Annotated in this window: 107 protein-coding genes, 8 tRNA genes and 1 pseudogene (1 of these 116 only partly in view); 30 read left to right on the top strand and 86 right to left on the bottom strand. The window is 68.3% G+C overall.

The annotated features are described in order from the left end of the window. The 14 genes from nuoG to rlmE all read right to left on the bottom strand — a co-directional run. A protein-coding gene (gene nuoG, locus BM214_RS03430) for an NADH-quinone oxidoreductase subunit NuoG (RefSeq protein ID WP_090483811.1) crosses the window boundary here: on the bottom strand, positions 1-957 show its 5' portion. 1,428 nt of this gene lie to the left of the window's left edge; 957 of the gene's 2,385 nt are visible here — the first part of the coding sequence; its start codon is at positions 955-957; the stop codon falls past the left edge of the window. A 32-nt stretch (positions 958-989) separates the two neighbouring features. Beyond that, complete coding sequence (gene nuoF / locus BM214_RS03425; protein ID WP_090483810.1) at positions 990-2,270, bottom strand: NADH-quinone oxidoreductase subunit NuoF; 1,281 nt, start codon at positions 2,268-2,270, stop codon at positions 990-992. A gap of 4 nt (positions 2,271-2,274) precedes the next feature. Continuing rightward, the gene (locus tag BM214_RS03420; protein ID WP_090483809.1) at positions 2,275-2,781 is read right to left on the bottom strand and encodes an NADH-quinone oxidoreductase subunit NuoE family protein; all 507 of its coding nucleotides are present in this window, start codon (positions 2,779-2,781) and stop codon (positions 2,275-2,277) included. After that, positions 2,781-4,034 (bottom strand): NADH-quinone oxidoreductase subunit D, encoded by a 1,254-nt coding sequence (locus tag BM214_RS03415; RefSeq protein ID WP_090483808.1) that lies wholly within the window; start codon positions 4,032-4,034, stop codon positions 2,781-2,783. Before BM214_RS03415 ends, BM214_RS03420 begins: the two co-directional genes overlap by 1 nt. Then, positions 4,027-4,752, bottom strand: coding sequence for an NADH-quinone oxidoreductase subunit C (locus BM214_RS03410; protein WP_090483807.1), 726 nt, complete (start codon positions 4,750-4,752; stop codon positions 4,027-4,029). Before BM214_RS03410 ends, BM214_RS03415 begins: the two co-directional genes overlap by 8 nt. A 27-nt stretch (positions 4,753-4,779) precedes the next feature. After that, positions 4,780-5,256, bottom strand: coding sequence for a NuoB/complex I 20 kDa subunit family protein (locus tag BM214_RS03405; RefSeq protein ID WP_090483806.1), 477 nt, complete (start codon positions 5,254-5,256; stop codon positions 4,780-4,782). Further along, on the bottom strand, positions 5,247-5,603 hold the full coding sequence (locus BM214_RS03400) for an NADH-quinone oxidoreductase subunit A (RefSeq protein WP_090483805.1): 357 nt from the start codon (positions 5,601-5,603) through the stop codon (positions 5,247-5,249). The genes BM214_RS03405 and BM214_RS03400 overlap by 10 nt, the downstream gene beginning before the upstream one ends. A gap of 258 nt (positions 5,604-5,861) precedes the next feature. Next, positions 5,862-5,946: transfer RNA gene (locus BM214_RS03395), tRNA-Leu, on the bottom strand. A 42-nt stretch (positions 5,947-5,988) separates the two neighbouring features. Next, complete coding sequence (secG, locus tag BM214_RS03390; protein WP_090483804.1) at positions 5,989-6,345, bottom strand: preprotein translocase subunit SecG; 357 nt, start codon at positions 6,343-6,345, stop codon at positions 5,989-5,991. 3 nt (positions 6,346-6,348) lie between these two features. Continuing rightward, positions 6,349-7,104: a triose-phosphate isomerase gene (gene tpiA, locus BM214_RS03385; RefSeq protein WP_090483803.1), complete on the bottom strand. Its 756-nt coding sequence runs from the start codon at positions 7,102-7,104 to the stop codon at positions 6,349-6,351. An 85-nt stretch (positions 7,105-7,189) separates the two neighbouring features. Next, entirely contained in the window at positions 7,190-8,551 is a 1,362-nt protein-coding gene (glmM, locus tag BM214_RS03380) for a phosphoglucosamine mutase (protein ID WP_090483802.1), read from the bottom strand. Between the two features lie 34 nt (positions 8,552-8,585). Beyond that, complete coding sequence (gene folP, locus BM214_RS03375; protein ID WP_090483801.1) at positions 8,586-9,434, bottom strand: dihydropteroate synthase; 849 nt, start codon at positions 9,432-9,434, stop codon at positions 8,586-8,588. Between the two features lie 105 nt (positions 9,435-9,539). Further along, a complete protein-coding gene (ftsH, locus tag BM214_RS03370; RefSeq protein WP_090483800.1) occupies positions 9,540-11,453 on the bottom strand; it encodes an ATP-dependent zinc metalloprotease FtsH in 1,914 nt (637 codons plus the stop codon). Between the two features lie 44 nt (positions 11,454-11,497). Further along, positions 11,498-12,121, bottom strand: a complete 624-nt coding sequence (gene rlmE, locus BM214_RS03365; protein ID WP_090483799.1) for a 23S rRNA (uridine(2552)-2'-O)-methyltransferase RlmE — start codon at positions 12,119-12,121, stop codon at positions 11,498-11,500. Positions 12,122-12,218: 97 nt separating this feature from the next. Between rlmE and yhbY the strand changes: the two genes are divergently transcribed. Next, entirely contained in the window at positions 12,219-12,509 is a 291-nt protein-coding gene (yhbY, locus tag BM214_RS03360) for a ribosome assembly RNA-binding protein YhbY (protein WP_090483798.1), read from the top strand. Positions 12,510-12,549: 40 nt separating this feature from the next. Here yhbY and greA read toward each other — a convergent pair whose 3' ends face one another. The 8 genes from greA to hrcA all read right to left on the bottom strand — a co-directional run bounded on the left by greA (position 12,550) and on the right by hrcA (position 23,527). Then, entirely contained in the window at positions 12,550-13,026 is a 477-nt protein-coding gene (gene greA, locus BM214_RS03355) for a transcription elongation factor GreA (protein WP_090483797.1), read from the bottom strand. Further along, positions 13,023-16,256: a carbamoyl-phosphate synthase large subunit gene (carB, locus tag BM214_RS03350; RefSeq protein WP_090483906.1), complete on the bottom strand. Its 3,234-nt coding sequence runs from the start codon at positions 16,254-16,256 to the stop codon at positions 13,023-13,025. The genes greA and carB overlap by 4 nt, the downstream gene beginning before the upstream one ends. A gap of 97 nt (positions 16,257-16,353) precedes the next feature. Beyond that, positions 16,354-17,487 carry a glutamine-hydrolyzing carbamoyl-phosphate synthase small subunit gene (carA, locus tag BM214_RS03345; RefSeq protein ID WP_177217566.1) on the bottom strand — a complete coding sequence of 378 codons (1,134 nt, stop codon included), beginning with the start codon at positions 17,485-17,487 and terminating at the stop codon, positions 16,354-16,356. Positions 17,488-17,632: 145 nt separating this feature from the next. Next, a complete protein-coding gene (gene dapB / locus BM214_RS03340) occupies positions 17,633-18,442 on the bottom strand; it encodes a 4-hydroxy-tetrahydrodipicolinate reductase (RefSeq protein WP_090483795.1) in 810 nt (269 codons plus the stop codon). Next, positions 18,439-19,587 carry a molecular chaperone DnaJ gene (gene dnaJ, locus BM214_RS03335; protein WP_090483794.1) on the bottom strand — a complete coding sequence of 383 codons (1,149 nt, stop codon included), beginning with the start codon at positions 19,585-19,587 and terminating at the stop codon, positions 18,439-18,441. Before dnaJ ends, dapB begins: the two co-directional genes overlap by 4 nt. A 168-nt stretch (positions 19,588-19,755) precedes the next feature. Next, positions 19,756-21,696 carry a molecular chaperone DnaK gene (gene dnaK / locus BM214_RS03330; protein WP_090483793.1) on the bottom strand — a complete coding sequence of 647 codons (1,941 nt, stop codon included), beginning with the start codon at positions 21,694-21,696 and terminating at the stop codon, positions 19,756-19,758. An 88-nt stretch (positions 21,697-21,784) separates the two neighbouring features. Further along, entirely contained in the window at positions 21,785-22,375 is a 591-nt protein-coding gene (gene grpE, locus BM214_RS03325; protein WP_090483792.1) for a nucleotide exchange factor GrpE, read from the bottom strand. Between the two features lie 93 nt (positions 22,376-22,468). Continuing rightward, a complete protein-coding gene (gene hrcA / locus BM214_RS03320; protein ID WP_090483791.1) occupies positions 22,469-23,527 on the bottom strand; it encodes a heat-inducible transcriptional repressor HrcA in 1,059 nt (352 codons plus the stop codon). 128 nt (positions 23,528-23,655) lie between these two features. On the opposite strand from hrcA, the gene BM214_RS03315 reads away from it, so the two are divergent. The 3 genes and pseudogenes from BM214_RS03315 (at position 23,656) to recN (ending at position 26,688) form a co-directional block, all read left to right on the top strand. Beyond that, entirely contained in the window at positions 23,656-24,537 is an 882-nt protein-coding gene (locus BM214_RS03315) for an NAD(+) kinase (protein WP_090483790.1), read from the top strand. A 127-nt stretch (positions 24,538-24,664) separates the two neighbouring features. Continuing rightward, positions 24,665-24,778: pseudogene (locus BM214_RS12945) on the top strand (Y-family DNA polymerase); the annotation flags it as partial. Between the two features lie 200 nt (positions 24,779-24,978). Beyond that, positions 24,979-26,688, top strand: a complete 1,710-nt coding sequence (gene recN / locus BM214_RS03305) for a DNA repair protein RecN (protein ID WP_090483789.1) — start codon at positions 24,979-24,981, stop codon at positions 26,686-26,688. Here recN and fur read toward each other — a convergent pair. Continuing rightward, on the bottom strand, positions 26,655-27,098 hold the full coding sequence (gene fur / locus BM214_RS03300; protein ID WP_090483788.1) for a ferric iron uptake transcriptional regulator: 444 nt from the start codon (positions 27,096-27,098) through the stop codon (positions 26,655-26,657). The two genes, recN and fur, sit on opposite strands and share 34 nt — an antisense overlap. A gap of 113 nt (positions 27,099-27,211) precedes the next feature. Here fur and BM214_RS03295 point away from each other — a divergent pair, with 113 nt between their 5' ends. Beyond that, a complete protein-coding gene (locus BM214_RS03295) occupies positions 27,212-27,538 on the top strand; it encodes an outer membrane protein assembly factor BamE (RefSeq protein ID WP_090483787.1) in 327 nt (108 codons plus the stop codon). A 19-nt stretch (positions 27,539-27,557) separates the two neighbouring features. Here the strand turns inward: BM214_RS03295 and BM214_RS03290 are convergent, their stop codons facing one another. Genes BM214_RS03290 through BM214_RS03280 form a run of 3 tightly spaced genes read right to left on the bottom strand, consistent with a single transcriptional unit; the run spans position 27,558 to position 29,688 of the window. Beyond that, positions 27,558-27,857 carry an RnfH family protein gene (locus BM214_RS03290; protein ID WP_090483786.1) on the bottom strand — a complete coding sequence of 100 codons (300 nt, stop codon included), beginning with the start codon at positions 27,855-27,857 and terminating at the stop codon, positions 27,558-27,560. Beyond that, positions 27,844-28,281 (bottom strand): type II toxin-antitoxin system RatA family toxin, encoded by a 438-nt coding sequence (locus tag BM214_RS03285; RefSeq protein WP_090483785.1) that lies wholly within the window; start codon positions 28,279-28,281, stop codon positions 27,844-27,846. Before BM214_RS03285 ends, BM214_RS03290 begins: the two co-directional genes overlap by 14 nt. A gap of 12 nt (positions 28,282-28,293) precedes the next feature. Beyond that, the gene (locus tag BM214_RS03280) at positions 28,294-29,688 is read right to left on the bottom strand and encodes a sodium-dependent transporter (RefSeq protein WP_090483784.1); all 1,395 of its coding nucleotides are present in this window, start codon (positions 29,686-29,688) and stop codon (positions 28,294-28,296) included. A 117-nt stretch (positions 29,689-29,805) separates the two neighbouring features. Between BM214_RS03280 and smpB the strand changes: the two genes are divergently transcribed. Then, entirely contained in the window at positions 29,806-30,282 is a 477-nt protein-coding gene (gene smpB / locus BM214_RS03275; RefSeq protein ID WP_090483783.1) for an SsrA-binding protein SmpB, read from the top strand. Between the two features lie 15 nt (positions 30,283-30,297). Here the strand turns inward: smpB and dnaQ are convergent, their stop codons facing one another. The 3 genes from dnaQ to BM214_RS03260 form a co-directional block, all read right to left on the bottom strand. Further along, positions 30,298-31,023 carry a DNA polymerase III subunit epsilon gene (gene dnaQ, locus BM214_RS03270; protein ID WP_090483782.1) on the bottom strand — a complete coding sequence of 242 codons (726 nt, stop codon included), beginning with the start codon at positions 31,021-31,023 and terminating at the stop codon, positions 30,298-30,300. Positions 31,024-31,102: 79 nt separating this feature from the next. Continuing rightward, entirely contained in the window at positions 31,103-31,561 is a 459-nt protein-coding gene (gene rnhA, locus BM214_RS03265) for a ribonuclease HI (RefSeq protein ID WP_090483781.1), read from the bottom strand. Beyond that, on the bottom strand, positions 31,554-32,315 hold the full coding sequence (locus BM214_RS03260; protein ID WP_090483780.1) for a class I SAM-dependent methyltransferase: 762 nt from the start codon (positions 32,313-32,315) through the stop codon (positions 31,554-31,556). The genes rnhA and BM214_RS03260 overlap by 8 nt, the downstream gene beginning before the upstream one ends. A 311-nt stretch (positions 32,316-32,626) precedes the next feature. Here BM214_RS03260 and BM214_RS03255 point away from each other — a divergent pair, with 311 nt between their 5' ends. Next, entirely contained in the window at positions 32,627-33,778 is a 1,152-nt protein-coding gene (locus BM214_RS03255) for a LysM peptidoglycan-binding domain-containing protein (protein WP_244887824.1), read from the top strand. 103 nt (positions 33,779-33,881) lie between these two features. Continuing rightward, positions 33,882-34,685 carry a Stp1/IreP family PP2C-type Ser/Thr phosphatase gene (locus BM214_RS03250; RefSeq protein WP_090483905.1) on the top strand — a complete coding sequence of 268 codons (804 nt, stop codon included), beginning with the start codon at positions 33,882-33,884 and terminating at the stop codon, positions 34,683-34,685. Between the two features lie 9 nt (positions 34,686-34,694). Here BM214_RS03250 and BM214_RS03245 read toward each other — a convergent pair whose 3' ends face one another. From BM214_RS03245 to BM214_RS03230, 4 genes are read right to left on the bottom strand one after another with little or no spacing between them, the layout of a single operon-like run. Then, positions 34,695-36,362 (bottom strand): ABC transporter ATP-binding protein, encoded by a 1,668-nt coding sequence (locus tag BM214_RS03245; protein WP_244887833.1) that lies wholly within the window; start codon positions 36,360-36,362, stop codon positions 34,695-34,697. Between the two features lie 6 nt (positions 36,363-36,368). Then, on the bottom strand, positions 36,369-37,568 hold the full coding sequence (locus BM214_RS03240) for an ABC transporter permease (protein WP_090483777.1): 1,200 nt from the start codon (positions 37,566-37,568) through the stop codon (positions 36,369-36,371). Then, positions 37,561-38,940, bottom strand: coding sequence for an ABC transporter permease (locus tag BM214_RS03235; RefSeq protein ID WP_090483776.1), 1,380 nt, complete (start codon positions 38,938-38,940; stop codon positions 37,561-37,563). The genes BM214_RS03240 and BM214_RS03235 overlap by 8 nt, the downstream gene beginning before the upstream one ends. Before the next feature lie 3 nt (positions 38,941-38,943). Further along, a complete protein-coding gene (locus BM214_RS03230; protein WP_425319153.1) occupies positions 38,944-40,752 on the bottom strand; it encodes a peptide-binding protein in 1,809 nt (602 codons plus the stop codon). Positions 40,753-40,999: 247 nt separating this feature from the next. Here BM214_RS03230 and BM214_RS03225 point away from each other — a divergent pair, with 247 nt between their 5' ends. Continuing rightward, positions 41,000-41,788, top strand: coding sequence for an enoyl-ACP reductase FabI (locus tag BM214_RS03225; RefSeq protein WP_090483774.1), 789 nt, complete (start codon positions 41,000-41,002; stop codon positions 41,786-41,788). Positions 41,789-41,856: 68 nt separating this feature from the next. Here the strand turns inward: BM214_RS03225 and BM214_RS03220 are convergent, their stop codons facing one another. The 33 genes from BM214_RS03220 to BM214_RS03060 form a co-directional block, all read right to left on the bottom strand. Continuing rightward, positions 41,857-43,752 (bottom strand): SurA N-terminal domain-containing protein, encoded by a 1,896-nt coding sequence (locus BM214_RS03220; RefSeq protein ID WP_090483773.1) that lies wholly within the window; start codon positions 43,750-43,752, stop codon positions 41,857-41,859. Between the two features lie 156 nt (positions 43,753-43,908). Then, positions 43,909-43,985: transfer RNA gene (locus BM214_RS03215), tRNA-Asp, on the bottom strand. A gap of 17 nt (positions 43,986-44,002) precedes the next feature. After that, positions 44,003-44,078, bottom strand: a tRNA-Val gene (locus tag BM214_RS03210). A gap of 13 nt (positions 44,079-44,091) precedes the next feature. Then, positions 44,092-44,364, bottom strand: a complete 273-nt coding sequence (locus tag BM214_RS03205) for an HU family DNA-binding protein (RefSeq protein ID WP_090483772.1) — start codon at positions 44,362-44,364, stop codon at positions 44,092-44,094. A gap of 297 nt (positions 44,365-44,661) precedes the next feature. Then, on the bottom strand, positions 44,662-47,103 hold the full coding sequence (lon, locus tag BM214_RS03200) for an endopeptidase La (protein ID WP_090483771.1): 2,442 nt from the start codon (positions 47,101-47,103) through the stop codon (positions 44,662-44,664). Positions 47,104-47,333: 230 nt separating this feature from the next. Beyond that, on the bottom strand, positions 47,334-48,611 hold the full coding sequence (gene clpX / locus BM214_RS03195; protein WP_090483770.1) for an ATP-dependent Clp protease ATP-binding subunit ClpX: 1,278 nt from the start codon (positions 48,609-48,611) through the stop codon (positions 47,334-47,336). An 81-nt stretch (positions 48,612-48,692) separates the two neighbouring features. After that, positions 48,693-49,340: an ATP-dependent Clp endopeptidase proteolytic subunit ClpP gene (gene clpP / locus BM214_RS03190; protein WP_090483769.1), complete on the bottom strand. Its 648-nt coding sequence runs from the start codon at positions 49,338-49,340 to the stop codon at positions 48,693-48,695. Then, on the bottom strand, positions 49,337-50,644 hold the full coding sequence (gene tig, locus BM214_RS03185) for a trigger factor (RefSeq protein WP_090483768.1): 1,308 nt from the start codon (positions 50,642-50,644) through the stop codon (positions 49,337-49,339). Before tig ends, clpP begins: the two co-directional genes overlap by 4 nt. A gap of 113 nt (positions 50,645-50,757) precedes the next feature. Further along, positions 50,758-50,842: transfer RNA gene (locus BM214_RS03180), tRNA-Leu, on the bottom strand. Positions 50,843-51,006: 164 nt separating this feature from the next. Next, a tRNA-Lys gene (locus tag BM214_RS03175) sits at positions 51,007-51,082 on the bottom strand. A 33-nt stretch (positions 51,083-51,115) separates the two neighbouring features. After that, positions 51,116-51,191: transfer RNA gene (locus BM214_RS03170), tRNA-His, on the bottom strand. A gap of 37 nt (positions 51,192-51,228) precedes the next feature. After that, positions 51,229-51,305 (bottom strand) — tRNA-Arg (locus tag BM214_RS03165). 27 nt (positions 51,306-51,332) lie between these two features. Further along, a tRNA-Pro gene (locus tag BM214_RS03160) sits at positions 51,333-51,409 on the bottom strand. 50 nt (positions 51,410-51,459) lie between these two features. Next, positions 51,460-52,257, bottom strand: a complete 798-nt coding sequence (gene pssA, locus BM214_RS03155) for a CDP-diacylglycerol--serine O-phosphatidyltransferase (RefSeq protein ID WP_090483767.1) — start codon at positions 52,255-52,257, stop codon at positions 51,460-51,462. Further along, positions 52,254-52,883 carry a phosphatidylserine decarboxylase gene (locus BM214_RS03150; RefSeq protein WP_090483766.1) on the bottom strand — a complete coding sequence of 210 codons (630 nt, stop codon included), beginning with the start codon at positions 52,881-52,883 and terminating at the stop codon, positions 52,254-52,256. Before BM214_RS03150 ends, pssA begins: the two co-directional genes overlap by 4 nt. Positions 52,884-53,015: 132 nt before the next feature. Beyond that, positions 53,016-54,032, bottom strand: a complete 1,017-nt coding sequence (ilvC, locus tag BM214_RS03145) for a ketol-acid reductoisomerase (protein WP_090483765.1) — start codon at positions 54,030-54,032, stop codon at positions 53,016-53,018. Positions 54,033-54,112: 80 nt separating this feature from the next. After that, complete coding sequence (ilvN, locus tag BM214_RS03140) at positions 54,113-54,607, bottom strand: acetolactate synthase small subunit (protein WP_090483764.1); 495 nt, start codon at positions 54,605-54,607, stop codon at positions 54,113-54,115. Positions 54,608-54,611: 4 nt separating this feature from the next. Further along, positions 54,612-56,306: an acetolactate synthase 3 large subunit gene (locus tag BM214_RS03135; RefSeq protein ID WP_244887832.1), complete on the bottom strand. Its 1,695-nt coding sequence runs from the start codon at positions 56,304-56,306 to the stop codon at positions 54,612-54,614. Positions 56,307-56,530: 224 nt separating this feature from the next. Then, a complete protein-coding gene (locus BM214_RS03130) occupies positions 56,531-57,679 on the bottom strand; it encodes a radical SAM protein (protein ID WP_090483762.1) in 1,149 nt (382 codons plus the stop codon). 71 nt (positions 57,680-57,750) lie between these two features. Next, the gene (locus BM214_RS03125) at positions 57,751-58,818 is read right to left on the bottom strand and encodes a geranylgeranyl reductase family protein (RefSeq protein ID WP_425319152.1); all 1,068 of its coding nucleotides are present in this window, start codon (positions 58,816-58,818) and stop codon (positions 57,751-57,753) included. Further along, a complete protein-coding gene (locus BM214_RS03120; RefSeq protein WP_090483760.1) occupies positions 58,805-59,899 on the bottom strand; it encodes a lipoate--protein ligase in 1,095 nt (364 codons plus the stop codon). Before BM214_RS03120 ends, BM214_RS03125 begins: the two co-directional genes overlap by 14 nt. Before the next feature lie 3 nt (positions 59,900-59,902). Next, positions 59,903-61,045: a radical SAM protein gene (locus BM214_RS03115; protein ID WP_090483759.1), complete on the bottom strand. Its 1,143-nt coding sequence runs from the start codon at positions 61,043-61,045 to the stop codon at positions 59,903-59,905. Between the two features lie 62 nt (positions 61,046-61,107). Beyond that, positions 61,108-61,545, bottom strand: coding sequence for a glycine cleavage system protein GcvH (gene gcvH / locus BM214_RS03110; protein WP_090483758.1), 438 nt, complete (start codon positions 61,543-61,545; stop codon positions 61,108-61,110). Between the two features lie 114 nt (positions 61,546-61,659). Further along, entirely contained in the window at positions 61,660-62,046 is a 387-nt protein-coding gene (locus tag BM214_RS03105; protein ID WP_090483757.1) for a DsrE family protein, read from the bottom strand. Between the two features lie 24 nt (positions 62,047-62,070). Further along, the gene (locus BM214_RS03100) at positions 62,071-62,514 is read right to left on the bottom strand and encodes a biotin/lipoyl attachment domain-containing protein (protein WP_090483756.1); all 444 of its coding nucleotides are present in this window, start codon (positions 62,512-62,514) and stop codon (positions 62,071-62,073) included. Positions 62,515-62,566: 52 nt separating this feature from the next. Beyond that, positions 62,567-63,478, bottom strand: a complete 912-nt coding sequence (locus tag BM214_RS03095) for a CoB--CoM heterodisulfide reductase iron-sulfur subunit B family protein (protein WP_090483755.1) — start codon at positions 63,476-63,478, stop codon at positions 62,567-62,569. Next, entirely contained in the window at positions 63,471-64,187 is a 717-nt protein-coding gene (locus tag BM214_RS03090; RefSeq protein ID WP_090483754.1) for a 4Fe-4S dicluster domain-containing protein, read from the bottom strand. The genes BM214_RS03095 and BM214_RS03090 overlap by 8 nt, the downstream gene beginning before the upstream one ends. Before the next feature lie 35 nt (positions 64,188-64,222). Then, positions 64,223-65,029, bottom strand: coding sequence for a hypothetical protein (locus tag BM214_RS03085; protein ID WP_090483753.1), 807 nt, complete (start codon positions 65,027-65,029; stop codon positions 64,223-64,225). A gap of 1 nt (position 65,030) precedes the next feature. Continuing rightward, positions 65,031-66,080, bottom strand: a complete 1,050-nt coding sequence (locus tag BM214_RS03080; RefSeq protein ID WP_090483752.1) for a CoB--CoM heterodisulfide reductase iron-sulfur subunit A family protein — start codon at positions 66,078-66,080, stop codon at positions 65,031-65,033. Positions 66,081-66,086: 6 nt separating this feature from the next. Beyond that, entirely contained in the window at positions 66,087-67,493 is a 1,407-nt protein-coding gene (locus BM214_RS03075; RefSeq protein WP_090483751.1) for a heterodisulfide reductase-related iron-sulfur binding cluster, read from the bottom strand. Between the two features lie 42 nt (positions 67,494-67,535). Further along, complete coding sequence (locus BM214_RS03070) at positions 67,536-68,201, bottom strand: 4Fe-4S dicluster domain-containing protein (protein WP_090483750.1); 666 nt, start codon at positions 68,199-68,201, stop codon at positions 67,536-67,538. 174 nt (positions 68,202-68,375) lie between these two features. After that, positions 68,376-68,846, bottom strand: a complete 471-nt coding sequence (dsrE2, locus tag BM214_RS03065) for a sulfur carrier protein DsrE2 (protein WP_090483749.1) — start codon at positions 68,844-68,846, stop codon at positions 68,376-68,378. A 58-nt stretch (positions 68,847-68,904) separates the two neighbouring features. Further along, the gene (locus BM214_RS03060; protein ID WP_090483748.1) at positions 68,905-69,135 is read right to left on the bottom strand and encodes a sulfurtransferase TusA family protein; all 231 of its coding nucleotides are present in this window, start codon (positions 69,133-69,135) and stop codon (positions 68,905-68,907) included. A gap of 381 nt (positions 69,136-69,516) precedes the next feature. Between BM214_RS03060 and BM214_RS03055 the strand changes: the two genes are divergently transcribed. From BM214_RS03055 to soxB, 5 genes are all read left to right on the top strand, one after another. Further along, complete coding sequence (locus BM214_RS03055) at positions 69,517-69,828, top strand: hypothetical protein (protein ID WP_090483747.1); 312 nt, start codon at positions 69,517-69,519, stop codon at positions 69,826-69,828. Between the two features lie 143 nt (positions 69,829-69,971). Next, complete coding sequence (locus tag BM214_RS03050; protein ID WP_090483746.1) at positions 69,972-71,306, top strand: M48 family metalloprotease; 1,335 nt, start codon at positions 69,972-69,974, stop codon at positions 71,304-71,306. Positions 71,307-71,589: 283 nt separating this feature from the next. Continuing rightward, positions 71,590-72,054, top strand: a complete 465-nt coding sequence (gene soxY, locus BM214_RS03045; protein WP_090483745.1) for a thiosulfate oxidation carrier protein SoxY — start codon at positions 71,590-71,592, stop codon at positions 72,052-72,054. A gap of 39 nt (positions 72,055-72,093) precedes the next feature. Then, positions 72,094-72,402: a thiosulfate oxidation carrier complex protein SoxZ gene (gene soxZ, locus BM214_RS03040; RefSeq protein WP_090483744.1), complete on the top strand. Its 309-nt coding sequence runs from the start codon at positions 72,094-72,096 to the stop codon at positions 72,400-72,402. A gap of 125 nt (positions 72,403-72,527) precedes the next feature. Then, complete coding sequence (gene soxB, locus BM214_RS03035) at positions 72,528-74,297, top strand: thiosulfohydrolase SoxB (RefSeq protein WP_090483743.1); 1,770 nt, start codon at positions 72,528-72,530, stop codon at positions 74,295-74,297. A gap of 49 nt (positions 74,298-74,346) precedes the next feature. On the opposite strand, the gene BM214_RS03030 is transcribed toward soxB, so the two are convergent. From BM214_RS03030 to BM214_RS03000, 7 genes are all read right to left on the bottom strand, one after another. Further along, positions 74,347-74,940, bottom strand: a complete 594-nt coding sequence (locus tag BM214_RS03030; RefSeq protein WP_090483742.1) for a class I SAM-dependent methyltransferase — start codon at positions 74,938-74,940, stop codon at positions 74,347-74,349. Between the two features lie 170 nt (positions 74,941-75,110). After that, positions 75,111-76,799 carry an FAD-dependent oxidoreductase gene (locus BM214_RS03025; RefSeq protein ID WP_090483741.1) on the bottom strand — a complete coding sequence of 563 codons (1,689 nt, stop codon included), beginning with the start codon at positions 76,797-76,799 and terminating at the stop codon, positions 75,111-75,113. A gap of 31 nt (positions 76,800-76,830) precedes the next feature. Further along, positions 76,831-77,826: a thiamine pyrophosphate-dependent enzyme gene (locus tag BM214_RS03020; protein WP_090483740.1), complete on the bottom strand. Its 996-nt coding sequence runs from the start codon at positions 77,824-77,826 to the stop codon at positions 76,831-76,833. Then, positions 77,823-79,028, bottom strand: coding sequence for a pyruvate ferredoxin oxidoreductase (porA, locus tag BM214_RS03015; protein WP_090483739.1), 1,206 nt, complete (start codon positions 79,026-79,028; stop codon positions 77,823-77,825). The genes BM214_RS03020 and porA overlap by 4 nt, the downstream gene beginning before the upstream one ends. Further along, entirely contained in the window at positions 79,012-79,581 is a 570-nt protein-coding gene (locus tag BM214_RS03010) for a 2-oxoacid:acceptor oxidoreductase family protein (protein ID WP_090483738.1), read from the bottom strand. Before BM214_RS03010 ends, porA begins: the two co-directional genes overlap by 17 nt. A 109-nt stretch (positions 79,582-79,690) precedes the next feature. After that, the gene (locus tag BM214_RS03005) at positions 79,691-79,873 is read right to left on the bottom strand and encodes a hypothetical protein (protein ID WP_090483737.1); all 183 of its coding nucleotides are present in this window, start codon (positions 79,871-79,873) and stop codon (positions 79,691-79,693) included. Positions 79,874-79,918: 45 nt separating this feature from the next. Next, positions 79,919-80,482 carry a putative metalloprotease CJM1_0395 family protein gene (locus BM214_RS03000; RefSeq protein ID WP_218149030.1) on the bottom strand — a complete coding sequence of 188 codons (564 nt, stop codon included), beginning with the start codon at positions 80,480-80,482 and terminating at the stop codon, positions 79,919-79,921. Between the two features lie 357 nt (positions 80,483-80,839). On the opposite strand from BM214_RS03000, the gene BM214_RS12940 reads away from it, so the two are divergent. From BM214_RS12940 to nadC, 9 genes are all read left to right on the top strand, one after another. Continuing rightward, entirely contained in the window at positions 80,840-83,125 is a 2,286-nt protein-coding gene (locus BM214_RS12940) for a mechanosensitive ion channel domain-containing protein (RefSeq protein WP_280521878.1), read from the top strand. Positions 83,126-83,240: 115 nt separating this feature from the next. Then, positions 83,241-83,576 (top strand): high-potential iron-sulfur protein, encoded by a 336-nt coding sequence (locus BM214_RS02990; RefSeq protein WP_090483734.1) that lies wholly within the window; start codon positions 83,241-83,243, stop codon positions 83,574-83,576. 215 nt (positions 83,577-83,791) lie between these two features. Continuing rightward, entirely contained in the window at positions 83,792-85,417 is a 1,626-nt protein-coding gene (locus BM214_RS02985) for a thiamine pyrophosphate-dependent enzyme (protein ID WP_090483733.1), read from the top strand. A gap of 68 nt (positions 85,418-85,485) precedes the next feature. After that, positions 85,486-85,992 carry an indolepyruvate oxidoreductase subunit beta gene (locus tag BM214_RS02980; protein ID WP_090483732.1) on the top strand — a complete coding sequence of 169 codons (507 nt, stop codon included), beginning with the start codon at positions 85,486-85,488 and terminating at the stop codon, positions 85,990-85,992. After that, entirely contained in the window at positions 85,993-87,327 is a 1,335-nt protein-coding gene (locus BM214_RS02975) for a phenylacetate--CoA ligase family protein (protein WP_090483731.1), read from the top strand. A 32-nt stretch (positions 87,328-87,359) separates the two neighbouring features. Beyond that, positions 87,360-87,797: an amino acid-binding protein gene (locus BM214_RS02970; RefSeq protein WP_090483730.1), complete on the top strand. Its 438-nt coding sequence runs from the start codon at positions 87,360-87,362 to the stop codon at positions 87,795-87,797. A 22-nt stretch (positions 87,798-87,819) separates the two neighbouring features. Further along, the gene (locus tag BM214_RS02965) at positions 87,820-89,124 is read left to right on the top strand and encodes a DUF3422 family protein (RefSeq protein ID WP_090483904.1); all 1,305 of its coding nucleotides are present in this window, start codon (positions 87,820-87,822) and stop codon (positions 89,122-89,124) included. 280 nt (positions 89,125-89,404) lie between these two features. Then, positions 89,405-91,021 carry a methyl-accepting chemotaxis protein gene (locus BM214_RS02960; RefSeq protein WP_090483729.1) on the top strand — a complete coding sequence of 539 codons (1,617 nt, stop codon included), beginning with the start codon at positions 89,405-89,407 and terminating at the stop codon, positions 91,019-91,021. A 93-nt stretch (positions 91,022-91,114) separates the two neighbouring features. Continuing rightward, positions 91,115-91,954: a carboxylating nicotinate-nucleotide diphosphorylase gene (nadC, locus tag BM214_RS02955; protein WP_090483728.1), complete on the top strand. Its 840-nt coding sequence runs from the start codon at positions 91,115-91,117 to the stop codon at positions 91,952-91,954. Positions 91,955-92,003: 49 nt separating this feature from the next. Here nadC and mazG read toward each other — a convergent pair whose 3' ends face one another. The 3 genes from mazG to BM214_RS02940 form a co-directional block, all read right to left on the bottom strand. Beyond that, positions 92,004-92,810 (bottom strand): nucleoside triphosphate pyrophosphohydrolase, encoded by an 807-nt coding sequence (mazG, locus tag BM214_RS02950; protein ID WP_177217565.1) that lies wholly within the window; start codon positions 92,808-92,810, stop codon positions 92,004-92,006. Positions 92,811-92,816: 6 nt separating this feature from the next. Then, a complete protein-coding gene (locus tag BM214_RS02945) occupies positions 92,817-93,383 on the bottom strand; it encodes a YfaZ family outer membrane protein (RefSeq protein WP_090483726.1) in 567 nt (188 codons plus the stop codon). Between the two features lie 65 nt (positions 93,384-93,448). Continuing rightward, entirely contained in the window at positions 93,449-94,132 is a 684-nt protein-coding gene (locus BM214_RS02940; RefSeq protein ID WP_244887830.1) for a TIGR04211 family SH3 domain-containing protein, read from the bottom strand. 163 nt (positions 94,133-94,295) lie between these two features. Between BM214_RS02940 and BM214_RS02935 the strand changes: the two genes are divergently transcribed. Then, positions 94,296-94,724, top strand: coding sequence for a rhodanese-like domain-containing protein (locus BM214_RS02935; RefSeq protein ID WP_090483724.1), 429 nt, complete (start codon positions 94,296-94,298; stop codon positions 94,722-94,724). Here BM214_RS02935 and BM214_RS02930 read toward each other — a convergent pair whose 3' ends face one another. Then, entirely contained in the window at positions 94,725-96,209 is a 1,485-nt protein-coding gene (locus tag BM214_RS02930; RefSeq protein WP_090483723.1) for an AAA family ATPase, read from the bottom strand. Positions 96,210-96,367: 158 nt separating this feature from the next. Here BM214_RS02930 and BM214_RS02925 point away from each other — a divergent pair, with 158 nt between their 5' ends. Both BM214_RS02925 and fabA read left to right on the top strand, forming a co-directional pair. Next, the gene (locus tag BM214_RS02925) at positions 96,368-96,691 is read left to right on the top strand and encodes a hypothetical protein (protein WP_090483722.1); all 324 of its coding nucleotides are present in this window, start codon (positions 96,368-96,370) and stop codon (positions 96,689-96,691) included. A 99-nt stretch (positions 96,692-96,790) separates the two neighbouring features. Further along, positions 96,791-97,303: a 3-hydroxyacyl-[acyl-carrier-protein] dehydratase FabA gene (fabA, locus tag BM214_RS02920; protein WP_090483721.1), complete on the top strand. Its 513-nt coding sequence runs from the start codon at positions 96,791-96,793 to the stop codon at positions 97,301-97,303. Positions 97,304-97,342: 39 nt separating this feature from the next. Here fabA and BM214_RS02915 read toward each other — a convergent pair whose 3' ends face one another. The 6 genes from BM214_RS02915 to BM214_RS02890 are packed head-to-tail and all read right to left on the bottom strand — an operon-like array spanning position 97,343 to position 103,338. After that, positions 97,343-97,756 carry a Na+/H+ antiporter subunit G gene (locus tag BM214_RS02915; protein WP_090483720.1) on the bottom strand — a complete coding sequence of 138 codons (414 nt, stop codon included), beginning with the start codon at positions 97,754-97,756 and terminating at the stop codon, positions 97,343-97,345. A 20-nt stretch (positions 97,757-97,776) separates the two neighbouring features. Further along, on the bottom strand, positions 97,777-98,046 hold the full coding sequence (locus BM214_RS02910; RefSeq protein ID WP_090483719.1) for a K+/H+ antiporter subunit F: 270 nt from the start codon (positions 98,044-98,046) through the stop codon (positions 97,777-97,779). Next, a complete protein-coding gene (locus BM214_RS02905) occupies positions 98,043-98,564 on the bottom strand; it encodes a Na+/H+ antiporter subunit E (protein ID WP_090483718.1) in 522 nt (173 codons plus the stop codon). Before BM214_RS02905 ends, BM214_RS02910 begins: the two co-directional genes overlap by 4 nt. Beyond that, the gene (locus BM214_RS02900) at positions 98,551-100,101 is read right to left on the bottom strand and encodes a monovalent cation/H+ antiporter subunit D (protein ID WP_090483717.1); all 1,551 of its coding nucleotides are present in this window, start codon (positions 100,099-100,101) and stop codon (positions 98,551-98,553) included. Before BM214_RS02900 ends, BM214_RS02905 begins: the two co-directional genes overlap by 14 nt. Then, positions 100,098-100,451, bottom strand: coding sequence for a Na+/H+ antiporter subunit C (locus tag BM214_RS02895; protein WP_090483716.1), 354 nt, complete (start codon positions 100,449-100,451; stop codon positions 100,098-100,100). The genes BM214_RS02900 and BM214_RS02895 overlap by 4 nt, the downstream gene beginning before the upstream one ends. Before the next feature lie 28 nt (positions 100,452-100,479). Next, positions 100,480-103,338: a monovalent cation/H+ antiporter subunit A gene (locus tag BM214_RS02890; protein ID WP_090483715.1), complete on the bottom strand. Its 2,859-nt coding sequence runs from the start codon at positions 103,336-103,338 to the stop codon at positions 100,480-100,482. A gap of 260 nt (positions 103,339-103,598) precedes the next feature. Between BM214_RS02890 and BM214_RS02885 the strand changes: the two genes are divergently transcribed. Both BM214_RS02885 and BM214_RS02880 read left to right on the top strand, forming a co-directional pair. Continuing rightward, entirely contained in the window at positions 103,599-105,047 is a 1,449-nt protein-coding gene (locus tag BM214_RS02885) for a glutamate-cysteine ligase family protein (protein ID WP_090483714.1), read from the top strand. A 10-nt stretch (positions 105,048-105,057) separates the two neighbouring features. Beyond that, positions 105,058-106,092: a M14 family metallopeptidase gene (locus BM214_RS02880; RefSeq protein WP_090483903.1), complete on the top strand. Its 1,035-nt coding sequence runs from the start codon at positions 105,058-105,060 to the stop codon at positions 106,090-106,092. Positions 106,093-106,116: 24 nt separating this feature from the next. Here the strand turns inward: BM214_RS02880 and BM214_RS02875 are convergent, their stop codons facing one another. Next, a complete protein-coding gene (locus tag BM214_RS02875; RefSeq protein WP_090483902.1) occupies positions 106,117-106,320 on the bottom strand; it encodes a hypothetical protein in 204 nt (67 codons plus the stop codon). 76 nt (positions 106,321-106,396) lie between these two features. On the opposite strand from BM214_RS02875, the gene BM214_RS02870 reads away from it, so the two are divergent. Continuing rightward, positions 106,397-108,292, top strand: coding sequence for a polysaccharide biosynthesis protein (locus tag BM214_RS02870; protein WP_090483713.1), 1,896 nt, complete (start codon positions 106,397-106,399; stop codon positions 108,290-108,292). A gap of 33 nt (positions 108,293-108,325) precedes the next feature. Here the strand turns inward: BM214_RS02870 and BM214_RS02865 are convergent, their stop codons facing one another. Both BM214_RS02865 and BM214_RS02860 read right to left on the bottom strand, forming a co-directional pair. Then, complete coding sequence (locus tag BM214_RS02865; protein ID WP_090483712.1) at positions 108,326-109,771, bottom strand: OmpP1/FadL family transporter; 1,446 nt, start codon at positions 109,769-109,771, stop codon at positions 108,326-108,328. A 227-nt stretch (positions 109,772-109,998) separates the two neighbouring features. Then, complete coding sequence (locus BM214_RS02860) at positions 109,999-110,775, bottom strand: class I SAM-dependent methyltransferase (protein WP_090483711.1); 777 nt, start codon at positions 110,773-110,775, stop codon at positions 109,999-110,001. 119 nt (positions 110,776-110,894) lie between these two features. On the opposite strand from BM214_RS02860, the gene BM214_RS02855 reads away from it, so the two are divergent. Then, a complete protein-coding gene (locus BM214_RS02855; RefSeq protein ID WP_090483710.1) occupies positions 110,895-112,325 on the top strand; it encodes an aminotransferase-like domain-containing protein in 1,431 nt (476 codons plus the stop codon). Positions 112,326-112,488 lie beyond the last annotated feature (163 nt).

Below are 112,488 nucleotides of genomic sequence, written 5' to 3'. Positions count from 1 at the left end.
CTGGGGCGAGAGCAGGGCCCCGCAGGCCTCGGCCGGCTGCCCCCGCAGGCCTTCCACCACCCGCGTCAGGGCCGTCTCCCAGTCGGTGGTCACCCACTGGTCCCCCTCGCGGATCATGGGGGCGGTGAGCCGGTCGGCGGCCCCAAGGCCGGTGTAGCTGAAGCGGTCGCGGTCGGAGATCCAGGTCTCGTTCACCGCCTCATTGTGGCGGGGCACCACGCGCATGACCCGGCCGTTGTAGGTGTGCAGGTGGATGTTGGATCCCACACCGTCGTGGGGCGCCACACTGGCATGCTGCACCAGCTCCCAGGCACGGTAGGTAAAGCGGGAGGGTTTGGCGGTCAGGGCCCCCACGGGGCACAGATCGATGACGTTGCCGGAGAGCTCCGAGGTGACCGATTTCTCCACGAAGGTGCCGATCTCCATGAACTCGCCGCGACCGGTGGCCCCCAGCTCCCGCAGGCCCGCGATCTCCTCGCCGAAGCGCACACAGCGGGTGCAGTGGATGCAGCGGGTCATCTCCGTGGCGATGAGGGGACCGATGTCCTTGTCCTTCACCGCACGCTTGGCCTCACTGTAGCGGGAGATGCCCTCGCCATAGCCCATGGACACGTCCTGGAGCTCGCATTCCCCGCCCTGGTCGCACACGGGGCAGTCCAGGGGGTGATTGATGAGCAGGAACTCCATGGTGGCCTTCTGCGCCGCCAGGGCCTTGGGCGAACGGGTCCACACGCGCATGCCCTCGGCCACGGGGGTGGCACAGGCGGGCATGGGCTTGGGGGCCTTTTCCACCTCCACCAGGCACATGCGGCAGTTGGCGGCCACCGACAGCTTGTCGTGGTAACAGAACCGGGGGATGCGGATCCCCGCCTCGTCTGTCACCCGGATCAGCATGGTCCCCTTCTTCGCCTTCAGGGGGATGCCGTCCACCTCGATGTTGACCAGATCCTCACTCATGCTCTGCTTCCCGTTGCACCCATCGGCAGGCGTCAGGCCGCGTCGGCCACCATGCTGCGGCCGTGCTCGATGTAGTATTGGAATTCGTGCCGGAAGTGCTTGACGAAACTGCGCACCGGCATCGCCGCGGCGTCCCCCAGGGCGCAGATGGTGCGCCCCTCGATCTTGCCCGCCACCTCGTCCAGGCGCTCCAGGTCCTCCATGCGGCCCCGGCCCTCGACGATGCGGGTGACCATGCGGTAGAGCCAGCCCGTACCCTCGCGGCAGGGGGTGCACTGGCCGCAGGACTCGGAGAAGTAGAAACGGGAGATGCGCTGCAGGACCTTGACCATGTCGGTGGTCTCGTCCATGACGATCACCGCCCCGGATCCCAGCATGGACCCGGCCCGGGCGATGCCGTCGTAATCCATGGTGGCCTCCAGCATGGTCTCGGCCGGCACCACGGGCACGGAGGAGCCACCGGGGATCACCGCCTTGAGGCGGCGGCCCTGCCACACCCCGCCGGCCATCTCCAGCAGCTCCCGGAAGGGGATGCCCATGGGCACCTCGTAGTTGCCCGGGCGCTCCACGTGGCCGGAGACGGAGAAGAGCTTCTCGCCGCCGCTGCGCTCCACCCCCAGGGCGGCGAACCACTCCCCGCCCTCCCGCAGGATGGCGGGCACCGAGGCCAGGGTCTCGGTGTTGTTGATGGTGGTGGGGCGACCATAGAGACCGTAGTTGGCCGGGAACGGCGGCTTGTACCGCGGCTGGCCCTTCTTCCCCTCCAGGGATTCCAGCAGGGCCGTCTCCTCGCCGCAGATATAGGCCCCGGCCCCCAGGGTGGGATAGAGATCGAAGTCCACCCCGGAGCCCAGGATGTCCTTGCCCAGCCAGCCGTGCTCGTAGGCCTCCCGCACCGCCTGGGAGAAGCGCCGGTAGGGCTCGTCCAGGAACTCGCCGCGCATGTAGTTGTAGCCCACCGTGGCGTCCATGGCGTAGCCGGCGATGGCCATCCCCTCCACCAGGGCATGGGGATTGAAGCGCAGGATGTCCCGGTCCTTGCAGGTCCCCGGCTCGGATTCGTCCGAGTTGCAGACCAGGTAGTTCTGCCCGCCCGTGCCCCGGGGCATGAAGCCCCACTTGATGCCCGCGGGGAAGCCGGCCCCGCCGCGGCCGCGCAGGTTGGCCTTCTTCACCTCCTCGATGACCGCCTCGCGGCTCATCTTCTCCTTGAGGACCTTCTCCAGGGCCTTGTACCCGCCCACCTTGCGATAGTTCTCGTAGGTCCAGGGCTCGTCGAACCCGCGGGTGGTTATGCAGACGCGATTCACCATGGGGCTACTCCAGGGAATCGAGGATCTCATCCACCTTCTCGGGGGTGAGATGCTCGTAATAGACATGGTCCACCTGCATCATGGGCGCGCCACAGCAGGCCGCCAGGCACTCCTCCTCCCGCTTGAGAAAGAAGCGCCCATCCGGGGTGGTCTCCCCCAACCGGATGCCCAGACGCTGTTCCAGGTGGGCGAGGATCTGGTCGGCGCCCCGCAGCATGCAGGAGACGTTGGTGCACACGGAGATGGTATGCCGCCCCACCGGCTCCAGCTCGAACATGGAATAGAAGCTGGCCACCTCGTAGACGGCGATCTCGGGCATGCCGATGTAGTCCGCCACCGCATCCATGAGCTCGGTGGTCAGGTGTCCGTGTTCGTGCTGCACGGCCCGCAGCGCCCCCAGCACGGCGGACTGGCGCTGATCCTGGGGGTAGCGGGAGAGCCAGTCGTCGATCTCGGCGCGCACGTGCGCGTTCAGCACATCGGACTTGCGTTGGGTCGGGTTCCCAGCCATCAGCGATCGATCTCCCCAAAGACGATGTCCAGGCTGCCGATGAGGGTGACCACATCGGCCAGCATGTGCCCGCGGCTCATCTCGTCCAGCGCCGCCAGATGGGCAAACCCGGGGGCGCGCACCTTGACGCGGTAGGGCTTGTTGGCCCCGTCGGAGACTAGGTAGACCCCAAACTCCCCCTTGGGATGCTCCACGGCGGCATAGGCCTCGCCCGCGGGGACACACATCCCCTCGGTGAACAGCTTGAAGTGGTGGATGAGGGCCTCCATGTCCGCCTTCATCTCCTCCCGGCGCGGCGGCACGATCTTGTGATCGTCCACCATCACCGGGCCCGGGTTCGCCCGCAGCCAGTCCACGCACTGGCGGATGATGCGGTTGGACTGACGCATCTCCTCCACCCGCACCAGATAGCGGTCATAGGTGTCGCCGTTGGCACCCACGGGGATATCGAAGTCCAGGCGGTCGTAGACCTCATAGGGCTGCTTCCTGCGCAGATCCCATTCCACACCGGAGCCGCGCAGCATGGGGCCGGTGAAACCCAGTTGCAGCGCGCGCTCGGGGCTCACCACGCCGACCCCCACGGTGCGCTGACGCCAGATGCGGTTCTCCGTCAACAGGGTCTCGTACTCATCCACCCGCTGCGGGAACCGCTCGGTGAAGGCCTCGATGAAGTCCAGCAGCGAACCCTGGCGGTCGGCGTTGATGCGTTCCACTTCCGCCTCGCTCTTCCAGCGGGACGGCTTGTACTGGGGCATGGTCCCGGGCAGGTCCCGGGCCACGCCACCGGGGCGATAGTAGGTGGCATGCATGCGCGAGCCGCTTACCGCCTCGTAGCAGTCCACCAGGTCCTCGCGCTCGCGCAGGCAGTAGAGGAACATGCTCATGGCACCCACATCCAGGGCATGGGCGCCGAGCCAGAGCAGGTGGTTGAGCAGGCGGGTGATCTCGTCGTACATCACCCGGATGTACTGGGCCCGCAGCGGGGGCTGGATGCCCAGCAGACGCTCCAGGGCCAGCACGTAGCCGTGCTCGTTGCACATCATGGACACATAGTCCAGACGGTCCATGTAGCCGATGCTCTGGTTGTAGGGCTTGTTCTCCGCCAGCTTCTCGGTGGCCCGGTGCAACAGCCCGATGTGCGGATCGGCGCGCTCCACCACCTCGCCATCCATCTCCAGCACCAGGCGCAGCACGCCGTGGGCCGCCGGGTGCTGGGGACCGAAGTTGAGGGTGTAGTTGCGGATCTCAGGCATCGGTGGACCTCCCGTCGGTGGCGTCGTGCAGATAGCGGTGATCCTCCCGGATCACCCGGGGCACGAGCACCCGGGGCTGGATGCTCACCGGCTGGTAGATCACCCGCTGCTGCTCGGGGTCGTAGCGCATCTCCACGTGTCCCACCAGGGGGAAGTCCTTACGGAAGGGATGACCCACGAAACCGTAGTCGGTGAGGATACGGCGCAGATCCGGGTGCCCCTCGAAGACGATGCCGAACAGGTCGAAGGCCTCGCGCTCGAACCAGTCCGCGCTGCGCCAGATCTCCACCACCGAGGGAACGGCGGGGAAATCGTCCTCCGGACAGAACACCTTCAGACGCAACCGGTGGTTATGGCGCACGGAGAGCAGGTGATACACCACGGCGAAACGCGGTCCATCCCAGGTACCCCCCGCCGGGGCCTCATCGAAGGTGAAACGCCCGGAGGTGGCCTTCTCCACGCCCCGGCTAAAGCCCTCGCCACTGGCGGATTCCGTGGCCCATTCGGTGACACCGTAGGCCATGTAGTCCACGCCGCAGACATCCATCAGCTGCTCGAAGGACAGCTCCGGATCGTCCCGCAGGGTGCGGGTCACCTCGTGCAGATCCCTTGGCGCCACCTGCAGGGTGAGCTCGCCATGGGCGCGCTCGAGCCCCTGCAGCCGGCCCTCGAATCGTTGTTCCAGGCGCGCGGCCAGTCTGTCGAGTTTCTCGCTCATCTTGAGATCCCGGCTGGGATCGCCCGCTCAGCGGGCGATGGTGTTGGTGCGTCGGATCTTGTTCTGCAGCTGCAAAATCCCGTAGAGGAGGGCCTCTGCCGTGGGCGGGCAACCGGGCACGTAGATGTCCACGGGGACGATGCGGTCGCACCCCCTCACCACCGAATAGGAATAGTGATAGTAGCCGCCACCGTTGGCGCAGGAACCCATGGAGATGACCCAGCGGGGCTCGGCCATCTGGTCATAGACCTTGCGAAGCGCAGGGGCCATCTTGTTCACCAGGGTACCGGCCACGATCATCACGTCCGACTGGCGCGGGCTCGGGCGGAAGATCATCCCGAAGCGGTCCAGGTCGTAACGGGCGGCACCGGCGTGCATCATCTCCACGGCACAACAGGCCAGGCCAAAGGTCATGGGCCAGAGGGATCCCGTACGGGCCCAATTGATCAGTTTGTCTGCCGAGGTGGTGACGAACCCTTCTTCAAGGACGCCTTCTATTCCCATTCCAGGGCCCCCTTTTTCCACTCATAGATGAAACCGATCACCAGGATGCCCAGAAACAGGCCCATGGCGAGCAGCCCGTACAGGCCGATGGTGTCCAGCGCCACGGCCCAGGGAAAGAGAAACGCGATTTCCAGATCGAAGATAATAAAGAGGATGGCGATCAGGTAGAACCTGACGTCGAATTTCATGCGGGAGTCTTCGAAGGCCTCGAAGCCGCACTCATAGGGGGAATTCTTGGCGGCGTCCGGACGGCGGGGTCCGATCACCATGCCCAGTGCGAGAGGCAGGATCCCCATGAGCAGGCCGATACCCATGAACACCAGGATAGGCAGGTAGTTTTCGAGCATGGTCCTCTCCCCCCATCGCGCGCCGGCGCACGGGATGGGCCTTGGTGATTCTTTTCGCGCATCCGTCCACCGCCCGGATGCCTCTTGTTTTAGTTATGCCGAAGCACAATAAAGTGCCCCGTTGAAAAGCCCGAGGGAGTCTATGGCACCCCCGAAAAGGGTGTCAAGCATTAGAATAAAGTAATTCCCGAAAAGAAAAATGGGATATTGCGATGCCGCAGTAGGGTCTGGGAAGACTGCATCGCAGGATAGGAAAGATGGTGCAGATGGTCGGACTCGAACCGACACGGCTTTCGCCACCGCCCCCTCAAGACGGCGTGTCTACCAATTCCACCACATCTGCACGAAACCAGCGAAACCGGGGGGGTCTCCCCCGGGAGCCCCGTCAACCGGGCACGTCCTCCGGGACGTCGGACGGCCCTTGCTCGGGTGCCGTCTGCGCCGGTGCCTCCTGCTGCTCCACCGCCGGCGGGGCCTGGATGAGGTCCGCGGCGCTGGGGGCCTCGGGCCGGTGGGCCGCCAGGTACGTCAGGATCAGACTGTTGACGATGAAGGCGGTGGCCGTCAAGGCCGTGGCCCGCGTGAGCAGGTTGGCCGAACCCCGAGCACCGAAAACGGTGGCCGAGGCACCGCTGCCGAAGGCGGCGCCAGCATCGGCCCCCTTGCCATGCTGCATCAGCACCAGGGCAATGAGACCGACGGAAAAGATTACCTGAAAAACCAGAAGAATGCTATAGAGCATGGATCATCCCGCCTGGTCCGCGGCCCTGCAGATGGCAAGGAAGTCCGCGGCCTTGAGTGAGGCCCCGCCGATCAGGCCACCATCGATGTCCGGCCCGGCGAAGAGTTCGGCCGCATTATCGGCCTTGACGCTGCCCCCGTAGAGGATCCGCACTCGGGCCGCCACGGAGGCGTCCAGGGCCTCGAGGCGGCCGCGGATGAAGGCATGCACCTCCTGGGCCTGTTCCGGTGTGGCCGTGCGGCCGGTACCGATGGCCCAGACCGGCTCATAGGCGATGACTGCATTGCCAAAGGCGGCCACCCCCTCCAGTTCCAGCACCGCATCCAGCTGGCGGCCGATCACCGCCTCGGTGATGCCCCCTTCCCGTTCCTCCAACTGCTCGCCCACGCACAGGATGGGCACGAGGCCGTGGCGGCGGGCGGCGGAGAACTTGCGCGCGACGAAGGCATCGTCCTCGCCATAGAGGGTGCGGCGCTCGGAGTGGCCGACGATCCCATAGCGGCATCCCAGATCCCGCAGCATGGCGCCGGACACCTCGCCGGTATAGGCGCCGGCATCCTGATCGCACAGGTCCTGGGCCCCCAGGCCGATGGCGGGACCGGTCAGGCCGGCCACCTGCTCCAAGTAGACGAACGGCGGGCAGACCACCACCTCGGCGGACAGACCCTCCACCGCCGTGGCCAGCTCCCGCATCAGGGCCTGATTGGCCTCGTGCGAGCCGTTCATCTTCCAGTTTCCTGCAACCAGGGGTGTGCGCATGGTTCCGCTCCGTGAAATGGACCTCCACGAGGAAAGTGCCGCATGCTACCTTTGCCGCCCCGATAAATCAATTTCCCCGCAGGGGTCAGGCCACCGCCTCCGCCGCGCGGCGCACGGCGTCGGCCAGATCCCGGGCCAGACGGCCCACCAGGGCCATGTCCCCCCCCTCCACCATGACCCGCACCAAGGGCTCGGTCCCCGAGGGCCGCAGCAGCACCCGGCCGCGGCCCGCCAGGGCGGATTCCGCCTCCTGTACCGCCTCCTGCACGAGGCGACCCTGCAACAGACCCCCGCGGGCGGCATCCGCCGCCACCGGGACGTTCACCAGTTTCTGCGGGTACTTCTCCATGGCGCGGTGCAGTTCCGACAGGGGACGCCCGGTCTGGCTCATTACCTGCAGCACCTGCAGGGCGGAGACGATGCCGTCTCCGGTGGTGGTCCGGTCCAGGCAGATGATGTGGCCGGAGGACTCCCCACCCAACTGCCAGCCCTCCCGCTGCAGTCCCTCCATGACGTGACGGTCCCCCACCTTGACGCGGCGAAAGGGGATGCCGGCGGCCCCCAGGGCCTGTTCCAGGCCGAGATTGCTCATGAGGGTGCCCACCACGCCCCCCTGCAGGATGCCGTCGTGGTGGCGGGCCAGGGCGATGATGCACAGGGCCTGGTCCCCGTCCACGGTGTCGCCACGCTCGTCCACCAGGATGAGGCGATCTCCGTCCCCGTCCAGGGCGATGCCCAGGTCCGCGCGATGCTCCAGCACCGCCCGGCGCATGTGTTCGGGATGCAGGGATCCGCAGTCGTCGTTGATGTTGAACCCATCCGGCTCCACCCCCACCGGGATCACCTCGGCCCCCAGTTCCTCGAAGACATGGGGGGCCACGCCATAGGTGGCGCCGTGGGCGCAGTCCACCACCAGTTTCAGACCGTGCAACGTGGTACCCGGCGGGATGGTGCCCTTGCAGAACTCGATGTAACGCCCCGGGGCATCCCCCACCCGCTCGGCCTTACCCAACTCCGCGGAATCCACCATGGTCATGGGCCGCTCCAGCATGGCCTCAATGGCCTCCTCCACGGCATCCGGGAGCTTACTGCCGGCACTGGAGAAGAACTTGAAGCCGTTGTCGTAATAGGGGTTGTGGGAGGCGCTGATGACGATACCCGCCGCGGCGCGGAAGGTGCGGGTGAGGTAGGCCACCGCCGGGGTGGGCATGGGGCCCAGCAGGCGGATATTCACCCCGGCGGAGGACAGTCCCGCCTCGAGGGCCGATTCGAACAGGTAGCCGGAGACCCGGGTGTCCTTGCCGATGAGCACTGGGCCCCCGTCCCGGGAGCCCAGGACCCTGCCCGCCGCCCAGCCCAAGCGCAGGGCGAAATCCGCCGTCATGGGGAAGTCCCCGACCCGACCCCGGATGCCATCGGTACCGAAATATCTGCGTTGCTGGGTCATCTGATCTGCTCTCCTGATGCGGGGGCCGACGGGATCATGCCCCTTCCTGCACCGCCTTGCCAGTCTCCAGTGCCTGCAACACCCGCAGGGCATCCCGTGTGGCGGCCACATCATGTACCCGCAGGATGGCCGCCCCCCGCTGCGCCGCCCAAAGGGCCGCGGCCACGCTGCCATGGACACGGGCCTCGGGGGGACGATCGTCCCCCAGCATCTCCCCGATCATGCGCTTGCGGGACACCCCCACCAGCAGCGGCAGGCCGTCCACCGCCAGGGTCTTCAGATGGCGCAGCAGGGTCAGATTGTGATCCAGGGTCTTGCCGAAACCAAACCCCGGGTCCAGGAGCAGGCGGTCCTGGCCGATGCCCACGCGGCGGCAGGCGGCCACCCGCTCCGCCAAAAAGGCACGCACCTCGGCCACCACGTCGTCGTAACGAGGATCGACCTGCATGCTCCGGGGGGCCCCCTGCATGTGCATGAGACACACCGGGACCCCGCAGGCCGCCGCGGCCTCCAGGGCCCCGGGGGCGGCCAGGGCGCGCACATCGTTGATCAATGCGGCCCCGGCTGCGCAGGCGGCGCGCATCACCTGGGGCTTGCTGGTATCCACGGACAGGGGTACAGGCAGTTCCCCGGCCAGGGCCTCGATCACCGGCAGGACCCGGCGCAACTCCTCCTCCACCGGCACCTCATCGGCCCCCGGGCGCGTGGACTCGCCGCCGACATCGATGAAATCGGCCCCCTCCGCCACCATGGCCCGGGCCCGCTCCACGGCGGCGCCCAGATCCGCATGACGGCCGCCATCGGAGAAGGAATCCGGGGTGACGTTGAGGATGCCCATGACGCGCGGGCGGGAGAGATCCACGAAGTGACGGGCAAACTGCATGGGATGGCCTCTGCTGAAGGGTGCGGACCGCCTTGGACGGCCGCCTCGCAACGCATGAAGCCGCCCGGGGCGGCTTCATGGGGAACGGGTCCGGGAAGGGAATCCTCAGGTCTGACTGGCGGGACCGCCGATGATCCCCTTGGCCTCGCCCTCGTCTTCGTCCCGGCTGCGGGAGCCGTCCTCGGGCTCCTTGCCGCTCCAGCCATCGGGATCCCGGGGCTCGCGCCCGTCCATGATGTCGTTGATCTGGTCCAGGTCGATGGTCTCGTACTTCATCAGGGCCTGGGCCATGGTATGGAGCTTGTCCAGGTTCTCGTTGAGGATGTTCCGTGCCCGCTCGTAGTTGGAATCGATGATGCGGCGGATCTCCTCGTCGATGGCGTGGGCCGTCTCGTCGGACATCTGCTTGTGCTGGGTCACCTGCCGGCCCAGGAAGACCTCCCCTTCGTCCTCGCCGTAGGAAAGCGGTCCCAGGCGGTCGGAGAGGCCCCACTTGGTGACCATGTTCCGGGCGATGGAGGTGGCCCGCTCGATATCGTTGGAGGCGCCCGTGGTCACCTTGTCCGAGCCGAAGATGATCTCCTCGGCGATACGGCCGCCGAACAGGGAGCAGATCTGGCTCTCCAGGCGGGTCTTGCTGTGGCTGTAGCGGTCCTCGTCCGGGAGGAACATGGTCACCCCCAGGGCCCGCCCGCGGGGGATGATGCTCACCTTGTAGACCGGATCGTGCTCCGGCACCAGGCGGCCGACGATGGCATGTCCGGCCTCGTGGTAGGCGGTGAGCTTCTTCTCGTCCTCGCTCATCACCATGGACTTGCGCTCGGCGCCCATCATGATCTTGTCCTTGGCGCGCTCGAAGTCGATCATCTCCACGAGGCGCTTATTGGCCCGCGCCGCGAACAGGGCCGCCTCGTTCACCAGGTTGGCCAGATCGGCCCCGGAGAAGCCGGGGGTGCCCCGGGCGATGAGGTCGCTGCGCACGTTCTCGGCCAGGGGCACCTTGCGCATGTGCACCTTGAGGATCTGCTCGCGGCCACGCACGTCCGGCAACGGCACCACCACCTGGCGGTCGAAACGCCCGGGGCGCAGCAGGGCCGGGTCCAGCACGTCGGGACGGTTGGTGGCGGCGATGACGATGATGCCCTCACTGCCCTCAAAGCCGTCCATCTCCACCAGCAGCTGGTTCAGGGTCTGCTCGCGCTCGTCATGGCCGCCGCCCAGGCCGGCGCCGCGATGACGGCCCACGGCGTCGATCTCGTCGATGAAGATGATGCAAGGGGCATGCTTCTTGGCCTGATCGAACATGTCCCGCACCCGGGAGGCCCCCACCCCGACGAACATCTCCACGAAATCGGAGCCGGAGATGCTGAAGAAAGGCACCTTGGCCTCACCGGCGATGGCCTTGGCCAGCAGGGTCTTGCCCGTGCCCGGGGAACCCACCATGAGCACCCCGCGGGGGATGGTGCCGCCCAGTTTCTGGAACTTGCTGGGATCCCGCAGGAAGTCCACCAGCTCGGACACCTCCTCCTTGGCCTCGTCGCAGCCGGCCACGTCGCCGAAGGTGACCTTCACCTGGTCCTCGCTCATCATGCGGGCCTTGCTCTTACCAAAGGACATGGCCCCGCGGCCGCCGGCGCCGCCCTGCATCTGCCGCATGAAGTAGATCCACACGGCGATGAGCAGCAGGAAGGGGAACCAGCTGATGAGGATCTCGGTGAGCAGGGAACGCTGGGCGGGCTCGTCCACCCGGATCTCCACGTTATTGGAGAGCAGATCCCCGATGAGCCCGGGGTCGTTGGGGGCATGGGTGGTGAACTGCTCGCCATCGATGCCACGCCCCTCGATGGTCTTGCCCTCGATATAGACGCTGTCCACCTGGCCACGCTTCACCTCCTCGAGGAAGTGGGAGTAGGACCAGGAACGGGTCTCGGTCTGGGTCGGCGTGAAGTTGTTGAACACCGACATCAGCACGACGGCAATGACCGCCCAGATAATCAGGTTTTTCACCAGTTCGTTCAAGGGTCTACCTCGACTTGTCCGTCTTGTGCACCATGCAATCGACCTTACACCAGTTTGAGGCCCTTGGCCAACGCGTAGACCTCCCTGGAGCGGGCGCGCGAGGCCCCCGGTTTGCGCATCTGCACCCTGTCGAACCGGCTGCGCAGCGTCTTCAGGTAGGCATCGAACCCCTCGCCCTGGAAGAGTTTGACCAGGAAGTCCCCCCCGGGTTTCAACGTGCGTTCGGCGGTGTCCAGGGCCAGCTCCGCCAGGTGCATGGACCGGGGCTGATCCACGGCGTCCACGCCGCTGAAGTTGGGGGCCATGTCCGAGAGCACCAGGTCCGCGGGACGTTCCCCCAAGGCCTGGAGCACCGCCGCAAGCACCGCCTCCTCACGAAAATCCCCCTGGATGAAGGTCACCCCCGGGAGCGGGTCCATGGCCAACAGGTCCGAGGCCACCACGGCCCCGCTACCCCCGACGCGGGAGGCGGCGTACTGACTCCAGCCGCCGGGGGCCGCCCCCAGGTCCAGCACGTGCATGCCGGGACGCAGGAGGCGGTCGCGGGTATCGATCTCCTGCAGCTTGTACACGGCCCGGCAGCGCCAGCCCGATTCCTGGGCCTGCTGCACATACCGGTCGCTGAAATGCTCTTTGAGCCAGCGCCTGCTGCTCTTGCTGCGAGACATGACGGATTCATTCCCCTGTGATGGCGGAGGCTGTAGCCGTGGCGACGGCATGCTAGACTCGCGCCCCCTTCTGCACACCCATGGGACCACGCTTCACATGCTCAATGACCGACAGATCAAACACCTGCGCACCCTGGCCCACGCGCGCAAGCCGGTGGTGATGCTGGGGCGCCACGGCCTCACCGAGGCGGTCCTGGAGGAGATCCAGGGGGCCCTGGACCATCACGAACTGATCAAGGTAAAGGTGGCGGCGGGGGATCGGGCGCAACGGGACGCGGCGGTGGCCCGCATCTGCGAAGAGACCGGGGCCCTGCTGGTGCAGCGGGTGGGCCATGTGGCCACCCTCTTCCGGCGCAACCCGGAAAAACCCCGGGTCGATCTCCCCTGAGGGGTCCCGGGACGGATCCAGCCCGCCCCGGGATGGGCGGTCAGATGTACTTCACCGCCACGATCTCGTAGTGCTTCTCCCCCCCGGGGGCGTTGAAGGTGATCTCATCCCCTTCTTCCTTGCCGATGAGGGCCCGGGCGATGGGGGAGTTGACGGAGATCAGACCCGACTTGATGTCCGCCTCGTCGTCCCCCACGATCTGGTAACTCACCTCCTTGTCGGTATCCAGGTCCAGCAGTTCCACCGTGGCGCCGAAGACCACCTTGCCGCCGGCATTGAGGGTCTTCACGTCGATGATCTGGGCGTTGGCCAGCTTGTTCTCCAGCTCCTGGATGCGCCCCTCGATGAAGCCCTGCTGCTCCCGGGCGGCATGGTATTCCGCGTTTTCCTTCAGGTCACCGTGCTCGCGGGCCTCGGCGATGGCGGCGATGACCCGCGGACGCTCCTCGCTCTTGAGGCGCTGCAATTCGGCCTTGATGAGTTCGGCCCCACGGACCGTCAGTGGCGTCTTGCTCATGCCAGATGCTCCAGGTTTTCCTTATGCATGGCCTGCAGGCAGTACACGTTCTCGTCGGTGAGATAATCCAGGGCCGCCACCGTGGCATGGGCACCGGCCAGGGTGGTGGTATAGGTCACCTTGTGCTGCAGGGCCTCGCGGCGGATGGTGTAGGAATCGGCGATGGCCTGGCGCCCCTCCGTGGTGTTGATGATCAGGCTGATCTCGTCGTTCTTGATGCGGTCCACGATATGGGGACGGCCCTCGGTCACCTTATTGATGGGCTCGCAGTCGATGCCCGCTGCCCGCAGGACCTGGGCCGTGCCCTTGGTGGCGATGAGCTGGAAGCCCTTCTCGCTCAGGGCCTGGGCCATGGGTACCACCCCCTCCTTGTCGGCGTCGCGCACGCTGATAAAAGCAGTGCCGGACCCGGGCAGGGTGACGCCGGCCCCCAGCTGGCTCTTGGCGAAGGCCTCGGGGAAACTGCGCCCCACCCCCATGACCTCGCCGGTGGACTTCATCTCCGGCCCCAGGATGGGGTCCACACCGGGGAACTTGATGAACGGGAACACCGCCTCTTTGACGCAGTAGTACTGCGGCCGGATGGCCCGGGTCACCCCCTGCTCCGCCAGGCTGCGCCCGGCCATGCAGCGGGCGGCGATCTTGGCCAGGGGCATGCCGATGGCCTTGGAAACGAAGGGCACGGTGCGCGAGGCCCGGGGGTTCACCTCCAGCACGAAGATGCGGTCGCCCCCCTGCACGGCAAACTGGGTGTTCATCAGGCCCACCACGTTCAGGCCCAGGGCCATCTTGCGCACCTGCTCGGCGATCCGCTCCTGCAGCTCCATGCTCAGGCTGTAGGGGGGCAGGGAACAGGCGGAGTCGCCGGAGTGCACCCCGGCCTGCTCGATGTGCTGCATGATGCCGCCGATGACCACGTCCTTGCCGTCACAGACGGCGTCCACGTCCACCTCCACGGCATCATCCAGGAAACGGTCCAGAAGCACAGGCGCGTCGTTGGACACCTGCACGGCATCGCGCATGTAGCGGCGCAGGTCGGTCTCGTTGTAGACGATCTCCATGGCGCGGCCGCCCAGGACGTAGGAGGGGCGCACCACCACGGGGAAGCCGATGGCCTCGGCGTGGCGCACCGCCTCCTCCACGCTGCGGGCCGTGCGGTTGGGCGGCTGGATCAGGTCCAGGTCATGGATCAGGTTCTGGAAGCGCTCCCGGTCCTCCGCCAGGTCGATGCTGTCGGGGGTGGTGCCGATGACCGGCGCGCCGGCGGCCTCCAGGTCCCGGGCCAGCTTCAGCGGGGTCTGCCCGCCGAACTGGATGATGATCCCCTTGGGCCGCTCCAGGTGCACGATCTCTAGCACGTCCTCCAGGGTCAGCGGCTCGAAGAACAGCCGGTCGGAGGTGTCGTAGTCGGTGGAGACGGTCTCCGGATTGCAGTTGACCATGAGGGTCTCATAACCGTCCTCGCGCATGGCCAGGGCGGCGTGCACGCAGCAGTAATCGAACTCGATCCCCTGGCCGATGCGGTTGGGGCCGCCGCCGAGGACCATGATCTTCTCGCGGCTGGAGGGCTCCGCCTCGCACTCCTCCTCGTAGCTGGAGTACATGTAGGCGGTGGTGGCGGCGAACTCGGCGGCGCAGGTGTCCACGCGCTTGTACACGGGATGCACCTTCAGGCCGTGACGGTACTCGCGCACGGTGCGCTCGGTCTCATCCAGCAGGGCCGCCAGGCGGCGGTCGGAAAAACCCCGCTGCTTGAGCCGGAACAGGGCCTCGGCGTCCAGGTCCTTGAGGGCGCGCCCCTTGAGGGACTGCTCCATCTCCACCAGTTCCTGGATCTGGGCCAGGAACCAGGGGTCGATCCAGGTCAGCTCGAAGACCTGCTCCAGGGAATACCCCATGCGGAAGGCGTCGGCCACGTACCAGATGCGCTCGGGACCCGGATCCGCCAGACGGCTGCGCACCAGGGTGTCGGCATCCTCACTGCCCGGATCCACCTTCTCGTTGAGGCCGTCATTGCCCGTCTCCAGGCTGCGCAGGGCCTTCTGGAAGGATTCCTGGAAGGTGCGGCCGATGGCCATGGCCTCGCCCACGGACTTCATCTGGGTGGTCAGCCGGGCCTCGGCGCTGGGGAACTTCTCGAAGGTGAAACGCGGGATCTTGGTGACCACGTAGTCGATGGACGGCTCGAAGGAGGCCGGGGTGACCCCGCCGGTGATCTCGTTGCGCAGCTCGTCCAGGGTGAAGCCCACCGCCAGCTTGGCCGCCACCTTGGCGATGGGGAAGCCGGTGGCCTTGGAGGCCAGGGCGGAGGAGCGGGAGACCCGGGGGTTCATCTCGATGACCACCAGGCGACCGTTCTCCGGGTTCACCGCGAACTGCACGTTGGAGCCGCCGGTGTCCACACCGATCTTGCGCAGCACCGCCAGGGAGGCATCGCGCATGATCTGGTATTCCTTGTCGGTGAGGGTCTGGGCCGGGGCCACGGTGATGGAATCCCCCGTGTGCACCCCCATGGGGTCCAGGTTCTCGATGGAGCAGATGATGATGCAGTTGTCCGCGCGGTCCCGCACCACCTCCATTTCGAACTCCTTCCAGCCCAGGATGGACTCCTCCACCTGCACCTCGTTCACCGGGGAGAGGTCCAGACCGCGCTTGACGATGTCCTCGTATTCCTCCCGGTTGTAGGCGATGCCGCCGCCGCTGCCCCCCATGGTGAAGGAGGGACGGATGATCACCGGGAAACCGATCTGCGGCTGCACCCGCTGGGCCTCCTCCCAGCTGTTCACCATGTAGGCCACGGGGCATTCCAGGCCGATCTCCGCCATGGCCTCGCGGAAGCGTTCCCGATCCTCGGCCATGTCGATGGCGTCCTCGCTGGCGCCGATGAGTTCCACACCGTGCTTCTCCAGCACCCCGTGCCGGGCCAGGTCCAGGGCGCAGTTCAGGGCCGTCTGCCCCCCCATGGTGGGCAGCACGGCATCGGGCTTCTCCCGCTCGATGATGCGCGCCACCACCTTCCAGTCCACCGGTTCGATGTAGACGGCGTCCGCCATCTCCGGGTCGGTCATGATGGTGGCGGGGTTGGAGTTCACCAGGATGACCCGGTAGCCCTCCTCGCGCAGGGCCTTGCAGGCCTGGGCGCCGGAATAGTCGAACTCGCAGGCCTGGCCGATGACGATGGGGCCGGCGCCGAGGATCAGGATGCTCTGAAGGTCGGTTCTCTTGGGCATGGAAGTCTTCTTACCGTGGACGACGCGGCGCATTGCGATGCACCGGTGGGCGGACGGGACCGGATCCGGGGTCCCGCACGGGCGGCGACCGGCGTGGCTAGGCGCCCCGGGCCCGCATCATGTCGATAAAGCGGTCGAACTGCGAGAGCACGTCGCCGGGGCCGGGACTGGCCTCCGGGTGGCCCTGGAAGCTCAGCGCCGGACGGTCCGTCAGTGCGATGCCCTGCAGCGTACCGTCGAAGAGCGAGCGGAAGGTGGGCCGCACATGCTCCGGCAGGGTGCCCTCGTCCAGGGCGAAGCCGTGGTTCTGGCTGGAGATCATCACCCGCCCGCTGTCCAGGTCCTGCACCGGGTGGTTGGCGCCGTGGTGGCCGAACTTCATCTTCACGGAGCGAGCACCGGTGGCCAGGCCCAGCAGCTGGTGGCCGAGACAGATGCCGAACACCGGCACCCGCGCCTCCAGCAGCTCGCGGATGGCCTGGATGGCATAGTCACAGGGCTCCGGGTCGCCGGGGCCGTTGGAGAGCAGGACACCGTCCGGCTTCAACTCCATCACCTCCGCGGCCGGGGTGCGGGCCGGCACCACCGTGACGCGGCAGCCCCGGTCCACCAGCAGGCGCAGCATGTTGCGCTTGGTGCCAAAATCATAGGCCACCACGTGATAGGGGCGGGATTCGGGGGCCGCACGATGCCCCTGCCCCAGGGCCCAGGTGCCCTCCTCCCACTCGTAGGGCTGCGCCGTGGTGGCCTGGGAGGCCAGGTCCATGCCCTTGAGCCCGGCGAAACCGCGGGCCGCCGCCAGGGCCCGGTCCGCGTCCACCTCGCCGGCCAGGATGCAGCCGTTCTGCGCCCCCTTCTCCCGCAGCAGGCGGGTGAGGCGGCGGGTGTCCACACCGGCGATGGCCACCACGCCGTGGCGCTGCAGGTACTCGGGCAGGCTCTCCGTGGCCCGCCAGCTGGAGATCCGCGGCGGCACATCCCGCACCACCAGCCCCGCCGCCTGCGGTGCCGGCGACTCCTCGTCCTCCGGGTTGACGCCGGTGTTGCCGATGTGGGGATAGGTGAGGGTCACCAGCTGACCCGAGTAGGAGGGATCGGTGAGGATCTCCTGGTACCCGGTCATGGCGGTGTTGAACACCACCTCGCCGACGGAGAGCCCTTGGACCCCCACCGCGATGCCGTGAAACAGACTGCCATCTTCCAGAGCCAACAGGGCGGGTGTGGTATTCAAGGGACCTCCGGCGGGCATGCAAACGGGGCGGGCCGGAGGCACCCGGCCAGCCCATGATGCGTGTCTAGGGAACGTCAGGATAACTCAATGGTAGCCGATTCCACTGGCCACTGTCCACGCCGCTCCGCTGCGGGCGGGAGGATCTTCAGCGCAGACCGAGCACGTCCTGCATGTCATAGAGCCCGGCGGGCCGGCCCTGCAGCCAGCGGGCGGCCCGCACCGCCCCACGGGCGAAGGTCATGCGGCTGGAGGCCTTGTGGCTGATCTCCACCCGCTCCCCCGAGCCGGCGAACATCACCGTATGTTCGCCCACGATATCCCCGGCGCGGATGGTCTCGAAGCCGATGCTGCGCCGGTCGCGCTCACCGGTGACCCCCTCCCGGCCATAGACCGCGCATTCCTTCAGATCCCGCCCCAGGGCCGAGGCCACCACCTCACCCATGCGCAGGGCCGTGCCCGAGGGGGCATCCACCTTGTGGCGGTGATGGGCCTCCACGATCTCCACATCCACCTCGTCCCCCAGGATGCGGGCGGCGGTATCCAAAAGCTTCAAGCAGAGATTGACCCCCACGCTCATGTTGGGGGCGAACACCACCGGGATCTCCCGGGCGGCCTGCTCGATGGCGGCCTTCTGCGATGCATCGAAGCCGGTGGTGCCCAGCACCATGGCCCGGCCGTAGCGGCGGCAGACCTCCAGGTGGGCCAGGCTGCCCTCAGGGCGGGTGAAATCGATGACGGTGTCGAAGCGCCCCACGGCCGCCTCCAGCTCCGGCTCCAGGGTCACCCCCAGGGGGCCGACCCCGGCCATGGTCCCGGCGTCCGTTCCCACCAGACCGCTGCCGCTGCGTTCGGTGGCCACGGCCAGCTCCAGGTCCGGGGTCTCCTGCACGGCCTCGATCAGGACCCGCCCCATGCGGCCCCCGGCGCCGACGATGGCGATGCGGCTTGCGCTCATGTCTTTCTCCAGAATTTGAGGTCTTCAAAGAAGTGCTTGACGCCGTCCAGCCAGCCTTCCTGCTGCGGGCTGTGCTTCTTGCCCCCCGCCTTCATGCTGGCCTCCAGCTGCTGCAGCAGCTCCTTTTGCTCCTTGGTCAGATTGACGGGGGTCTCCACCCGGATGCTGCAGAGCATGTCCCCCTCTCCGCCCCCGTGGACGGAGCGCACCCCCTTGCCCCGCAGGCGGAACACGCGCCCGGTCTGGGTCTCGGCGGGGATCTTCAGGGCCACGCGGCCCTTGAGGGTGGGGATCTCCAGCTCCCCGCCCAGGGCGGCAGTGGCGAAGCTGATGGGGACCTCGCAATAGAGATCGTTGCCCTTGCGGGTGAAGATCTTGTGGGGCTTGACGTGGATCTGCACGTACAGGTCCCCGGCGGGGCCGCCGTGCACCCCGGCCTCCCCCTCGCCGGAGAGGCGGATGCGGTCGCCGCTGTCCACCCCCGGGGGTACGGTCACCGTCAGGGTGCGCCGCTCCTCCACCCGGCCCTGGCCGCGGCAGGTGGGGCAGGGTTTGGGGATGATCTTGCCGGTGCCCCGGCAGTGGGGACAGGTCTGCTGCACGGAGAAGAACCCCTGCTGCATGCGCACCCGCCCCACCCCGCCGCAGGTCTGGCAGGTCTCGGGGCTGGTGCCCGGGGCGGCCCCGCTGCCGCCGCAAGTCTCGCAGACCACCAGCGTGGGCACGCGGATCTTCACGTCCGTGCCGAAGACGGCCTCTTCCAGGGACAATTCCAGATTGTACTGCAGGTCGGACCCGCGGAAGGCCCCGCTGCCGCCACGACCCCCGGCACCGCCGAAGATGTCGCCGAAGATGTCCTCGAAGATGTCGCTGAAGCTGGCCCCACCGGCGGCGGCGCCCCCAGCACCGCGCGCGGCCCCGTCCACGCCGGCATGGCCGAACTGATCATAGGCGGCGCGCTTGCGGGGATCGGAGAGGACATCGTAGGCCTCGCGGGCCTCCTTGAACCGGTCCTCCGCCTCCTTGTCCCCGGGGTTGCGGTCCGGGTGGTATTTCATGGCCAATCTTCGGAAGGCCTTCTTGAGCGCGTCCTCGCTGGCGTTCTTCGCCACCCCCAGGACTTCGTAGTAATCGCGTTTTGCCATGGTCTGCGTGGCTCACTCAGAAACGGTAAAGCCCGCGGGCCAGCAGCGCCCATATGGGGCGCCGCCGGCCAACGGACCTGGGTTCACGGCTGCAGGCGGACCCGCGGGTCCGCCTGCCCGATGCGGCCCCAAGCGCGGGGAACGGGACCGCCCGCCCCCCGCTGGGGCTCACTTCTTCTTGTCGTCCACTTCCTCGAACTCCGCGTCCACCACATCGTCCTGAGCGGATTGCTGCTGGCCGCCGGAGGCCTGGGCACCAGCCTCGCCGCCGGTGGCGGCTCCCTCGGCGCCCTGCTGGGCATACATGCGCTCGGCCAGTTTACCCGAGGCCTCGGTCAGCTTCTGGGTCTTGGCCTCGATGTCCGCCTGGTCGCTGCCCTTCATGGCCTCACGCAGCTCGCCGATGGCCGACTCGATGGCGCTCTTCTCCGAGGCCTCCACCTGATCGCCCATCTCGCCCAGGGTCTTCTCCACGGAATGGATCAGGTTGTCCGCCTGGTTGCGCGCCGCCACCAGCTCCTGGAAGCGCTTGTCCTCCTCGGCATGGGCCTCCGCGTCCTTCACCATCTGCTCGATCTCCTCCTCGCTCAGCCCCGAGGAGGCCTTGATGACGATCTTGTTCTCCTTGCCGGTGGCCTTGTCCTTGGCGGAGACATGGAGGATGCCGTTGGCGTCGATGTCGAAGGTGACCTCGATCTGCGGCACGCCCCGGGGCGCCGGCGGGATGTCCGTCAGGTCGAAACGGCCCAGGGACTTGTTGGCGCTGGCCTGTTCCCGCTCCCCCTGCAACACGTGCACCGTCACCGCCGTCTGGTTGTCCTCCGCCGTGGAGAACACCTGGTTGGCCTTGGTGGGGATGGTGGTGTTCTTCTCGATGAGCTTGGTCATGACGCCGCCCAGGGTCTCGATACCCAAAGACAGCGGGGTCACGTCCAGGAGCAGCACGTCCTTGACATCGCCGCCCAGCACGCCGGCCTGGATGGCGGCACCGATGGCCACGGCCTCGTCGGGGTTCACGTCACGGCGCGGCTCCTTGCCGAAGAAGTCCTTCACCGCCTCCTGCACCTTGGGCATGCGGGTCTGGCCGCCCACCAGGATCACGTCGTCCACCTGGGACACGGACAGGCCGGCGTCCTTCAGGGCCATCTTGCAGGGCTCGATGGTGCGCTTGATCAGCTCCTCCACCAGGGCTTCCAGCTTGGCCCGGGAGACCTTGAGATTCAGGTGCTTGGGCCCGGTGTTATCGGCCGTGATATAGGGCAGGTTCACCTCCGTCTGCTGGCTGGAGGAGAGCTCGATCTTGGCCTTCTCGGCGGCCTCCTTGAGGCGCTGCATGGCCAGGGGATCGCCCTTGAGGTCGATGCCCTGCTCCTTCTTGAACTCGGAGGCCAGGTAGTCGATCAGGCGGGTGTCGAAGTCCTCGCCCCCCAGGAAGGTGTCCCCGTTGGTGGCCAGCACCTCGAACTGGTGCTCCCCGTCCACCTCGGCGATCTCGATGATGGAGATGTCGAAGGTGCCGCCGCCCAGGTCATAGACCGCCACCTTGCGGTCGCCGCGCTTCTTGTCCAGGCCGTAGGCCAGGGCCGCCGCGGTGGGCTCGTTGATGATGCGCTTCACCTCGAGACCGGCGATCTTGCCCGCGTCCTTGGTGGCCTGGCGCTGGGAGTCGTTGAAGTAGGCGGGCACGGTGATCACCGCCTCGGTGACCTCTTCACCCAGGTAGTCCTCGGCGGTCTTCTTCATCTTCTGCAGCACGCGGGCGGAGATCTCCGGCGGGGCCATCTTCTTGCCGCGCACCTCCACCCAGGCGTCGCCGTTGTCCGCCTTGATGATCTTGTAGGGCACCATGTCGATGTCCTTTTGCACCTCCGGCTCCTCGAAGCGGCGGCCGATGAGGCGCTTGACGGCGAACAGGGTGTTCTCGGCGTTGGTGACCGCCTGGCGCTTGGCGGACTGCCCCACCAGCACCTCGCCGTCTTCAGTGAAGGCCACGATGGAGGGGGTGGTGCGGGCGCCTTCGGCGTTCTCCAGGACCTTGGGGGACCCCCCTTCCATGACGGCAACGCAGGAGTTGGTGGTGCCCAGGTCGATACCGATCGTCTTACCCATGGTGATTCTCCAGAACTTGCGTGAATTTCAAATCAATGACGGAATGCTTCCGGACCTGACGCAGAGGTGGGGGGCGATGCGGCGCTTTTCAACCCCCCTGCCCCTCCCCGCCCTGCTGACCGTCCCCCGACGGGGCACGGCTGACGATCACCATGGCGGGGCGCAGCAGGCGGTCATTGAGCAGATAGCCCTTCTGCAGCACGGTCATCACCGTATTGGGCTCCAGCTCGGCATTCTCCTGCATGGACATGGCCTGGTGGCGCTCCGGATCGAAGCGTTCCCCCTCGGGCATCACCTCCTGGATCCCCTGCTTCTCCATCACCTGCGTAAGCATCTTCAGGGTCAGTTCCGTGCCTTCGCGGATCTTTTCCACGTCGGTCTCCCCGCGGGCGGCGTCCACGCCCATCTCCAGGCTGTCGCGCACGGGCAGGAGCTCATTGGCGAATTTCTCCAGCGCATACTTATGGGCGTTCTCCACGTCCTTCTTCATGCGCTTGCGCAGGTTCTCCAGCTCCGCCTGGGCGCGTACCAGCTTGTCCCAGTGCTCCCGGGCCTCGTTCTGGGCCTCCTCCAACTGCTTGAGCAGGGTGGCGGGATTGAATTCCGCCGGCTGCGGCTCCTGGCCTTCCTCGGGGGCCTCCGGGGCCGGATTGCGGTCGGTCTGTTCCTCGTTCGCCATGGAAAACTCCGATCGGCTGTGCGTGAATCATGCGGCAAAGGGCCGGCTTCCGGCGCGGGCCGCCGGCCTGCCCCGATGCCCCCTATGTGGGAATCAATTCCTGGAATTCAAGGCCGCGCCCAGGAGCTTGGCGGTCACATCCACCACGGGGATGACGCGCTCATAGGCCATGCGCGTGGGACCGATGACCCCCAGCACCCCCAGCACCTGACCATCCACCTGGTAGGGGGCCGTGACGACGCTGCAGTCATCCAGCACCTCATGTCCCGACTCCTGGCCGATGAAGATCTGCACCCCCTGGGCATGGATGCAGTTATCCAGCAGGCCGAGCAGGTCCCGCTTCTGGTTGAAGGCCTCGAAGAGGTTGCGCAATTTGTCCACGCTGGAGAGTTCGGCATAGCCCATGAGATGGGTCTGACCGGTGAACACCACCTGCTCATCCCGGTCCTCGTCGCAAAAGGCCCGTTCCCCCAGTTGGATGGCGGCGAGCATGAGGGTGTTCATATGCTCGCGCACCGCCTTCATCTCCTGCAGGATCTGCTCCCGCGCCTGGCGCAGGTCCAGTCCCGCCAGGTGCTCGTTCAGGTAGTTGGCCATCTGCTGCAGCTCGCTGTGGGTATAGTCCCGGTCCAGCTGCAGGATGCGGTTCTGCACCTCGTTCTTGTTCATCACCAGGATGGCCAGCACCTGGCGCCCGGAGAGCTTGAGGAACTCGATCTGGCACAGGGCGGCGTGATCCCGCTTGGGCACCCGCACCATGCCCGCCATCTGGGTCACCGCCGAGAGCAGGTCCGAGGCCGACTCCACCAGGGAGCGGGTGTCCATCTCCGGGCTCAGACGCTCCTTGAGCAGACGCACCTCGTGGCTGTCCAGGGGCTTCACCTCCAGCAGCGAGTCCACGAAGAGGCGGTACCCCCGGGGGGTGGGCACCCGCCCCGCCGAGGTATGCGGGGAACTGACCAGACCCATCTCCTCCAGGTCCGCCATGACGTTGCGGATGGAGGCGGGGCTCAGGTCCAGCCCGCAGGTGCGCGCCAGGGTGCGCGACCCCACCGGCTGACCCTCCTGGACATAGTTCTCCACCAGGGCCCGCAACAACCGGCGGGCGCGGTCGTTGAGGGGGGGTTCGTTGGCGCGTTGGGATCGACTCATGGGGCCACCTTGGCACTCTCAGGCATGGAGTGCCAGTTGTGCATGGTACACAGCGGCCATGAACTGTCAAGAAAGCCCCGGCCCCGCTAGCCATACACTCGACGATAGGTTTCCACCATAATCCCCCCATGGCAGAGCATTTCGACACCATCGGCATCATCGCCAAGACCACGGACACCCGCCTGGCGGAGATCCTGCGCACCCTCATTGCACACCTGCGCCACCACCGGCGGCGCCTGCTCCTGGACCCCACCACGGTGGAACAGATCCGGGACATCCCGGACGGCGAGGCGGTGCAGCGGGAGGACATCGCCCGGGAGGCGGACCTGGCCATCGTGGTGGGGGGGGACGGCACCTTCCTGGCCGCCGCCCGCACCCTGGTGGACCACGGCGTCCCCCTGCTGGGGATCAATGCCGGCCGCCTGGGCTTCCTGGTGGATGTCTCCCCCCAGGAGATGCTGGGCCGGCTGGACGAGATCCTCTCGGGGCACTACATGGAGGACCACCGGCGCATGCTCCACGCCCGGGTGATGCGGGGGGAGCAGGAAGTGGCCCAGGGGGATGCCCTCAACGACGTGGTGCTGCATATCCGCGACGTGGTGCGCATGATCGAATTCGACACCTGGATCGACGGGCGTTTCGTCCACACCCAGCGGGCCGACGGCATGGTGGTGGCCACCCCCACCGGCTCCACGGCCTATGCCCTCTCCGGCGGTGGCCCCATCCTGAGCCCGGACCTGGACGCCGTGGTGCTGGTGCCCATCTGCCCCCACGGCCTCAGCCACCGCCCCCTGGTGGTCCCCGCCGGCAGCCGCGTGGAGATCGCCGTGAACGAGAACAGCCGCACCCGGGCACAGGCGGCCCTGGACGGACAGGACACCATCGACATGGAGCCCCTGGACCGCATCGTCATCCGCAGCAAGCCCCGCAAGCTGCGCCTGATCCACCCCCCGGGCTACGATTACCTGCAGATCCTGCGGGTGAAACTGGGCTGGGGGGAACAGCCCTGAGGCCGCCGGCGGCTTGCCATGTACTGGACAGGACGGAACGCATTCCTGACAATGCATACAGTTCATCGCCCCGCCACACGCCGCGTACCTGGCGGCAGTGCAGGCGGGAGGACCGGAGCCTGAACCCATGCATCCACCGCAGCGCCGCATCGCCCACCTGGACATGGACGCCTTCTACGCCTCCGTGGAACGGCTGCGCCGCCCGGAGCTGGCGGGTCTGCCGCTGGTGATCGGCGGGCGCGCCGCCCCGGGGGAGCGGCTGCGGCTTTTGGGGGTACGGGTCTCGGGTCTGACCCGCGCCCCCCAGCCCGCACCCCGCCAGCTGGAGCTGGACTGGCCCCCTTCCGGGGAGGCGGCATGACCCCCCGCCCCCGGCAGGGGTGCCGGATCCCGCCTGGCACGGCACCCATCCCGCAGCCATGAGAGCGAGCCCACAGCGCCATGCTCACCCACATCCACATCCGCGACTTTGCCATCATCGATGAGCTCTCCCTGGAGCTTGCACCCGGCATGACCGTCCTCACCGGCGAGACCGGGGCGGGCAAATCCATCCTCGTGGACGCCCTGGGGCTGGTGCTGGGGGACCGGGCGGACCCCTCGGTGGTGCGCCAGGGGGCCGATCGCGCCGAGGTGAGCGTACAGATGGACATCAGCGGCGAGGCGGCGGCCGCGCACTGGCTGCGGGAACAGGGGATGGACGATCAGGAATGCCTGCTGCGGCGGGTGGTGGGCCGGGACGGCCGCAGCCGGGCCTGGATCAACGGCTCCCCCACCACCCTGCAATCCCTGCGCACCCTGGGGGAGATGCTGGTGGACATCCACGGCCAGCATGCCCACCAGTCCCTCATGCGCCGGGAGGTACAGCGACGCATCCTGGATGACTACGCCGATCACCCGCAGCGGGTACAGGCCATGGCCGAGACCTACACCCACTGGCACCGGCTCCAGCGGCGGCTGGAGGGCCTGAGCGGTGAACAGGAGGCCCGGGAGGCCCGCCGGGAACTGCTGCGCTTCCAGGTGGAAGAACTGGACGGACTGGATCCCGCCCCGGGGGAATGGCAGCAACTGGAGGAGGAGCACCACCGCCTGGCCCACACCGGCCGCCTCCTGGAGGTGGCGGAGACCGCCTACCAGGCCCTGTATGCGGCGGATGGCAGCGTCGAGTCCACCCTGGGGCACACCTGCAGCGAACTGGAACAACTGCAGGGGCTGGATCACCGCCTGGATGACCCCCGTCAGCTGCTCACCAGCGCCCAGATCCAGATCCGCGAGGCCTGCGACGGTCTGCGCCGCTACGCCGACGGCCTGGAGGCGGACCCGGCACGGCTGCAGCACGTGGAGGGGCGCATGGCCGCATTCCAGGACCTGGCCCGCAAGCACCGGGTGGAACCGGAGGCGTTACCCCAGGTACGGGAGGACCTGGCCGCCGAGTTGGAGACCCTGGAGGGGGAAACGGGGGACCTGGCGTCCCTGGAGCAGGAAACGGCCAAGGCCCTGGAGGCCTGCCGCGAAGCGGCCGATGCCCTCAGCCAGTCCCGGCGCACCGCCGCCGGAACCTTCTCCGAGGCGGTCACCCGGGCGATGCAGGCCCTGGGCATGGAGGGGGGACGATTCGAATGCGCCGTGGAACCGGCGCAGGAGGCGCGCCTCACCCCCCAGGGCATGGACCATATCACCTTCCGCATCAGCGCCAACCCCGGGCAGCCCCTGCAACCCCTGGCCCGGGTGGCCTCCGGGGGGGAACTCTCGCGCATCAGTCTGGCCATCCAGATGATCGCCGCCCGCGCCCTGCCCACTGCCACGCTGATCTTCGACGAGGTGGACACGGGCATCGGCGGCGGCGTCGCCGAGGTGGTGGGACGCCAGCTACGCACCCTGGGCGCGCACCGCCAGGTCCTGTGCGTCACCCACCTGCCCCAGGTGGCGGCCCAGGGGCACCACCATCTGCAGGTATGCAAGGAGAAGGGCAGGGATCATACCGAGACCCGCATCCGCCCCCTGGAACGGGAGCAGAGGGTGGAGGAACTGGCGCGCATGCTGGGCGGGCTGGAGATCACCCGCCAGACCCTGGCCCATGCCCGGGAGATGATGGACCGGGCCGTGGAGGGCGACGGGGATCAGTCGTCATCTTCGTCCGTGTGCGTATCGTAGGGGCAGGCCTCATCCTTGCATTCGCCATAGATGATCAGGGCATGATCCTTGATCCGAAAACCACGCTCCTCGGCGATGGCCCGCTGGCGCTCCTCGATCACCGGGTCCACGAACTCCTCCACCCGGCCGCACTTGACGCAGACGATGTGATCGTGATGCCCTCCCCGCTCCAGTTCGAAGACCGCCTGATTGCCCTCGAAGTGGTGCCGGTTCACCAGGCCCGCCCCCTCGAATTGGGTCAGCACCCGATAGACGGTGGCCAGGCCGATCTCCTCTCCGGCCTCCAGCAACTGCCGGTAGATCATCTCCGCGCTGAGGTGGTGATCCTCCGCCCGCTCCAGGATCTCCAGGATCTTCACCCGCGGCAGGGTCACCTTGAGTCCGGCCTTTTTCAGTTCTTGGGTTTCCATGGAAATGCAGACTCCAGACGGGATCCCACCGCTCCCTAGTGTAGAATCGCCCGCGACAGATTGTGTGGCTGATCATTCATCTTGCAACTCACCGCCGCTTTTCGGACGCAATCATGGCAAGACTCATTCTTTATTCTACTCTCGTTTTCGGCCTGCTGCATGGATGCGGATCAAACCTGCTGACCGTGCACCGCCTGGACATCCAGCAGGGCAATGCCCTGGAGGAGGAGCGGGTGGAGCAGCTGCGCCGCGGGATGACGCCGGCACAGGTGCGCTTCCTCCTGGGGGAACCCCTGCTGCAGGACCCCTTCCACGGCGGAGAGCGCTGGGACTATGTGTACTACCTGAAGCGGGGGGACGGCCAGACGCAACGCCGCCGGGTGACGCTGCAGTTCCAGGACGGCCGCGTGGAGGCCATCCGCGGGCTGGAAGAGGGATGAACGGGAAGGCGGGGCGGGTTCAGGCCCCGCCCGCGGCCCGGCGGCGTCGGGCCGCCCGGGGATCGGCGATCAGGGGGCGATAGATCTCCACCCGGTCCCGGTCCCGCAAGGGGGCATCCAGCCGGGTGAGTTTTCCGTAGATCCCCACCTTATTGGCGGACAGATCGATCTCCGGGAAGCGCTCCAGGATCCCGGAGGCGCGGATGGCCTCCTCCACCGTGGCCTGCGGCGGCAACGTTACCTCCAGCACCGCCTGGTCCTCGGGCTTGGCGTAGGCCACCTCCACCTTCAGCCCTGTTCCTGCTTCAACGGACACCATAGACCTCCCGCGCTCGCCGCACGAAGGCCTCCACCAGGCTGTTGGCCACCTGATGGAAGACCGGCCCCACCACCGCACGCACCAGGCGGCTGGAGAACTCGAAATCCAGATCCAGCGCCACCCGGGTACGTCCGTCCTCCAGGGCATCGAAGCGCCAGAAGCCCTCCAGCTGCCGGAAGGGGCCCTCCACCAGCCGCATCTCGATCATCTTGTGCCGTTGCAGCCGGTTGCGGGTGGTGAAGGACTTGCGCACCGCCCCCTTGGCCAGCTCCACACTGGCCTTGACCTCGTCATCCCCGCGCTCCAGCACGGCGGCGGAACGGCACCCCGGCAGGAAGCGGGGATAGGACTCGACATCGTTCACCAGATCGAACATCTCCTGCGGGGTGTAGGGCACCACCGCCTGACGACTGATGGAGGACATGGCAGGCCCCGGCTAGATGAGATTCACGGCGTTGAGGAACACCAGCAGGATGCCCACCGGCGCCACGAATCGCAAGACGGCGTACCACCCCCGGAACAGCAGGCCCGTACCCACGCCCAGCTCGTCCTGGACCGAGCGGCGCGTCATGCGCCAGCCCACGAACAGGGCGATGAACAGCCCGCCCAGGGGCAGCAGGACGTTGGAGGTGAGGTAATCCATCATGGAGAAGATGGTGCCGCCGATGAAGACCGGCTCCTCACCCCCCAGGTCCAGATGGAAACCGATGGGCGAGGACCAGAGGTTGAAGGACAGCACCGTGCCGATGCCCAGGACCCAGGCCACGAGGCCGACGAGGACCGAGGCCTTGACCCGTTCCATGTCCCGGTTCTCCACCAGCCAGGCCACCGCCGGCTCCATGAGGGAGATGGAGGAGGTCCAGGCGGCCATCACCAGGAGGATGAAGAACAGGGTGCCGAAGATCACCCCCCCGGGCATCCCGGAGAAGGCCATGGGCAGGGTGACGAAGATCAGACCGGGGCCCTCATCCGGCTGCAGACCGCTGGCGAAGACGATGGGGAAGATGGCCACCCCGGCAAGGACGGCCACCAGGGTGTCCGCCGAGACCACGGTGGCGGAGGTGCGCATGATGGAGGCCCGGGAGCTGAGATAGGAGCCGTAGATCATGATGGCCCCCATGCCCAGACTCAGGGTGAAGAAGGCCTGGCCCATGGCCATGAGCACCACCTCGCCGTTGATCTTGCTGAAGTCCGGGGCGAAGAGGAAACGCATGCCTTCCGCGAAATGACCGATGGAGACGGCGTAGATCACCAGCACCAGGAGCAGGCCCAGCAGGGCCGGCATGAGGAACTTCACCGCCTGCTCCAGCCCCGAACGCACCCCACGGGCCACCACCAGCACGTTCATCACCATGAATACGGTATGCCAGGCCAGCAGGCGCTCCGGATCCGACACCAGACCTTCGAAGACCCCGCGCACCCCGTCCACGTCCAGGCCCGTGAAGGCCCCGCCCGCGGTACGAAAGACATAGGACAGGGACCAGCCGGCGATGACGCTGTAGAAGGAGAGGATCATGAAGGCCGCCGCCACGCCGAGCCAGCCGATCAGACTCCAGGCGCGGCTCAGCCCTTCCTCGTGGGACAGACTGGTCATGGTGTTGATGGGGCTCTGGCGGCCGCGCCGGCCCAGGAGGATCTCCCCGATCATCACCGGCAGACCGATGAGCAAGATGCACATCAAGTAGACCAGGACAAAGGCCCCGCCGCCGTTCTCGCCGGTGATATAGGGGAAGCGCCAGATGTTCCCCAGGCCCACCGCAGACCCGGTGGCCGCCAGCACGAAGGCCAGTTTCGACGACCACTGGCCATGGATCGAGGTTTCTTTTCTCATGGGCATCCTCCGAATGACTGCAATATTCTGAGGAAATTCCGTCCCGGTCTCAACGCCTGAGGGCCCCGGCCCCCTTGCGGATGGCTTTGCTTTCAAGGTCCAAAGTACAATGGCCCCATGAGCAAGAAACAGAAGAATACGGGCGGCGGCAACACCATCGCCCTCAACAAGAAGGCACGCCACGATTACTTCATCGAGGACCGCTACGAGGCCGGTCTGTCCCTGGAGGGCTGGGAGGTCAAGAGCCTGCGGGCGGGCCGTGCCCAGTTGAGCGAGAGCTACGTCCTCATCAAGAAGGGGGAGGCCTGGCTGCTGGGGGCCCATATCACCCCCCTGCCCACGGCCTCCACCCACATCTCCCCGGACCCCACGCGCACGCGCAAGCTCCTGCTCCACAGCGAGGAACTGAGCAAGCTCATCGGTCTGGTGGAGCGCCGTGGCTACACCCTGGTGCCCCTGGCCCTCTATTGGAAACGGGGCCGGGCGAAGCTGGAGGTGGGTCTGGCCAAGGGCAAGAAGGCCCATGACAAGCGGGCCGTGGAGAAGGAGCGGGACTGGCAGCGGGAGAAGGCCCGCACCCTCAAGATCCACTGAGGGCGGCGCGGCCCCTCACCAGGGCTCGGCGCAGCCCAGGCGCTCCAGCAGGCGGGCGTGGGCGGCAACCTCCCCCTCATCTGCACGGATCACCGCCAGCCGCGGCCGCTCCGCCGGCAGGCGGCGGATCCCCTCCGCGCCGGACTGCTGGCTGCTCACCTCCCCGTCCCCGCCCAGGGCAAGGGTCTTCTGTCCCCCGGTCATGGCCAGATAGACATCCGCCAGGATGCGGGCGTCCAGCAGCGCCCCGTGCAGATCGCGCCCGGAGTTGTCGATGTCGTAGCGCTTGCACAGGGCATCCAGGCTGTTGCGCTGCCCCGGATGCATCTGCCGCGCCAGGGCCAGGGAATCGATGATGCGACAATGATCCTCCACCCGCCCCCAGTCCCCTTCCAGCCGGGCCAGTTCGTGGTTGATGAAGCCCACGTCGAAGGGGGCGTTGTGGATGATCAATTCCGCGCCGCGGATGAATTCCAGGAAGGTGGCCGCCACGTCCGCGAAACGGGGCTTGTCCGCCAGGAACTCGTTGGTGATGCCGTGCACCTCCACGGCCCCGGCATCCACCTCCCGGTCCGGCTGCAGGTACTGGTGATAGTGCCGGCGCGTGGGCCGGCGGCGCACCAGCTCGACACAGCCGATCTCGATGATGCGGTGACCCTGGCTCGGCTCCAGGCCCGTGGTCTCCGTATCCAGGACCACCTGGCGGCTGGGGACATCGTCGTAGGGCGTATCGGTGGGCATGGGCTGGATGGATCGCTGGGGTATCGGCAAAGGGGGACAGTCGCTACAGGGGATCGGCGGGGGACAGGCCCGGGGCCCCTCACCCGGGGGCCGCGGCCCCCAGGGCATCGATGGCCTGGTTCGCCAGCCGGTCCGCCAGTTCGTTCTCCGGGTGGCCCGAATGGCCGCGCACCCAGTGCCAGGACACCTGGTGGCGCGAGGCCGCCGCATCCAGGCGCTGCCACAGGTCCTGATTCTTCACCGGCTGGCCGGCGGCGGTGCGCCAACCCCGGCGCTTCCAGTTGGGCATCCACTGGTTCACGCCGTTCTTCACGTACTGGGAGTCGGTGGTCAGGTGCACACGGCAGGGGCGCTTGAGGGTCTCCAGGGCCTGGATGGCCGCCATCAGTTCCATGCGGTTGTTGGTGGTCTCCGCCTCGCCCCCGCTGAGGTGTTTCTCCTGCCCGCGATAGCGCAGCACCGCCCCCCAGCCGCCGGGGCCAGGGTTGCCGCGGCAGGCCCCGTCGGTGTAGATCTCGACCTCTTGCGTCTCAGTCACGTTCTCTTCTCCTGCACACGGGGCGCACGAAACCGCCCGGCACCCAGGGGCGCGCGGCCCGCCAACGGGGGCGCACCGGGGTGAGGGTGGAGACCCGCTTGCGGGCCAGGATCATGTAGACCGACCCCACATAGGGCAGACGCCGACCACCCAGCCCCTGGATGATCTGCAACCGCCCCCGCAGGCCCGTCCCCCCCTCCGGCGCCCGCACCCCGGCATGGGCCAGGGCCATGATGTCGAATCCCAGCAAGGACAACCATTCCCGCACCCGCCGGGTACTGTAACAGGCCCCGGACCAGGGGATCCCGCCGCGGCGCGGCGGCACCCGCTGCCACAGCCCCACCGGGCTCAGGGGATTGAGCCCGAGGATGATGACATGCCCCTCCGGACGCAGGGTGCGTTCCACCTCCCGCAGCACCTGGTGGGGATCCAGGGCCCCGTCCAGGGTATGGGCCAGCAGGATCAGATCCAGGGTGTCTGCGGCCACCGGCAGGGCCTCCGGCAGGGCGCTCAGGTGCGCCCCGGGTTCGGGCAGGGCCTCCATGAGGAAGCGGCGGCCGATGCGGCTCCCCTCCAGCAGATCCACCCCGCTGCCCAGGTGACCGATCTGCAAGGCGTAATAGCCGAAGATCTGGGGCACGAACCGGTGCAGGTGACTGCGCATGGCCGTGAGCATCACCCGCCCCGCCGGGGCCGCGTACCAGGCCCGCAGATGCTGCTGACGCTGCACGATCGGATGCGTGGGGGATGGCATGGAGCGGGGCGCGGCCTCTTGCAGGGGGATCGACGTTCAAGGTTGAGCAGCCACACGGGCCCCGCTATCCTACCGTGCCCATGCCGAAGAGGAAAACGCTCGTCGCCGGGGCGGCCTGTACGGGGGTCTATCTGCTCCTGGCCGGGTGCGCCGCCCATCCCACTGCCCCGGACGATGGAGTTGCGCCTGTGGCGGCCCCTCCCGAGCCTCTGGAGGTGGAGCCGGAGCCCGTCCTGTCCGCTCCGTCACCCCGCCCGAAAGAGGTGCAAGCGGCGGCGCCCCGGGACCTGTGGGAGCGGATGCGGCGGAACATGGACCTGCCGCGGGAGGAAGAGCGGTCCCGGGTGAGCCGGTACATCCAATGGTACGGTGGACACCCCACCCACCTCAGACGGGTCCTGGTCCGGGCGGAACCCTTCCTGTATCCCATCCTCGAGGAGATCGAGCGCCGCCACCTGCCCGCGGAGTTGCTGCTGCTGCCGGTGGTGGAGAGCGGCTACCGCACCCAGGTCCAGTCCCACGACCATGCCGCCGGGATCTGGCAGTTCATCCCCTCCACGGGGGCCCATTTCGGCCTGGAGCAGAACTGGTGGTATGACGGACGCCGGGACGTCCATGCCGCCACGATGGCGGCCCTCACCTACCTGGAACAGCTGCACCGGCGCTTCGACGGGGACTGGTTCCTCACCCTGGCCGCCTATAACGCTGGCCAGGGCACCGTGGCCCGGGCCATCCGCCAAAACCGTGCACTCGGCCGGCCCACCGACTACTGGCACCTGGACCTGCCCCGGGAGACGGAGCACTACGTGCCGCGCCTGCTGGCCCTTGCCGCCCTGTTGGCCGACCCAAAGACCCACGGGCTTTCGCTGCCGCCGGTCCCCGACCGTCCCCAGGTCACCCTGGTGCGCACCGGGGGACAGATCGAACTGGCGGTGGCGGCGCGACTGGCGGGGATCGATGTGGAGACCCTGCGGGCCCTGAACCCCGGCCTGGACCGCTGGGCGACCCCGCCCGAAGGACCGCATCACCTGCTGGTGCCAGCAGACCGGGCCCCGGCCCTGCGGGCCGGGCTGGCGGAACTGGACCCGGGAGAGCGCGTCACCTGGCGCCGCCACCGGGTGCGCCGCGGGGAATATCTGGGGGGCATCGCCGCCCGTTACGATCTCCCGGTGGAGGCCCTGCGGCGGGTCAACGGCATCCGGGGGGACCTGATCCGGGCCGGGGAACACCTGCTCATCCCCGGTGGGGGCGATGCGAAGGCCCCGGACCGGCTGCGGGCGGACCGGGGCGACGAAGACCGCATCGTGCGCCACGACGTCCGCCCCGGTGACACCCTCTGGGCCCTGTCCCGCCGCTACGGGGTCAGCGTACGGGACCTGACCCGCTGGAACGATCTGGACAAGGAGGAGACCCTCCGCCCGGGACAGACCCTGATCATCCGCCCCGGTTCCGAGGCCGCCTGAGCCCCGTTTCACGCCGCAGTCGGGCCCTTTGATCCGTTCCCCGTGGTGTCCCCCTGCCGCCGGGGCTATGCTGATGGGCGTCCACCGCTATGCGTCCGTCCCCATGCCCCTGCACCCCCCCAGGCTCCTGACCGCCACCGGCACCGATCCGGGCCGCATCCGCCGGCGCAACGAGGACCACATCGGAGAGAACAGGGACCTGGGATTGCTGGTGCTGGCGGATGGCATGGGCGGACATGCCGGCGGGGAGGTGGCCAGCCGCATGGCCGTGGAGACCATGCTGCAGACCCTGAAGGAGACCCTCCCGCCCACAGGCAAGGATCGCAACGGCACCCTGGAGGCCCTGCACGGGGCGGTGATCCGGACCAACCGGGGCATCCACGAGGGGGCAGGCCGGGACGCCGCCTGCGCCGGCATGGGCACGACCCTGGCCGCGGCCCTGTTTCGCAAGGGGCGGGTCTTCCTTGCCCACGTGGGCGACTCCCGCATCTACCGCTTCCGGAACGATCGCCTGCAACGGCTCACCACGGACCACACCTTGGTTCAGGAACTGGTGGACCGGGGCCTGTGCCCCCCCGAACAGGCCCGCACCGCCGCCGGGCGCAACCTGCTCACCCGCGCCCTGGGGATCGAACCCCGGGTGGAGGTGGACACCCGCGAGGAGCGGCTGCAGCCGGGGGATCTGTTCCTGCTGTGCTCCGACGGCCTCAGCGACATGGTGGACGATACCGCCCTTGAGGCCCTGATCCGTCGCCACCGGGACGACCCGGACCGCCTCCCCGCCCGGCTCATCGCCCGCGCCAACGACTGCGGCGGACGGGACAACATCTCCGTGATGATCGCCGCGGTGCCCGCACAACGGGCCTGGTATCACCGACTCCTATCTGGAGCTCGCCGCCAGCCCTGAACCGCACCCTCAGGCGCGGACGAGGGGTCCGCCGCCGATGCGCGGCACCGCCTCCAGCAGTTGCACGGTATAGGGATGGCGGGGCGTGCGGCACACCGCCTGCACCGGCCCCTGCTCCACCACCTTGCCGTCCTGCATCACCGCCATTACATCCCCCAGGTACTCCACCACGCCGATGTCGTGGGTGATGAACAGCAGCGTCAGTCCCCGGGCCCGGGTCAACTCCAAAAGGATGCCCAGGACCTCGGCCTGTACCGACACATCCAGGGCGCTGGTCACCTCATCGCAGACGATGAACTCCGGATCCAGCACCAGGGCGCGGGCGATGCCGATGCGCTGGCGCTGGCCGCCGGAGAACTCGTGGGGGTAGCGCCACAGGGTCTCCTCCGGCAGCTGCACCTGGGCCAGGACCTGGGCGGCCCGGGCCAGGCGCGCCTCCCGGTCCGCGCCGATGCCGTGCACCGCCATGGGCTCGGTCAGGGCGGCGGCAACGGTCAGGCGCGGGTTCAGGGACGAGGCCGGATCCTGAAAGATGATCTGCATGCGCCGCCGGAAGGGGCGCAGAGCGGACGCGGGCAGCCGGCCGATGGCATGGCCATCGAACAGGATCTCCCCGCCGGTGGGGGCCACCAGGCGCAGGATGGCCCGCCCCAGGGTGGTCTTGCCGCAGCCCGATTCCCCCACCAGGGCCATGATCCGGCCCCGGGGGATCTCCAGGTCCACGCCGTCCACGGCGCGCACCTGGTCCACCACCCGGCGCATGAGCCCCTTGCGCACCGGATAGTGCACCTGCAGCCCCTGCAGTTGCAGCAGCGGCGCCTCCTCCGCCCCGGACGTCCGGGGCGGCGCTGCCGGCCGGTGGCGCACCAGGTTTTCCGGCAGGGCGTCGATGAGCTGACGGGTGTAGGGATGCTCCGGCCGCGCCAGGACCCGGGCCACCGGACCCTCCTCCACCAGCCGCCCCTGGCGCATCACCCCCAGGCGGTGGCCCATCTGCGCCACCACGCCGAAATCGTGGCTGATGAAGAGCATGGCCATGCCGTTGCGGGCCTGCAGGTCCCGCATCAGTTGCAGGATCTGGGCCTGCACCGTCACGTCCAGGGCGGTGCTGGGCTCGTCGGCGATGAGCAGGTCCGGCTCGCAGACCATGGCCATGGCGATCATCACCCGCTGGCGCTGGCCTCCGGAGAGGCGGTGGGGGTATTCCCGGGCCCGCTGCGCCGGCTGCGGGATCCCCACCTGGGCCAGGGCCGCCAGCGTCCGCTCCCAGGCCTCGGCCGCGTCCAGATCCGGGCGATGGACCCGCAGCACCTCCCGGATCTGTTCCCCCACGGGGAACACCGGGTTCAGGGAGGTCATGGGCTCCTGGAAGATCATGCCCATGCACGATCCCCGCAGGCGGCGCCGGTCCGCCTCCGGCAGGGTGAGCAGGTCCACCATCCCCTCCCCTGGCCCGCCCTGGCGGCAGCGAAGGCGCACCCGTCCCCCCGGATGGCGGGCGACCCCGGGGGGCAGGAGCTGGATCACGGAGAGGGCGGTGACCGACTTGCCGCTGCCGGACTCCCCCACCAGGCAGTAGGTCTCCCCCCGGTCGATGGCGAAGCTCACCCCCTCCACCGCGCGCACCACGCGGTCGCCGCTGGCCAGGTGGGTGTGCAGGTCCTCCACTTGCAGCAGCACGGCTCAGGCCTTCCTGTCCAGGTAGGGGTCCAGGGCATCCCGCAGCGATTCCCCCACCAGGTTGTAGGCGAACACCGTGAGGAAGATGGCACCCCCCGGAAACAGGGCCATCCACCAGTTGAAGGTGGAGGACTGCACCGCCTGGTTGAGCATCTGTCCCCAGGAGGGATCGTCCACCAGCCCCAGGCCCAGGAAGCTCAGCGTGGCCTCCGCCAGGATGGCCGAGGCCACGCCGAAGCTGGCGGCCACGAGGATGGGGGCGACGCCGTTGGGGAGCATGTGACGAAAGAGGATGGAGCGCAGGGGCAGACCACAGGCCACCGCCGCCTGCACATAGTCCTGCTGGCGCAGCTTGAGGAACTCCGCGCGCACGTAGCGTGCATACCCCGACCAGGAGGTGAGCCCGATGATGACCATCATCATGTAGAGGTTGCGACCGAAGAAGGCCACGAAGGTGAGCAGCAGGAACAGGGTGGGGATGGCCTCGAAGATCTCCACGATACGCATCCCGATCATGTCCACCACCCCCGAGAAATACCCCATGAGCCCCCCCACCACCACACCGATGGCCAGGGCGATGCCGGTGGCGACAAAACCGATGCCCAGGGCGATGCGCGTGGCGTGGATCATGCGCGAGAGGACATCGGCCCCGTTCTCATCCGTGCCCAGCCAGTGGGGATGGGCCGGATCCGCCAGGGGCGGCTGCAGGCCCGTGTCCCCCCGGTCCCGCAGGTAATCCTTGGGGGAGTACGGCACCGGGGCGCGGAGCACCCAGTCATAGGCCCCCCGGGCCTCGGCCTCCCGGTACTGGGCATGGATCACCAGATCCGGGGGCGACAGGAACAGCGCGCCGCCCCCGCCCCCCAAAAGCAATGCCGCCAGGACCACCGCCAGGCGCCTGCTCCAGGGCTGCCGTGCGAAGGCCACGACCACCGCCGCAGCAAACCCCGCCAGCAGGGCCAGATCCGCGGCCCCCAGGTGGGCCAGCGCGGGGCTGGAGAGCCGTCCCTCCTGCACCAGCAGCAGCGGATGGCTGGAGGCGAGGAAGGGGGCGAAGACGCCCACCAGCACCAGCAGGCCGATCCAGGCCAGCCCCACGCGGGCCCCCCAGCGGGCCAGGACCTCCCGCGCCACCTGGGCGGCGTAGCCGCGACGGGCCGAGGGCGGGGTCGGGATCCGGCCGCTGGATGCAGGCTCAGTCATAGTTCACCCTCGGGTCCGCGATGGCATAGCCGAGATCCGCCAGCAGATACCCCGCCAGGGTCAGTAGACCGCTGATCAGGGTCACCGACAGCACCAGTTCCCGGTCCCGGGTCTGCACCGCCTCCACCGCCAGCTTGCCCATGCCGTCGATGGAGAAGATGCTCTCGACGATGACCGATCCGGCCAGGAGGCTGGGCAGCAGGGTGGCGGAGACGGTGATCAGGGGCAGCAGGGAGTTGCGCAGGACGTGATGCCAGAGGATATCGTGCTCCTCCACCCCCTTGGCCCGGGCGGTGCGGGCATAGTCCGAGAGCAGGTTCTCCAGAACCGAGGAGCGGGTGAGCTTGGCCAGAAAGGCGAAGCCGCCGTAGGCCAGGCAGATCACCGGCAGGATCAGGTGCCAGATGCGGTCCAGCAGGAACCCCGGCACGAAGCCGTCCCCGGCAAGGATCAGGGCCAGCCCCATGCCCATCCCCGCGCCCAGCCCCCCCAGGAGCCACACCCGCAGGACCGGCCCGGCCACGGCGGCGGTCAGGGCCAGTCCGCCGCCGAACAGCCCCCCCAGGAACAGGTGCAAACCTGGCCCCACCCCGGCCTGCTGTGCCGCCATGAGGCCGCCCAGGAGCATGCCGAGAAGTCCCGCCGCGCCGGCCCGTATCCGCCGCGGCGCGTACAGGGCCAGGGCCACCAGGGCCGCCGTGGACAACCCGCTCAGGGCCAGGAGCAGCAGCGGGTCCGTCATCCGTTCCCAGTGGGGCATGAAGGGCATGGCCGCCGCCTCCAGGGTGCTCAACCCCCCCGTGGGGAACCACTGCCAGTACTGCTCCGAGGCCAGCAGGCCGATCATCAGCACCCCCGCGAGCATGGTGGGGACCGACCACAACCCCAAAAGGACGATGCCCGAGGCGGTGTCGAAGCGGCCGCCCCGGGCGGTGGCGGCACGCACCCCCACGGCGATGGCCACGCCATAGATGAGGGGGATGGAGAGGAGGTTCAGCAGCAGGGTGACCGGCAGGCGCTCGGCGATGAGGTCCGCCACCGGGCGGCCGTAGCGGAAGCTGGTGCCCAGGTCCGAGCCCTTCCAGAGGGAAAACCCCGAAAGACCCCCGTCCCCGGCCACGGTGAATCCCACCGGGGAGACGTTGTTGAGCCAGCGCAGGTACTGCACCGGTAACGGCCGGTCCAGGCCGTACATGCGGTTGTAGTAGTCCTCCATGGCCTGCTTCGCCTGGGGTTCCAGATTCAGCCCCTCCACCAGGGACTGGGCGCTGATCCCCCCGGGGGCGGAGGCCATGATGGCGAACACCACCACGGTGATCCCCAGCAGGGTGGGCACCATGAGCAGCAGACGCCGGAGCAGATAGGTGAACATGGGTCAGCGGGTATAGCGCTGGCGGTCCGCGGGGACGAAGACCTCCATGGGGACCACCCCCAGGTTCAGCCCCAGGCGGGTCTTTTCCAGGTTGGCGATGCGATCGTCCACGAACACCAGGCTCTGATTGCGCAACAGGAAGGTGTAGGGCTGGTCCCGGTGCAGAATCCGCTCCACCTGGTGCCAGAGGCGCATGCGCTGGGCCTCGTCGATGGTGGCGCGGGCGCGCTCGATGCGCCGGTCCAGCTCCGGGTTCTCGTAGCCGATGAAGTTGTCCCCGCCGGACACGGTCTGGCTGGAGTGGAACATCTGGTAGACGTCCGTCTCCACGCCCCCGGTCCAGCCCAGGGTGATGGCATCGAAATCCTTGCGGTTGAGGCGGTCCAGCATCACGGACCACTCGCTGGGCCGGGGATTCAGGATGATCCCGGCACGGGCGTACAGGTCCCGCAGGAAGAGCACGATGCGCCGCGTATCCTGGTTGCCCTGGAAGAAGATCAGGTCGAATTCGAAGGACCGCCCCTCGGGGTCCTCCAGCACGCCGTCCCCGTCCCGGTCCTCGAATCCCGCCTCCGCCAACAGGGTTCTGGCGCGCTCCGGGTCGTAGGGATAGGGCTCAAGATCCGGGTCGTGCTGGGGGGATCTGGGATTGAAGGGACTGACCGCCGGTTCGGCGTAGCCCAGCATGATCTCGTCCACCAGCCGATCCAGATCGGTCAGGTGGCTCATGGCGCGGCGCACGCGGGCATCGGCAAAGGGGGTGGGCCCGCCGTTTCGGCGCTGGTTCCAGCCGATGTAGCTGTATCCCGCGGCGGGGCTCATGTACTCGAAATGGCGGGTGCGGTCGGTAAGGCCCTCGTCTTCCTGCAGTTGTCGGTACTCCCGGGGCCGGGCGGTGTAGACGTCCAGATCCCCGTTGCGGAAGGTGGTGAGCCGGGCGCTGTCGTTCTCGATCACCCGCCATACCAGACGCTCGAAGGGCGGGGGCACCGGGCCCCAGTAGCGGGGATTGCGCTCCAGGATCACCCGCCCCTGATCCGGACGCCAGCCCCGGGGATCGGGCATGCGATAGGGCCCGGAGCCCAGCAGGAGCCCCCGGGAACGGTTGAAGGCCTCGGGGTCCTCCAGGTAGGGGGCATAGAAATGCTCCGGCAGGATGGACATCCCCCCCGCCAGGGCCAGGCTGTTGAAATAGGGCTCGGCGAAGGTGAAGGCCACCCGATGCGGCCCCAGGGCCTCCACCCGCTCCACCTTTTCCAGATAGGCCCGCTGCCGCGGTGCGGCGATGGCCTCGGTCATGATGAAGCGGTAGGTGAAGGCCACGTCCTCGGCGGTGAGGGGCTCCCCGTCGGAGAACTTCAGGCCGCGGCGCAGTTCGAAGGTCAGGGTCAGGCCGTCCTCGCTGAAGGACCAGTCCCGGGCCAGCAGGCCCTGCCATTCCAGGGTATCCGGGTCCCGCACCAGCAGGGATTCCAGCACGTACTGCTGTACCTCACTGGCATAGGCATCGGTGGACACAAGGGGGGTGAGGGTGGAGGGCCCTGCCGGCAGGGCCCGCACCAGCCAGTCACCACGGGCATAGTCCGGCAGGGCCGCGGCCGCGGCGGCCCGCCGGAAGGCGGGCGGCACACGCTCCCCGTCCTCAGCATTTCCATCCACATCGTCCCCGGCACCGGCTACAGCCACACCCTCCCGCAGGCGGTCCTCCAGGCCCTGCACGGCGGCGCGGATGCGGCGCAGGTCCTCGGCCTGCTCCTCCATCACCTTTTGCATATCGCCCATGCGTTGCCACTGCCGGTCCACCTGGTACATCCCCAGGATCACCAGCAGGAGGATCAGCAGCAGCAGGGCCAGGCCGAGGAGGTGTCTGGTGCGTTCCCGTTGGTCCATGTGGGCATCGGCTTGCGGGGCGTGGATACCCAAGTCTCAGGGTTTCACCGCCGGCCCGCAAGGGGCCCGGTCCCCCGATCCCCAGGGCGGGGGGATCGTAGTATCATGCGGGGCTTCATCGGGGCAGCGTCCCGACATCCATGAACCATCAGAACACGGGAGAAACCGCATGGGCTTTATGACCGGCAAACGGGTGCTGATCGTCGGCCTCGCCAGCAACCGCTCCATCGCCTACGGCATCGCCAAGGCCATGGCGCGGGAGGGGGCGGAACTGGCGTTCACCTACCAGAACGAACGCCTCCGGGAGCGGGTCACCAAGCTGGCCGCCGAGTTCGGTTCCGAGATCGTCCTGCCCTGCGATGTGGAGAGCGATCAGCAGATCAGCGACGTCTTCACGCAGCTCCAGGGGCACTGGGACGGCCTGGACGGCCTGGTCCACTCCGTGGCCTTCGCCCCCAAGGAAGCCCTGGAGGGGGACTTCCTGGAGGGGATGAGCCGGGAGGCCTTCGCCAAGGCCCTGGATGTGAGCAGCTACAGCCTGGTGGCCCTGGCCAAGGCGGCCCGCCCCATGATGCAGGGCCGGGACGCGGCCATCCTCACCCTGTCCTACCTGGGGGCCGTGCGCGCCATGCCCAACTACAACCTCATGGGGGTGGCCAAGGCGGCCCTGGAGGCCAACGTGCGCTATCTGGCCTACAGCCTGGGGCCCGAGGGGATCCGGGCCAACGCCATCTCCGCCGGCCCCATCCGCACCCTGGCCGCCGCCGGCATCGGGGATTTCCGCAAGATGCTGGATCACGTGGAGCAGAACGCCCCCCTGCGCCGCAATGTCAGCATCGAACAGGTGGGCAACGCCGCCGCCTTCCTGTGCTCCGACCTGGCCTCGGGCATCACCGGAGAGATCACCTACGTGGATTCCGGTTACAGCACCGTAGGCCTGGGCTCCGCGCAAATCTGAACCCCCGGGGCCGCGCCGCGGCCCCCTCCCCTGCCCGCGCAAGGGGTACTCCGCCCCGTCTTGGACCCTTAGAGGCGGTCGCGGTGGATCTCGATATCCGCCTGGTCCTCCAAGTGGCGCAGGACCGCCTCGAACTCCGCCGCCCCGTAGAGGCTGCGCAGGTGTTCCCGGGCCCGGGTCCGCTGCTCCCCGTCCGGTTCCGGGGTCTTCACGGCATGCAGCCGCACCAGGGCATAATCCCCACCCTCCAGGGGCACCCCCGTGACCTCCCCTGCCCCGTCCAGGGCAAAGGCGGCCTCGCGTACCCGGGCGGGCACGGCATCACTGTCGCGCCGCAACTGCAGGCGTTCCACCGCCGCATCCGCCGGCAGGTCCGCCACGGCCTCATCCAGGGAATCCCCCGCGCGGACCGCTTGCAGGAGATCGCGGCCCGCCGCCTGGGCACCCTCCGCCGCCCGCTGGGTGCGGATACGCTCACGGATGCGATCCTCCACCGCCTCCAACGGCTGGGGACGGGACGGCTCGTGGCGGGCCACCCGCAGGACCATGGTACGGCCGTCGGGCAGTTCGATGAGATCGCTGTTCTGGCCCTCCTGCAGCACCTGGGGTGAGAAGGCGGCCTTGCGCACCGCCTCCAGGGCACCGATACCCTCCCCCTTTGCGCGGGTGATCCACTGGGAGCCTTGGATCTCCAGTCCCGTGGCCGCGGCGGCGGGCTCCAGGCTGCGGGGGTGCTCGAAGGCCTGGGTCATGAGCCGTTCATTCAACTCCATCAGGCGGGATTCGGCCCTGCGCGCCCGCAGGTCCGCCTCCAGGCGCTCGCGCACCTGTTCGAAGGGCTCGGTCTTTGGCGGGCGTACCGACTCCAGCTTCAGCAGGTGAAACCCCTCCGCGGTGCGCACGGGATGGCTCACCTCCCCGGGGGCCATGGTGAACAGCACCCCGTCCAGGGCATTGCCCAGATCCCCCCGCTGCAGCCAGCCCAGATCGCCCCCCTGGCCGGCGGTGAGGCGGTCATCGGAGACCTCCCGGGCCACCTTGTCGAAGGATTCCCCGTTCAGGACGCGGTCACGCGCCCCCCGGGCCGCTTCGCGGGCCGCCTGCACGGCATCCTCCCCGGCCCCCTCCGGCACGCGGATGAGGATCTGGGCGGCCCGGCGTTCCTCGGGGGTGGTGAAACGATCCCGCTGCATCTCGTACTGCCGGCGCAGCTCCGCCTCGGAGATCGAAAGGTCCTCCTCCAGGGCCGCCGGATCCAGCAGGACATAGTCCAGGCGCACCCGTTCGGGGGCCCGGAAGCGGTCCTGATGCTCGTTATAGTAGGCCTGAACTGCCTCTTCCCCGATCTCCTCCTTGGGCGGGGCCCAGGCCGAAGCAGGTAGATGCAGATGGTCCACCTCCCGCACCTGCAGGGCCAGATCCAGGTAGTGGTGCACCCGAGGGGCGGTGACCGGCGTGGTCCCGCGCACCCCCGACTCCAGCTGCTCCAGCACCAGTCCCCGGGCCAGATCCGCCTCGAAGGCCTGCGGGGTCAGGCGCTGGGCCTCCAGGATACGGGCGTAGCGCTCTGCATCGAAGGTGCCGTCCTGCTGGAACACGGGGATGCGGGCCAGCTCCCGGGCCACGGCCTGGGCGCTGGCCCGATAGCCGCGTTCGCGCGCCGTCTGGCGCAGGAGTTCCCGACGGATCAGGGTCTGCAGGGCCTGATCCCGAAGGGCGCCCTCATCCAGCACCCCTTCGGGCAGGCGGCCACCAAAGAGTTGGGCCAGGCGGTCCCGCTGCTGGCGTACCTCTCTCTGCAGGGCCTGCTGGGTCACGGGCTCGCCGTTCACCTCGGCCACCACCTGCCGCCCGCTGCCGCCGAAGTAGCTGTCCACCCCCCATAGCGCGAAGGGGATGGCGATCAGGAGGATGATCGTATAGGCGATCCAGCCGGTCGCCTTGTCGCGGATCTTCTGAAGCATGGAGAATCGGATTCATCGGCTGCGGGTGAGGCCGACCATGATACCCAAAACCGGCGCTGGATTCGCGGGGGCCGGATGCACCCCAAGGGGTGAGGGGGGGGGGCAGGAATGAAAAAGGCCCGCCCCTGAATCATCAGAGACGGGCCTTCTCAAAGATGGCGGAGCGGACGGGACTCGAACCCGCGACCCCCGGCGTGACAGGCCGGTATTCTAACCAACTGAACTACCGCTCCAGATTTGTACTGCACCTTGGTGGGTGCTGAGGGGTTCGAACCCCCGACATTCGCCTTGTAAGGGCGACGCTCTACCAACTGAGCTAAGCACCCCAACGAAAGGCCATTAGTTTACAGCATCTTTCAGCGCTTTACCAGCCTTGAAACTGGGAACTTTCGATGCCGGGATCTCGATGGTGTCGCCGGTGCGCGGATTGCGGCCACTGCGGGCATCCCGCTGCCGAACCAGGAAGGTGCCGAAACCGACGATGGTCACCTGATCGCCTTGGCGCAGTGTATCAGAAATGACATCGATGAGGGAATCCACGGCCCGGGCGGCCGCGGCCTTGGGCAGATCGGCGGAGCTGGCCACGGCGTCGATGAGTTCGGATTTATTCATTCAGGAGCACCTTTGGTTAGGCATGTACGGAGGCACGTCGCAGTCGTGTCGGCTTACGACGGATAAAATCAACCGGTGCGCCGGACAGGATCCGGCGACGTGCACACGGTATTCAGGGTGTTGGCTGTACGCCTGGGCAAGAAACGCGAACGTTATACCAAGGCGATTTCAAGGCTGTCAACAAGGCCCGGCGCGGCCCGGGGGCCCGTTCACGACGACCGGAAACCCGGCCGATGTGAGCGGCGCAGCATACACACCGGGGCCCACGGGCCCCGGTGATGGCCCCTTGCGGGGATTTCAGTGGTGCGGCACCCGCTTCTGGGACCCCTTGCGGCCCGCCTTGGGGGGGAGATCGGGCTTGTCCCCCTCGGGGCTCTCCACCACGCCCTTGGGTCGCTCCTTCAGGGCGATGGCCAGCACCTCATCGATCCAGCGCACACTGCGGATATCCAGCCGGCTCTTGATGTTCTTGGGGATCTCCACCAGGTCCTTCTCGTTCTCCTCGGGGATGAGGACCGTGGTGATCCCGCCCCGGTGGGCCGCCAGGAGCTTCTCCTTGAGCCCGCCGATGGGCAGGACCTCACCCCGCAGGGTGATCTCCCCGGTCATGGCCACATCGGAACGCACCGGGATGCCGGTGAGGGCCGAGACGATAGCGGTGCACATGCCGATGCCGGCGCTGGGACCGTCCTTGGGGGTGGCCCCTTCCGGTACGTGGATGTGGATATCCTTCTTCTCGTGGAAGTCCTCGTTGATCCCCAGGACCTGGCTGCGGCTGCGCACCACGGTCATGGCGGCCTGGATGGACTCCTGCATCACATCCCCCAGCTTGCCGGTCTGGATGCACTTGCCCTTGCCGGGGACAACCGCGGCCTCGATGGTGAGCAGTTCGCCCCCCACCTCGGTCCAGGCCAGGCCGGTGACCTGCCCCACCTGATCCCGTTCCTCGGCCACACCGTAGCGGTAGCGGCGCACCCCCAGATACTTGTCCAGGTTCTTCGGGGTGACCAGGGTCTTGCGGTCCGAGTCCTTGAGCAGGTGGTTCTTCACCACCTTGCGGCAGATCTGGGAGATCTCCCGTTCCAGGTTGCGCACCCCGGACTCCCGGGTGTAATAGCGGATGATGTCCCGGATGGCCGCCTCGCTGACCACCAGCTCGCCCTCCTTGAGGCCGTTGTTCTTTACCTGTTTGGGCAGGAGATAGCTCTGGGCGATGCTGGTCTTCTCGTCCTCGGTATAGCCCGGGATGCGGATCACCTCCATGCGGTCCAGCAGCGGTCCGGGGATGTTCAGGCTGTTGGCGGTGGCCACGAACATGGTGTCCGAGAGGTCGAATTCCACCTCCAGGTAGTGGTCCACGAAGGTGCTGTTCTGCTCCGGGTCCAGCACTTCCAGCAGGGCCGAGGCCGGATCCCCCCGGAAATCCATGGCCATCTTGTCGATCTCATCCAGCAAAAACAGCGGATTGCGCGTGCCCACCTTGGACAGGTTCTGCACGATCTTGCCCGGCAGGGCACCGATGTAGGTGCGCCGGTGGCCGCGGATCTCCGCCTCGTCCCGCACCCCGCCCAGGGACATGCGGGTGAACTTGCGGTTGGTGGCCCGGGCGATGGAGCGGCCCAGGGAGGTCTTGCCCACCCCCGGGGGGCCCACCAGGCAGAGGATAGGCCCCTTGAGCTTGCGCACCCGTTGCTGCACGGCCAGGTATTCCAGGATGCGCTCCTTCACCTTCTCCAGACCGTAGTGGTCCTCGTCCAGGACCCGCTGGGCCCCGGCGATGTCGTTGCGCACCTTGGAGCGCTTCTTCCAGGGCACGCTGGTGAGCCATTCCACGTAGTTGCGCACCACCGTGGCCTCGGCGGACATGGGGGACATCATCTTCAGCTTGTTCAGCTCCGCCTGGGCCTTCTGCTGCGCCTCCTTGGGCATGCCCGCCTTGTCGATGCGCTGCTGCAGCTCCTCGAACTCGTTGGGGACGTCCTCCAGGTCCCCCAGCTCCTTCTGGATGGCCTTCATCTGCTCATTGAGGTAGTACTCCCGCTGGCTCTTCTCCATCTGCTGCTTGACGCGGCCGCGGATGCGCTTCTCGATCTGCAGGATGTCGATCTCCCCCTCGATGAGGGACATCAGGTGCTCCAGACGCGCGCGTACGTCCTCGATCTCGAGGATCTTCTGCTTTTCCTCGATCTTCAGGGACATGTGGGCGGCAATGGTGTCCGCCAGGCGGGCGGGATCATCGATGCCCGCCAGGGAGGTGAGGATCTCCGGCGGGATCTTCTTGTTCAGCTTCACGTACTGGTCGAAGAGGTTGAGCACGGAACGGGTGAGGACCTCCATCTCCCGTTCATCCACACTGGTCTGCGGCCGGATGGGGCTGATCTCGGCGGAGAAATGGGATTCGGTGTCGCTGAGTTCCACCACCCGGGCGCGCTCCGCCCCCTCCACCAGGACCTTGATGGTGCCGTCGGGGAGCTTGAGCAGTTGCAGGATGGTGGACAGGGTCCCCACGCGGTGGATCTCCTGGGCGGAGGGTTCGTCCACCTCGGCGCTCTTCTGGGCCACCAGCAGGATCTGCTTGTTGGCGGCCATGGCCGTATCCAGGGCGCGGATGGATTTCTCCCGGCCGACGAACAGCGGGATCACCATGTGCGGGTAGACCACCACATCGCGCAGGGGCAGCACGGGCACCGTCTGCAGGGGCTCGTCGATCACTGCCTGGGTCTTGGGTTCGTTATCCATGGTGCTTGATCTCATGTCGATTCGGTGACGGATCCCCCGAGGGACCCCCGGTTCCGGGATTGGCACGCGCCAATATCTACATTCATGGGTATGTCATGGGCGAAATCAAGGACCCGGGACGCAAAAAGGCGCTCCGGGGGGCCGGTGGCCCGGGAATGCGGAGGGAAACACGGGGGAAGGGGCCCCCAGGAACGGGGGCCCGGGGCGGCCATCCGCCCCGGGGGTATGATTCAGTCGTCCGAGGCGGCCTTCTGATAGTCGGAGTTCTCGTAGATCAGGTAGGGTTTGGCATCCCCGAGGATGACCGCGTCGTCGATCACCACCTTGGAGACCCCCTCGGTGGAGGGGATGTCGTACATGCTGTCCAGGAGAACCTGTTCCAGGATGGTACGCAGCCCCCGGGCCCCGGTCTTGCGCTCCATGGCGCGACGGGCCACGGCCCGCAGGGCGTCCTCGCGGAACTCGATCTCCACCCCCTCCATGTCGAACAGCCGGTGATATTGCTTGATCAGGGCGTTCTTGGGTTCGGTGAGGATGCGGATCAGGGCGTCCTCGTCCAGTTCCTCCAGGGTGGCCACCAAGGGCAGACGACCGACAAACTCGGGGATGAGACCGAACTTGATCAGGTCCTCCGGTTCGACGCTGAACAGGACCTGGGAATCGGAGCGGGATTCGTCCTTGGCCTTGATCTCGGCCGAGAAGCCGATGCCCCCCTTCTCCGTGCGGTCGCGGATCACCTTCTCCAGCCCGGCGAAGGCCCCGCCCACGATGAACAGGATGTTCTTGGTGTCCACCTGCAGGAATTCCTGCTGGGGATGCTTGCGCCCCCCTTGGGGGGGTACCGAGGCCACCGTGCCCTCGATGAGCTTGAGCAGGGCCTGCTGCACCCCCTCACCGGAGACGTCCCGGGTGATGGAAGGGTTGTCCGACTTGCGGGAGATCTTGTCGATCTCGTCGATGTAGACGATGCCCGTCTGGGCCTTCTCCACGTCGTAGTCGCACTTTTGCAGCAGCTTCTGGATGATGTTCTCCACGTCCTCGCCCACATACCCCGCCTCGGTGAGGGTGGTGGCATCGGCGATGGTGAAGGGCACATTCAGCAGCCGGGCCAGGGTCTCCGCCAGCAGGGTCTTACCCGAACCGGTGGGCCCGATCAGGAGGATATTGCTCTTGGCCAGTTCCACATCATCCCGGCCCTGGCGCGCCTCCAGCCGTTTGTAATGGTTATACACGGCCACCGAGAGGATCTTCTTGGCCCGTTCCTGGCCGATGACGTATTCGTCCAGGATCTGGCGGATCTCATGGGGGGTCGGCAATTTGCTGCCGCTGGCCGCGGCCTGCTCCTGCATCTCCTCGCGGATGATGTCATTGCACAGCTCCACGCACTCGTCGCAGATGAACACCGACGGGCCCGCGATCAGCTTGCGCACCTCGTGCTGACTCTTGCCGCAGAACGAGCAGTAGAGCAGCTTGCCGCTGTCGGGCTCCTTACCTTTCTTGTCGCTCATCAGCCGACCTCGTGTAATACCGTTCGATGACACCTTGCCCCTTTTGGGGCACGGATGCAAGAAGCCGTCGGGGCCCTGCCCTCACTTGCCCTCGGCCGGGGCGCGGGTCTCCAGGACGCTGTCCACGATGCCGTAGTCACGGCTCTCGAAGGCCCCCAGGAAACGGTCCCGATCCGTGTCCTCGGCGATGCGTTCCACCGGCTGGCCGGTGTGCCGGGAGAGGATGTCATTCAGCTGGTCCCGGACCTTGAGGATCTCCCGGGCGTGGATGTCGATGTCCGTGGCCTGGCCCTGGAACCCCCCCAGGGGCTGGTGGATCATGACCCGGGAATGGGGCAGGCAGTAGCGCTTGCCCGCGGCCCCGCCGGCCAGGAGCACGGCCCCCATGCTGGCCGCCTGGCCGATGCACAGGGTGCTCACGTCCGGCTTGATGAACTGCATGGTGTCGTAGATGGCCAGGCCTGCCGTCACCACGCCGCCGGGGGAGTTGATGTACAGGCTGATGTCCTTATCCGGATTCTCCGACTCCAGGAACAGCATCTGGGCCACGATCACGTTGGCCATGTAGTCCTCCACGGGACCCACGGCGAAGATCACGCGCTCCTTGAGCAGGCGCGAGTAGATGTCGTAGGCCCGCTCGCCGCGGGCCGTCTGCTCCACCACCATGGGCACCAGGTTCAGGGCCTGGGTGTCCTGGGCGCCGCCGCTGATCAGTCTGCCTTGGTTCATGACGATTCATTCTCCGGGGACGGGTTCATGAGGGCATCGAAGCTCGTGGGTTCATCGTTCACCTGGCATTGCTCCAGGACCCAGTCCACCACCTGCTGCTCCAGGACCATGGCCTCCAGGGTCTCCATGGCCTGCTTGTTGCTGCGGTAGTAGCTGATCACCTGTTGGGGATCCTGATAGCTGGAGGCCATGGATTCCAGTTCCGCCTGCACCCGTTCCGGCTCCACCTGGATCTCCTGGCGGCGCACGATCTCGCGGATCACCAGCCCCAGGATCACCCGGCGCCGGGCCTCGTCGCGGTAGCCCTCGTCGGCGTCCTCCCCTTCCTGGGGGGCGCCGTAACGGCCCCGGGCCTGCTCCTTCAGGCGGTTGATCTCCTCCTTCACCAGGGACTCGGGCACCTCGATGGGGTTGCGCTCCAGGAGGGCGTCCATCACCTGGTCCTTGACACGGGCCTTCACCGCCTGGGTCATCTCCCGCTCCATGTTGCCGCGCACCTCCTGGCGCAGCTTCTCCACCCCGCCCTCTTCGATGCCAAAGGCACGGGCGAAGTCCTCGTCCACCTCGGGCAGGCGCCCCTCACGCACGTGCTTGACCCGGATGGAGAAGACCGCCTCGCGGCCCGCCAGGTTCCCGGCCGGGTAGTCCTCCGGGAAGGTCACCTGGATGGATTTCTCCTCACCCGGCTGCACGCCCGTGAGCTGTTCCTCGAAGCCCGGGATCATGCGCCCGGCCCCCAGCTCGATGGCCATGTCCTCGCCCTTGTTGCCGTCGAAGGGCTCGCCGTCGATGGTGCCCTCGAAGTCGAGGACCACCTGGTCGCCGTCGGCGGCAGGGCGCTCCACGTCATCCCATTCCCGGCGCTGACGGCGCAGGGATTCGATCACCCGATCCACATCGGCGTCGCTCACCTCCACCTGCGGCCGCTGGATGGCCACGCCGTTCATGTCGGCCGGCTCCACCTCGGGGAAGACCTCGAAGGTGGCCACGTATTCCAGGGCCTGGCCGGCCTCCATGGAACGGGGCTCGATCTCCGGCGCCCCGGCGGGGACGATCTTCTCCTGGGTCAGGGCCTCATGGTAGGAGGTCTGCAGCAGTTCGCTCACCACCTCCTGGTAGACCCCGTCGCCGTAGCGCTTCTTCACCACCTTGAAGGGCACCTTGCCGGGACGGAAACCGTCGATCCGCACCCGCTTGGTCAGCGACTGGAGGCGCCGATCCACTTCGTCCTGGACGCGCTCGGCGGGGACCTGCACCGTCATCCGGCGCTCCAGACTGCTCAGGGACTCCACTGATACTTGCATGGATTGCAAACCTCTTCGCCTCTGCTTCTCTTGAATCCTTGGGGGTGGGACCGCGGCAGCCGACCAAGCCGCACGGGGGTGTCATGCGGACGCGGCGGCCGATGGATGTTCGATGGTGCGAAAGGAGAGACTCGAACTCTCACGGGTTACCCCACTGGAACCTAAATCCAGCGCGTCTACCAGTTCCGCCACTTTCGCACAGGACGATCCGCTCCAATCGTGTGACATCAATTATACAAGGAGACCGGCGGCTTCATAACCCGCCGCGGGTCCGGGGGATGGATGCAAAAAGGGCCCGGCGTTGGCCGGGCCCTGGCAGTGGCCCCGGGCAACGGACCTGGCCGGTGCCCGGGGCGGGAAGTTGGTGGGCCGTGAAGGACTCGAACCTTCAACCAATGGATTAAGAGTCCACTGCTCTACCAATTGAGCTAACGGCCCTGAAACTGCAAAACCCCAAAGGGGTTCAGGAACTGGGGTGGCCGACGGGATTCGAACCCGCGACAACCGGAATCACAATCCGGGACTCTACCATCTGAGCTACGGCCACCATCGCCTTGCTGTCTTCGCTTCCGCCGCCCCGTGTATGGCGCGCCCGGCAGGACTCGAACCTGCAACCCTCGGCTTAGAAGGCCGATGCTCTATCCAGTTGAGCTACGGGCGCGGAGCCTTCACACCGCTTGCGGGCTGATGGTCGGGGTAGAGGGATTCGAACCCCCGACATCCTGCTCCCAAAGCAGGCGCGCTACCAGACTGCGCTATACCCCGGAGTCTCCCGAGCATCGCGTGCAGCCGGGGCGATGCGGAAGTTGGCTATCTTAGTCGCGATTCTCCGCGGCGTCAATGCGTGCGGCGGCCCGTTCCCGGCAGGCCCGCTCCGCCCGCAGCAGGCGCTTGCGGCGCCAGCGGTGCAACACCCACCCCGGACCGGACAGGGCGTAGAGCAAAAACCCCGTCCACAGCACCTTGGCCGGGTCCAGGGCCGTGAGCATGACGGCGAACACCATGGCCAGAAGGGCGAAGAAGGGCACCCGGTTGCGGAAATCCACATCCTTGAAACTGAAGTAGGTGACGTTGCTCACCATGGCCAGGCCCGCCAGCACCGCCAGCACGAAGGCCGGGATTGCCAGGACTTTGCCGGACACGCCCAGATCGCTCCAGACCCAGACCATACCCATGAGCACGGCCGCGGCGGAGGGGCTGGGCAGCCCCTGGAAGAAACGCTTGTCCGAGACCCCCGCCTTGATATTGAAGCGGGCCAGGCGCAGGGCCGTGGCGGCGATATAGAAGAAGGTGGCCACCCAGCCCAGTTGACCCAGACCGTTCAAGGCCCAGAGATAGAGCACCAGGGCCGGGGCCACGCCGAAGGAGACCATGTCGGCCATGGAATCGTACTCGGCGCCGAAGCGGGTCTGGGTATGGGTGAGCCGCGCGATGCGCCCGTCCATCCCATCCAGGACCATGGCCACGAAGACGGCGACCGCGGCCCGGGTGAAGTCGGCATCCATGGCGGCCAGGATGGCATAGCAGCCGGCGAACAGGGCCGCCGTGGTGAACAGGTTCGGCAGCAGGTAGATGCCGCGGGAGACGGAGGATCGACGGGGGAACCCGTTCACACCGGACCTCCGGGCTGTTTGTGCACCAGGGTGGCGAGCACCCCGCTGCCGGCCAGGACCCGGCTCCCCGGGGCCACCTCGGCCCGGGCCGAGGCGGGCAGATAGAGTTCCACCACCCGGCCGAAACCGAGAAAACCGCAGCGGCGGCCCTGCCCCAGACGGTCACCGGTGGTCACCGGGCAGCGCATGAGATGGGGCCAGTCGCGACAATTCACCGTCAGCACCACGTCATCCTGCTCGTCCGTGGTGAGCCAGAGCCCGAAGCGGCTGCCCTTCTCCATGCGATGGTGTGCTGCCGGCCGCCAATAGCGCTGCACCCTGCCCTCCACCGGGCTGTGCAGATTGAACTCGCCGCCACGCCCCTGGCGCAGGGTGATGCACAGGGCATCCCGGTCCAGGAACGGATCGCGGCACTCCCCCACCCGCTCCACCACGGCATCCACGGGACTGACCACCCCTAAGGGTCGGGGCGGGATCTCCCGGGGAAGGCTGCGGAAGAGGAACCCACCCCCCAGCAGCAGGAGCCAGCTGGGCAGGGCCCAGGGACCCAGTATCAGGTGGGCAACGGCCACCAGCACGGCCAGGGCGGCGAGGTAGGGACGTCCTTCTGGGGCGATGGGCAGCATGGAGGATCCGCGTGTTCAAGGCCGCCTATTCTCCACGATCCGGCCGGTGGAAACCAACCGGGGGAGGGCCCGTCCCCGGTCCCTCCCCCGCATGCCTGCCTGAAGACCCAGGCCCCGTACGGGGCTGCGGCCTCAGTTCCTGGACTTGTCGACGATCTTGTTGGCCTTGATCCAGGGCATCATGTCCCGCAGGCGCTGCCCCACCTGCTCCAGTTCATGGGCCTCCGCCAGGCGGCGGCTGGCCTTCAGGCGCGGGGCGCCGGCGGTGTTCTCCAGGATGAACTCGCGGGCGAACTCGCCGTTCTGGATCTCCTTGAGGATGCGGCGCATCTCCTCCTTGGTCTGCTCGGTCACCACCCGCGGGCCGCGGGTGACATCGCCGTACTCGGCCGTATTGGAGATGGAGTAGCGCATGTTGGCCACGCCCCCCTCGTACATCAGATCCACAATGAGCTTGAGCTCATGCAGGCACTCGAAGTAGGCCATCTCCGGCGGATAGCCCGCCTCCACCAGGGTCTCGAAGCCGGCCTGCACCAGGGCGGAGGTGCCGCCGCAGAGCACGGCCTGTTCGCCGAACAGGTCGGTCTCGGTCTCGTCCTTGAAGGTGGTCTCGATGACCCCGGCACGGCCGCCGCCGTTGGCGGAGGCATAGGACAGGGCCACCTCCCGGGCGCGGCCGGAGGCGTCCTGGTGCACGGCGATGAGGCTGGGGACCCCGCCCCCCTGGGTATAGGTGGAGCGCACCAGATGGCCGGGGCCCTTGGGGGCCACCATGATCACGTCCAGGTCGGCCCGGGGCTGAATCTGGCCGAAGTGGATGTTGAAGCCGTGGGCGAAGGCCAGGGCGCCGCCCTCCTTGAGGTTGGGTTCGATCTGTTCCGCGTAGAGGCGGGCCTGGTGCTCGTCCGGGGCCAGGACCATCACCAGATCGGCCCCCTTCACCGCCACCTCGATGTTCTTGACGTTCAGCCCGGCGTTCTCGGCCTTCTTGGCGGAGGCGGAGCCGGGCCGCAGCCCCACGGTCACGTCCACACCGGAGTCCTTGAGGTTGTTGGCGTGGGCATGGCCCTGGGAGCCGTAGCCGATGATGGCCACCTTCATCCCCTGGATGATGGAAAGATCGGCGTCTTTGTCGTAGTAGACCTGCATTGGTGAAATCCCCGGATGGATTGAAAAGAAAAGCCAGGAGGAAGCGGGGGCACGCGGCATCCCCGCTTCCGTATCGGATCCTACAGCCTGAGGGCCACGTCGCCGCGGGCGATGCCCATGACACCGGAACGCACCACCTCCACCACGTCGAAGGGGCGCATGGCCTCGATGAAGGCATCCAGCTTGGCGCTGTCGCCGGTGAGCTCCACCACGTAGGTGTCGCCGCTGACGTCGATGATGCGGCCGCGGAAGATCTCCGCCATGCGCATCACCTCCGCCCGGTCCTCGCCGCCGGCGACCTTCACCTTCATCATGGCGATCTCCCGCTCGATGTGGCGATGCTCGGTCAGGTCCAGGAGCTTGACCACGTCCACCAGCTTGTTCAGCTGCTTGGTGATCTGCTCCACCACCTCCTCGGAGCCGCGGGTCACCAGGGTGAGCCGCGACAGGGTGGGGTCCTCCGTGGGGGCCACGGTGAGGGACTCGATGTTGTAGCCCCGTGCCGAGAACAGCCCCGCCACCCGGGACAGGGCCCCGGACTCGTTTTCCATCAGTATCGAGATGATGTGTCGCATGGGCTCACAGGAGGATCATTTCGTTCTGCCCCGCACCCGCCGGGACCATGGGATAGACGTTCTCGTCCGCGTCGGTGATGAAGTCCATGAAGACCAGGCGGTCCTTCATGTCCAGGGCCTCCCGCAGGGCCCCCTCCACGTCCGCGGGGCGCTCGATGCGCATGCCCACGTGACCGTAGGCCTCGGCCAACTGCACGAAATCCGGCAGGGCCTCCATGTAGGACATGGCGTAGCGGCCCTGATAGAAGAACTCCTGCCATTGGCGCACCATGCCCATGTAGCTGTTGTTCAGGGTCAGGACCTTGATGGGCAGGCGGTACTGCAGGGCCGTAGAGAGTTCCTGGATGCACATCTGGATGCTGGATTCGCCGGTGATGCAGGCGACCGTCTCGCCGGGATGGGCCAGCTGCGCGCCGATGGCGGCCGGCAAGCCGAAGCCCATGGTGCCAAGCCCCCCGGAATTGATCCAGCGGTTGGGCTTGTCGAAGCCGTAGAACTGGGCGGCCCACATCTGGTGCTGACCCACATCCGAGGTGATGAAGGCATCGCCATTGGTGAGGCGGTGCAGGGTCTCGATGACCGCCTGGGGTTTGATGCGTTCGCTCGCCCGGTCGTATTTGAGGCAGTCCATGGCCCGCCATTCGTCGATCTGCTTCCACCATTTCTCCAGGGCGTCGGCATCCGGCCGCCGGTCCCGGGCGCGGATCTCCTTGAGCATGGCACGCAGCACCGGCTCCACCTGACCGACGATGGGCACGTCCACCTTCACGTTCTTGGAGATGGAGGCCGGATCCACGTCCACATGGATGATGCGGGCGTTGGGACAGAACTTGGCCACGTTGCCGGTGACCCGGTCATCGAAGCGGGCGCCGATGGCGACGAGCACGTCGGCATGGTGCATGGCCATATTGGCCTCGTAGGTGCCGTGCATCCCCAGCATGCCCAGGAACTGGCGGTCCGAGGCCGGGTAGGCCCCGAGCCCCATGAGGGTGTTGGTGATGGGGAAGTCCAGCAGGCGGGTGAACTCGGTGAGCAGCTTCGAGCCCCCTCCCAGGATCACCCCCCCGCCGCTGTAGATCACCGGCTGGCGCGCCTGCAGGAGCAGGTCCACCGCCCGCCGGATCTGCCCCGGATGCCCCTTCACCGTGGGGTTGTAGGAGCGCATGCGGATGGACTTGGGGTAGTGGAACTCGCAGCGGTCGGCGGTGATGTCCTTGGGGATATCCACCACCACCGGGCCCGGCCGGCCGGTGGTGGCCAGGTAGAAGGCCTTTTTGATGGTGACGGCCAGGTCCTTCACGTCCTTCACCAGGAAGTTGTGCTTCACGCAGGGGCGGGTGATGCCCACGGTGTCCACCTCCTGGAAGGCATCGTTGCCGATGAGGCTGGTGGGCACCTGACCGCTGAACACCACCATGGGCACCGAGTCCATGTAGGCGTTGGCGATGCCGGTGACGGCATTGGTGGCGCCGGGGCCGGAGGTGACCAGCACCACCCCCGGACGGTTGGTGGACTTGGCATAGCCCTCGGCGGCGTGTACCGCCGCCTGCTCGTGGCGCACCAGCACATGACCCACCTGGTCCTGCTTGAACAGGGCGTCGTAGATATGCAGGACCGAGCCCCCGGGATAACCGAATACCAGGTCGACACCCTCCTCCTGCAAGCATCGGGTGAATATCTCGGCGCCGGTCAATTCCACTGTCTCGCTCTCCTGGTGCACGCAACGGACCCCTGCCCCCACGCACAGGACCCGTGCGCGGGGGCAAATCATGGGGAAAAGGTTCGATGATAATATGAGGCGGCGTGAATTTCACTACCGGGATGGCCCACCAGGCCCTTTGCCCCGCCCGGCGACCCGGGATAGACCGGCGCGGACCGGGGGCACCCCGGGGATGGGATGCCCGCGCCAGGGGGGAAGCGGTCTCAGTCCTCGGTCTCGGGGTCGAAGGTGCCCACCCGCTCCCCGGCCATCTGCCGGCGCACCACCGCCACGTCCCGTCCCTCCAGGGGGAAGGGAAAGGACATGATGTCCGTCGGGCTGGAATCCCCGTAGGGCCGGTTGCAGGCGGAGACGGTCGCCTCGCCGCTGCCCGGGCAGCCGGAGGTGCGAAACGGCGTGCCCGCATCGATGAGCCCCTCCACGGTCTTTGCATCCAGGCCGAAGTCCACCACCTCACCGGCCCCGTTGAAGCGCATCGCCTCCACGCGTCCGCCCATGTAATCAATGAGGTAACGGCCCAACTGCACCCGCCGCCAGTGGGCATGGGGCACCGGGGGGCGGTCCTCCATCATCGACCCCCGCTCGGGGAAGAAGGCGAACAGGTGATTGTGGCCGCCCAGGTCCCGCACCCGTTGACAGAGCCGAAGCATCTCCTCCTCCGTCTCCCCCATGCCGCAGATCAGGTGCACACCGAAGCGTTCGGGCCCGAAGATCTCCGCCGCCCATTCCAGGGTGCGCCAGTACCGGTCCCAGCGGTGGGGGCCGCCCACCGGAGCGCCGCGGGTGCGCGCGAAGACCTCCGGGGTGGCGGCGTCCAGGGCCACGGTGAAGATCTGCGCGCCGGCATCATGCAGCCGCTCCAGGTCCTCCCGCTGCATGGAGGTGGGGTTGGACAGGATGGAGACGGGGATATGGGGCAGGGCCTCCACCCAGCGCCGCAGCAGGTTCAGGGTGTCCTCATCGGAGCGGGGGTGGGTGATCATGGAGATGCACATGCGCTGGAAGCGCCCCCCGTCGGCCCCCTCCCGCACCCGCTGGATCACATCCTCGTAGCGGGCCGTGGGCCAGTCCACCCGGATGAAGTTCCGGTCGGCATAGGCCCGGTCCTCCTCGCGGTGGCGTGCCAGACCGCAATAGCTGCAGTTGGCGCGGCAGCCCTCGGGATAGGTCACCAGCAGGTTGAGGCAGTGGGTACAGCCGGTACGGTGCATGCGCCCGGGCACCAGCCCCAGGGTGATGGCCGCCGCAGTGGACATCTGCACGTATTCCGGGGAGCGCATCTCCGGTGTCTTCACATAGGGGTCGGGCCGGTAGAAATGCACCGGCGCCCCGGCCTGGGTCTGTACGCTCATCGGCTCGTACCTCCTGGATGCGGGTCCGGCCCGCATGGCCTTGGTTGATGGGGGATGGCTTGCCTCCGCCCTCAGGCGGTGGCGGTGAAATACTCGTCGAAGGCGATCCAGCCCCGCCGGTGCGGGGCGTCCTCGCCGGCCCGGGGGGTCCCCCAGATGCGCCCCAGTTCCCGGCGGCGGGCCACGGCCCGCACCAGCCCGGGGCCGTAGGTGTCCTGCAGGTCCTCGGCATAGGCCTCGGCTGCGGCGGGATCACCGCCGGCCCGATCCGCCGCCGCCGTCCCGGCCGCCTCGCCGGAGAGCACTGCCGGGGCGATGCCGCCGCCGGTGATGGGATGGGTGAGGCCCGCGGCGTCCCCGGCAAACAGCACCCGCTCGTGGCACAGGGGATCCCGCAGCCCCCCCACGGGGATGGCGCCGCCGGTGCGTGCCAGGATGCGCGCCTCCACCAGGCCCTCATTCACCAGTTGCCGGTGCCAGGCCTCCAGGGGGGCCTTCAGGTCCCGGGCCCGGGACTTGTCCATGCCCAGCCCCAGATGGGCCTGCCCGCCCCGGGGGAAGAGCCAGCCGTAGCCCCCGGGAAAGGCCGGCGAGAGCCGCACCAGGGTGTCCGTGCGGCCCTGGATCAGGGGTACGGTGTACTGGCGGGTGTGCACGCAGGGCAGCGGCGGCAGGCCCAGCCGGGCGGCCACGGTGGATGCGGGGCCGTCGGCGGCCACCAGGGCCCCGAAGGCGACGCTCTGGATCTCCCCGGACCGTTGTATGCGGGCCCTGCCCGCCCGGGGATCCAGGTCCAGCAATGCACTTCGGGTCCAGAGGATGGCCCCCCGTTGCCGCGCCTGTGCCGCCAGCCCCTGGTCGAAGGCCGCCCGGTCGATGATCATGCCCGGGAAATCGGAGACCCGGGTGGCCCCGGAGGGCAGCACGGTGGTCATGTGCTCGATGGCCTGTACCCAGGCCCCGGTCTCCCGGGCGTAGCGCCCCATGGGCAGGGGGACGAATTCGGCGCACTGCACCGGGACCCCGATGCGGTGGCGGCGCTCCACCGCCAGCACCTGCGCCCCCCGGGCGGCGGCGGCAGCCGCGGCCCGGGCCCCGGCGGGCCCCAGCCCCACCACCAGCACGTCAACCGACGGCATGGGCATCCTGCCCCGTCCCGGCCGATGCCAGGGCCTGCCGCAGCACCTGCAGGAAGTCCTCCCGGGTCAGGTGCAGCATCTCCACACGATAGCCATCGAAGAAGGCATGCACCGCCGGTTCCAGCTGGGCCACCGGGATGCCGCGCAGGGCCGCCTCCAGATCCGCCACCATGCGCCGGGGATGGGTGAAGAAATCCCCGGTGATCCAGGCCTGGGCGATGTGCCCCCGGTCCCGGTCCAGGATCAGCCCGGCGCGCATGAACCCGCCCGGGCAACGGTGCACCCCCTCCAGCAGGGGGGCATCGGAGACCGGTCGGTTGCGCTGATAGATCCATTCGGGGGTATCCATCTCCGCCAGGGCCTCGCGGAAGCGATCCTGTTCGGCGGTGTTCAGTTCCCCCGGCACCGGATCCACGCCAAAGGCCTCGGCGAAGGCCCCGGCCAGGGCATCGTGCACCTGGTGCAGCGGCGGGAGCGCCCCCAATAGATCCTTGAGGTTGGCCACCCGCTCCCGCGCCGAGGCGATGGCCTTGTCCGAGAGCTTCTCCGCCGGGATGCGCAGCACCCGCAGCATGCGTTCCACGTCGAAGTCCAGCAGCAGTGTCCCCTGATACAGGATGGAGTCGCCATCGAAGGCCCCGCCGGTGCCGGAGATCTTGCGCCCGTCCACCTCGATGTCGTTGCGCGGCCGGTAGCGCGCGTCCACCCCCAGGCGGCGGATGCCCTCGGCGGCGGCCCGGCAGATGCGCCCGGCGATGGCCTCCATGTCGGCGGTGCCCAGAAAGCGCCGGTCCAGGTACAACTCCCAGCCGATCTGGGTGGGATCGAAGTAGATGGCCCCGCCCCCGGTGATGCGCCGCTGGATGTCGATCCCCTCCGCCCGGCAGACCCCGGGCAGCAGTTCCTGATCCACGTTCTGATGGAAGCCCACCAGGGCCGAGGGCTGGAAGCGCAGGAAGCGCAGGGTATGGGGCGACCGGCCCTCCTGGTGGCACTCCAGCAGGGCCCGGTTCAGGGCCAGGTTCTCGGCCGCCCGGCGCAGGCCGGTATCCAGTACCCGCAACGTGCGTTCATCGCGCATGGCTCATCCCCCCGCGGCCACCACCGGGATGCCGCCGGGGGCCACCCCGACCCCCCGGCGGCGGGCCCGTTCATCGGCGATCACCGCCTCCAGATCGATCTCCAGCCCCGCCTCGGTGCCGTTGGCCGTCCCCGCCTCCCCCAGGGTCATGGAACAGCAGGCGGGGATCACCCGCGCACGGCGTCCCAGGCGGGTGGCCAGCTCCACGATCCCGTCCGCCGGGTGGGCGATCCCGTCCAGGCCCGCCATGACGGCATAGGCGTCCATGGCCCCCTTGACCTCCCCGGCCGGGCGGGCGCAGCCCAGCAGCAGCCGGGTGTCCTTCAGGGTGCGCCGCGCCTCCAGGAAGTAGCGGCCCACCTCCCCGGCCCCGGGGGTGGCGAAGGGTTTGCGCTCGGGGGCGTAGAAGGGCATCACCACCACCAGCACCACGGCATCCGGCGGGTGGCGGCGGATCATGCGCAGGGCCTCCCACTCCCCCAAAAAGCGCCCGTAGTGCAGCCCCATGACGATGTGGGGTACCACCTTCATGCGGGTCTTCACCAGGGCCTCCAGGGTGGCCTCGAAGTCCTCCACCGAGCGGCGCAGGTGATAGACCCGGGTGATGGTCTCCTGGGCGCCGATGACGTCCATCATGGCGGTGTCCACCCCCGCCTGTTCCATGCAGCGGGCGGTATCGTCGTCCACCAGGGCGGTGTGCAGGGCGATGCGAAAGCCCGGGAAGTGGTCCTTGATGCGCCGGATGGTGTCGTAGAAGGGGCCGTATTCCACCTCGTTGCGGTGGTTGGAGCCCCCGGTGAGGAGCATGCCCCGGCCGCCGTCCGCCACGATGCCCTGCACCACCTGCCACAGCTCCCCGGGGGTGGTGGCCGGGATCATGGGCTCCAGCAGTTGGCCCTTGCAGTGGTCGCACTGCAGTTTGCAGTGGGACCCGGTGACCGAGACCGCGGGCCAGGCGTTCTTGCCGCAGCTGCGGATCTCGGAGGTCTGATAGGTCTTGAAGGTGGGGGTGTAGAGATCCACCGGGGTGGCCTCGCCGTCGAACCGGGCCCCGTGCGCCGCCTCCAGGGTGCGCACCAGATCCGGATCCAGCGGGATGTCCTCCAGGGGCTCCACCCGGGCCAGACGTGATTGCCAGTCGCTCATGGGAATCCTTCGCTCTGGGGGGATCGGGCCCCTCCTGCGGGGAGGGGCCACTCCGGCGGGCTTCAGCAGCCCTCGAAGCCGTCGGCGTCCATCTTCTCCTGGAAGGCCTGCAGGGCCTCGCTGCCGGTCTTGAGGCCGGCGGTATCCCCGTCCCAGTCGGCGGGCTGGATCTTCACCAGCCAGCCCTCGCCGTAGGGGTCCTGGTTGATCAGGCCGGGATTGGCGGAGACGGCCTCGTTCACCGCCGTGACCTCACCGCCCACGGGGGTCTTGGCCGGCCCCACCCACTTGCCCGACTCCACGGTGGCGCAGGACTTGTCCTTCTTCACGTCCTTGCCCACCTTCTTCGGGGTGTAGGACACCACCTGGCCCGCCAGGGTGGCGGCATAGGCGGTGAGCCCCACGGTGGCGGTGCCGTCGGATTCCCGGCGCACCCAGACGTTGTTCTCGACGCTGTAGAGCAGATCCTCCGGCAGTTCGCAGCCCTTGACGGCTCCCATGCTTTTTCCTCCCAGTTTCTTATGAAGATATGACTAAAGGCATCCCGAGTATCCGGGTTGTGGCGGGGGCACGGTCCTGATCTGGATCAAACACAGCCGTCCCCGGGGCTTGGCTCAGAAGGACAGCACCTTGTCCGCCTGCAGCAGCAGGTCCCCCAGATCGCTGGCCCGCCCCACGTGGTCCACCTCCTCGATGAGGTCCGTTTGCGGGTCGATGCCGTACCCCGGCAGGGCGGGATCGCAGACATGCAGGATCACCCCCGCCCGCTTGGCGTCGCGGATGAACTCGATGACGCGCTTGCCCCCTTCCATGGCGCGCAGTTCCTCGGCCACGCCCCGGCGCATGAGCTGCACCCCCGCCATGGTGAAGAAGATGTGCACGCGGGCGTCCATGGCCGCCAGCACCGACCCCAGGTAGAAGGGGGTGCCGCAGCGGGCGGGGGTATCGGGTCCGCTGGTCATCACCAGCAGGACGGTCTGTTCGGCGTCGTCTTGTTCCATGTCATGGCTGGACACGATGGGTCCTCAGGTTGCCTGCTTGCAGTGGATCTCATCCCGGCGCGCCCGTGCGCAGTAGCCCTCCCGGGCGGCCTCGCCGGTGATAAAGCGCCCCAGCACGGCGCCGGCCCCGCCCGGGGTCTCCACCCGGGCGATCCAGGCCCCGTAGGGATCGGCATTGAGCAGCTCCGGTTGCTCCATGATGCGTTCATTGGCCTCGACGATGGTGCAGTCGATGAAATTGGGCACGGGGCCGGCCCATTTCCCGCTCTCGATGGTGGCCACCGGTTTGCCCGGCGGCCGGCGGGTCCCCGGCCGGCGCACGCGCACGTGCAGGATGTGCCCGGCGATGGCCTGGGACAGGTCCGTCATGCCCACCGTGAGGGTGTCGTCCGGTTCACGGCGAAGCCAGATCTGGTATTCGTCGTCGTAGTACCGGTCCGGTCTGAAGTCGCAGCCGTTACAGTCCATCTATGCGCTTCCCGCCGGGCCGCCCGGGGTCCCCCCGGGCACGCCGTGGTCCTCAGATCACCCCCTTCGCCCGCAGCAGGTCGAGGGAATCGCTGACGTTCTCATGGATCCCCAGCTTGCGGGGGGACAGCCCCATGGCCAGCCCCAGCAGCTGCGTGAAGTAGAGGATCTTCACGTTGGTGGTGATGCCGAACTCCGTCTCGGCCCGTACCTGGTGCATCTCCAGGCCGGAGTGGCAGGTGGGGCATTCCGTGGCGATGACATCGGCCCCCGCCGCCTCCGCCGCCTGCAGCAGGTTGAGCACCAGTTGGGTGGAGGTGTCGGCGTCCGAGAGGGTATGGGCACCGCCGCAGCAGGCGGTCTTCAGGGGGAAGTCCACGTTCACCGCGCCGGCGGCGGCCAGCAGGTCGTCCATGAAGTGGGGCCGGTAGGTGGACTCGGACCCGGGCCCCCGGTCCTTCTCCGGGAAGATCTGCCGCGGCCGGGTATACATGCAGCCATAGTAGTTGGCGATGCGCAGGCCGTTGAGGCCCTTCTTGAGCTTGCGGCGCAGGCCGTCGGGCCCCAGCTCTTCCATGAGCCACTCCAGCAGGTGCAGGGTGCGCACGTCCCCGGCATAGACCGGGTCCTCGGCCTTGCGTGCCATGTCCTGCACGGTCTGCATCGTCTCCCCCGAGGTGGCGGTCTCGTACTCCGCCTTCTTGAGGTTGTGATAGCAGCCGTTGCAGGGGGCCATGACGGTGTCCATGCCCATGCGCTCGGCGACGATGGCTAGATTGCGCGAGGACAGATAGGTCTGCAGCATGGGATGGACGTTCTTCACCTCCATGGCCCCGCAGCAGTTGTAGTCGGGCATCTCCTCCATCTCCAACCCCAGGGACTGTACCAGGACTCGGGTGGACTTGTGGTAGGGGCCACCGGAGCCCTCCAGCGCACAGCCGGGATAGTATGCAACCTTAGCCATGGGCGGCCTCCTTCTGTTCCTGGATGTACTCCTTGAGGACCTTTCGCGTCTTGCCCCAGGAGCGGGTGCGGGGGGCATGCAGGAGATGGCCACCCATGCGCAGCCCCATGCCCACGGGCATGTGACGCATGAGGCGGCCGCCAAAGACCCGCAGCCAGCCCTGGAAGAGGGACTGCCCCGTGCGGCGGAAGAAGGTCACGATCAAGTGGGCATCCTCCATGCGGCCGGTGTCCATGACCTGGTCGGCAAAGGCCTCGTCGAAGATCGTGGAGGGGCTCTTCTGGGTGTACCCTTCCGCCTCCAGCCAGTGGGCCAGCGCCTTCATCACCCCCTCGGGGCGCACGTCCCGGGGACAGATGTGGGTGCACTTGTTGCAGGAGACGCACTGCCAGATGATGTCCTTGTCCTTGATGATCTCGTCCTTGAGGCCCAGGCGCACCGCGTAGATCCAGTAGCGCGGATTGAACTGCACGTTCTGGGCGTACATGGTGCAGGAATTGGTGCACGAACCGCATTGCCAGCAGCGGTGCACGTTCTCCCCGCCGGGGATGCTGCGGATACGGGCCTCGAAGTCCTCATCATAGGTGGTGAGGGTCCGTGGCGTGATCATCGTGTTCCAGTGCCCGGAGACGTCCACACCGTCCACCACCAGCTTGTCGTGATGGAGCAGACGCTCGGGTTCGATGAGGGATTTCTCGTGAATCGCCATGCTCTTCTCCGAAACTCAAGGCCAGCGGTCCGGGCCTAGTGCCATGTCCTCGACGCGGCGGCGTGGCGTTCGCCCCGCCGCTGGTCGATCCCCAGTAGTTTCACCACCAGCTCCATGGGATCCTGCCGGGCGCCGAAGTCCCCCTGCAGGATCCCCAGTCCGCCGGAGACGGAACGCACATAGTCCGCATACCCCCGGGCCAGGATCAGATCCGTGATCAGGGGCAGGTCGCGGTAGAACCCGCTGGCGGTCAGGTGCTCCACGAACCAGGCCCGTACCGCCTCCAGATCCTCCGGGGTGGCCCCCAGGGGGAGATGGTCCAGATCCTCGCTGCCGGCCACGAACTGGCGCACCGCGCCGCTCATGGTGCCCGTATCCCACACCCAGCGGGTCATCAGCGGCACGGCCTCGGGCCGGCGAAAGTGCAGCACCTCCGCCGCCCAGTCCCAGGCGCAACGGCGCAGCTTGCGGTCCGCCGCCGGGAAGGCGTCGCAGAAGGCCTGCATGCGGTCCATGAGCGGGGCCTTTGCGTAGACCAGCTCCAGCAGGGCCCGGGAGGCGGTCCCGGGATCCCGGGACACCCCCTCGGCCAGGCGCCGCCGCGCGGGGAAGACGCAATCCAGCAGGACCGTGACCACCCCGGCGTCCAGGTGGGCCGGCGGCGCGGCCTCAGGCAGGGCGGCGAGGAAGACCCGCTGCTTGCCCCGCAGGGCCTCCAGATAGGTCTCCACCCCGCCCCGGTCCTTCATGTCCTCCAGCAGGCCGTCGAGCTTGTGGGCGGCGATGCGCGGTTCCAGACGGATCGCCAGGCGGGCCGGTTCGATGCCCCGTTCCATGGCCATCTCAACCCGCCTTGCGCCCATGGGGCTGCACGTCCGCCGCAGCGCGGCAACCGGCGGCCGCCCCCTGGGAGATGGAATCGTCGATGGTCTCGGGCCCGTAGGCGGCACCGCAGGCGTAGATCCCGGGGCGGCTGGTGCCGCAGGGATTGGTGTAATGCTCCGCGCGCTGCAGGTAGCCATGTTTCTCCAGGTCCACGCCAAAGACCCGGGCGATCTCCGGATTGTCCTGGTTGGGATCCATGCCCACGGCGTGCACGACGATGTCGAAGGGGATGACGATGGGCCGCTTCACCAGGGTGTCCTCCCCCTTCAGCAGCAGGCGGCCGTCCCCGGAGGCGGTCACCTCGGCGATGCGGGCCTTGACGAACTTGGTCTGGAATTCCTCCTGGGAGGTCCAGTAGAAGCGGTCCTCGTAGAGGCCGAAGGTGCGGATGTCCATGTAGTAGATGAACACCTCCGTCTCGGGGGAGAGCTCCTTGATCTCCATGGCCAGGTTGGTGGAGACGGTGCAGCAGATCTTGGAGCACCACTCCCGCCCGATCTGCCGGTCCCGGGAACCGACGCACAGGAGGATGGCCACCCGCTCGGGGGTGCGGCCGTCGGAGGGGCAGGCGATCTTGCCGTTGGCCACCATCTGTTCCATCTGGGTGGTGGTGATCACGTCCGGGAAGGTGCCAAACCCCCATTCGGGCTTGTTCACCGGATCGAAGTGGGTGAACCCCGTGGCCAGGACCACGGCACCGGCCTTCACCTTCTGGCCGTTATCCAGTTCGGCGGTGAAGTCACCAGCCTCCCCGTCCAGGCGCGTGACCCGGGTGCCCTTGTGCACGGTGATCTTCTCCTCCTCCTCCACCCGCCGCACCATGCGGCCGATGGCGTCCCGGGCCCATTCGCCGGAGGGGACCAGCTTGGCGTAGCCGGAGAGGATGGGGGCGCCCCCCAGGGTGTCCTCCTTCTCCACCAGCACGGCCCTGCGGCCCGCGCCCGTCACCTGGGCGGCGGCCGACAGCCCCGCCGGCCCCGATCCGACGATCAGTACTGTGTCCTGCATGATGCCTTACCCCCCGTAAGCCAGTTCGGGTTTGTAGAGATATTCGATGTTTCCCTGCTCGACCTCCTTGAGGTAGGCCTGGAAGTTCTTTTTCGCCTGGGACCAGGAGATCCCCATCTTCTCCACCAGTTCCTCGCAGGGGGAGGCATGCCACTGCAGCTGGACGATCTTGAAGGGATCGGCACCGCAGGCCAGGGCGGCGAACTGCACCTCCGCCATGATGGGCACCTGGAAGTCCTGCTGATGCGCCTTGCCGATCCACTGGTTCTTGTCCATGGTGGTGACACAGCCGGTGTCGTTGGCCAGCATGACGTCGGCGTTGGCCTCCTCCCGGGCCACGCGGATCTTGCGGTTCATGGTGAATGAGCGGGTGAACTCCCGCTCCGAGATGATGTGGCGGAAGCCGAAGCCGCAGCAGTCGTACCAGGTGGAATAGTCGATCACCTGGGCCCCCAGGGCCTGGGCCAGGGAGGTGATGATGGCGGTGCGGTTGCCGCCGAGGATGTCGCCGTCGTAGATGGCATCCTCGTGGATCATCTTGTAGTAGTGGCAGGCCACGTGGGCGGTGGTGCGGATGTGGGAGACATCGATCTTCTGCAGCTCCGAGGCGATGCGCTGGCGCATCACGTGCACCCACTCGGAGTAGTGCACCACCTCCTCGGGGAGGACGATCTTGCCGTCCACCAGGCGGCCCAGCTTGTCCAGGATCTTGGTGACCTTCTCCCGCAGCTGGGGCGATTCGATCAGGTACTTGCGGATCTCCTTGTAGTTGCCAAAGGAGGTGCCGCAGTGCACCAGGGGATAGAAGTGACCGGCGTCGTGGCCATGCCGCTGGCCGGAGACGTAGGCCTGGTGGAAGTTGCGCAGGAACACCGCCGCCAGGGACTCCACGTTGCCGATGCCCGAGCCGTGGTAGTTCCAGGCGGTGCAGGAGGTCTGGTCGGTCTCGTCCAGGTAGTCCCGCCCCGGCTCGTAGCCGAACTGGTTCATGAACCAAAGCAGGGAGGTGGGATACCCGGGGATGTTGCCGCACTGGCCGCAGGACTTGTGATGCCAGAGCTGCCGGGTGGGGATCTTCTTGTCCCAGCCAAAGAGGGTCTTCACCGTCACGGGCTCGTGGTCGTCCCGGATGCGGTGGATCAGGATCTTGCCCTCCTTCTCCAGCTCGTACATGTGATCGCGCACGTCCTCCATGCGCTCGCCCAGGTCGGCGGTGCGCCGGTCCACCCGCTTGCGCACCCAGTCGGTGGCGGCCCGCGCCTCCTCCCGGGAGAGCCCGCTCTCGCGGAACGCCGCGCCGTGGCCGGCCACGCCCTGGCGGCTGCCGTGGGCGGCCCCGGGGCCCTGGGCGCCGGAATCCGGCTGCCGGGGATCGATGCCGGCATCCCCGTGGTTCTGATCGGTGGGTTTCATGGGTGCCTCTCCTCTACGCTCGCATGAGGTGGTGGGTGTGGCCTATTCTTCTTCCTGTTCTTCCAGCCACTCGTCGTACTCCTCCCTTTTCTCGTCGATGAAGTCCTCGATCACGTCGAACAGGTTCTCATCCATCAGCTCCAGGGACTTGAGGACCCCGGTCATCTCCCAGATGGTGTACATCTCCACCGAGGTCTTCAGGGAGACCTCCCAGGCCGTATCCGTGGTTTGCAGGGTCTTCATGGGGATGGCCTTGCGCAGGGTGCGCAGATCCCCCTCCACCTTCTGGATATTGGGGCCCCAGTCGGGGAAGTGATCCGGCTGGATCATGTCCGGGGAGAGCTGGTTGCCCGTGGTGATGAGCTTGAGCATCACCCGGCCGAAGGGCCGCAGCACATCCTTGGCCGATTGCATCTCGTGCTGGATGGCCACCTCCCGCATGATGGCCACCAGCCCCCCCGGGGAATTCTGGAAGGGACAGCGGGCCGCGCAGGTCATGCACTGGGCGCAGGCCCAGATCTTCTCCTGCATGGCGTCGTAGATCTGCTCCACGTTCCCCGTCCAGAGCAATTGCACGATCTCCCGGGGGCTGTAGTCATAGAACTGGGCGGAGGGACAGGTGGCGGTGCAGATGCCGCAATTGAGACAGCCGTTCAGTTCGTGGTGATAGCGGAAATCCCCGCGAATGTCGTCGTAGATCTGTTGCATTTCCGCATGAGTCGCCATGTGACACCTCGTATGGTCGCGCCGGGCGCCGTCTCCTTACACCCGAGCATAAAACTCAACTTCTGCCGTCTACGGAGTCTAGCCGCCGCCCACCGCAAGACGGCCCCGGCAGGATCCCGAGCCCCTTTTATCTGCGGGAATCGAGAACCGGTTCACCTAGATGAACAGGCAGATATCCGACTCGCCGGCGAACTCGAAGAACGTGGCCGCCCCGCCGTAGGACACCCCGTCGATGAAATCCTCCCGGGACATATCGAACAGGTCCACGGTCATCTGGCAGGCCACCATCTTCACCTCCGCCTCCAGACACAGGCTGCGCAGATCCTCGATGCTGGCCACCCCCTTGGACTTCATCTTCTGTTTCATCATGGCGGTCATCATCCCCTGCATCCCCGGCAGGGCCTGGGCCAGGACCGGCATGGGCACCGGCATGGGCATGCCCGGGTTGCCCAGGGAGGTCACCTTGAGATCCGGCTTCTTCTTGAGCAGCTGCAGACCATAGAAGGTGAAGAAGATCTGCGATTCATATCCCAGGGCCGCCGCCGTGGAGGCCAGGATGAACGGTGGATAGGCCCAGTCCAGGGTCCCTTTGGTGGCGATGATGGCGAGTTTCTTGTCGTCCGACACGGCTGCCTCCGTGATGCTGGGATGGATAGGCCGCCTTGCGGCGGCCGTTGGCCAGGCTTCATGCCTTGCGCATGCGGAAGAGGAACTTGCCCCCCTCCTCCTTATGGTCCAGCAGTTCGTTACCGGTCTGCTTGGCGAAGGCCTCGAAGTCCTTCACCGAACCGGGATCGGTGGCGATGATGTGCAGCACCTGGCCGCTGGACATGGAGGCCAGGGTCTTCTTCGCCCGCAGGATGGGCAGCGGGCAGTTGAGGCCGGAGGCATCCAGCTCCTGATCGAATTCGGCCATGGGTCTCTCTCCTTCTCTTGTTCTCTTGCGGCACCGGTGGCGCCGGTGTGTGTGGCTTGTGCGGCGGGATCCCGCCGGTCCTGGGGCGGAAAGGCCCCGGGCTCGGTGGGCCGCACCCGGTTTCATTCCCGTGAAGACCAGCCTAGGCGTACCGGCGACCCGGGGTTTTGACGCAACGCAAATATACCGTGGTTTCCATTATTAGCATATACTGCGAAAAAATATAACCATATTCTTCTGGTCTTCCAAGACCGCCGACGGCACTGCCCCGGCGGCAGGAACCGACCCCATGCCGAACCATGCCCCGCTACCGCGGTCAGAGCCGTGGTATCGTCGGATGGTCCGGGTGAACCCGCTGAAACCCAGCCAAGGAGTGTCCCCATGGAAAAAGCCGATTTCGCCACCGACACCCGGTACGCCGTCACCCTGCGCGGCCCCGAGGGACGACTGCAGCCGGCCCAGTTGTACGTCCATCAGCTGTTCGATGCGGCCACGATCGCCCGCCGCCTGGACGGTCCCGACTCGGGCCTGCTGGTCAAGATCCCCTACGAGGACGTGATCCGCATCGTGCGCACCTACCCGGTGCCCGAACAGGACCGTTTCATGCTTCCGCAAGCCATGCTCCAGGCAAAACTATGGGAAGACCGCACCTCCATGGCCACCTACGCCTCCGCCCCCGGCCGGGGCAAATAGACCACCTCCGGCATCACGCCAGGTCCCGCCCCGGATGGGGCGGCCTGTGGCTGGCGCCGCTGCTTCTGTGGGCGGCGCTGCTGAGTGCCCTGCCTCCCCCCGCCGGCGCCGCACTGCCGGATCTGGGGGACCCGGCTTCGTCCATGCTCTCCCCCGCCCAGGAGCAGGCCCTGGGTCAGCGGCTACTGCGCGAGGTGCGCCGCAGTCTCCCCCTGAGCCAGGACCCCTTGCTGGTGAACTACGTGCGCTCCCTGGGGCAGCGCCTGGTGGCCCATGTGCCCGATGGCGGGCACAGCCACTACCGGTTCCTCGTGGTGGAGAACGAGGCCGTCAACGCCTTCGCCATGCCCGGCGGAGTGGTGGGGATCAACACCGGCCTGATGCGCATCACCCGCAACGAGGCCGAACTGGCGGCGGTGATCGCCCACGAGATCGCCCATGTCACCCAGCGCCACATCGCCCAGGCCCATGCCGCCGGGAGCCGTTCGGACCTGGCCACCGGGCTGGCCATCCTGGCGGGGATCATCGCCAGCGCCTATGCCCCGGAACTGGGGCAGGCGGCCATCGTCGGCGGCATGGCCGGCGGCACCCAGGCCCGCTTGAACTTCACCCGCGCCAAGGAGGCGGAGGCCGACCGCATCGGCGTGCGTATCCTGGCCGAGGCGGACTACGCCCCCGGGGCCATGCCCGACTTCTTCGAACGCATGATGCGTCAGGCCGGCGGCGGGGGCGATGCCGTTCCCGAATACCTGCGCACCCACCCGGTGACCACCCGCCGCATCGCCGAGACCCGTGACCGGGCGGACGCCTACGAACCCCGGGACCGGATTACCGATTCCCCGGAATTTCGCCTCATGCGGGCCCGTGTCCGCGCCCTGGAGGACCCGCAAGACGTGCTGGCAAGGCAGGAAACAGGCGAAGGCAAAGACCGGGCCGCCGATCTCTACGGCCACGCCATCGCCCTCATGCAACAGGGCAGGTCACAGGAGGCCCTGGAGGCCATCGATGCCGCCGCCCGGGAAGGCGGGGATGGGATCGCCCTCTACCTGGAACTGGCCCGGGCCGAGGCCCTCCTGTCCGGCCGGGAGCAGGCCCCGGAACGCGCCCTCAAGATCCTGGAGCGTCTGCAGCAGCTATACCCCGACTACCCCCCCGTGACGCAGATCCAGGCCCGGGCCCTGCTGGCGGCGGACCGCCCGGCCCTGGCCCTGGAGACCGTGGACCGCCTCCTGGAACAAGACACGGAGCACCCCGCCCTGTACCGCCTCAAGGCGGAGGCGGCGGACCGCATGGGAGATACCGCCATCAGCCACGAGGCCATGGCCGAGTACTACTTTCACCACGGGCAGTACCGCGAGGCGGTACGCCAACTGGACATCGCCCTGTCGGCCCCGGCCCTGGAGACCCACCTGGAACAGCGTATCCGCGAAAAGCGGGAGACGGCGGTACGCCTCGCCCAAGAGGGGGATGGGGCCTGATCCCCACAAGACTTGACGCCTCGATCCGGTCCGAGTGATGCTTGCATCTGAAATTGATAAATATCAATTTCCATCCATAATAAATTGATCATCGTCAAATAATCGGCCGCACCCCCTCTCCCGGGGGTGTGATCATGGGTATCCTCTTATATAACCAAAAAGAACTTGCATGAAATTTTTGGTTTAAGAGGCGCTCACCGAAGAACGCACGGACCGGATTCATGGTCCGGCGATGCGGGGATCCGCAAGGGATCCCGTTCAACCCAGAACCGGAGGTACAGGCATGAACAGCAAGCGTCGCGTCCTGCTCAAGGGCACCCTGGCGGCGGGCACCGTGGGTGTGGCCGTGGGGGCCGGGGTGCTCACCCCCCGCAACGTACTGGCGGAGGCCCGGGAGGCCTTCCAGGAAGGATCCATGGACGAGATCCTCAAGTCCGCCCTGGGATCGGACCACCATGAGGCCGGGCACGTGCGCGTGGAGGCACCCAACATCGCCGAGAACGGCGCCGTCGTCCCGGTGTCCGTGGAATCGGACCTGGACGGGGTCACCGAGATCGCCATCCTGGCGGCCGCCAACAGCACCCCGCTCACCTCCCGCTACGAACTGGGCGAGGGCACCCGGCCCAAGATCTCCACCCGCATCAAGATGGGCGAGACCTCCGACGTCGTCGCCGTGGTGAAGAACGGCGATGGGCTCTACAGCGGCCGCAAGGAGGTCAAGGTCACCGTCGGCGGCTGCGGCGGCTGATTCGGCACCCCCCAACCCATTCCACCGAGGAGCATTGCCATGTCCAGCATTCGTGTCCGCGCACAGCTCAAGGACGGGGTCACCCAGGTGCGCACCCTGATCAGCCATCCCATGGAGACCGGCCAGCGTACCGGCAGCGACGGGAAGAAGATCCCGGCCCACTACATCACCAAGGTCCAGGCCCGGGTGGGAGACCGCCACGTCCTCACCGCCCACTGGGGACCCGGCATCTCCCGCAATCCCTACCTCTCATTCGAGTTCGAGGGGGCCTCCGCCGGCGACCTCCTCAGCCTCTCCTGGGTGGACAACCTGGGGGAATCCGACAGCACCCAGGTGGAGATCGCCTGATCCCCGAGGGGCAGCGCCGGGGCAGGGACGCGGCCCGGAGGCGCCCACCATCGCGGGCGCGCCCCGGCCGCCCTCCCCTGCACCAGCGCATCCCGACGACATCCACCCCGTGCAGAGGAATGCCCATGAATCTCACCCGCCGAGAATTCCTGCAGGTGCTGGCGGCGGCGGGCGCCGCCGGTTTCACCCTCCCGGGGACCCGCCCGGCCCGGGCCGCGCGCATCCCCACGGACCCCTACGAGGTACCGCCAGGGGGCAATATCTCCCTGCTGCACTTCACGGACTGCCACGGACAGCTGCTGCCGCTGTATTTTCGGGAACCCCACGTCAACCTGGGGGTGGGCGGGATGCGCGGCCGTCCCCCCCACCTGGTGGGCGAACATCTGTTGAGGCACTACGGCATCGACCATCCCAGCCTGCACGCCCACGCCTACACCCATCTGGACTACACTCGCCTGGCCGAGACCTACGGTCGCGTGGGGGGCTTCGCCCATCTGGCCACCCTGGTGAAGCGCATGCGCGAGCAACGCCCCGGCGCCCTGCTGCTGGATGGCGGGGACACCTGGGGGGGCGGTTCGGCCACCGGCCTGTGGACCCGGGGCCAGGACATGGTGGACGCCCAGTTGCGCCTGGGGGTGGACGTGATGACCGGACACTGGGAATACACCTTCGGGGCCGACCGGGTGCAGGAGGTGGTGGAGAACGACTACGCCGGTCGCATCGATTTCGTCGCACAGAACGTGACCGACGCGGACTGGGGCGACCGCATCTTCCGTCCCTATGTCATCCGCGAGGTGAACGGTGTCCAGGTGGCCGTCATCGGCCAGTCCTTCCCCTATACCCCCATCGCCAATCCGCGGCATCTGATCCCGCAGTGGTCCTTCGGCATCCGCGACGGGGAGATGCAGGAGACGGTACGAAAGGCGCGGCACGAGGGGGCCGAGGTGGTGGTGCTGCTCTCCCATAATGGCATGGATGTGGACATCGAACTGGCCCGGCGGGTGGATGGCATCGACGCCATCCTCGGGGGCCACACCCACGATGCCGTACCCGCCCCCCTGCCGGTGAAGACCCCCTCCGGCGGCACCTGCCTGGTGACCAACGGCGGCTCCAACGGCAAGTTCCTGGGGGTGCTGGACCTGGATTTTCGCGACGGTGCCATCCGCGGCTACCAATACCGCCTGCTGCCGGTGTTCTCCGAACTCATCGATCCCGACCGGGAGATGGCCGCCTACATCCGGGAGATGCGCCAGCAGCAGGTCACCTTCGAGGGCGAGACCTTCCCCATGGAAGAGCGTCTCGGCGAGGAGCTGGCGGTAAGCGAGGATCTGCTCTACCGCCGGGGCAATTTCAACGGCACCTTCGACCAGCTCATCTGCGATGCCCTCATGGAGCAGGTGGACGCCGAGATCGCCTTCTCGCCGGGCTTCCGCTGGGGCACCACCGTATTGCCGGGGATGCCCATCACCTTCGAGCACGTCATGGACCACACCGCCCTCACCTATCCCGCCGTCACCCGCAACGAGATGAGCGGGCGCAGGATCCATCAGATCCTGGAGGACGTGGCCGACAACCTCTTCAACAAGGACCCCTTCTACCAGCAGGGTGGGGACATGGTGCGGGTGGGCGGCCTGCGCTACAGCATCGATCCCACCCGGGAGATGGGCGAGCGCATCACCGACCTGGAACTCAATGGCAAGCCCCTGGAGCCGCAGCGCAACTATGTGGTGGCGGGCTGGGCCAGCGTCCAGGAACGGCCGGCGGGGGACACCGGCCGACGCATCTGGGACGTGGTCGCCGACTACCTGCGGGATCACCGCAACGTGGCCATCCGCCATCTCAACCAACCCCGGCTGAAGGGCGTGGCAGGCAACCCCGGCCTGGGGGAGGCCTGACACCACCGCGGGTACTTCCATCCCCGGCGGAGCGGATGCGGGATCCACCTTACGGCACCGACTCCGTCGGGGAATGGAGAAAGGCCGCGGTGAAATCGTTCTCCAGATAGCCCTCCACGATCTCCACCCGCACCCCGAGATCCTCCCCCAGGGCGCGGATCTCCCGGGGCAGGAAGTAGTTGAAGATGGAATGCCGGGGCCTCCCCTTGAGCAGGTTGAACACAAACCCCCGGGATGCGGCCTGCAGGCAGCGGCGGATGAAGCGGTCCGTCTCCTCCCGGGTAAGGTTGTTCATGGCACCGCTGCAGACGTAGTAATCCGCCTCCGGCAACGGGTCGGTCAGCACATCACAGCGCTGCACCTGCGCCCCCGGGCGGGCCTGGCGGATGAACGGCTCCACCATCTCAAGACCGATGTACTGCCCGGGCAGCCCCCCGTTCTGGGCCAGATAGGCGTGGAAATCCGCCAGACCGCAGCCCGCATCCGCCACCACCAGGGGGGAGAGATCCTCGGGGAGCAGGCGGCGCAGGATCTCAAAGCGCTGCCACTGGGTCCGCGCCGAGCGCCACTGCACCCCCTCCGCGGTGGCACCATGGGTCTCCAGGGCGTGGCGGTAGAAGGCGTCGATATCGATCCTGGGCATGGTTTTGCGGTCTTTTCGAAACGGCTATCTCATCAGGATACCGTGCAACCGCATACAAGTCCCATGGCCCGGTCAAAACCGTTTCCAGGGGGAGGAGGATCCACTCATGGGGCATCTGTACCCCCCCGCCCAGACCATGCGGATGTGCACCCTGCCTGGAGTGGACGGACTCAGGACTCCATGCGGATATATCCCGTGGGACATTCCCGGGCGCAAATGCCGCAGCCCTTGCAATAGTCGTAGTCGAAGACGTAGTGGCTGCCGTCGGCCGCCCGCTCCCGGGTCTTGAGCACCGCCTGGTCGGGACACAGGGTCCAGCAGTTGTCGCAGGCCAGACACTCGCCGCAGGAGAGGCAGCGGTGGGCCTCGTGGCGCACCCCGTGGAGGTCGAGCCCACCTTCCACCTCCTCCAGTCCCCGGCGTTCCTGGGGCGGCAGCACCGGCTCCCGCGCCGCCGGGGCCGGCTCGAAGTAGTGCAGGTTCAGATCGGAGAAGGGCACGGGCTCGGGAGGTGTCGGCGGTTCCAGGGATTCCCCCGCCAGCACGGCCAGGATGCCCAGGGCGGCGCGGCGGCCATCCCCCACCGCCTCGCTGACGCTGCCGTGATCACCGCGGGCGTCCCCGCCGGCGAAGAGATGGGTCTGTCCCTGCACCCGTCCCCACCAGGGGTCCACGGGGATCCGCCCCCGTTCCACCAGTGCCTCAAAACCGGCCGGGTCCACCTCCTGACCGATGGCGGGGATGACATGGTCCACGTGCAGCACCGTCTCCGTGCCCTCGAAGGCCACCCGCTGCAGCCGGCCATCGGCGTCCGGCAGCTTCTTCATATGCACCAGTTCCATACCCACCACCCGCTCGCCCCGGAGGATGAGGCGGCGCACCCCGCGATGCTCATGGATGGTGACCCCCTCCTCCACCGCCTGCGCCACCTCCCGGGGGTTGGCGCGCATGACGTCCTCGGCGGGGACACCGGGGGCCGGGATGCGCTGATGGGTAATCAGATGCACCGAGGGCACCCCCTGGCGGCGCAGGACCCGGGACAGGTCCACGGCGGTGTTGCCGCCGCCGACGATGGCCACCGCCCCCGGATGATCCGGCAGGGTCCCCTCGGCCACCCAGGTCTCCAGCAGGTGCAGCCCCGTGTGCAGATCGCCGGGGATGGCGAAATCGGCGTTCCATTCCTGCCCCTTGCGCCGGCCCGGGGCCAGGAACAGGGCGGCGTGTTCCGAGCGCAACTCCTCCAGGGAGACATCCCGCCCCAGCTGCGTATGGGGACGAAAATCCAGGCCCGGCAGGGCCAGCAGGCGGGCCGTCTCCGCCTCCAGGGTGTCCAGGGGAAGGCGATAGCGGGGGATGGCGGTACGCACCGTCCCGCCGGCGGCGGCCAGGGCCTCCACCAGGGTCACGCGGCAGCCGCCACGCAGCAGGTGATAGGCGGCGGCCAGACCGGCGGGACCCGCCCCCACCACGGCGACCCGGGGGGCGTCGCTTCCCGGGGCGGGGACGGGGTAGGGCCATTCCCGGCGCAGGGCCTCGTCCCCCAGGTAGCGTTCCACGGCGTGGATGCCGATGGCCTCGTCGTACTGGCCGCGGTTGCAGGCCGTCTCGCAGGGATGGGGGCAGACCCGGCCGGTGATGGCGGGCAGGGGGTTGGCGGACACCAGGGTCTCCCAGGCCCCCTGCAGATCCCCCACCTCCACCCGGGCGAGATAGGCCTGGGCATCCTCCCCCGCCGGACAGGCGGCATGGCAGGGGGCCGCCCGATGCCGGTGCACGGGGCGTTGCACCCGCCAGGAGCCGGTCTTGAATTCCAGGGAGGTGCCGGGTTGGGCAAAGGCGCCGGGTGGGATCTGGGTCATGGTGTGTTCATCCGGGTTCGCTGTCTCGGGTTCAGGCCCAGCGGTCGCCGCCGCGGTGCACGGTGTCCGCCCCCTCCGTGTCGTAGCGCTCCTTGCCGCCGCCCCGCAGCTCGAAGCGCTCGATGTTGCGGTCGGCGATGGCCTGCAGGTGCTCCAGTTCCTTCTCGGCGCGGAAATCCCCCGCAAAGAGATGCCGGAAACGCTGCTGCAGCCGCAGGTAATCGGTCACCGGCCGGACCTCGCGGATGGGCAGGGTGCCGATGAGTTCCCCCCGCTCCATCTCCACCAGCGGGAAGAGCCCCGTCTGCACCGCCAGCCGGGCCACCTGCACGGTGAGGTCGCTGTCGTGGCCCCAGCCCAGGGGACAGGGGCTGTGCACCTGCAGGAACACGGGGCCCCCGGTGTCCATGGCACGGCGCACCTTCTTGCGCAGATCCGAGGGATAGGCCACCGAGGCGGTGGCGGCGTAGGGGATGCGGTGGGCGGCGAGGATGGCGAGGATGTCCTTCTTCATGTGCCGCTTGCCCATGCGCGCCGTACCCGGGGGGGAGGTGTTGGTCATGGCCGCGTGGGGGGTGGAGCCGGAGCGCTGCACGCCGGTGTTCATGTAGGCCTCGTTGTCGAAGCAGACGAAGAGCACATCGTGGCCCCGCTCCATCATCCCGGACAGGGCCTGGAAGCCGATGTCGAAGGTGCCCCCGTCACCGGCGAAGGCCAGCACCCGGGTGCGACGCCCCTGCTGTTTCAGGGCGGCCTCCATGCCGGCGGCCACGGCGGCGGCGTTGCCGAAGACGGAATGGATCCAGGGCAGGCGCCAGGCGGACTGGGGCCAGGGGGTGGTGAAGACCTCCAGGCAACCGGTGGCATTGGCCACCATGACATCGGGACCGGCGGCCTCGGTCACCAGGCGCGCCGCCAGGGCCTCGCCACAGCCCTGGCAGGCCCGATGGCCCGCCTCCAGGCCGCGGAAACGGGGCTGTTGATGGCGCAGGGTCTTCGCGTCGTGCCGGGCGGTTTCGGCGCTCATGGGGCCTCCTGCATCAATGGGGCATCGGGGCGGTCCGCCTCCGGCAACTGCGTGGGATCGGCGTCGATGAGGGTGAAGGGCAGCGGCCCGTCCGCCCCTTCCACGGCCTCCAGCAGGCGGCCGTACAGGTCCAGGGGCAGATCGCGGCCCCCCAGGCCGGCGGCCAGGTTGTGCACCCGGGGCGGCTCGGCCATGTCCATGAGGGCCGCCTTCACCTCTGGACCCACGATACCGCCACTGCCGGGGGACAGGGCCCGGTCCAGGACGATGAGGGTATCCAGCCCCTGGCAGGCCTGGCGCAGGGCCTCGGCCGGGAAGGGACGGAAGCTGCGCAGCTTGAGGAAACGCACGCGGCGCCCCTTTGGATCCGCGTCCATGGCATCCTCCAGGGTGCCCAGCACCGAGCCCATGACCAGGATCCCCGTGCGCGCCTGCGGGTCCCCGCGCACCTCCAACAGGCCACCGCAGCCCCGCCCCGAGACCGCCGCCCAGTCGGCGTCCGCCGCCTCGATCGCCCCCAGGGCCCGCTGCAGGGCCCCATGATGGCCCAGACGCGCCTCGGTGAAATGATCCGGGGACACCAGGGTCCCCAGACTGCGGGGCTCGGCCGGGTTCAGGCCGTGGGCGAAGCGGTAGGCGGGCAGGTAGGCGTCCACCTGGTCCTGGTCCGGCAGCTCCAGGGGTTCCAGGGTATGGGTCAGGGTGAAGCCGTCGACGCAGACCATCACCGGCAGGCTGCAGTGCTCGGCGATGCGAAAGGCCTGCACGGTGGTGTCCACCGCCTCCTGGTTGCTGGCGCAGTAGAGCTGGATCCAGCCCGCGTCGCGCACGGCCATGGCGTCCTGGTGGTCGTTCCAGATGCTCAGGGGGGCGGAGACGGCGCGGTTGGCACAGGTCATCACCAGGGGCACCCGCATGCCGGCGATATCAAAGAGCACCTCGGACATGAGCAGGATCCCCTGGGAGGCGCTGGCGGTGTAGGCCCGGGAACCGGCGGCGGCGGCCCCCAGGGCCACGGAGGCGGCGGAGTGCTCGCTCTCCACGCTCACCATCTCGCACTCCAGGCGGCCGTCGGCCACCAGCCGGGCGATGCCCTCGACGATGTGGGTCTGGGGGGTGATGGGGTAGGCCGAGACCACCTGCGGCCGGCACAGGGCCACGGTACGGGCCAGGGCCTGGGAGCCCTCAAGCGGCAACGCCATGGACCACCTCCTTCCAGCGTCCGGATTCCACCTGGGCGGCGGCCGTCTCCACCAGGATGCGGTTCTTCTCCAGCATCGGCCCGCTGAAGCGGGCCTCCAGGGCATGGATCAGGGCGGAGAGGGGCATCAACCCGGTGAGTGTGAGAAAGGCCGCCAGCAGGGCCGTATTGGGGACGGGGCGGCCGATGTGTTCCAGGGCCAGGCGGGTGGCGGGCAGGGTGACGATCTCGCCGCCGTCGCGCCCGGCCACACCGGGCTTGGCGCCGTCGGCCAGGATGCCGCCCCCGGGACGCAGCCCCGCCAGGGTGCCGGGCACCTCCAGCAGGGCCGGGTCCTGGACGATGAGAAACCCCGGATGCCGCACCTGGCAGCGCCGCCGAATGGGGGCCTCGCCGATGCGCACGAAGGCGGCCACCGGGGCGCCGCGGCGCTCGGCCCCGAAGGCGGGGAAGGCCTGGGCGTGGCGGCCGTGGCCGATGGCCGCCGAGGCCAGCAGGTAGGCGGCCACCACGTTGCCCTGCCCGCCCCGGCCATGGATCCTGATCTCCAGCATCGCTGCGTCCCTCGAGAGGTATTCCGCTGCGGCCCTTTTCGCAGTGCGCGGACCCGGGCCTTGGGGCGGCCAGTCTCCCCGCACCCCACCCGTCCGTCCATGGCATGGGTCATGTTTGCGGGGGATCGCCACCCGTGGTGTCCGACCACCGCCCCAGGGCCGCCGCGAACACGGCCCGGTCGGACTCCCTGCGCAGCACGAAACGCACCCGCCGCAGCGAGTGCAGACTCGGGGCCCTCCCCAGCACCGTACGGTAGGCATCGTCCATGAATGGGGCGATGGCCAGCCCCATGCGGATGCAATTCCCCCACGCCTGGCCGGGACAGCGGCGCGCGCCTCAGGCCAGGGCGCGGAAGCGGGCGGCGGCCGCGGATCGGTCCACCTGGGCAAAGAGCCGTTCCAGGCGCTCCCTCACGGTCTGCGCCGGTGCCTGCGGTCCCCCGGCCTCCCGACCCCTGCCATCGTCCTGGCCCTGGGCCCGGCCCCCTTCCCCGGTGCCGGCACCCTCACGCCCCAGGGCCTGGAGTTCCCGCCGCGCCTCGGCCTCCATGAGGCGGGCCCGGGCCGCCACGCGGTAATCCTGTCCGGAGGGCTCGGCCGGGGCCAGGGCGGCGCGGGCGATCTGCCGCGCCTTGCGTATGGCATCCTCGGGATCCGCGGGCCGGGAGGTGTCGATGGAGACCTCGCCGCCCACGGCATAGCGGCGGCCATCGGGCCCCTGCTGGTAGGAGTAGGTGGCGCCGCTGGTGACCAGGCCGCCGCCGGCGGCCATGTGGGCCTGCTCGTGGGTGCGCACCTCCCGGTCCCGTTGCCGCAGCGACTGCAGCGTGCGCTCCTCGGCCCGGGTGAGGCGTTCAGGGCCGGGTGCGGGGGAACGCCCCGCCTCCTCGGCAACCGGCACCGGCCCGGTCCGTCCAGGGCGCGGCTCCCCCGACTCCCCGGCCACGGTTGCATCGCCCCCCCGCGGCGACGGGGGGGCAAACGACACGGCAGGCGAGAAGGGGATGATCTCCATGGGCCGGTCACGGGAAGGGGGCCATGGATACAGGATACCCCATCCCCGTGCGATAAGGGCCCCGCGGCCGGGGCATGGACCCGTCCACCCGTCCCCCGCCCGGCCCCTTCTGTCCATGGCGCCGGACCTTGAAGCCATCATCGGTCTTCCTGCAAAGTTCCCCAATACGACCCAGCGCTGGCGCGGGCCCCGTATCGGCGCGCACAAGATCCCTCGATCACCGCCTCGGCCAAGGAGTCCAGGTTGAGACCGCCTATCCCGTTTCTCTCGCGCATCCTGCCCCGGATCGCCGTCGTCCTCCTTCTCCTCTGCGCCGCCCTCCCCCTGCAGGCCCAGGAGGCCGCGCCGGGGGACAGCCGCCTCGCCGACCTGCTGGAGGACGAGGCGGCCCGGGAGGCCCTCATCAAAGAGTTGCGCCGTGCGGCAGCAGAGGAGGGAACGGCCACCGAGGAGGCCGCGGACGTGCCGCCGACCCGGCAGGTGGCGCAGTGGACCCAGTCCCTGGCCGAGGGGTCAGTGGAACAATTCAACACCGCCATCCAGGCCACACAGACGGCCTGGGACCAGATGCGGGCCGCCGACCCCATGGACCTGACGGTGAACACCCTGGAGCTGGCGGGACTGATCATAGCCACCCTGGCCGTTCTGTGGCTCCTCTCCCGCCTGGCCCGGCTGGCCTACCGGCGCCTGGACCGCCACGCCCTCGCCCGCACCGGTTCCGCCGGGGTGGTGCGCCGGGTGACGGGCACCACCGCCGCCCTGCTCCTGGACCTGGCCACCGTGGCCCTGGCCTGGGCGGCGGGTCACGCCCTGGCCCTGTTCGTCACCGGCGAGGCCGGGCAGATGACGGCCCGGGACAGCCTCTTCCTCAATGCCTTCCTCCTGGTGGAGCTGACGCGGGCGGCCCTGCGCCTGTTCCTGTCCCATCGCTGGCCGGGGCTGCGCCTGCTGCCCCTATCGGATGCCGAGGCCGCCGCCTGCACCCGCTGGACCTCTGGCATGACCGCCTTTTTGGGCTACGGCCTGCTCTTCGTGGTGCCGGTGACGGCCCTGCTGGTGGCCCCCGAACCGGCCCGTCTCCTGGGGCTGCTCATCCTGGCGGTGGCCTACTACCGGGCCGTGGTCCTGGTTTTGCGCAACCGCAAGCGGGTTCAGGGCCGGCTGATGAAACTGGGTGAACGCATGGATACCGGCTTTGGCCGGATCGCCCTGCAGGGCGCGGGACGCATCTGGCACCTGGCCGCCCTGGCCTATCTGACGGCCATCCTGGTGGTGGCCCTGGTCTTCCCCGGCCGGGCCCTGCCCTTCATGATCGCCGCCACGGCGCAGACCCTGCTGGCCGCCGCCGCGGGGATCCTGCTGTCCTTGCTGCTGGGCCGCGTGATCCTCAAACGCATCCGCCTGCCCGAGGAGACCCGCGAGGGCATCCCCCTGCTGGAGGAACGCCTCAACGCCTACATCCCCACGGTGCTCAAGGTCCTGCGCTTCACCCTGCTGGCCGTGGTGGCCGCGGCCATCCTGGATGCCTGGACCCCCTTCAGCCTGACCGCCTGGGCAGCCTCCGACGCAGGCGGCCGCTTCATCGGCAATGTGGTGGCGGTGGCCCTGATCCTGGCCGGGGCGATGCTGGTGTGGCTGGGCCTGACCAGCTGGATCGAATACCGCCTCAGCCCCGCCACCGGCAACGGCGAGCCCAACGCCCGGGTGCGCACCCTGCTCACCATCTTTCGCAACGCCGCGGCCATCACCCTCGTGGTCATGACCCTGATGGTGGTGCTGGCCCAGGTGGGCATCAACATCGGCCCCCTCATCGCCGGCGCCGGGGTCCTGGGCCTGGCCATCGGCTTCGGCGCCCAGAAGCTGGTGCAGGACGTGATCACCGGGGTCTTCATCCAGCTGGAGAACGCCTTCAACGTGGGGGACGTGGTCACCGCCGGCGGCATCACCGGCACCGTGGAACGCCTCACCATCCGCTCCATGGGCATGCGCGACCTGTCGGGTACCTATCACCTGCTGCCCTTCTCCTCGGTGGACACGGTATCCAACTACATGCGCGACTTCGCCTTTCACGTGGGCGAGTACGGCGTGGCCTACCGCGAGGACACCGACGAGGTGTTACAGCGCATGAATGAGGCCTTCGAGGAACTGCGGCAGATGCCGGAGATGGCCCCCCACATCCTCGGGGATCTGGAGGTGCACGGGGTCACCGCCCTGGCGGACAGCGCCGTGAACGTGCGCGTGCGCATCAAGACCCGGCCGGGCATGCAGTGGGCCGTGGGCCGGGAGTACAACCGCCTGGTGAAACGCCACTTCGACGCCGCCGGCATCGAGATCCCCTTCCCCCACATGACCCTCTACTTCGGCGAGGGCAAGGACGGACAGGCACCGCCGGCCCGGGTGTATATGCAGGGCGCGGCATCGGCCCCTGCAGCCGTGGAACCGTCCGCCACGCCAACGGCATCGACCCCACAGCTGCAGCCCAATCCGCAGTTCAAGGGAGACTTCGACGAGGAGGAACCGAACGGCTGACGCAGCCTGTTTGTTCATGGGGGGTTCAGGCAACGGGGCGGATACTGGCCCCGAGGTCCGCAGAAACGGGCCCTGAACCCTGAACCGTCGCCCCCGTGGCGAGAAGGAGGACATCATGAATACCCGCGACTCCCACGTCAGCCGCCGCCGTTTCCTGCAGCTGGGGGCCGGTGGCCTGGTGGCCGTGCCCCTGGCCGGACTGGGCTGGACCACGGCGGCCCAGGCCGCCGAGCTGGAACGCCTCTCCGAGGACGATGCCACGGCCCAGGCCCTGAGCTACACCCACGACGCCAGCAGCGTGACCCACGACAGCTACCAGGAAGGCAGCCGCTGCAGCAACTGCCTACTGTACTCCGATCCCGAGGCCAAGGAATGGGGTCCCTGCTCCGTCTTCCCCGGATCCTTGGTGGCGGAAGGCGGCTGGTGCACCGCCTGGGTGGGCCGCGGCTGACCCTAATCGAAGGACACACCACCGGGGCAGGGAGGCCCCGACTCCCCCTGCGCGGGGAGGGGCACCCCCTCCCCCACCCTGCCCGAACCCCCTTCCCACGACGCCCCGTTCGGGGGACTGGTCCCGAGGCGCGAATCATGTAGACTTGCGGGCTGCCGCCCGGGCTGGCCCACGCGCCTGTGCCGGGCCTGTTCATCCGAATCGGGCATCGACTGATGGCAACCAACCAACGACTGCTCCTCAGCGGCAATGAGGCGGTGGCCCTGGCCGCCCTGCACGCCGGCACGCACCTGGGCACCGGCTACCCCGGCACCCCCTCCACCGAGATCCTGGAGGCCCTGGACCAACTGGGGGGACGCGCCCAGTGGGCCCCCAACGAAAAGGTGGCCCTGGAAGTGGCCCTGGGGGTGTCCCTCGCCCGGGGGCGCAGCCTGGTGACCATGAAGCACGTGGGGGTCAATGTGGCTGCCGATCCGCTGTTCACCGCCGCCTACATGGACCTGGTGGGCGGACTGGTGCTGATCTCGGCGGACGACCCGGGCATGGCCTCCAGCCAGAACGAGCAGGACAACCGCCACTACGCCCGCGCCGCAGGGGTGCCCATGCTGGAACCGGCGGACGCCCAGGAGGCCTACGACTTCACCCGGACCGCCTTCGAGCTCTCCGAGCGCTGGGGCATCCCGGTGATCCTGCGCATGACCACCCGCATCTGCCACGCCCGCACCCAGGTGCGCCCCGGCCCGACCCGCCCCGGAGCCCTGCAACCCGGCTTCCAGCGCGACATCCCCGGCCGGGTCATGATCCCCGCCCACGCCCGCCCCGCCCACCGCAAGCTGCGGGACAAGCTGGCCCAGATCGCCCGCTGGAACGACGCCGAGGGCCCCAACCGGGTGTACGACGGCGACCGCCGCCTGGGCATCATCGCCTCGGGGGTATCGGTGATGCACGCCCGGGAGGCCGCGCCCGAGGCCCGGGTCCTGTCCCTGGGGCTCACCTGGCCCCTGCCCATGGAGACCCTGCGCCGCTTCGTGGGCGAGGTGGACCGCTGCGTCGTCATCGAGGAGGGGGACCACCTGGTCTACGAGGCCCTGCGTGCCGATGGCCTGGCGGTGGAGGGCAAGCCGGAGATGTATCGCTTCGGCGAACTGAACGTGCCCCGGGTGCGCCGCATCCTGGCCGGGGACACCTCCCCCGAGGCCGCGCCCCCCGCCGGCAAGCCCCCGGAACTCTGCAAGGGCTGCTCCCACCGGGAGGTGTTCGAGGTGCTCGGGCGTCTGAAATACATCGTGGCCGGGGATATCGGCTGCTACACCCTGGGGGTGCTGCCCCCCTTCGAGGCCATGGACACCTGCGTGGACATGGGCGCCGCCATCGGCGTGGGCCTGGGCCTGCGCCACACCCTGCCGCCGGAGGAGGCGCGGCGGGTGGTGAGTGTCATCGGCGACTCCACCTTCGTGCACTCCGGCCTCACCGGGATCGCGGAGATGGTCTACAATCCGCCCCCCACCGGTCACGTGGTCCTCATCGTGGACAACGACACCACCGCCATGACGGGCCGCCAGGAACACCCCGGCACGGGCCGTGCCCTGAACCACGCCCCCACCCAGAAGATGGACCTGGCCCAGGTGTGCCGCGCCATGGGGGTGAAGAACGTGCAGGTGGTGGACCCGCAGAAACCGGAGGACGATTTCGAGGGGGTGCTGCGGGACCTCATGGGGCGGGACGAACTCTCGGTGCTCATCGCCCGCCGCCCCTGCGTCCTGGCGGCCCCCATGATCCGGCGCTACGAACAGGCCGCCCGCGAGGGCGCCACAGGTAGCGCGCAGGCCCCCACGCCCTGAGGGCGCATGCGTACCGGAGCGGTCCCGCGGCGGGGCCGCCATTCCTTGTTCTATCGGGAGGATCCGCCATGGCGGTAACCAATATCGTGCTGGCCGGACTGGGGGGTCAGGGAGTGGTCACGGCCTCGGACCTGTTGTCCACCGCCGCCTTCTCCACCGGTCTGCAAGTGAAAAAGAGCGAGGTCCACGGCATGAGCCAGCGCGGCGGCTCGGTGACCAGCGACGTGCGCTTCGGGGAGCAGGTGTTCAGCCCCATGGTCCCCGACGGGGAGGCGGACTTCCTGCTGGTGTTCGAGCCCTCCCAGGTGGAGATCAACCGTCACTGGCTCCGCCCCGGGGGCATGCTCATCACCCCCGACGACATCCCCGAGGGCAGCCTGCGCAACCGCAAGAGCCTGAACGTGGCCCTGCTGGGGGCGCTGTCGGTGCAACTGGACTTCGACGAGGCCACCTGGATGCAGGCCATTCGCACCCGTCTGCCCGAGAAGATCCATGCCATCAATGAACAGGCCTTCGCCATCGGGCGCGGGGCCGGTGAGCGGCTCGGCCGCAAGACACAGACCGAGGGGGTGTAGATGCTCAAAGAACGCTGGAACGACGCGGCCGGGGGGTTCCATCCGGCCAGCGCCCCGGACTTCCTCCCGCTGGAGCGGCTGCGGGAGGTGCAGCTGCGGCGCCTGCGGGCCGTGGTGCAGCGGGCCTACGACCACGTGGACCTGGTGCGCCGGCGGATGCAGGAGAAGGACATCACGCCCCAGGACATCCGCGACCTCTCGGACATCGCCCATCTGCCCTTCACCACCAAGGCGGACCTGCGCGACACCTACCCCTTCGGCCTGTTCGCCAGCCCCATGGGGGAGATCGTGCGCCTGCACGCCTCCTCCGGCACCACGGGCAAGCCCATCGTCGTGGCCTACACCCGGGAGGACCTGGAGGTCTGGGCCGAGGTGATGACCCGCACCTTCGCCTCCTGCGGCCTGCACCGGGGGGACATCGTGCAGAACGCCTTCGGCTACGGCCTGTTCACCGGCGGCCTGGGGGCCCATTACGGCGCCGAGGCCCTGGGGGCCACGGTCATCCCCGTCTCCGGCGGCAATACCGAGCGCCAGCTCATGGTGATGCAGGACTTCAACGTCACCGCCATGTGCGCCACCCCCAGCTACTTCCTGCACATCCTGGACCGGGCCGCGGACATGGGCATCGACCTGCGCGACCTGCCCCTGCACACCGGGGTCTTCGGCGCCGAGCCCTGGAGCGACGCTATGCGCCGGCGCATCGAGACGGAGGCGGGCATCCGCGCCTATGACATCTACGGCCTGTCGGAGATCATCGGCCCCGGCGTGGCCAGCGAGTGCAGCGCGCAGCACGGCCTGCACATCTTCGAGGACCACTTCTATCCCGAGGTCATCGACCCGGACACCGGCGAGACCCTGCCCGACGGCGTGGAAGGGGAACTGGTGCTCACCACCCTGAGCAAGCAGGCCATGCCCGTGCTGCGCTACCGCACCCGGGACATCACCCGCATCATCCCCGAGACCTGCGCCTGCGGCCGCACCACGCGGCGCTTCCAGCGGGTGGGCCGCCGCTCCGACGACATGTTCATCATCCGCGGGGTGAACGTCTTCCCGTCCCAGGTGGAGGCGGCGCTGCTGCAGGTGGAGGGCACCCTGCCCCACTACCAGATCATCCTCACCCGCGACAACGGGCTGGACCAGATGACCGTGGAGGTGGAGGTCACCCCCGAGGTCTTCAGCGACCAGGTGCGGGCCCTGGAGGACGTGCGCGCCGCACTGGCCAAGGCTATCGAGCACATCCTGGGCATCCGCGTGGGCCTGCGCCTGGTGGAGCCGCGCAGCCTGGCCCGCAGCGAGGGCAAGGCCAAGCGCGTCATCGACCGGCGCGACCTCTGATATCCACGGGCCAGCACGGGAGCATGCGACCCATGAAACTGCAACAGATCTCCGTATTCCTGGAAAACCGCTCCGGGCACCTGGCCGAACCCCTGGACCTGCTGGCCCGGGAAGGCATCAACATCCTCGGCCTGTCCCTGGCGGACACGGCGGAATTCGGCATCCTGCGCCTGATCCTGCGGGATTGGGGCCGCGCGGAATCCCTGCTGCGGGAGGCCGGGTGGGTGGTCAAGCTCACCGAGGTGGTGCCGGTGGACGTGGAGGATCACCCCGGCGGCCTGGCGGCGGTACTGCGCAGCGCGGGCGAGGCGGACCTGAAGATCGAGTACATGTACGCCTTCTCCCTGCGCCGTCCGGGCCGGGCCGCCCTCATCTTCCGCTTCGCGGAACCCGACCGGGCGGTAGCCCACCTGACCCGGGCCGGGTTCCGGGTGCTGGAGGCGGAGCCCCTGCTCGCCGCCGTGGAATGACGGAGGAACACCGGCCATGAACCTGACCCTGCCCGTGAAGGAACACGCCCTGCGGCGGGTGCTCACCGGCGAGCTCCACGCCCGCACCTTCGAGCCCATCCGGGCCCCGGCCCAGGTCTCCCACATGGCCTTCCTCTGTGGCGAGCGGGGTACGGGGGTGAACAACCGCCACCTGTGCCGCCTGCTGGAGCACTTCGGCGCGCCGGTGCCGGAGGAGCTGGGGCAATATTACATGGCGGACCTGGGGGACATCCGCCTGCACTGGGAGCGTCACACCGAGTTCGTCACCTACACCTTCACCCGCTCGGCCCCCTTCGATCACCCCTTCCGCGACCCGGTGATCCGCCGCATCCCCGAGGACTGGCTGCGGGACTGCCCCGGGGAACTGGTGACCGCCGTCTCCATGGCCATGGAGTCCGGGGACATGCCCGAGCGGGACCTGACGGAACTGTCGCAGCTCTTCGAAGGCAACATCGTCGTCGGTTCCGAGGTGGTGGGCGGCAAGGGCCGGGCCTGGTCCGATCTGCGCATCCACGACGACGGCCTTGCCTGGATCCTGCTGCGCAACGACGGCCTCTCCGAGGCCCAGGCCGGGCGGCTGGTGAAGCGCATCCTGGAGGTGAACGCCTACCGCATCATGACCCTCCTGGGTCTGCCCATGGCGCGCAAGGCCAGCCGCTCCCTGAGCACCGCCGACCGCCGTCTGGCGGAACTGGCGGCCCGCATGGCCGACCCCGAGGCCCAGGAATGCGGCCATTCCCAGAACGAACTGCTGTCGGACCTGAGCCACCTGGCCTCGCAGATCGAGGCGGTGGCCGCCCAGACCACCTACCGCTTCGAGGCCTCCCGGGCCTACTACCGGGTGGTCAAGCAGCGCCTGGAACAGCTCCGCCAGCGCCGTATCGAAGGACTGCAGACCTTCACCGAATTCCTGGACGCCCGCCTGGCGCCGGCGGTGGCCACCTGCGAGTCCGTGGGGGAACGGCAGCGCAACCTGGCGGAGCGGGCCGCCCGCCTCACTGCCCTGCTGCGGGCCCGGGTGGAGGTGGACCTGCAGGCGCAGAACCGCAACCTGCTGGAGTCCATGGACCGCCGTGCCCGCCTGCAGCTGCGCCTGCAGGACACGGTGGAAGGCCTTTCGGTGATCGCCATCAGCTACTACGGCGTGGGCTTGGCGGGGTATGCCCTCAAGGGTCTGGAAGGCATGGGCCTGCCGGTGAACCCCACCCTGGGCATGGGCCTGGCCACGCCACTGGTGGCCTTCAGCGCCTGGCTCTTCCTGCAAAAGGTGAAACGGCGCATCCTGCGGGACGAACAGCTGGACTGATCCCGGCGGCGGATGCCCCGCCCTTGACCGGCGTCATGCCTCCCCCCACGGATCCCTGGCAGGCTGGGATGCAGCACCCCCGCACTAAGGGGAGGCGCGGTCGGGCACCATGAGGGGGCATAGGGGCTTCAAGAACGGGCGCCCGCGGCCGATACGGGATAGACAAGCGGCGGACCGGCCCGCATCACCCGGTGGAGGGGCGGTAGGACAGGGGAACCCCAACGAAACCGCCGGGGCGTACTGAACGCGCTCGAAAACACGTATCCTGCGGGGAACCGACATGCGACGTATCACTGATCTGCCCATCTGGGTCCGCCTGGTGGCGGCCCTGGGCCTGATCCTGCTCCCGGCCTGGGCCGGCATGATCTGGTGGGCCGTGCACGAACAGCGCCAGACCGCCATCGAGCAGGCCGAGACCTTCACCGGCACGCTGCACGAGATGACCATGGCGGGGCTCACCACCCTCATGATCACCGGCACCACCCACCGCCGCGACGAGTTCCTGGACCAGATCGTGGAGCTGCACAACGTGCGCGATCTGCGGGTGCTGCGGGGAGAGCCCGTGAGCCGTCAGTACGGCGAGGGGGAGGAGAACGAGATCCCCCGGGATGCCGTGGAGCGTCGCGTCCTGGAGACGGGGGAATCCCACATCGCCCTATCCCCGGACCGCAGCGAACTGCGGGCCGTGATGCCGGTATTCAACCAGAGGGACTATCTGGGCAAGAACTGCACCAGTTGCCATGCCATGGCCCAGGAGGGGGACGTCCTCGGCGCGGTGAGCATGCGCGTCAGCCTGGACGACGTCAACGCCGCCGTGGGGCGTTTCGGCCTCAGCATCACCAGTATCGCCTTCCTGGTGAGCATCCCCGTGCTCCTGGTGATGTATCTCTACACCGCGCGGGCGGTGACCCATCCCATGCAGCAGATGACCCGGGGCCTCAGGGGCATCGCCCAGGGGGATGGCGACCTCTCCCACCGCCTGGAGGTGCGGGGGAGTGACGAGATCGGTCAGGCGGCCCAGGCCTTCAACGCCATGATGGACAACTTCCGGGACCTGATCGCCCGGGTCCTGGACTCCACCGCCCACCTGGCCCAGGCCGCCAGCGACCTGGCCGCCATCACCGAGCGCACGGATGCCGGCGTCAGCAAGCAACGCTCGGAGGTGGATCAGCTGGCCACGGCCATGAACGAGATGAACGCCACGGCCCAGGAGGTGGCGCGCAACGCCCAGCAGGGGGCGGATGCCACCAGCGAGGCCCAGTCCGCGGCCCAGGGGGGCAAGGAGGTGGTCTCCGGCACCATGGCCCGTATCGGCCAGCTGGCCGACGAGGTGCAGCAAGCGGCCGACGTCATCCGGGAGCTGGACAAGGACAGCGACGAGATCGGCAAGGTGCTGGACGTGATCCGGGGCATCGCCGAGCAGACCAACCTGCTGGCCCTGAACGCCGCCATCGAGGCGGCCCGGGCCGGGGAGGCGGGCCGCGGCTTCGCCGTGGTGGCGGACGAGGTGCGCTCCCTGGCCAACCGCACCCAGAGCTCCACGCAGGAGATCCAGGAGATGATCGAGCGCCTGCAGCAGGCCAGCCGCAAGGCGGTGACCGTCATGGAGGAGAGCAAGGAATCGGCCCAGTCCAGCCGCGACAGCGCCTCAGAGGCGGACCAGGCCCTGGACGCCATCAACAACGCCGTGGCCACCATCAACGACGTCAACAGTCAGGTGGCCAGCGCCGCGGAGGAACAGAGCGCCGTGGCCGAGGAGATGAACCGCAACGTCACCAGCATCTCCGATGCGGCCGAGGAGAACGCCCAGGGGGCCCGCCAGACCACCGAGGCCTCGGAACAGCTCTCGCGCCTGGCCCGGGAACTCCAGGACTTGGTGGGTCGCTTCAAGGTATAGTCCCGGCCGCTCCGGGACCCGACCCGTGGCGGGCACGGATGAGCCCGCCACGGGTTTGCGGTATGCTGTCGCCCCCACCCCGGGAGACCCTGCATGAGCACCCCCACCCCCCCCGACCACAGCATCGATGCCTGCGTCCGCACCGCCCTGGAAGAGGACCTGGGCGGAGGGGATGTCACCGCCGGGCTGATCCCCGAAACGGCCTATTGCCGGGGCCATGTGATCTGCAAGGAGGCGGCGGTGATCTGCGGGCGGCCCTGGTTCGATGCCGTCTTCCAGCGCATCGCACCAGGGGTCACCATCCGCTGGTGGGTGTCCGAGGGCGAGGCCGTGGATGCCGGCAGCCGCCTGGTCACCCTGGAGGGTCCGGCTCGGGCCATCCTCAGCGGCGAGCGCACCGCCCTCAACTTCCTGCAGACCCTGTCCGCCACCGCCACCCTCACCCGCCGCTACGTGCAGGCGGTGGCCGGAACCGGAGCCCGCATCCTGGACACGCGCAAGACCCTGCCGGGTCTGCGCCGGGCGCAAAAGTACGCCGTCACCTGCGGCGGCGGCCACAATCACCGCATGGGCCTGTACGACGCCGTGCTGATCAAGGAGAACCACATCCTGGCCGCGGGCTCCATCGCCGCCGCCGTGGCCGCCGCGCGGCAGCAGGCCCCCGGGGTGACGGTGGAGGTGGAGACGGAGGATCTGGGCGAGGTGGATCAGGCCCTGGAGGCGGGGGCCGATATCATCATGCTGGACGATTTCGATCTAGAGGGGATGCGCCAGGCGGTGGCGCGGGTGGCTGGCCGCTGCCCCCTGGAGGCCTCCGGCGGGGTGGACCTTCAGCAGGTACGGGCCATCGCCCTCACCGGCGTGGACCGCATCTCCGTGGGGGCCCTGACCAAGCACGTGCGCGCGGTGGACCTGTCCCTGCGGCTGGAATAGGCAGCCGCCGTACGGCCATCGCACACACACGCGCCCCCGCCCCGGGGACTCACGCCCCCGCCCGCTTGGCCTCCTGCCATAACCCCTCCAGGGCCTCCAGGGACTGATCCTCCGGCCGTTGTCCGGCGCGGGCCAGGGCGGCCTCCATGTAGCGGAAGCGGCGTTCGAACTTGGCATTGCCCCGGCGCAGGGCGGCCTCCGGGTCCACCGCCAGGTGGCGGGCCAGATTGGCCACCGCGAACAGCAGGTCCCCCACCTCTTCCTCCAGGCGGTCGTGGGCGGCGCCGGCGGCCATCTCGGTGCCCACCTCGTCCAGTTCCTCGCGGATCTTGTCCAGCACGGGCCCGGGGGCATCCCAGTCGAACCCCGCCCGGGCCGCCCGCTTCTGCAGCTTGGCGGCCCGGGTCAGGGCCGGCAGGGCGTGGGCGACGCCATCCAGAAGGCCGGGCGGATCCTGCGCCTGCCCCCGGCGCGCCGCCCGTTCCCGAGCCTTCTCCGCCTCCCAGGCGGCGTGCTGCTCCGCCTCGGAGTCAAAGCGCTCCCCGGCGAAGATATGCGGATGCCGGCGCACCAGCTTCTCCGCCAGGGTGGCGGCCACATCGGCGAAGTCGAAGGCCTCCTGCTCCTGGGCCAGGCGGGCATAGAACACCACCTGCAGCAGCAGATCCCCCAACTCGGCGCGCAGGTCCTCCATGTCCCCCCGCTGCACGGCATCGGCCACCTCGTAGGCCTCCTCCAGGGTGTGGGGGACCAGGGTGTCCATGCGCTGTTTCAGGTCCCAGGGGCAGCCGTGCTCCGGATCCCGCAGCCGGGCCATGATCTCCAGCACCCGGGCCATGGGTTCTTGTCCCGTCATGGCCCCTCAGAAGTCCAGGCGGATGCCGAAGTGGATGTTGTCGTCCACCTCGAAGTCCCCGCCCCGTTCCAGGTCCGCCTCCATCAGGCGGTAACCGATGAAGCCGCGGGCCCCCGGGGTCACTTCCAGCTCGTAGCGCAGACCCAGATCGTAGAAATCGTCCGCATCACCGAAGGTGGTCACCTTGGGGGCGTAATGGGCACTGACGGAGACGTACATGGGGGTGTTGGCGGGGATGGTGTAGCGCACCTCCCCCCCCAGGCCGATGGACTGGAAATCCCGGTCCGGCTCATCCAGGAAGCCGAAATAGGCCTTCGCGCCGACGCCGAAGGTGAGGGGCCGCTCCCCGGCGGGGACGCCCGCCACGCTCAGGCCCGTGCTCAGCATCACGTCGTCCTCGTCGTCGAAGAACAACCCCATGGACAGGTCCGCCCCGCCGAACCCGATGCGCTCGGAACCGGTCAGGTAGGTGAACTGGGCCGTCTCCTCGCTCAGATAGGCATCCAGGGTATCCGCCGCCGCGGGGGTCACTGCACCGGCCAGGAAGGCCATCGCCAAGACACGTTTGTACATGATTTCTCCTCTGCACGATCGGCCCCCCGGGGGGGCCTTGGTATGAAAATCCGCAATGGTCGCAATCAGTCGATCCAGCCGGAGGCGCGCCGCCGCAGCCGCACCCGGGTGAGCAGGATCCCCAGCAGCAGGCAGCCGATGGAGACCCCCGCGCCATAGAGGAACCAGTCCTTGCGGTCATCCTCCCGCAGGCGACGGTTCTCCTCCAGCAGCTGCCGCACCCGATCCTGTTCCTGGGCCAGACGGGCGGTGAGTTCCTCGTTCTCCCGGGCCTTTTCCAGGGGATCGGCCGCCAGGGTACGCAGATCCTCCAACGCCTTCTCCAGTTCCCCCACCCGGTCGGAGAGGGCGGACGCCCGCTGCGCCTGCCGGTCCCGCTCCGCCTTCAGCTCGGCGCTCTCCTCCCTGAGGGCATCGCGCGCCGCCTCCAGGGACTCAATGCGGGTACGGGCCTCCTCCAGCAACACCCGGGCATGGGGACGGTCCATGAGATACCGGGTCTGCACCCAGCCCTCGGTACCCCCCTGGGTGCGGATGCGGGTATAGCCCTCCCCGTCGTCCTCCAGCACGGTCACCGGATCGCCGCTTTCAAGGAAGGTGAGGATACGGTGCTGGAAGGTCTTGCCCCGGCGTACCGCGATCTCCAGTTCATCACTGACATAGGCGGTGGTCTGAGCCCCGGCGGGGGGACTCCAGGCGGACAGGAGCAGTCCCGGTCCCACGATCAGCCCCAGGAGGAGGATGAGCATGCGTTCCACGAATATTGTCCTTTATCAAAATTTCCCGGATGGGCGAGAATGCCGGGTGCGCCCCCGGCGCGCGTATGGCGGGGCACGGCCCTGCTGCGGGTCCGGCCACCATGCCGCCACACTCTATCAGAACCCGTCCGACCACGGAGGACACACAGGTCTCATGTCCAAACACGATCCCATCGACCTCTCCCCCAGGGAGGCCTACGAGATGCTCCAGTCCGACCAGCGCACCCTGCTGGTGGACATCCGCTCCAGCATGGAATACCTGTTCGTGGGCCATCCCAAGGGGGCCCTGCACATCCCCTGGATGGATGAGCCCGACTGGACCCGCAATTCCCGCTTCGTCCCCGAGGTGCGCAAACTGCTGCTGGGCGGTGCCGGCCAGGAGGGCGGCGACCGGGGCGCCTCGGTCATCCTCATCTGCCGCAGCGGCAAGCGCTCCCTGGATGCCGGGCGCGAACTCATCGCGGCCGGCATCCCCCGGGTCTACCACGTGGGCGAGGGCTTCGAGGGGGATCTGGACGAACAGCACCACCGCTCCAGCATCAACGGCTGGCGCTACCACGGCCTGCCCTGGGAGCAGTGCTGATCAGGGCGATCCGCGCCCCGTACCACCGTCCCCCGGTGACTGGGATCCGGGCAGGGAGAGCAGCGTCGCCGGGACCTCTCGGGGCACCGTGCGGCGCCGCTGCCAGGCCCGGTACCCCCGTTCCAGGAGCAGGGGGATAAAGATGAAGAGCTCGTAGAGCCCCCGCAGCACGGACCCCAGTACATACACCGCCAGGGCCAGCCAGGACAGCAGGGCAGCGAGTACGGCCAGGGCGGTCACCGCCAGTCCCCCGGTCACCACCCCCAGGGATTGCAAAAAGATCTGCAGTGGCAGGGCCACCAGGGCCAGGGGCAGGGGCAGGAGGACCCCCAGGACCAGACAGGTGAAGGTGGACAGCCACGCCGTCGTCTCCATCTCCCCTTGCAAAGGCCCCTGCAGGAGCGGGACCAGGGTCTCCCCGGAGACGGCCTGAAGATCCCGGCTGGCCGCCAGCAGGGCCAGGAGCACGATCGCCAGAAACACGAGGGTCCCCCCCAGGGCCACGCTGCGGCGCCGCATGCGCGGATCCAGAACGGTGAAGGTGGGGATGAGCCGGCTGGCGCGGCGCGCCTCGCTCACCAGGCCGCCCCCCAGTACCACGGTAAGGATCACGGCCCCCACCGCCCAGGGGGCCAGGGTCATGCCCTCCATCGCCGTCCCCTCTCCCAGGGCACGTCCCATGGCGGGCCCCACGAGGAAGAACAACACCCCGGCGGCCACCCCCTGCAGGGCCAGGATGGCGGCGCTCACGGCCAGCAGACCGGTGGAGGCCAGGAAGATATCGCGGGCGGGGACCGCCCCCCGCCGGAGCCTGCGGTAGCGCCCCAGCACGGTGTCCAGATGGCGGGTCTGCTCGCTCAGGGCGCGCACCGCATGTTCCAGTTGGTGCAACCGCTCCCCCAACTCCCTCCAGGCGGGCAGGAGCCCCTTCAGGGTCTCCAGGCGGGACTGGCTGGCGCGGCGGTATTCCTCCAGGGCCTCGCGGCCGGCCCGCGCCATGGAGTCGTGGATCTCCTCCAGGATCTGCCCCACCCGGGGATCGGCCTTGGGCGGGGCGGCGGCCAGGGCGTTGGCGGTGCGCACCCAGGCCGGTTCCTCGGGCACCTGGTCGCGGGCGCTGTGATAATCCTGCTCCAGGGTCTCGATCTGTTGCAGGATGCGCCGCTCCAGGGCGGGGAAGCCCCCCAGGTCCCGGTTCACCCGCAGGTGGACGCCGCGATAGGCGCGGTCGAAACGGGCTTCCAGACGGCGCAGTTCCACCCCGCGCAGATAGCGCAGATGGCCCCGCCTCAGGCGGTTCCGGGCCTGGCGCACCGCGCGGGCCGCATGGCGCAGCAAGAGGGTCAGGGCCCGCGTGCCCCGGTGGAGGACCCGGTGACTCCAGGGACGGGCGGCATAGGCCAGCCCCATGAGGATCAGCAGCCAGGTGATGGCGGACAGGAACGGTTGGCCGGCCCAAGGGCCGGACAGGGCCTCAACGGTCATGGATACTCCGGCGCCCGCCACAGCGGCGGACCTGAAGGTAGAAGACCCCGATTATGGCCCAGGGGACCGCATCCCTGGCAATGCCCTCAAGTTCTCCCCAGGGTCGCCGCTATGAGGGATGACACGCCTCGCCTGATGAAAGATCAAGGGAACCTCCCATGAACCGAAGCCAACTCGAACATGCCTCCGGGTCGCTGTGGGCCCCCTACCGCGAGTTTCCGGAGATGAAGACCGCCGGTGCGGTACTGGGGTTCCTCCCGGCGTTTATGGACACCCAGACCCACGAGACCCATCTCTCCATCAACGAGGACGGGTCCCCGGCCCTGATCCACCTGCTGGACGGTCTGCCGGACCATTGGGTGGTGGAACGGGACGAGCATGGCCGCATCACCGCCCTGAAGGAGGGCATCGTGGCCGGCTTCATGCGCCAGGGCCACTTCTACACCCGGTCCCAGCTGGCGCAACTGCGCTGGGACGCCTAAGCGGGGCAGGGATGCCCGAGCCATTGGGCGCGGCCCCTTGTGCCCGGATACGGAATCCGGTCCAATAGGCGACTTTCCGATTGGGACCGCCCTGCCTCCATGCAAAAGAACAGCTACGAACGCGACGAACTCCTGCAATGCGGCTACGGGGAGATGTTCGGCCCCGGCAACGCCCAGCTCCCCGTGCCCAACATGCTGATGATGGACCGCATCACCCACATCAGCGACCAGGGCGGGGCCTACGACAAGGGGGAGATGCGGGCGGAGCTGGACATCTCCCCCGACCTGTGGTTCTTCGACTGCCATTTCCCCGGGGACCCGGTGATGCCGGGTTGCCTGGGGCTGGACGCCATGTGGCAACTGGTGGGGTTCTACCTGGCCTGGATCGGCAACCCCGGACGCGGCCGCGCCCTGGGGGTGGGGGAGGTGAAGTTCACCGGCCAGGTCCTGCCCACCGCAGACCGGGTCACCTACCAAGTGGACGTCAAGCGCGTCATCACCCGCAAGCTGGTGCTGGGGATCGCCGATGGGCAGGTCTTTGTGGACGGCCGCCTGATCTACACCGCCAAGGACCTTCGGGTGGGGCTGTTCACCTCCACCGAGGGCTTCTAATCCCCCGAAGGGGCTGCACCAGGCGTCAATCCCCGGGGCTCAGCCTTCCCCCGGGGCGCTGTCCCCCTCCTCCCCCCCGGTCTGAGGCGCGGGATCGTAGGTGCTCCAGCCGCTGCCGGTGCCCGTCTGCGGCAACCGTTCCCGTTCACCACCGTCCCGCTTGCGTTCCAGGTGCAGATGGGCCTTGGCGATGAAATGGGCCGTCACCGGGGCCGTCAGGAAGAGGAATGCGGTCACCAGCAACTCGTGCACCGAGATGGTCCCCTCCACCGCCCAGAAGAAGCCCATGGAGGCCAGCAGGGCCCCGCCCACCCCCAGGGTGGTGGCCTTGGTGGGGGCGTGCAGGCGCATCATCAGCGTGGGCAGCTTGAGCAGGCCCAGGGAGCCCACCAGGATAAAGACCCCGGACACCACGATCAGCAGGGCGATCAGCGCTTCCAGCCAGATTGCCATAACGGTTCAGCTCCTCGGATTCACTCGATCACGTTGCCGCGCAACAGGAAGCGGCAGAAGGCCACCGTGGAGATGAAACCGAACATCGCCAGCAGCAGGGCCGCCTCGAAATAGAGGGTGGTGCCCTGGTACATCCCCTGGAGGATGATGAGGGCGATGGTGTTGATCACCATGGTGTCCACCGCCAGCACCCGGTCCACCACCGAAGGCCCCTGGAGCAGCCGCCAGAGGTTCATCACCAGGGCCAGGGAGACGGCGACAAAACCGAAGATCAGGGCGTATTCGATCATGGGAAGATCTCCTTGAGCCGGGCCTCGTAGCGGGTCTTCATCTCCCGCACCGCCGCCTCCGCATCCGGGGCGTCCAGGCAGTGCACCAACAGGGCACGGCCATCGGCGGAAAGATCGCAGCTGACCGTCCCCGGTGTCAGGGAGATGGTCCCCGCCAGGATGGTGATGGCCTCGGGGGAGCGCAGCTCCAGGGGCAGGCGCACCCAACGGCTGGCCAGGGTGGCAGGATCACGGAACAGGATCAGCCGGGCCACGATCACGTTGGCCACGATCACATCCCACAGGGCCAGGGCGGTGAAGGCGAGCGCCCGATCCCAGGCCTGCAGGGGCGGCCGCCCCGGCCAGAAGTGGCTGGTGACGATGGGGATCACCACCCCCAGCACCGCGCCCAGGAGCAGCCCCCCCAGACTGAAGCCATTGAGCAGCAGCATCCAGACCACCACCAGGGTGAGGGTCATCAGGGGATGGGGCAGCCAGCGTTCCCGCAGGCCGGCCCCGGGATGTTCAGTGCGCGCCATGGCCCTTCTCCTCGATCACCTTTCCTGGGGTCTCCAGCACGGTGTCCACATAGCCCCCGCGATCCAGCAACTGGCCGGCGGTGGCCTCCAGGTAGGGGGTCACCTGCCCCGCCAGGGCCGTCCACAGCAGCAATCCCGCCAGCAGTCCGCCCACCGCGACGAAGGACAGGGCCCCGGAATCCGCGCCCTGCTCCATCCCGAGACGCCCCTCCTGGGCCGCGCTCTTCCAGAACAGGGTGCTGCCGCCCCGGGCGAAGCCGATGATGGCGAGAAAGGAGGTGACCAGGATGCAGGTCCAGATCCAGGCCGCGGCCTCCCCGTCCCGGACCGCGTCCAGGATGAGCAGCTTACCGACAAAACCCGACAGGGGCGGCAGGCCCGCCATGGCCAGGGCCGCCAGGAAGAAGAAGGCGGCGATCAGGCCCGACTGGGCAAAGGCGGGGGCCACCACCAGGCGGTCGCCGAGGCCGGAACGGCGCTCCGCCACCAGACCCACGAGCAGGAACAGGGCCCCCGCCGCCAGGGTGGAGTGCACCAGGTAGTACAGGCCGGCGGCCAGGGTCTGGTGGGTATACAAGGCCACGGGGATCATGACCGTGCCCATGGAACCGATCACGGCGAAACTCACCATCTGCCCCAGGCTGCGGGCGGCCAGTACACCAGTCATGCCCGTGGCCAGGGTGACCAGTGCCGCCGGCAGCAGCCAGTCCTGGACCAGGTGGGCGGCCTCCCCCATCCCCTCGCCGAAGATCAGGCCGTGCACCCGCAGGATGGCATAGGCCCCCACCTTGGTCATGATGGCGAACAGGGCCGCCACCGGCGCCGGGGCCAGGGCATAGGTCCCCGGCAACCAGAACTGCACCGGCACCAGGGCCGCCTTCACGGCAAACACCAGCAGCAGCAGCAGGGCGCCGGTCTGCAGCAGGGCCTGATCGCCGGGGGGCACCATGGGCACCTTGGCCGCCAGATCCGCCATGTTCAGGGTGCCGGTGACCCCGTAGATCAGCCCCACGGCGATGAGGAACAGGGACGACCCCACCAGGTTCACCGCCACGTACTGCACCCCGGCCCGCAGGCGGGCGGCCCCGCCGCCGTGGACCATCAGGCCGTAGGAGGCGATGAGCAGCACCTCGAAGAAGACGAACAGGTTGAACAGGTCCCCGGTGAGGAAGGCCCCATTGATCCCCATGAGTTGCAACTGAAACAGGGCGTGGAAATGACGCCCCCGGACATCGGCCCCGTCGATGGCGAACAGCAGCACCCACAGGGCAAGGAGGGCCGTAAGCAGGAGCATCAGGGCCGAGAGGCGGTCCAGTACCAGGACGATGCCAAAGGGCGGTGGCCAGTGGCCCAGGGCATAGACCTGGGGCTCCCCAGCGGAGGCCGTGACCAGCAGCCCCACGGCCAGAGCCAGCAGCAGCACGGTGGAGGCCACGGAGAAGATCCGGGCCAGCACCACATCGTGGCGCACGGCCAGCACCAGCATGGGCGCCACCAGGGCCGGGAGGAGGATCGGCAGGATGATCCAGTGATTCATGGGCGGTCCGCCTTCTCAACGGGTTCGGAGGGGGCCAGGTCCACGTGGTCGGTGTCCGATTCCAGATAGGCCCGCAGGGCCATCACCACCACCACGGCGGTCATACCGAAGGAGATGACGATGGCGGTGAGCACCAGGGCCTGGGGCAGCGGATCGGTGTAGCCGGCGGCATCCGCGGTGAGCACCGGCGGCAGGTTGACGGTCAGCCGGCCCATGGCGAACAGGAAGACGTTCACGGCATAGGTCATCAGGGCGAGCCCCAGGACCACGGGGAAGGTGCGGGCCCGCAGCACCAGGTACACCCCGGCGGCGGTCATGATCCCCACGGCACTGGCCACGAGCAATTCCATGGATTGTCCTCTCTCTCTTGGGTTCGGCTCAGGAAGGATCCCGCCGGGCCGTGCGGGCCGGCGTTGACGGATCAAAGTCCATGGGCCCCTCGTTGGCCGGCTCGTGACTGGCCACCAGCCCCAGGCGCGAGACCTGGGCCAGGGCCAGCATCACCGCCCCCACCACCGTGAGGAAGACCCCCACGTCAAAGACCATGGCGCTGGCCAGCTCCACCTCTCCCACCCACGGCAGATGCACGTAATCATGGGCCGAGGTGAGGAAGGGATAGCCGCCCACCATGGCGGCCACGCCGGTGGCCCCGGCCACCAGGACCCCCAACCCGATGAGGGCGTCGTAATCCACGGCCATGCGCCTTGCGGCCCACTGAAAGCCGCTGGCCATGTACTGCATGATCAGGGCGATGGACACCACCAGCCCGGCAATGAAGCCGCCACCAGGCATGTTGTGGCCCCGCAACAGGATGTACACGCCCACCAGCAGGGCCAGGGGCAGCATCACCCGGGTGGCCACCACCATCATGATGGGATGGCGGTCGGCGGCCCGGGGCATGTCCCCCTTCCAGGCGGCCAGATGCGCCGCCGCAGGACCGCGCAGGGCCCCCTCCAGGAGGGCGTAGATGGCCAGGGCGGCGATACCCAGGACGATGATCTCGCCAAAGGTATCGAAGCCGCGGAAGTCCACCAGGATCACGTTCACCACGTTGGCGCCGCCCCCGCCCGGCACCGCCTGATCCAGGTAATAACCGGAGATGGTGGAGAAGTCCCGGGTGAGTACGGCCCAGCACAGGCCACCCACGCCGACCCCCGCCAGCACCGCCAGCACCCCGTCCCGCACCCTGCGCGCGCCGGAACTCTCCTCGGGGGTGCGCTTGGGCAGGAAGTACAGGGCCAGGAGCATGAGCACGGTGGTGACCACCTCCACGGAGATCTGCGTCAGGGCCAGGTCCGGGGCCGAGAGATAGAGAAACCCGATGGAGACCATCAGGCCCACCACACTCACCGCCACCACCGCCAGAAGCCGCTGGCGGTGGTGGGCCACCGCCAACCAGCAGCCACCGGCCATGAGCAGCCACAGCACCCCGGCCACGGGGAAGATCTCCAGGGTCTCCCGAGTCCCGGGCAGATGGGCCGCGCCGCTGAAGGCGGCGTATCCCAGCACCACGGCACTGGCCAGCATCACCGCCAGGTAGCGCTGCAGGGCCCCGTTGTGCAGGGTATGGATGATGTACTGGCTGGCGGCCACCAGTCGGGCCATGGCCGCGTCGTACATGGTCTTGGCCTCGGGATGGGGCCCCGCCCGCCAGCGCGCCCAGGCATCGCCATAGCGCCAGAGCAGGGCCGCCCCCCCCAGCAGGGCCACCACGGACATCCCCAGGGCCGGGGTGAGCCCGTGCCACAGATACAGGTGCAGATCGGGCAGCGCACCGCCGGTGACCGCATCCGCGGCGGCGCGCACCAGCGGGCCCGCCGTCTGCTCCGGGAACAGACCGATGATCACCACCAGGGCTACCAGCACCGCCGGCGGCAGCCAGAAACCGGCCGCCGGGTCATGGGGCCTCCGGGGATAGTCCGCCCGGGGCGGTCCCCAGAAGACATGGACGGCATAGCGCAAGGCATAGGCCACGGAGAACACCGCCCCCAGGGTGGCCGCCGCCGGCACCAGCCAGGGCAGCCCGGCCCATGGGGTATGGGCCGCCTGCTCCAGCATCATCTCCTTGGAGATGAAGCCGTTGAAGGGCGGGATCCCCGCCATGGAGGCGGCCGCCACCATGGCCAGGGTGGCGGTCACCGGCATCAGGTGCATCAGCCCCCCCAGCCGCGGGATGTGGCGCGTGCCGGTCTCGTGGTCCACGATCCCCGCGCTCATGAACAGGGCCGCCTTGAAGGTGGCGTGGTTGATGATATGGAACACCCCGGCCGCCGCCGCCATGGGGGAGCCCAGGCCGAAGAGGAAGGTCACCAGCCCCAGGTGGCTCACCGTGGAATAGGCCAGCAGCCCCTTGAGATCGTCCTTGAACAGGGCGATGCCCGCCGCCAGCACCATGGTGAACAGCCCGGTGGTGGCCACCAGATAGAACCAGACATCGGTGCCCGCCAGCACCGGCCAGAGCCGGGCCAGGAGGAAGATCCCCGCCTTCACCATGGTGGCCGAATGCAGATAGGCGGACACGGGGGTGGGCGCCGCCATGGCATGGGGCAGCCAGAAGTGGAACGGGAACTGGGCGCTCTTGGTAAAACACCCCACCAGGATCAGCAACAGCGTGGGCAGATACAGGGGGGAGGCCTGGATCTGCTCACCCCGCTCCAGGATCACCGACAGGTCGTAGGAGCCGGCCATCTGCCCCAGCAGCAGCATGCCGGCGATCATGGCCAGCCCGCCCCCGCCGGTGACCACCAGGGCCATGCGCGCCCCCTGGCGCCCCGCCGGCAGGTGCCGCCAGTAGCCGATGAGCAGGAAGGAGGACAGGCTGGTGAGCTCCCAGAAGACCAGCAGCAGCAGGATGTTGTCCGACAACACCACCCCCACCATGGCCCCCTGGAAGAGCAGCAGGTAGGTGTAGAACAGCCCCATGGGGTCCTTCTCGGACAGATAGAAGCGGGCATAGATGATGATCAGCAGCCCGATCCCCAGGATCAGCCCCGCGAACAACAGCCCCAGGCCGTCCAGGAAGAAGTTGGCGTTCAGGCCCAGCCCCGGCAGCCAGTCCCAGCCCGCCTGCACCACCTCGCCCCGCAGCACCGCCGGGGTGTGCACCAGCAGCAGGGCCAGGGCGAGGACGGTGACCGAGGCCGTGGCGGTGGCGCAGGCATTGCGGCCCGACCGGATCAGCAGACCCGGCAGGAGCGCCCCCAGAAACGGCAACAAGACGATCAGCGCAAGACTCATGGAAACACCCGAAGACCTGGACACACGAAACCCCGCCGGGATCTCTCCATGCGGCGGGGCGGGACGACCCTGCGGGGTCGCGCACGGCCCCGACCCATGCGCCGGGCACGGGCTTGGGGCCGTCTCGGGAAGACAGCGCACCAGATGCTAATCGAACCGGCCGGTCACCGCCACCCCGGCGCATGGGGCCTGCCGGGCGTTGACCGGCCTGCGTCGGGGGCGCAGGATCAGGGCGATAGGGCAGCCGGACGGGGCATCCCATGGGCCAGGAAATCCAGCAGACCCGCTTTTCGCCCCGGGACTTCACCCGCTTCCGAGAGCGTCTGGCGGCGGAGACCCGCCTCGCCCGGGAGATGGCCGCCGGCGGCGCCTTCGATGCGGGCCCTCCCGTGGCCGGTTTCGAGATCGAGGTCTGTCTGCTGGATGCCCGGGAGGCCCCCGCCCCCGTGAACGCGGCCTTCCTGGAGCGCATGAACGACCCCCTGGCCACCCTGGAACTGGCCCGCTTCAACGTGGAACTCAACACCCGCCCCCACCCCCTGGAAGGAACGGTGCTCTCGTCCCTGCACCGGGAACTGACCGCCACCTGGCGGCGGGCGGAGGCGGCCGCCGAGTCCATGGGCTGTCATGCGTTCATGACGGGCATCCTCCCCACCCTGGACCCGCAACACCTGTGCCCGGCGTACATGTCCGACATGAAGCGCTACCGCGCCCTCAATCGCCAGGTCTTGCAGGCGCGCCAGGGCCGCCCCATCCACCTGGACATCAAGGGGCGGGAACACCTGGTGATGGACCAGCGCGACGTCATGCTGGAGGCGGCCACCACCTCGTTCCAGATCCACCTGCAGACCCCCCTGGACACGGCCCACCGGGTCTACAACGCCGCCATCCTGGCCTCCGCCCCCCTGGTGGCCGCGGCGGCCAATGCCCCCTTCCTCTTCGGCCGGGACCTGTGGGACGAGACCCGCATCCCCCTGTTCGAGCAGGCGGTGGAGACGGGGGGTTACGGGGATGTGGCCCGGGGCCCCCTGCGGCGGGTGAGTTTTGGCTCGGGATTCGCCCGGGAATCCATCCTGGAATGCTTCGAGGAGAACCTGGAACACTTCCCGCCGCTTCTGCCCCTGTGCGAGGACGCGCCGCCGGAGCAGTTCGTCCACCTGCGCCTGCACAACGGCACCCTGTGGCGCTGGAACCGCCCCCTCATCGGCTTCGACGCCTCCGGCCGGCCCCATATCCGCATCGAGCACCGGGGGATCCCCGCCGGCCCCACCCTGGTGGACAGCCTGGCCAACGCCGCCTTTTTCTACGGTCTCGTGGAGGACCTGCTCACCCACCCCGGTGGCCCCGAGGGGATCATGGCCTTCGCCACCGCCCGGGACAACTTCTACCAGGCGGCCCGCCTGGGCCTGGAGGCCCCCCTGCACTGGGAGGGAGACACCCCCATGAAGGCACGGGATCTGATCCTGGACCGGCTCCTCCCCCGGGCACGACACGGATTGAGACGCCTGGGCCTGGACGCCGGCGACCGTGACGACTATCTCGGCATCCTCGCCGCACGGGTGGACAGCGGTCAGAACGGCGCCCGCTGGCAGCGGGATTTCGCCGCCGCCCATGGCCGGGACGCAACGGCCCTGGTGCGTGCCTGCCGACAACGCCAGACCGGAGACCGCCCCGTGCACACCTGGGACGCGGCGGAACAAAGGGCGTAGCATGGGGATCATGCTCAGAGAGTGCGATCACCTCCCCGAGGGGTTCCTGGAGACCCCGGCACGGCGGATCCACCGCATCGTGCCGGAACCCACCCTCTTCCATCTGCCGGGCCGCCGGGAACCGCCGCTCTTCGTCTGCGTGCTGCTGCACGGCAACGAGCCGGTGGGCCTGGAGGCGGTGCAGGCCTTGTTGCGGGAGATGCCCACCCCCCTGCCCCGGGCCCTGTCCCTGTTCGTCGGCAACGTGCAGGCGGCGGCCCAGGGGGTGCGGGTGTTGGAGGGGCAGCCCGACTTCAACCGCATCTGGCCCGGGGGCGAGCACACCGACGGCCCCGAGGCCCGGCGCATGCAGGCGGTGGTGGACCGGATGGCGGAGCGCGGGGTCTTCGCCAGCGTGGACCTGCACAACAACACCGGCCTGAACCCCCACTACGGCTGCGTCAACCGCCTGGATCCCCCCTACCTGCACCTGGCGGCCCTGTTCGCACGCACCGTGGTGCATTTCACCAGCCCCCGGGGGGTGCAGTCCCTGGCCATGGCCCCCCTCTGCCCCGCCGTCACCCTGGAATGCGGCCGCCCCGGGGATCCCCACGGGGTGGCGCACGCCCGGGACTACCTGCAGGCCTGCATGCACCTCTGCACCCTCCCGGACACCCCGGTGCCGCAGCACGACCTGGACCTGTTCCACACCGCGGCGAGGGTGCAGGTCCCCCCCGAGGTGGGGATCGCCTTCGCCCCCGGGGAGGCGGACCTGGTGTTCGACACCGACCTGGATCACATGAATTTTCGGGAACTGCCGGCAGGCACGGCCCTGGCGCGGGTGCGCCCCGGGAGCGGGGCCCGGGTGACGGCCCGGGACGAGACGGGGAGGGAGGTGACGGGACGCTATTTCGCCGTGGACGGGGACCGGCTGGTGCTCACCCGCCCGGCCATGCCCTCCATGCTCACCCTGGACGCCAGCATCGTGCGCCAGGACTGCCTGTGCTACCTCATGGAGCGCATGGCCCCGCCGGGGGCGCCCCCGGCGATCATGGATGCGGGATGAACCGCCCTGGACTTCCCTGTAGGGTCAGCGCTCCACCTTCTCATATACCAGGGTCGCGGCATCGCCCCGGCGGTAGTAGGGCGGCGGGTTGCGCATGCACTCCAGGGCCTCGTCCCGTTCCCGGGCGGAGTCGAACCACTGGATCTCCTCCCAGTGCGGCCCCAGCAGGTGGGGGGCACGGAAGGGATCTCCCTCGGGCAGGGTCATGCGAATGCCGTAACGCTTCACGGAATCGGCCTCCCGTTGCATGGATCGAGGGGTGGGGAAGGCGTACTATAGCACCCCCAAAGGGACCTTGAATGCCATGGTGATACTGCACAAGTTGCGCGATTTCCCCCTCAAACGCTGGGCGGCCCTCGTCCATGACCTGCTGTGGATCCCGGCCGCCCTGTTCATGGGCTACTGGACCCACGCCAACTTCCGCCTCATGGCCCCGCCGGACTATGCCGGCTACGCCGACCTGCTGCCCCTGGTGGTGGCGGTGCAGGGGATCGCCCTGTGGGGTTTCGGGCTCTACCGCGGCATCTGGCGCTTCGCCTCCGTACCGGATCTGGTGCGCATCCTCAAGGCCGTGGCCGGCGGCACCCTGGGGATCGCCGCCCTGGTCTTCCTCCTGAAGATGCATGGGGTGCCGCGCACCGTCATGGTGCTCTACCCCGTCTTCCTCACCATGGGCCTCACCGGCCCGCGGCTCCTCTACCGCTGGTTCAAGGATCACCGCCTGGGTCTGGCCCGGGAGGACGCCCAGCGGGCCCTGGTCATCGGCGCCGGGCGCTCTGGGGAGATGCTGGTACGCGACCTGCTCAAGGACCACCGCTATCTCCCCGTGGGGGTGCTGGACGATGCCCCGGGGAAATGGGGACGGGAACTGCACGGGGTGCGCATCCTGGGCCCGGTGGCGGAGCTGGAACGGCTCCTGGATACCCTGGCGGTGGATGTGGTCCTGCTGGCCATGCCCTCGGCACCGGCCACCCTGGTGCGCCAGGTGACCCACCTGTGCCGGCAGCGGGGCAAGGCCTGCGGCACCCTCCCCTCCATCTACGAGATCGCCGGCGGGCACTCCCGCGCCGGCCAGCTACGGGAGATCCGCATCGAGGACCTGCTGGGACGGGAGGCGGTAACCCTGGACGATGCCAGCCTGCGGCGCTTCCTCCAGGGACGGCGCGTGCTCATCACGGGTGCCGGGGGATCCATCGGATCGGAACTGTGCCGACAGGTGGCCCTGCACGACCCGGCACACCTGGTGATGGTGGACCACTCGGAGTTCAACCTCTACAGCGTGGACCAGGACATCCGCCCCCTGCTCGCCCCCGACCGCTTCACCCCCCTCCTGGCGGACGTGCGCGACAAGGCCCGGCTGCGCCGCATCTTCCAGCGCTTCCGGCCCCAGATCGTGCTCCATGCCGCCGCCTACAAGCACGTGCCCCTGGTGGAACAGAATGCGGTGGAAGGGGTGAGCAGCAACCTGCTGGGTACGCGCAACACCGCCGACCTGGCGGTGGAATTCGGTGCCGAGAAGTTCCTCCTGGTGTCCACCGACAAGGCGGTCAACCCCACCAACGTCATGGGGGCCACGAAACGGGCGGCGGAGATCTACTGTCAGGCCCTGCACGCCCACCCGGGTACCGCCTTCATGGTCACCCGTTTCGGCAATGTCCTGGGCTCGGCCGGCTCGGTGGTGCCCCTGTTCCGCCGCCAGATCGAGGCCGGCGGACCGGTGACGGTCACCCATCCGCAGATCACCCGCTTCTTCATGACCATCCCCGAGGCGGTGAGCCTGATCCTGCAGGCGGCGGCCATGGGCGAAGGCGGGGAGGTGTTCGTCCTGGATATGGGCGAACCGGTGCGCATCGACGACCTGGCCCGGCAGATGATCCAGCTCTACGGCCGGGAGCCGGACCGGGACATCGCCGTGGAGTACGTGGGCCTGCGCCCCGGGGAGAAGCTCTACGAGGAACTCTTCCACGCCGAGGAGGACCTGGTCCCCACCCGCCACAGCAAGATCCTGCGGGCCCGCACCCGGGCGGTGGACCCGGCCCGGCTGGAGACCCAGCTGACCCGGGTCACCGCCGCCTGCAGGCGGCAGGACGAGGTGGAGGTGCGCGCGGCCCTGCGGGAGATCGTGCCGGAGTTCACTTCATCGGACCGGCCCGCCGGCCCGATCCCCCTGCAGCAGGCCCTGCAGGGCACCGGGGCCTGACCCCGGCCCCTTTCCCGTTGCCGATCTGGCGTTTCAGAAGCGGTAACCGTAGTTCACCCGCCAGACGGTCTGGCCATGGCGCATCTCCACCCCGGTGGCGGACTGGGTGACGCGCACCTGCGGGGCGTAGGTGGCCGAGGCATGGAGCTGGCTGCGGGGGGTGAAGCGGTAGCTGAAGCCTCCGCTCAGGTGGTGCTGCACGATGGCGGGGAACAGGGGGTTCACCGTCTCGTCGGGGATGGGGTTGCTGGCGTAGTTGGTACCGCCCCGCAGGGTCCAGCGGTCGTTCAGGCGGTAGGCGGCCCCCAGGGAGATCACCGTCTGATCCTTCCAGCGCTGTTCCAGTTCGGCGTCCAGGCGCGTACCGGCGAAGGCCCCGTTGGCCGGGGAGGCATCGGCGGTGAAGCTCATCTCCAGTCCCTCCATGGCCTCGGACCAGTTCAGATGGCGCAGATCCGCCGCCAGCAGCAGGCGGTCGCTGGCGCGGTAGGCCATCCCCAGGCCGAAGCTCTCCGGCCACTGGAAGTCCCGCACACGGATCCGCCCGGTCACCGGCACATCCTGGAATCCGGCCCCGAAATCCGCGCCAAAGGCGAGGCGGGCATCACCGCTGCTCAGATCGTCCAGATGGGTCTCGCTGTGATAGGTGGCCCCCACCGCCAGGCGGTCCGTCAGCTGCAGCAACACCCCCAGCTTGCCCGCCAGCCCGTTGGCCGAGGCCTCGCCGGTGAAACGGTCGTCATTGCTGAAGTCAAAGCGGGTATAGCTCACGTCCTGGATCGTGCCGTTCCCCAAGAGGGTATTGAACCCATCCACCATGGAACCCTGGGCCGAACCCAGGCCCGGGGTGCCCCCGGGCCGGGCCATGCGGCCGAAGGTGGCCCCGTCCAGGTCCATCTGCAGGTCCAGCCCCGCCCAGATGTAGTCCAGTTGCACCGCCAGGGAGACGCGATCGCTCACCTCGAAGGCCAGGGGGAACATGACCCGCCCGAGGCTGAGTTCGGAACGGATGGACTGACCCGAGAGGGGGGCCATGGCCCCCATCAGGGTCTGCCCCCGGGAGAACAGGAGGGAATCCGAGCGGAAATCGGTGCCCATCCCCCCCTGGGCCATGACGGCGGCCCCGTAGCTCACCCGGCCCTGCTTGCGCACCAGGGAGAGGGAGGGCATGTGATACCAGCGTCCACGGCTCTCGTCCGCCCGCGGCGCCCCGGGGGCGCGGGCCTCCACCCGGGGGGCCAGCAGGGTGTAGCCCAGCCCCAACACGTCCTGGCCGGGGGCACGCATACCCAGGGTCGCCGGGTTGTTCATGACGGCGGAATTGCCCGTCTCATGGGCCAGGCTGGCCCCGCCCATGCCCCCGGCGATGGCGCCGAAGGCATCCATGTTCATGGCGTTGGTGGCCTGGGCCGCCAGCGGGCTCAACAGCGCGCCGGGCACGGAGAGGGCCGCCAGGGCCCGTGCCAGTCTCATGGTCATCCTCTAAGCCTCCCTTGGAATCCTTGTTCTTTTTTCGCCCCGCGCGGTATGGATCTGCCTGCGGCGGCGGATTGAAATATATCAAAAATGAATATACTTAGAACACAAAAGGATTTAATGGGGGCATCGATTCTGCTGTTACCTGCAATGCACACACCCGCCGCGGACCGATGCCGCGGCGGGTGTGGGTCCGGCGATGCCGGCAGGATCCTCCCGAGGCGGGGGGATCAGGCGGGGCGGAAGGCCACCTGCTGCACGAAGTCCACCTCATGGAAGTCATAGGGGCGGCGCAGGTCACCGAAGCGCTCCACGTTCACAAAGCCCGCATCCTCCAGCAGATGGGTGAGATAGTCCTGGCGCAGGGGGTACATCTTCAGCTCAAAACGGGCGCCGTCGGAGAAGACATACTCGAAGCGGGCCATGGTGCGGTGCAGTTCCACCGGGCCCACGTCCACGCCCTCACCGGTGTAGCAGTAGGCGTGCTTGGAGCTATAGCCCTCGTCCAGCATGGCGTCGTAGTTGCGCTGGTCGATCACCAGCATGCCGCCCGGGCGCAGCACGCGGAAGATGGCCCGCAGGGCCGTGCGCCGGTCTTCATGATCGAACAGATGAGTGAAGGAATTGCCCAGGCAGACGGCGGCGTCGAAACGCTCCGTGCCCAGGGTGTCATCCAGCACGCGCCAGTCCACCACCCGGGAATTGGCGAACTGCACGCCGTGATGCTCCGCGTTTTCCTTGGCCTTGGCGAGCATGTTCTCGGAACCGTCGGCGGCGGTGACGTTGAAACCGGCCTGGGCCAGGGAGACGGCGTTGACGCCGGTGCCGGAGGCGATGTCGATGACATCCTTCACCCCATGGGCCTTGAGCAGCCGGTTGTAGAAGGCCCCCTCCCGCTCCAGACGGGTCTCCCAGCCCACCAGGTCGTCCCAGTATTCCGCAAAGCTGCGGGTGTACTGCTTGTAGTGGTTGCCGGTATCGGCGTTAAGTGCTTGCTCCTGGCTCATCTCTGAACTCCTGTGCAGTCTGCTTGCGAAGGGAGACCGTATTGTGGGGGCCACCCCGGAACCGATACAGATGCAGTTCACGGGATTTCATTGCGGTACAGTTTCGGTATCCTGGGTCCATGGGGGAACATCTCTACGAACGCGTCGCCGCCGGGATCGAGCAGCAGATCGAACAGGGCACCTACGCCCCCGGGGATCGGCTGCCCGGCGTGCGCCGCCTGCGGCTCCAGTTCGGGGTGAGCATCGCCACGGTGGTGGCCGCCTGCGAACTGCTGGAACAGCGGGAGATCCTGGAGGCGCGGCCTCGCTCCGGGTTCTACGTGCGCGAGCGCCCCGATCATCTGCCCGCACCGGCGGAGTCCTCCACCGAACCCGAAGGCCCCAGCCTGATCTCCGGACAGGAACGGGTGCTGGAACTGGTGCAGTCCCACAACGCCCCGGAGATCATCTCCCTGGGGGCCGCGGCCCCGCCGGCGGAATGTCTGCCCGAGTCGGCCCTGGACCGCAGCTTCGCCCGGGTGCGCCGCACCCAGCGGGCCCGCATCGGGGCCTATGACTTTCCACCGGGCAGCCCGGAGCTGCGCACCCAGGTCGCCCGCCGCATGGCCGACGCCGGCTGCAGTCTGGGCCCGGACGACATCGTGCTCACCCAGGGCTGCCAGGAGGCCCTCACCCTGAGCCTGCGGGCGGTGGCCCGGCCGGGGGATGTGATCGCCATCGAATCCCCCACCTTCTACGGCATCCTGCAGGCCATCGAGTCCCAGGGCATGCAGGCCCTGGAGATCGCCACCGATCCCGCCTCGGGCATGCGCCCCGAGGCCCTGGAACGGGCCCTGGAGACCTGGCCCATCCGGGCCTGTGTGATGATGCCCAGCTTCGGCAATCCCCTGGGGCACCTGGCCCCGGATGCGCGTAAGGCCCAGTTGGTGGATCTGCTGGCACGCCGCGGGGTACCGCTGATCGAGGACGATGTCTACGGCGAGCTGGACTTCCACGGACCGCGCCCCTGGGCCGCCAAGGCCTGGGATACCCGGGGTGAGGTGCTCTACTGCGGCTCCTTCTCCAAGACCCTGGGGGCCGGACTGCGGGTGGGCTGGGTGGCACCGGGGCGCTACCGGGAGCGCATCACCTACCTGAAATACGCCACCGCCCAGGCCACCCCCACCCTGCCCACCCTGGCGGTGGCGGACTACCTGGAACAGGGGGGGTACGACCGTTTCCTGCGGCGGGTGCGGCGCCACCACGAGCGCCAGGTGCGGCGCGTGGCCGATGCCGTGCGCCGCCACTTCCCCGCCGGGACCCGCCTCACCCGGCCCCGGGGCGGTTTCGTGCTGTGGGTGGTGCTGCCCGAGGGCGGGGATGCCCTGGCACTGCAGACCCGCGCCCTGGCGGCGGGGATCAGTATCGCCCCCGGGCCCATCTTCTCCCCCACGGGCCGCTACGGACGCTGCCTGCGGCTGAACTGCGCCCTGCCCGGCTCGGTGGACGTGGAGGCCGCCCTGGCCCGCCTGGGGGCCCTGGCGTGCCAGGACACACCCGAGGCCCCCTGAAGCGGGTTTGACAGACACGGCGGATTTGGCGTATCAACCCCGCCTCCCTCCATGCCCCACGGCCGGAGGTACCTGTCCGGTAGCCCCCGTATTCCATAGCCCCCACTGATCCTCCATCGTCACCGGTACGATCTCAAGCAATAGAGGGGATGTGGCGGATGAG

The organism is Ectothiorhodospira mobilis, assembly GCF_900114895.1.
Lineage (GTDB): Bacteria > Pseudomonadota > Gammaproteobacteria > Ectothiorhodospirales > Ectothiorhodospiraceae > Ectothiorhodospira > Ectothiorhodospira mobilis_A.
This window is presented reverse-complemented; position numbering and strand designations above follow the sequence as displayed.

Bases quoted from the DNA above. Each gene is read 5' to 3' on its own strand.
- nuoF (WP_090483810.1), bottom strand. From the start codon at position 2,270: ATGGTGAATCGCGTCTGCATAACCACCCGCGGGTTCGACGAGCCCTGG.
- BM214_RS03420 (WP_090483809.1), bottom strand. From the start codon at position 2,781: ATGGCTGGGAACCCGACCCAACGCAAGTCCGATGTGCTGAACGCGCAC.
- BM214_RS03415 (WP_090483808.1), bottom strand. From the start codon at position 4,034: ATGCCTGAGATCCGCAACTACACCCTCAACTTCGGTCCCCAGCACCCG.
- BM214_RS03410 (WP_090483807.1), bottom strand. From the start codon at position 4,752: ATGAGCGAGAAACTCGACAGACTGGCCGCGCGCCTGGAACAACGATTC.
- BM214_RS03405 (WP_090483806.1), bottom strand. From the start codon at position 5,256: ATGGGAATAGAAGGCGTCCTTGAAGAAGGGTTCGTCACCACCTCGGCA.
- BM214_RS03400 (WP_090483805.1), bottom strand. From the start codon at position 5,603: ATGCTCGAAAACTACCTGCCTATCCTGGTGTTCATGGGTATCGGCCTG.
- secG (WP_090483804.1), bottom strand. From the start codon at position 6,345: ATGCTCTATAGCATTCTTCTGGTTTTTCAGGTAATCTTTTCCGTCGGT.
- tpiA (WP_090483803.1), bottom strand. From the start codon at position 7,104: ATGCGCACACCCCTGGTTGCAGGAAACTGGAAGATGAACGGCTCGCAC.
- glmM (WP_090483802.1), bottom strand. From the start codon at position 8,551: ATGACCCAGCAACGCAGATATTTCGGTACCGATGGCATCCGGGGTCGG.
- folP (WP_090483801.1), bottom strand. From the start codon at position 9,434: ATGCAGTTTGCCCGTCACTTCGTGGATCTCTCCCGCCCGCGCGTCATG.
- rlmE (WP_090483799.1), bottom strand. From the start codon at position 12,121: ATGTCTCGCAGCAAGAGCAGCAGGCGCTGGCTCAAAGAGCATTTCAGC.
- yhbY (WP_090483798.1), top strand. From the start codon at position 12,219: ATGCTCAATGACCGACAGATCAAACACCTGCGCACCCTGGCCCACGCG.
- greA (WP_090483797.1), bottom strand. From the start codon at position 13,026: ATGAGCAAGACGCCACTGACGGTCCGTGGGGCCGAACTCATCAAGGCC.
- carB (WP_090483906.1), bottom strand. From the start codon at position 16,256: ATGCCCAAGAGAACCGACCTTCAGAGCATCCTGATCCTCGGCGCCGGC.
- dapB (WP_090483795.1), bottom strand. From the start codon at position 18,442: ATGAGCGCAAGCCGCATCGCCATCGTCGGCGCCGGGGGCCGCATGGGG.
- dnaJ (WP_090483794.1), bottom strand. From the start codon at position 19,587: ATGGCAAAACGCGATTACTACGAAGTCCTGGGGGTGGCGAAGAACGCC.
- dnaK (WP_090483793.1), bottom strand. From the start codon at position 21,696: ATGGGTAAGACGATCGGTATCGACCTGGGCACCACCAACTCCTGCGTT.
- grpE (WP_090483792.1), bottom strand. From the start codon at position 22,375: ATGGCGAACGAGGAACAGACCGACCGCAATCCGGCCCCGGAGGCCCCC.
- hrcA (WP_090483791.1), bottom strand. From the start codon at position 23,527: ATGAGTCGATCCCAACGCGCCAACGAACCCCCCCTCAACGACCGCGCC.
- BM214_RS03315 (WP_090483790.1), top strand. From the start codon at position 23,656: ATGGCAGAGCATTTCGACACCATCGGCATCATCGCCAAGACCACGGAC.
- recN (WP_090483789.1), top strand. From the start codon at position 24,979: ATGCTCACCCACATCCACATCCGCGACTTTGCCATCATCGATGAGCTC.
- fur (WP_090483788.1), bottom strand. From the start codon at position 27,098: ATGGAAACCCAAGAACTGAAAAAGGCCGGACTCAAGGTGACCCTGCCG.
- BM214_RS03295 (WP_090483787.1), top strand. From the start codon at position 27,212: ATGGCAAGACTCATTCTTTATTCTACTCTCGTTTTCGGCCTGCTGCAT.
- BM214_RS03290 (WP_090483786.1), bottom strand. From the start codon at position 27,857: ATGGTGTCCGTTGAAGCAGGAACAGGGCTGAAGGTGGAGGTGGCCTAC.
- BM214_RS03285 (WP_090483785.1), bottom strand. From the start codon at position 28,281: ATGTCCTCCATCAGTCGTCAGGCGGTGGTGCCCTACACCCCGCAGGAG.
- BM214_RS03280 (WP_090483784.1), bottom strand. From the start codon at position 29,688: ATGAGAAAAGAAACCTCGATCCATGGCCAGTGGTCGTCGAAACTGGCC.
- smpB (WP_090483783.1), top strand. From the start codon at position 29,806: ATGAGCAAGAAACAGAAGAATACGGGCGGCGGCAACACCATCGCCCTC.
- dnaQ (WP_090483782.1), bottom strand. From the start codon at position 31,023: ATGCCCACCGATACGCCCTACGACGATGTCCCCAGCCGCCAGGTGGTC.
- BM214_RS03260 (WP_090483780.1), bottom strand. From the start codon at position 32,315: ATGCCATCCCCCACGCATCCGATCGTGCAGCGTCAGCAGCATCTGCGG.
- BM214_RS03255 (WP_244887824.1), top strand. From the start codon at position 32,627: ATGGACCTGCCGCGGGAGGAAGAGCGGTCCCGGGTGAGCCGGTACATC.
- BM214_RS03250 (WP_090483905.1), top strand. From the start codon at position 33,882: ATGCCCCTGCACCCCCCCAGGCTCCTGACCGCCACCGGCACCGATCCG.
- BM214_RS03240 (WP_090483777.1), bottom strand. From the start codon at position 37,568: ATGACTGAGCCTGCATCCAGCGGCCGGATCCCGACCCCGCCCTCGGCC.
- BM214_RS03235 (WP_090483776.1), bottom strand. From the start codon at position 38,940: ATGTTCACCTATCTGCTCCGGCGTCTGCTGCTCATGGTGCCCACCCTG.
- BM214_RS03230 (WP_425319153.1), bottom strand. From the start codon at position 40,752: ATGTACCAGGTGGACCGGCAGTGGCAACGCATGGGCGATATGCAAAAG.
- BM214_RS03225 (WP_090483774.1), top strand. From the start codon at position 41,000: ATGGGCTTTATGACCGGCAAACGGGTGCTGATCGTCGGCCTCGCCAGC.
- BM214_RS03220 (WP_090483773.1), bottom strand. From the start codon at position 43,752: ATGCTTCAGAAGATCCGCGACAAGGCGACCGGCTGGATCGCCTATACG.
- BM214_RS03205 (WP_090483772.1), bottom strand. From the start codon at position 44,364: ATGAATAAATCCGAACTCATCGACGCCGTGGCCAGCTCCGCCGATCTG.
- lon (WP_090483771.1), bottom strand. From the start codon at position 47,103: ATGGATAACGAACCCAAGACCCAGGCAGTGATCGACGAGCCCCTGCAG.
- clpX (WP_090483770.1), bottom strand. From the start codon at position 48,611: ATGAGCGACAAGAAAGGTAAGGAGCCCGACAGCGGCAAGCTGCTCTAC.
- clpP (WP_090483769.1), bottom strand. From the start codon at position 49,340: ATGAACCAAGGCAGACTGATCAGCGGCGGCGCCCAGGACACCCAGGCC.
- tig (WP_090483768.1), bottom strand. From the start codon at position 50,644: ATGCAAGTATCAGTGGAGTCCCTGAGCAGTCTGGAGCGCCGGATGACG.
- BM214_RS03150 (WP_090483766.1), bottom strand. From the start codon at position 52,883: ATGCTGCCCATCGCCCCAGAAGGACGTCCCTACCTCGCCGCCCTGGCC.
- ilvC (WP_090483765.1), bottom strand. From the start codon at position 54,032: ATGCAGGTCTACTACGACAAAGACGCCGATCTTTCCATCATCCAGGGG.
- ilvN (WP_090483764.1), bottom strand. From the start codon at position 54,607: ATGCGACACATCATCTCGATACTGATGGAAAACGAGTCCGGGGCCCTG.
- BM214_RS03130 (WP_090483762.1), bottom strand. From the start codon at position 57,679: ATGAGCGTACAGACCCAGGCCGGGGCGCCGGTGCATTTCTACCGGCCC.
- BM214_RS03125 (WP_425319152.1), bottom strand. From the start codon at position 58,818: ATGCCGTCGGTTGACGTGCTGGTGGTGGGGCTGGGGCCCGCCGGGGCC.
- BM214_RS03120 (WP_090483760.1), bottom strand. From the start codon at position 59,899: ATGCGCGATGAACGCACGTTGCGGGTACTGGATACCGGCCTGCGCCGG.
- BM214_RS03115 (WP_090483759.1), bottom strand. From the start codon at position 61,045: ATGAGCGACTGGCAATCACGTCTGGCCCGGGTGGAGCCCCTGGAGGAC.
- gcvH (WP_090483758.1), bottom strand. From the start codon at position 61,545: ATGGGAGCCGTCAAGGGCTGCGAACTGCCGGAGGATCTGCTCTACAGC.
- BM214_RS03105 (WP_090483757.1), bottom strand. From the start codon at position 62,046: ATGGAACAAGACGACGCCGAACAGACCGTCCTGCTGGTGATGACCAGC.
- BM214_RS03100 (WP_090483756.1), bottom strand. From the start codon at position 62,514: ATGGACTGTAACGGCTGCGACTTCAGACCGGACCGGTACTACGACGAC.
- BM214_RS03095 (WP_090483755.1), bottom strand. From the start codon at position 63,478: ATGGCTAAGGTTGCATACTATCCCGGCTGTGCGCTGGAGGGCTCCGGT.
- BM214_RS03090 (WP_090483754.1), bottom strand. From the start codon at position 64,187: ATGGCGATTCACGAGAAATCCCTCATCGAACCCGAGCGTCTGCTCCAT.
- BM214_RS03085 (WP_090483753.1), bottom strand. From the start codon at position 65,029: ATGGCCATGGAACGGGGCATCGAACCGGCCCGCCTGGCGATCCGTCTG.
- BM214_RS03080 (WP_090483752.1), bottom strand. From the start codon at position 66,080: ATGCAGGACACAGTACTGATCGTCGGATCGGGGCCGGCGGGGCTGTCG.
- BM214_RS03075 (WP_090483751.1), bottom strand. From the start codon at position 67,493: ATGAAACCCACCGATCAGAACCACGGGGATGCCGGCATCGATCCCCGG.
- BM214_RS03070 (WP_090483750.1), bottom strand. From the start codon at position 68,201: ATGCAACAGATCTACGACGACATTCGCGGGGATTTCCGCTATCACCAC.
- BM214_RS03060 (WP_090483748.1), bottom strand. From the start codon at position 69,135: ATGGCCGAATTCGATCAGGAGCTGGATGCCTCCGGCCTCAACTGCCCG.
- BM214_RS03055 (WP_090483747.1), top strand. From the start codon at position 69,517: ATGGAAAAAGCCGATTTCGCCACCGACACCCGGTACGCCGTCACCCTG.
- BM214_RS03050 (WP_090483746.1), top strand. From the start codon at position 69,972: ATGCTCTCCCCCGCCCAGGAGCAGGCCCTGGGTCAGCGGCTACTGCGC.
- soxY (WP_090483745.1), top strand. From the start codon at position 71,590: ATGAACAGCAAGCGTCGCGTCCTGCTCAAGGGCACCCTGGCGGCGGGC.
- soxZ (WP_090483744.1), top strand. From the start codon at position 72,094: ATGTCCAGCATTCGTGTCCGCGCACAGCTCAAGGACGGGGTCACCCAG.
- soxB (WP_090483743.1), top strand. From the start codon at position 72,528: ATGAATCTCACCCGCCGAGAATTCCTGCAGGTGCTGGCGGCGGCGGGC.
- BM214_RS03030 (WP_090483742.1), bottom strand. From the start codon at position 74,940: ATGCCCAGGATCGATATCGACGCCTTCTACCGCCACGCCCTGGAGACC.
- BM214_RS03025 (WP_090483741.1), bottom strand. From the start codon at position 76,799: ATGACCCAGATCCCACCCGGCGCCTTTGCCCAACCCGGCACCTCCCTG.
- BM214_RS03020 (WP_090483740.1), bottom strand. From the start codon at position 77,826: ATGAGCGCCGAAACCGCCCGGCACGACGCGAAGACCCTGCGCCATCAA.
- porA (WP_090483739.1), bottom strand. From the start codon at position 79,028: ATGGCGTTGCCGCTTGAGGGCTCCCAGGCCCTGGCCCGTACCGTGGCC.
- BM214_RS03010 (WP_090483738.1), bottom strand. From the start codon at position 79,581: ATGCTGGAGATCAGGATCCATGGCCGGGGCGGGCAGGGCAACGTGGTG.
- BM214_RS03005 (WP_090483737.1), bottom strand. From the start codon at position 79,873: ATGGGGCTGGCCATCGCCCCATTCATGGACGATGCCTACCGTACGGTG.
- BM214_RS02990 (WP_090483734.1), top strand. From the start codon at position 83,241: ATGAATACCCGCGACTCCCACGTCAGCCGCCGCCGTTTCCTGCAGCTG.
- BM214_RS02985 (WP_090483733.1), top strand. From the start codon at position 83,792: ATGGCAACCAACCAACGACTGCTCCTCAGCGGCAATGAGGCGGTGGCC.
- BM214_RS02980 (WP_090483732.1), top strand. From the start codon at position 85,486: ATGGCGGTAACCAATATCGTGCTGGCCGGACTGGGGGGTCAGGGAGTG.
- BM214_RS02975 (WP_090483731.1), top strand. From the start codon at position 85,993: ATGCTCAAAGAACGCTGGAACGACGCGGCCGGGGGGTTCCATCCGGCC.
- BM214_RS02970 (WP_090483730.1), top strand. From the start codon at position 87,360: ATGAAACTGCAACAGATCTCCGTATTCCTGGAAAACCGCTCCGGGCAC.
- BM214_RS02960 (WP_090483729.1), top strand. From the start codon at position 89,405: ATGCGACGTATCACTGATCTGCCCATCTGGGTCCGCCTGGTGGCGGCC.
- nadC (WP_090483728.1), top strand. From the start codon at position 91,115: ATGAGCACCCCCACCCCCCCCGACCACAGCATCGATGCCTGCGTCCGC.
- mazG (WP_177217565.1), bottom strand. From the start codon at position 92,810: ATGACGGGACAAGAACCCATGGCCCGGGTGCTGGAGATCATGGCCCGG.
- BM214_RS02945 (WP_090483726.1), bottom strand. From the start codon at position 93,383: ATGTACAAACGTGTCTTGGCGATGGCCTTCCTGGCCGGTGCAGTGACC.
- BM214_RS02940 (WP_244887830.1), bottom strand. From the start codon at position 94,132: ATGCTCATCCTCCTCCTGGGGCTGATCGTGGGACCGGGACTGCTCCTG.
- BM214_RS02935 (WP_090483724.1), top strand. From the start codon at position 94,296: ATGTCCAAACACGATCCCATCGACCTCTCCCCCAGGGAGGCCTACGAG.
- BM214_RS02930 (WP_090483723.1), bottom strand. From the start codon at position 96,209: ATGACCGTTGAGGCCCTGTCCGGCCCTTGGGCCGGCCAACCGTTCCTG.
- BM214_RS02925 (WP_090483722.1), top strand. From the start codon at position 96,368: ATGAACCGAAGCCAACTCGAACATGCCTCCGGGTCGCTGTGGGCCCCC.
- fabA (WP_090483721.1), top strand. From the start codon at position 96,791: ATGCAAAAGAACAGCTACGAACGCGACGAACTCCTGCAATGCGGCTAC.
- BM214_RS02915 (WP_090483720.1), bottom strand. From the start codon at position 97,756: ATGGCAATCTGGCTGGAAGCGCTGATCGCCCTGCTGATCGTGGTGTCC.
- BM214_RS02910 (WP_090483719.1), bottom strand. From the start codon at position 98,046: ATGATCGAATACGCCCTGATCTTCGGTTTTGTCGCCGTCTCCCTGGCC.
- BM214_RS02905 (WP_090483718.1), bottom strand. From the start codon at position 98,564: ATGGCGCGCACTGAACATCCCGGGGCCGGCCTGCGGGAACGCTGGCTG.
- BM214_RS02900 (WP_090483717.1), bottom strand. From the start codon at position 100,101: ATGAATCACTGGATCATCCTGCCGATCCTCCTCCCGGCCCTGGTGGCG.
- BM214_RS02895 (WP_090483716.1), bottom strand. From the start codon at position 100,451: ATGGAATTGCTCGTGGCCAGTGCCGTGGGGATCATGACCGCCGCCGGG.
- BM214_RS02890 (WP_090483715.1), bottom strand. From the start codon at position 103,338: ATGAGTCTTGCGCTGATCGTCTTGTTGCCGTTTCTGGGGGCGCTCCTG.
- BM214_RS02885 (WP_090483714.1), top strand. From the start codon at position 103,599: ATGGGCCAGGAAATCCAGCAGACCCGCTTTTCGCCCCGGGACTTCACC.
- BM214_RS02880 (WP_090483903.1), top strand. From the start codon at position 105,058: ATGCTCAGAGAGTGCGATCACCTCCCCGAGGGGTTCCTGGAGACCCCG.
- BM214_RS02870 (WP_090483713.1), top strand. From the start codon at position 106,397: ATGGTGATACTGCACAAGTTGCGCGATTTCCCCCTCAAACGCTGGGCG.
- BM214_RS02865 (WP_090483712.1), bottom strand. From the start codon at position 109,771: ATGACCATGAGACTGGCACGGGCCCTGGCGGCCCTCTCCGTGCCCGGC.
- BM214_RS02860 (WP_090483711.1), bottom strand. From the start codon at position 110,775: ATGAGCCAGGAGCAAGCACTTAACGCCGATACCGGCAACCACTACAAG.
- BM214_RS02855 (WP_090483710.1), top strand. From the start codon at position 110,895: ATGGGGGAACATCTCTACGAACGCGTCGCCGCCGGGATCGAGCAGCAG.